General features: G+C 48.0%; 87 protein-coding genes (1 of these 87 running past the window's edge). 49 read left to right on the top strand and 38 right to left on the bottom strand.

Features of this window, described 5'->3' with window-relative positions:
• Window positions 1–286: 286 nt before the first annotated feature.
• The 3 genes from VM802_RS15905 to VM802_RS15915 all read right to left on the bottom strand — a co-directional run bounded on the left by VM802_RS15905 (window position 287) and on the right by VM802_RS15915 (window position 1,270).
• A complete protein-coding gene (locus VM802_RS15905; RefSeq protein ID WP_325532200.1) occupies window positions 287–439 on the bottom strand; it encodes a hypothetical protein in 153 nt (50 codons plus the stop codon).
• Entirely contained in the window at window positions 436–897 is a 462-nt protein-coding gene (locus tag VM802_RS15910) for a PIN domain-containing protein (RefSeq protein ID WP_325532202.1), read from the bottom strand. The genes VM802_RS15905 and VM802_RS15910 overlap by 4 nt, the downstream gene beginning before the upstream one ends.
• Before the next feature lie 136 nt (window positions 898–1,033).
• Window positions 1,034–1,270, bottom strand: coding sequence for a SymE family type I addiction module toxin (locus VM802_RS15915; RefSeq protein WP_325532204.1), 237 nt, complete (start codon window positions 1,268–1,270; stop codon window positions 1,034–1,036).
• A gap of 262 nt (window positions 1,271–1,532) precedes the next feature.
• Here VM802_RS15915 and VM802_RS15920 point away from each other — a divergent pair, with 262 nt between their 5' ends.
• Together VM802_RS15920 and VM802_RS15925 are read left to right on the top strand one after the other, a co-directional pair.
• Complete coding sequence (locus VM802_RS15920) at window positions 1,533–1,880, top strand: helix-turn-helix domain-containing protein (RefSeq protein ID WP_325532206.1); 348 nt, start codon at window positions 1,533–1,535, stop codon at window positions 1,878–1,880.
• Between the two features lie 443 nt (window positions 1,881–2,323).
• The gene (locus VM802_RS15925; protein ID WP_325532208.1) at window positions 2,324–2,851 is read left to right on the top strand and encodes a dihydrofolate reductase family protein; all 528 of its coding nucleotides are present in this window, start codon (window positions 2,324–2,326) and stop codon (window positions 2,849–2,851) included.
• Window positions 2,852–3,037: 186 nt separating this feature from the next.
• Here VM802_RS15925 and VM802_RS15930 read toward each other — a convergent pair whose 3' ends face one another.
• The 3 genes from VM802_RS15930 to VM802_RS15940 all read right to left on the bottom strand — a co-directional run bounded on the left by VM802_RS15930 (window position 3,038) and on the right by VM802_RS15940 (window position 5,602).
• Window positions 3,038–4,048, bottom strand: a complete 1,011-nt coding sequence (locus VM802_RS15930) for a PDDEXK nuclease domain-containing protein (protein WP_325532210.1) — start codon at window positions 4,046–4,048, stop codon at window positions 3,038–3,040.
• A gap of 248 nt (window positions 4,049–4,296) precedes the next feature.
• Window positions 4,297–4,425 (bottom strand): hypothetical protein, encoded by a 129-nt coding sequence (locus tag VM802_RS15935; protein WP_325532212.1) that lies wholly within the window; start codon window positions 4,423–4,425, stop codon window positions 4,297–4,299.
• Between the two features lie 286 nt (window positions 4,426–4,711).
• A complete protein-coding gene (locus tag VM802_RS15940) occupies window positions 4,712–5,602 on the bottom strand; it encodes a hypothetical protein (RefSeq protein ID WP_325532214.1) in 891 nt (296 codons plus the stop codon).
• Between the two features lie 162 nt (window positions 5,603–5,764).
• On the opposite strand from VM802_RS15940, the gene VM802_RS15945 reads away from it, so the two are divergent.
• From VM802_RS15945 to VM802_RS15975, 7 genes are all read left to right on the top strand, one after another.
• Window positions 5,765–6,328 carry an RNA polymerase sigma-70 factor gene (locus tag VM802_RS15945; protein ID WP_325532216.1) on the top strand — a complete coding sequence of 188 codons (564 nt, stop codon included), beginning with the start codon at window positions 5,765–5,767 and terminating at the stop codon, window positions 6,326–6,328.
• Between the two features lie 59 nt (window positions 6,329–6,387).
• Window positions 6,388–7,413: a FecR family protein gene (locus VM802_RS15950; RefSeq protein ID WP_325532218.1), complete on the top strand. Its 1,026-nt coding sequence runs from the start codon at window positions 6,388–6,390 to the stop codon at window positions 7,411–7,413.
• Between the two features lie 151 nt (window positions 7,414–7,564).
• Window positions 7,565–10,963 carry a TonB-dependent receptor gene (locus VM802_RS15955; protein ID WP_325532220.1) on the top strand — a complete coding sequence of 1,133 codons (3,399 nt, stop codon included), beginning with the start codon at window positions 7,565–7,567 and terminating at the stop codon, window positions 10,961–10,963.
• Between the two features lie 18 nt (window positions 10,964–10,981).
• Window positions 10,982–12,637: a RagB/SusD family nutrient uptake outer membrane protein gene (locus tag VM802_RS15960; RefSeq protein WP_325532222.1), complete on the top strand. Its 1,656-nt coding sequence runs from the start codon at window positions 10,982–10,984 to the stop codon at window positions 12,635–12,637.
• 63 nt (window positions 12,638–12,700) lie between these two features.
• Window positions 12,701–14,668, top strand: a complete 1,968-nt coding sequence (locus VM802_RS15965; protein WP_325532224.1) for a glycoside hydrolase family 97 protein — start codon at window positions 12,701–12,703, stop codon at window positions 14,666–14,668.
• Window positions 14,669–14,684: 16 nt separating this feature from the next.
• The gene (locus tag VM802_RS15970; RefSeq protein WP_325532226.1) at window positions 14,685–16,667 is read left to right on the top strand and encodes a glucosidase family protein; all 1,983 of its coding nucleotides are present in this window, start codon (window positions 14,685–14,687) and stop codon (window positions 16,665–16,667) included.
• Window positions 16,668–16,764: 97 nt separating this feature from the next.
• Window positions 16,765–17,643, top strand: a complete 879-nt coding sequence (locus tag VM802_RS15975; RefSeq protein WP_325532228.1) for a DUF72 domain-containing protein — start codon at window positions 16,765–16,767, stop codon at window positions 17,641–17,643.
• 574 nt (window positions 17,644–18,217) lie between these two features.
• Here the strand turns inward: VM802_RS15975 and VM802_RS15980 are convergent.
• The 3 genes from VM802_RS15980 to VM802_RS15990 form a co-directional block, all read right to left on the bottom strand.
• Window positions 18,218–19,297 carry a DUF2652 domain-containing protein gene (locus tag VM802_RS15980; RefSeq protein WP_325532230.1) on the bottom strand — a complete coding sequence of 360 codons (1,080 nt, stop codon included), beginning with the start codon at window positions 19,295–19,297 and terminating at the stop codon, window positions 18,218–18,220.
• A gap of 60 nt (window positions 19,298–19,357) precedes the next feature.
• Window positions 19,358–19,639 carry a DUF4342 domain-containing protein gene (locus VM802_RS15985; protein ID WP_325532232.1) on the bottom strand — a complete coding sequence of 94 codons (282 nt, stop codon included), beginning with the start codon at window positions 19,637–19,639 and terminating at the stop codon, window positions 19,358–19,360.
• Between the two features lie 77 nt (window positions 19,640–19,716).
• Window positions 19,717–20,295: a hypothetical protein gene (locus VM802_RS15990; protein WP_325532234.1), complete on the bottom strand. Its 579-nt coding sequence runs from the start codon at window positions 20,293–20,295 to the stop codon at window positions 19,717–19,719.
• Between the two features lie 280 nt (window positions 20,296–20,575).
• Between VM802_RS15990 and VM802_RS15995 the strand changes: the two genes are divergently transcribed.
• Together VM802_RS15995 and VM802_RS16000 are read left to right on the top strand one after the other, a co-directional pair.
• Window positions 20,576–20,851 carry a hypothetical protein gene (locus VM802_RS15995; RefSeq protein ID WP_325532236.1) on the top strand — a complete coding sequence of 92 codons (276 nt, stop codon included), beginning with the start codon at window positions 20,576–20,578 and terminating at the stop codon, window positions 20,849–20,851.
• A gap of 5 nt (window positions 20,852–20,856) precedes the next feature.
• Window positions 20,857–22,071 carry a hypothetical protein gene (locus VM802_RS16000; protein ID WP_325532237.1) on the top strand — a complete coding sequence of 405 codons (1,215 nt, stop codon included), beginning with the start codon at window positions 20,857–20,859 and terminating at the stop codon, window positions 22,069–22,071.
• 178 nt (window positions 22,072–22,249) lie between these two features.
• On the opposite strand, the gene VM802_RS16005 is transcribed toward VM802_RS16000, so the two are convergent.
• Window positions 22,250–23,149, bottom strand: coding sequence for a DMT family transporter (locus VM802_RS16005; RefSeq protein WP_325532239.1), 900 nt, complete (start codon window positions 23,147–23,149; stop codon window positions 22,250–22,252).
• Between the two features lie 288 nt (window positions 23,150–23,437).
• Between VM802_RS16005 and VM802_RS16010 the strand changes: the two genes are divergently transcribed.
• Window positions 23,438–23,896, top strand: coding sequence for a copper resistance protein NlpE N-terminal domain-containing protein (locus tag VM802_RS16010; protein WP_325532241.1), 459 nt, complete (start codon window positions 23,438–23,440; stop codon window positions 23,894–23,896).
• A 46-nt stretch (window positions 23,897–23,942) separates the two neighbouring features.
• Here the strand turns inward: VM802_RS16010 and VM802_RS16015 are convergent, their stop codons facing one another.
• Window positions 23,943–24,407, bottom strand: a complete 465-nt coding sequence (locus VM802_RS16015; RefSeq protein WP_325532243.1) for a carboxymuconolactone decarboxylase family protein — start codon at window positions 24,405–24,407, stop codon at window positions 23,943–23,945.
• Between the two features lie 129 nt (window positions 24,408–24,536).
• Between VM802_RS16015 and VM802_RS16020 the strand changes: the two genes are divergently transcribed.
• Genes VM802_RS16020 through VM802_RS16030 form a run of 3 tightly spaced genes read left to right on the top strand, consistent with a single transcriptional unit; the run spans window position 24,537 to window position 26,244 of the window.
• A complete protein-coding gene (locus VM802_RS16020) occupies window positions 24,537–24,893 on the top strand; it encodes a dihydrodipicolinate reductase C-terminal domain-containing protein (RefSeq protein ID WP_325532245.1) in 357 nt (118 codons plus the stop codon).
• A gap of 52 nt (window positions 24,894–24,945) precedes the next feature.
• Complete coding sequence (locus VM802_RS16025; RefSeq protein ID WP_325532247.1) at window positions 24,946–25,635, top strand: DUF2461 domain-containing protein; 690 nt, start codon at window positions 24,946–24,948, stop codon at window positions 25,633–25,635.
• 33 nt (window positions 25,636–25,668) lie between these two features.
• Window positions 25,669–26,244 carry a hypothetical protein gene (locus VM802_RS16030; RefSeq protein ID WP_325532249.1) on the top strand — a complete coding sequence of 192 codons (576 nt, stop codon included), beginning with the start codon at window positions 25,669–25,671 and terminating at the stop codon, window positions 26,242–26,244.
• Between the two features lie 174 nt (window positions 26,245–26,418).
• On the opposite strand, the gene aceA is transcribed toward VM802_RS16030, so the two are convergent.
• Window positions 26,419–27,696: an isocitrate lyase gene (gene aceA / locus VM802_RS16035; RefSeq protein WP_325532251.1), complete on the bottom strand. Its 1,278-nt coding sequence runs from the start codon at window positions 27,694–27,696 to the stop codon at window positions 26,419–26,421.
• Between the two features lie 25 nt (window positions 27,697–27,721).
• Window positions 27,722–29,326: a malate synthase A gene (gene aceB, locus VM802_RS16040; protein ID WP_325532253.1), complete on the bottom strand. Its 1,605-nt coding sequence runs from the start codon at window positions 29,324–29,326 to the stop codon at window positions 27,722–27,724.
• Between the two features lie 161 nt (window positions 29,327–29,487).
• Here aceB and VM802_RS16045 point away from each other — a divergent pair, with 161 nt between their 5' ends.
• From VM802_RS16045 to VM802_RS16055, 3 genes are all read left to right on the top strand, one after another.
• The gene (locus VM802_RS16045; RefSeq protein WP_325532255.1) at window positions 29,488–30,966 is read left to right on the top strand and encodes a helix-turn-helix domain-containing protein; all 1,479 of its coding nucleotides are present in this window, start codon (window positions 29,488–29,490) and stop codon (window positions 30,964–30,966) included.
• A gap of 50 nt (window positions 30,967–31,016) precedes the next feature.
• A complete protein-coding gene (locus VM802_RS16050; RefSeq protein ID WP_325532257.1) occupies window positions 31,017–31,931 on the top strand; it encodes a helix-turn-helix domain-containing protein in 915 nt (304 codons plus the stop codon).
• Window positions 31,932–32,014: 83 nt separating this feature from the next.
• The gene (locus tag VM802_RS16055) at window positions 32,015–33,280 is read left to right on the top strand and encodes an MFS transporter (RefSeq protein ID WP_325532259.1); all 1,266 of its coding nucleotides are present in this window, start codon (window positions 32,015–32,017) and stop codon (window positions 33,278–33,280) included.
• 57 nt (window positions 33,281–33,337) lie between these two features.
• Here VM802_RS16055 and VM802_RS16060 read toward each other — a convergent pair whose 3' ends face one another.
• Both VM802_RS16060 and VM802_RS16065 read right to left on the bottom strand, forming a co-directional pair.
• Complete coding sequence (locus VM802_RS16060; RefSeq protein WP_325532261.1) at window positions 33,338–34,015, bottom strand: response regulator transcription factor; 678 nt, start codon at window positions 34,013–34,015, stop codon at window positions 33,338–33,340.
• 264 nt (window positions 34,016–34,279) lie between these two features.
• On the bottom strand, window positions 34,280–35,272 hold the full coding sequence (locus tag VM802_RS16065; RefSeq protein WP_325532263.1) for a cyclase family protein: 993 nt from the start codon (window positions 35,270–35,272) through the stop codon (window positions 34,280–34,282).
• A 410-nt stretch (window positions 35,273–35,682) separates the two neighbouring features.
• Between VM802_RS16065 and VM802_RS16070 the strand changes: the two genes are divergently transcribed.
• Window positions 35,683–36,435, top strand: coding sequence for an SDR family NAD(P)-dependent oxidoreductase (locus VM802_RS16070; RefSeq protein WP_325532265.1), 753 nt, complete (start codon window positions 35,683–35,685; stop codon window positions 36,433–36,435).
• 56 nt (window positions 36,436–36,491) lie between these two features.
• On the opposite strand, the gene VM802_RS16075 is transcribed toward VM802_RS16070, so the two are convergent.
• Both VM802_RS16075 and VM802_RS16080 read right to left on the bottom strand, forming a co-directional pair.
• A complete protein-coding gene (locus VM802_RS16075; RefSeq protein ID WP_325532267.1) occupies window positions 36,492–37,070 on the bottom strand; it encodes a Crp/Fnr family transcriptional regulator in 579 nt (192 codons plus the stop codon).
• Between the two features lie 60 nt (window positions 37,071–37,130).
• Window positions 37,131–37,628 (bottom strand): ester cyclase, encoded by a 498-nt coding sequence (locus VM802_RS16080; protein WP_325532269.1) that lies wholly within the window; start codon window positions 37,626–37,628, stop codon window positions 37,131–37,133.
• A 1,265-nt stretch (window positions 37,629–38,893) separates the two neighbouring features.
• Between VM802_RS16080 and VM802_RS16085 the strand changes: the two genes are divergently transcribed.
• Together VM802_RS16085 and VM802_RS16090 are read left to right on the top strand one after the other, a co-directional pair.
• Window positions 38,894–60,940, top strand: a complete 22,047-nt coding sequence (locus VM802_RS16085; RefSeq protein ID WP_325532271.1) for a non-ribosomal peptide synthetase/type I polyketide synthase — start codon at window positions 38,894–38,896, stop codon at window positions 60,938–60,940.
• Window positions 60,941–61,618: 678 nt separating this feature from the next.
• The gene (locus tag VM802_RS16090) at window positions 61,619–62,416 is read left to right on the top strand and encodes a M57 family metalloprotease (RefSeq protein ID WP_325532273.1); all 798 of its coding nucleotides are present in this window, start codon (window positions 61,619–61,621) and stop codon (window positions 62,414–62,416) included.
• A 48-nt stretch (window positions 62,417–62,464) separates the two neighbouring features.
• Here the strand turns inward: VM802_RS16090 and VM802_RS16095 are convergent, their stop codons facing one another.
• The 6 genes from VM802_RS16095 to VM802_RS16120 all read right to left on the bottom strand — a co-directional run bounded on the left by VM802_RS16095 (window position 62,465) and on the right by VM802_RS16120 (window position 67,923).
• Complete coding sequence (locus VM802_RS16095; RefSeq protein ID WP_325532275.1) at window positions 62,465–63,583, bottom strand: MupA/Atu3671 family FMN-dependent luciferase-like monooxygenase; 1,119 nt, start codon at window positions 63,581–63,583, stop codon at window positions 62,465–62,467.
• Window positions 63,584–63,901: 318 nt separating this feature from the next.
• On the bottom strand, window positions 63,902–64,069 hold the full coding sequence (locus VM802_RS16100; protein ID WP_325532277.1) for an ATP-binding protein: 168 nt from the start codon (window positions 64,067–64,069) through the stop codon (window positions 63,902–63,904).
• 129 nt (window positions 64,070–64,198) lie between these two features.
• Entirely contained in the window at window positions 64,199–64,888 is a 690-nt protein-coding gene (locus VM802_RS16105) for a LytR/AlgR family response regulator transcription factor (protein ID WP_325532279.1), read from the bottom strand.
• Complete coding sequence (locus tag VM802_RS16110; protein WP_325532281.1) at window positions 64,881–65,912, bottom strand: sensor histidine kinase; 1,032 nt, start codon at window positions 65,910–65,912, stop codon at window positions 64,881–64,883. The genes VM802_RS16105 and VM802_RS16110 overlap by 8 nt, the downstream gene beginning before the upstream one ends.
• Window positions 65,913–65,947: 35 nt before the next feature.
• Window positions 65,948–67,150 (bottom strand): acyltransferase family protein, encoded by a 1,203-nt coding sequence (locus VM802_RS16115; RefSeq protein ID WP_325532283.1) that lies wholly within the window; start codon window positions 67,148–67,150, stop codon window positions 65,948–65,950.
• Between the two features lie 200 nt (window positions 67,151–67,350).
• A complete protein-coding gene (locus tag VM802_RS16120) occupies window positions 67,351–67,923 on the bottom strand; it encodes a dihydrofolate reductase family protein (protein ID WP_325532285.1) in 573 nt (190 codons plus the stop codon).
• Window positions 67,924–68,550: 627 nt separating this feature from the next.
• On the opposite strand from VM802_RS16120, the gene VM802_RS16125 reads away from it, so the two are divergent.
• Together VM802_RS16125 and VM802_RS16130 are read left to right on the top strand one after the other, a co-directional pair.
• A complete protein-coding gene (locus VM802_RS16125; RefSeq protein ID WP_325532287.1) occupies window positions 68,551–68,991 on the top strand; it encodes an SRPBCC domain-containing protein in 441 nt (146 codons plus the stop codon).
• Between the two features lie 103 nt (window positions 68,992–69,094).
• Window positions 69,095–69,841 carry a metallophosphoesterase family protein gene (locus VM802_RS16130; protein ID WP_325532289.1) on the top strand — a complete coding sequence of 249 codons (747 nt, stop codon included), beginning with the start codon at window positions 69,095–69,097 and terminating at the stop codon, window positions 69,839–69,841.
• Between the two features lie 30 nt (window positions 69,842–69,871).
• On the opposite strand, the gene VM802_RS16135 is transcribed toward VM802_RS16130, so the two are convergent.
• Window positions 69,872–70,690 (bottom strand): SDR family oxidoreductase, encoded by an 819-nt coding sequence (locus VM802_RS16135; RefSeq protein ID WP_325532291.1) that lies wholly within the window; start codon window positions 70,688–70,690, stop codon window positions 69,872–69,874.
• A gap of 207 nt (window positions 70,691–70,897) precedes the next feature.
• Here VM802_RS16135 and VM802_RS16140 point away from each other — a divergent pair, with 207 nt between their 5' ends.
• From VM802_RS16140 to VM802_RS16155, 4 genes are all read left to right on the top strand, one after another.
• Entirely contained in the window at window positions 70,898–71,200 is a 303-nt protein-coding gene (locus VM802_RS16140) for a hypothetical protein (RefSeq protein ID WP_325532293.1), read from the top strand.
• A 47-nt stretch (window positions 71,201–71,247) separates the two neighbouring features.
• The gene (locus tag VM802_RS16145; protein ID WP_325532295.1) at window positions 71,248–72,228 is read left to right on the top strand and encodes a helix-turn-helix domain-containing protein; all 981 of its coding nucleotides are present in this window, start codon (window positions 71,248–71,250) and stop codon (window positions 72,226–72,228) included.
• A gap of 96 nt (window positions 72,229–72,324) precedes the next feature.
• A complete protein-coding gene (locus tag VM802_RS16150) occupies window positions 72,325–72,879 on the top strand; it encodes a GNAT family N-acetyltransferase (RefSeq protein WP_325532297.1) in 555 nt (184 codons plus the stop codon).
• 121 nt (window positions 72,880–73,000) lie between these two features.
• A complete protein-coding gene (locus tag VM802_RS16155) occupies window positions 73,001–73,765 on the top strand; it encodes an SDR family NAD(P)-dependent oxidoreductase (protein WP_325532299.1) in 765 nt (254 codons plus the stop codon).
• Between the two features lie 51 nt (window positions 73,766–73,816).
• On the opposite strand, the gene VM802_RS16160 is transcribed toward VM802_RS16155, so the two are convergent.
• A complete protein-coding gene (locus tag VM802_RS16160) occupies window positions 73,817–74,806 on the bottom strand; it encodes a GlxA family transcriptional regulator (protein WP_325532301.1) in 990 nt (329 codons plus the stop codon).
• 126 nt (window positions 74,807–74,932) lie between these two features.
• On the opposite strand from VM802_RS16160, the gene VM802_RS16165 reads away from it, so the two are divergent.
• Window positions 74,933–75,352 carry a VOC family protein gene (locus VM802_RS16165; protein ID WP_325532303.1) on the top strand — a complete coding sequence of 140 codons (420 nt, stop codon included), beginning with the start codon at window positions 74,933–74,935 and terminating at the stop codon, window positions 75,350–75,352.
• A 9-nt stretch (window positions 75,353–75,361) separates the two neighbouring features.
• Here VM802_RS16165 and VM802_RS16170 read toward each other — a convergent pair whose 3' ends face one another.
• Window positions 75,362–75,886: a GNAT family N-acetyltransferase gene (locus VM802_RS16170; RefSeq protein WP_325532305.1), complete on the bottom strand. Its 525-nt coding sequence runs from the start codon at window positions 75,884–75,886 to the stop codon at window positions 75,362–75,364.
• Between the two features lie 158 nt (window positions 75,887–76,044).
• Between VM802_RS16170 and VM802_RS16175 the strand changes: the two genes are divergently transcribed.
• The 4 genes from VM802_RS16175 to VM802_RS16190 all read left to right on the top strand — a co-directional run bounded on the left by VM802_RS16175 (window position 76,045) and on the right by VM802_RS16190 (window position 80,423).
• Window positions 76,045–76,821: a helix-turn-helix domain-containing protein gene (locus VM802_RS16175; protein ID WP_325532420.1), complete on the top strand. Its 777-nt coding sequence runs from the start codon at window positions 76,045–76,047 to the stop codon at window positions 76,819–76,821.
• Between the two features lie 69 nt (window positions 76,822–76,890).
• Entirely contained in the window at window positions 76,891–77,325 is a 435-nt protein-coding gene (locus VM802_RS16180; protein WP_325532307.1) for an antibiotic biosynthesis monooxygenase, read from the top strand.
• Between the two features lie 301 nt (window positions 77,326–77,626).
• A complete protein-coding gene (locus VM802_RS16185; protein WP_325532309.1) occupies window positions 77,627–77,929 on the top strand; it encodes a WG repeat-containing protein in 303 nt (100 codons plus the stop codon).
• A gap of 13 nt (window positions 77,930–77,942) precedes the next feature.
• Complete coding sequence (locus VM802_RS16190) at window positions 77,943–80,423, top strand: WG repeat-containing protein (protein ID WP_325532311.1); 2,481 nt, start codon at window positions 77,943–77,945, stop codon at window positions 80,421–80,423.
• Window positions 80,424–80,484: 61 nt separating this feature from the next.
• Here VM802_RS16190 and VM802_RS16195 read toward each other — a convergent pair whose 3' ends face one another.
• Window positions 80,485–81,477, bottom strand: coding sequence for a helix-turn-helix transcriptional regulator (locus tag VM802_RS16195; RefSeq protein ID WP_325532313.1), 993 nt, complete (start codon window positions 81,475–81,477; stop codon window positions 80,485–80,487).
• Window positions 81,478–81,586: 109 nt separating this feature from the next.
• On the opposite strand from VM802_RS16195, the gene VM802_RS16200 reads away from it, so the two are divergent.
• The 4 genes from VM802_RS16200 to VM802_RS16215 all read left to right on the top strand — a co-directional run bounded on the left by VM802_RS16200 (window position 81,587) and on the right by VM802_RS16215 (window position 87,475).
• Complete coding sequence (locus VM802_RS16200) at window positions 81,587–83,338, top strand: ABC transporter ATP-binding protein (RefSeq protein ID WP_325532315.1); 1,752 nt, start codon at window positions 81,587–81,589, stop codon at window positions 83,336–83,338.
• A gap of 12 nt (window positions 83,339–83,350) precedes the next feature.
• Complete coding sequence (locus VM802_RS16205; protein ID WP_325532317.1) at window positions 83,351–85,072, top strand: ABC transporter ATP-binding protein; 1,722 nt, start codon at window positions 83,351–83,353, stop codon at window positions 85,070–85,072.
• 140 nt (window positions 85,073–85,212) lie between these two features.
• Window positions 85,213–86,244 carry an alpha/beta hydrolase family protein gene (locus VM802_RS16210; protein ID WP_325532319.1) on the top strand — a complete coding sequence of 344 codons (1,032 nt, stop codon included), beginning with the start codon at window positions 85,213–85,215 and terminating at the stop codon, window positions 86,242–86,244.
• 343 nt (window positions 86,245–86,587) lie between these two features.
• Window positions 86,588–87,475 (top strand): M57 family metalloprotease, encoded by an 888-nt coding sequence (locus tag VM802_RS16215; protein WP_325532321.1) that lies wholly within the window; start codon window positions 86,588–86,590, stop codon window positions 87,473–87,475.
• Window positions 87,476–88,200: 725 nt separating this feature from the next.
• On the opposite strand, the gene VM802_RS16220 is transcribed toward VM802_RS16215, so the two are convergent.
• Genes VM802_RS16220 through VM802_RS16230 form a run of 3 tightly spaced genes read right to left on the bottom strand, consistent with a single transcriptional unit; the run spans window position 88,201 to window position 93,453 of the window.
• Window positions 88,201–90,549 (bottom strand): ABC transporter permease, encoded by a 2,349-nt coding sequence (locus tag VM802_RS16220; protein WP_325532322.1) that lies wholly within the window; start codon window positions 90,547–90,549, stop codon window positions 88,201–88,203.
• Window positions 90,550–90,593: 44 nt separating this feature from the next.
• Window positions 90,594–92,603, bottom strand: coding sequence for a M1 family aminopeptidase (locus VM802_RS16225; protein ID WP_325532324.1), 2,010 nt, complete (start codon window positions 92,601–92,603; stop codon window positions 90,594–90,596).
• Between the two features lie 52 nt (window positions 92,604–92,655).
• Entirely contained in the window at window positions 92,656–93,453 is a 798-nt protein-coding gene (locus tag VM802_RS16230) for a helix-turn-helix transcriptional regulator (RefSeq protein WP_325532326.1), read from the bottom strand.
• Between the two features lie 114 nt (window positions 93,454–93,567).
• Here VM802_RS16230 and VM802_RS16235 point away from each other — a divergent pair, with 114 nt between their 5' ends.
• From VM802_RS16235 to VM802_RS16255, 5 genes are all read left to right on the top strand, one after another.
• Window positions 93,568–95,025, top strand: coding sequence for a sensor histidine kinase (locus VM802_RS16235; protein WP_325532328.1), 1,458 nt, complete (start codon window positions 93,568–93,570; stop codon window positions 95,023–95,025).
• Window positions 95,022–95,717: a response regulator transcription factor gene (locus tag VM802_RS16240; protein WP_325532330.1), complete on the top strand. Its 696-nt coding sequence runs from the start codon at window positions 95,022–95,024 to the stop codon at window positions 95,715–95,717. Before VM802_RS16235 ends, VM802_RS16240 begins: the two co-directional genes overlap by 4 nt.
• A gap of 92 nt (window positions 95,718–95,809) precedes the next feature.
• Window positions 95,810–98,602, top strand: coding sequence for an outer membrane beta-barrel protein (locus VM802_RS16245; RefSeq protein WP_325532332.1), 2,793 nt, complete (start codon window positions 95,810–95,812; stop codon window positions 98,600–98,602).
• Window positions 98,603–98,604: 2 nt separating this feature from the next.
• A complete protein-coding gene (locus VM802_RS16250; protein WP_325532334.1) occupies window positions 98,605–99,312 on the top strand; it encodes a hypothetical protein in 708 nt (235 codons plus the stop codon).
• Window positions 99,313–99,395: 83 nt separating this feature from the next.
• The gene (locus VM802_RS16255; protein ID WP_325532336.1) at window positions 99,396–101,276 is read left to right on the top strand and encodes a M1 family metallopeptidase; all 1,881 of its coding nucleotides are present in this window, start codon (window positions 99,396–99,398) and stop codon (window positions 101,274–101,276) included.
• Here the strand turns inward: VM802_RS16255 and VM802_RS16260 are convergent.
• The gene (locus VM802_RS16260; RefSeq protein WP_325532338.1) at window positions 101,271–102,560 is read right to left on the bottom strand and encodes an OmpA family protein; all 1,290 of its coding nucleotides are present in this window, start codon (window positions 102,558–102,560) and stop codon (window positions 101,271–101,273) included. The two genes, VM802_RS16255 and VM802_RS16260, sit on opposite strands and share 6 nt — an antisense overlap.
• A gap of 318 nt (window positions 102,561–102,878) precedes the next feature.
• Here VM802_RS16260 and VM802_RS16265 point away from each other — a divergent pair, with 318 nt between their 5' ends.
• A complete protein-coding gene (locus tag VM802_RS16265) occupies window positions 102,879–103,334 on the top strand; it encodes a cold-shock protein (RefSeq protein ID WP_325532340.1) in 456 nt (151 codons plus the stop codon).
• A 2-nt stretch (window positions 103,335–103,336) separates the two neighbouring features.
• Here VM802_RS16265 and VM802_RS16270 read toward each other — a convergent pair whose 3' ends face one another.
• On the bottom strand, window positions 103,337–103,468 hold the full coding sequence (locus VM802_RS16270) for a hypothetical protein (RefSeq protein ID WP_325532342.1): 132 nt from the start codon (window positions 103,466–103,468) through the stop codon (window positions 103,337–103,339).
• Between the two features lie 2 nt (window positions 103,469–103,470).
• Window positions 103,471–104,313: a lysophospholipid acyltransferase family protein gene (locus VM802_RS16275; protein ID WP_325532344.1), complete on the bottom strand. Its 843-nt coding sequence runs from the start codon at window positions 104,311–104,313 to the stop codon at window positions 103,471–103,473.
• A gap of 147 nt (window positions 104,314–104,460) precedes the next feature.
• Here VM802_RS16275 and VM802_RS16280 point away from each other — a divergent pair, with 147 nt between their 5' ends.
• Window positions 104,461–105,441 (top strand): helix-turn-helix domain-containing protein, encoded by a 981-nt coding sequence (locus VM802_RS16280; RefSeq protein WP_325532346.1) that lies wholly within the window; start codon window positions 104,461–104,463, stop codon window positions 105,439–105,441.
• Window positions 105,442–105,479: 38 nt separating this feature from the next.
• On the top strand, window positions 105,480–106,073 hold the full coding sequence (locus VM802_RS16285) for a Crp/Fnr family transcriptional regulator (RefSeq protein WP_325532348.1): 594 nt from the start codon (window positions 105,480–105,482) through the stop codon (window positions 106,071–106,073).
• A gap of 36 nt (window positions 106,074–106,109) precedes the next feature.
• Here the strand turns inward: VM802_RS16285 and VM802_RS16290 are convergent, their stop codons facing one another.
• Window positions 106,110–106,496: a helix-turn-helix domain-containing protein gene (locus VM802_RS16290; protein ID WP_325532349.1), complete on the bottom strand. Its 387-nt coding sequence runs from the start codon at window positions 106,494–106,496 to the stop codon at window positions 106,110–106,112.
• A 123-nt stretch (window positions 106,497–106,619) separates the two neighbouring features.
• Here VM802_RS16290 and VM802_RS16295 point away from each other — a divergent pair, with 123 nt between their 5' ends.
• Window positions 106,620–107,489, top strand: coding sequence for a DUF4349 domain-containing protein (locus VM802_RS16295; RefSeq protein WP_325532351.1), 870 nt, complete (start codon window positions 106,620–106,622; stop codon window positions 107,487–107,489).
• 204 nt (window positions 107,490–107,693) lie between these two features.
• Here the strand turns inward: VM802_RS16295 and VM802_RS16300 are convergent, their stop codons facing one another.
• From VM802_RS16300 to VM802_RS16310, 3 genes are read right to left on the bottom strand one after another with little or no spacing between them, the layout of a single operon-like run.
• A complete protein-coding gene (locus VM802_RS16300; protein WP_325532353.1) occupies window positions 107,694–110,027 on the bottom strand; it encodes a patatin-like phospholipase family protein in 2,334 nt (777 codons plus the stop codon).
• A 45-nt stretch (window positions 110,028–110,072) separates the two neighbouring features.
• On the bottom strand, window positions 110,073–110,681 hold the full coding sequence (locus VM802_RS16305) for a Crp/Fnr family transcriptional regulator (RefSeq protein ID WP_325532355.1): 609 nt from the start codon (window positions 110,679–110,681) through the stop codon (window positions 110,073–110,075).
• Window positions 110,682–110,713: 32 nt separating this feature from the next.
• Window positions 110,714–111,523, bottom strand: a complete 810-nt coding sequence (locus VM802_RS16310; protein ID WP_325532357.1) for an MBL fold metallo-hydrolase — start codon at window positions 111,521–111,523, stop codon at window positions 110,714–110,716.
• A 252-nt stretch (window positions 111,524–111,775) separates the two neighbouring features.
• On the opposite strand from VM802_RS16310, the gene lgt reads away from it, so the two are divergent.
• Genes lgt through xseB form a run of 4 tightly spaced genes read left to right on the top strand, consistent with a single transcriptional unit; the run spans window position 111,776 to window position 115,204 of the window.
• Complete coding sequence (gene lgt, locus VM802_RS16315) at window positions 111,776–112,597, top strand: prolipoprotein diacylglyceryl transferase (RefSeq protein ID WP_325532360.1); 822 nt, start codon at window positions 111,776–111,778, stop codon at window positions 112,595–112,597.
• Window positions 112,584–113,528, top strand: coding sequence for a CobW family GTP-binding protein (locus tag VM802_RS16320; RefSeq protein ID WP_325532362.1), 945 nt, complete (start codon window positions 112,584–112,586; stop codon window positions 113,526–113,528). Before lgt ends, VM802_RS16320 begins: the two co-directional genes overlap by 14 nt.
• A 43-nt stretch (window positions 113,529–113,571) precedes the next feature.
• Window positions 113,572–115,014 carry an exodeoxyribonuclease VII large subunit gene (gene xseA / locus VM802_RS16325; RefSeq protein ID WP_325532365.1) on the top strand — a complete coding sequence of 481 codons (1,443 nt, stop codon included), beginning with the start codon at window positions 113,572–113,574 and terminating at the stop codon, window positions 115,012–115,014.
• Entirely contained in the window at window positions 114,992–115,204 is a 213-nt protein-coding gene (gene xseB, locus VM802_RS16330; RefSeq protein ID WP_325532367.1) for an exodeoxyribonuclease VII small subunit, read from the top strand. Before xseA ends, xseB begins: the two co-directional genes overlap by 23 nt.
• A 5-nt stretch (window positions 115,205–115,209) precedes the next feature.
• Here xseB and VM802_RS16335 read toward each other — a convergent pair whose 3' ends face one another.
• A protein-coding gene (locus VM802_RS16335) for a BamA/TamA family outer membrane protein (RefSeq protein ID WP_325532369.1) crosses the window boundary here: on the bottom strand, window positions 115,210–115,343 show its end. The gene runs 1,018 nt beyond the window's last position; the window shows 134 of its 1,152 coding nt (coding positions 1,019–1,152); its start codon lies beyond the right edge, outside the window — the gene reads right to left on this strand; it ends in the stop codon at window positions 115,210–115,212.

A 115,343-nucleotide genomic window follows, 5' to 3' on the forward strand; every position in this document is an offset into this window, starting at 1 on the left:
TATTCTTGCAATATTCGATGTATCTCATTTTTGCTTCGACGTTTCCGTCCCTTTGCATCCGACGTAGGGTTCATCACTTTTTTCTACTAAGCTAGTGTCTTCAAAACAGCAAAAGAAGACGTGGTTGGTCGAATGCTTACATACTTTTTACTTTTTTTCATGGTCATTTGGCTTTAGGATTTAACACACGTCCTGGCGACAACCGCATGTTGTCAGCTGGGTATTCTTAGACAAATTGAATAGTGAGATGGAGGTGTACAGCAGGGATATCTGTACTGGGAGCGGGTTATTTAGCCGTTTTTAGTCGCTGGCTATATCTTTTTCTTACAGCTTTCAAATCTTTCAGTAATTGGTCTGGATGGCCCCAGTACTTTATACTCAATTCTTCCTTGATCTTCCGGGCCTCAGCCACAGCATCGTAGCTTTTGCTTTTTTTCATGGCTTATATGATTTTAAGATTTCGCGGGGAGTTCTGATTTCAATTGACCGGTACCCCATTTGCAAGTTAATAGAATTATACAATTTGATGCGATTTAAATTGACGATATGCTTAAAGTTCCAGCTGGCCAATACATTAGCGTTGTGAAGCGTGGCCAGGGCGATATGCAGTGCATCATTATAACATTTGTTATTTAATGCTCCCTGAGCAATATAAGTGGCTGCGAGTGTAGCTGCCTTAAGCGTACTTTTGATTTCTACCTTGAATCGTCTTGGAACTTCATTCACTTTTGCATTCACTTGGTCACTAGCTAATTCCAGTTCCATTTTTACCACATCAGATAAAATCAACTTTTTCATTCCGGTTTTAAACTCTTCAAAGAGGGCGAGGCTATGTTCTTTGAATTCTTTATCAAAACAGCCTCCCACTACTGACGTATCAGCATATACATGTATCATGAAATAGTATTGAATTGGTTAACAAACAGTTTTTTATAATTGGCCGAGGCGACCTTTACCCGGTATTCGCGGGCGGGGATTTCATGATTGTGGCCCGCCCTGGAATCCCAGGCGTCCGTGTTGAGGTTATCACGTTTTATAGTTCCTCATCAATATCAAAGCTATAATCTAGCTTCGGAGGTTTAGGGGCTTTTTCTGCTACGGTAATCATAATCTTGTTGGGAGCTACTTCAATGGCGATGCTGTCTCCAATATCAAAGCCAGCTTTTTCAAGCCATACCCCCGACAAGTTTAGCCAGGGAACTGTTTTCCAACCATAGGTCTGTGGGACTCCCTTTTTGTGGATTTTTGCAGTCTTATTTTTACTTTGCATAAGCTGTTTTTTTTAATTGTTATCTGATGTAAATATACCTTATCTGGCTTATTTAAACAAGTTAAATAAGCAGCATTTTATTGTTTTATGTCATTTGAATGTCAAAATAATAAGCCTAAAAAGGCATATAAACATCAAATGTGTCAGATCGTATGAGTGTTATTTGTATTGTAAAAGTTGTAAATGTGTTAGTGTGTATATGCTACTGCTGGTTAACATTTTACTTTAAAGTCCTATTTTTAGCCTCTAAATATTAACCCTAATGACATTCGGGCAAAAAGTAACATTTGTAAGACGTGAGAAGAAGTTAACACAGGCACAGCTGGGCGCTGCTATTGGTACTACCGGAGATATGGTGGGAAAATATGAACGTGATGCAATTAAACCTTCTATCGAGGTAGCAGCAAAGATCGCGGACGCTTTGGGTAGTACCCTCGACTATCTGATCCGGGGTATCGAAGGCAGTGAAACTGCAGAAAAGCAAATTTCACCTGCATTAATTGAACATTTTAATAAGGTGGAAAGACTTCCGGCAAAAGATAAGGAGCATGTCCTCGCTGTAATTGATGCCTTTACGGCAAAGTTGAAAATTCAGTCCATCATGGAGTGAAAAATGGTACCCGTTATGCGCGAAAGCCTTTACAATAAACAAATCCCAAAGGCACCCACACCTTATATCCGGAATACGATTTAAACAATGGTCTAACCACCTTCCTCTAACACTGCAGTCTGGTTAACCCCACTCATGACAGTACCCGCAACAGCGAGATAACCAGCAATTTTCACAATGATGGCAAGTATTGCGGGATCGTATGCGGGAAAACATCTTCTCTTCTACTTAACTAAGTTGTATTAGCAATAACCACGTTCTTTTGACTTAATAGCTCAAGTATAACAGCTCACAAATATCGTTTCCATCTAAAAGTAGCCGGAAACATAATGTTAGCGACAAGCAAAAACACCCACACTACTCGTCGCAAATAACTCCTAAAAAGTCGCAATAGCCCACCTGTATTGTAAGTCTCCCTAATTACTTTTGTAAAAACTACTAAAATGAGAAAGATAAAATTACAAATGAACATTTTGCTTGACAATAAATGGGACAGCGGAATGTCAGACTTTAGTATTGACAATCTCACCAATGTGGACTGCATCCTGCATGGGAGAAAAACTGGGGAAGGGTTTATTCCATATTGGACTGAAGTAGCAAACAACCCCGATGATGGTGAGCACAAACTTGGAAGACGGTTTGCAGAAATTCCAAATGCTGTTTTCTCAAATACCCTCAAGGACAGTAAGTGGGACAATACAATCATTATAAATGGCAATTTAGCAGAGGCAATAAAAGCACTGAAAAATAAAGATGGGAAAGACATCATGGTATATGGGGGCGATTCATTTGTATCATCATTAATACAACATGATTTAATCGATGAGTATTATGTGCTTACAAACCCTGCTGCATTAGGTAACGGACACCAAACCTTCAATCCTTTGAAAAACGAATTAGAGTTAAAGCTTGTAGCGTGTAAAGCTTTTGCCTGTGGTGCAGTTTTAGTACATTACTCAAGAAAGCAATAACATTAAAACAAGTATGTCAGCCGTTAACAGTGCCTTGGCAATATGACCCACAGGTAAAAGCCCGGTCCGGTCCGCTGAAAGGATAACAAAAAAGGGACAGTAGATAATTCTGAATTATTGTATCCTTTTTCCGGTTAAGGCCTATCAGCAAAGAATATTGCTTGATCTCAAATAGGGAAAAATACCTTACTCGTCCAATAATTCTCTTTCCATTTCTTCAATTGTGGGAAGTTGAGTTTTAAGGTCATCAGGGATTATTTCTGATAATTCAAACGAACTAATGCCTATAGGTTTATTTAAATCGCGAAGAGCATATTCCACTTCTATTTTATCTTTTAACCGGCATAATATTATTCCGATGGATGGGCTGTCGGTTATGTGTTTTAATTTACTATCTACCGCAGAAAGATAAAAGTTCAATTTTCCTGCATATTCAGGTAGAAATTTTCCTGCCTTTAATTCTATGACTACGAAACAGCGTAGGTGCAGATGATAAAATAACAAATCCAGGAAATAATCTGAATCACTGATTTCTAATTTATATTGACGGCCAACAAAAGCAAAACCCTTTCCCAGCTCCAGCATAAAGTGGGTAATTTTCTGGGTTAGGGCAAGTTCAATCTCTCGCTCCTGCGCATTCTCTTCTAATCCGAGAAAATCAAAATGGTATGGATCTTTAATAGTCTCTGCCGCCAGATCAGACTGTGGTTTAGGAAGAGTTGAATCGAAATTGTGATCGGCCTTTCCTTGTCTTAGATGATAGTTATGTTTAATGTTAATTTCTAATTGATTCCTGGACCAACCATTTTTATGGGTTGCTTTGGCATATAAAACTACTGTTTCCAGGTCTTTAATTTTAGAAATTAACAGCCGTTGGTACGACCAGGGCAATTGTGCCACAGGCTGTGGCACAAATTCAAATTGATGGGAAAAGAAAACATACCATTGTCTGATCGTATACAAATTTCTGCGGGAGAAACCATTGATCTGTGGGAAACTTTTTTTGAGATCGATAGACAGCTGTTCCAGAAAATTCTCTCCCCATTTGTATTCAGTTTGTTTGGAGATAATTTCCTTTCCTAGCTCCCAATAAAGTTCTATTAAAACTGTATTGAAATTGGAAACTGCCTTTAATTGGGCTTGTTTTACCTTGTTTTTTATTTCCACCAGCCATTCTCTATAATCTTTGTTGGTCATTTTAATTGTTTTGCATTTTGATTGCATTCGTTGCCTTTACAGGTGGAAGTTAATGAGTAATTGTGCAGGAAATGTTTTCGTTACGTGAATAAAAGAAGCTTAACTCACCAATAACATTTTTTAATGTAAAAATGATTATTGATGTGTAAAATTGAGTATGAGTTTTCAATTCGGTACAAAGTAAGCTAATCAAGAAGGATACGAATTCGGATATGGTAGCTTGAAAAATCCTTGAAAAGCAGTGGCAATTAAGCCTTTGAAATAACCCGGAGGGAATACTGGATGATCGCTGTTCTTACGTCAACCATAGAGGTGTCCTGCACGCATACAGCGCCTGAAGCTACTATCAGCAAGAGAATGGGTAACAATTTTTTCATGGGTAAAGGGTTTATATAGATGAATAAATTAACCCCGCAAGTCTAAATGAAAATAATCCCAAGCTAAAATCTGCGTATAACAGGATAAAATGTGTGTGGGCCAGATATCCTGCTGCATTAGGTAACGGACAACAAACCTTCAATCCTTTAAAAAACGAATTAACGTTAAAATTGGTAGCGTGTAAAGCTTTTGCCTGCGGTACAGTTTTAGTACATTACTCAAGACAGCAATAAAAAAGGCAGACAGCATGCAATGCATATACTGTCTGCCTTTATCACGCATGAGCTATTTACGCTGTCGCCTTTCCACCGCCTTCAGTCTCTTTTCCTGCGCTTCCAGCTTCTTGTTTTGTTCTATGAGCAGTAAGGTGAGTTCTTCAATCTTTTGCAGGAGCTTCCCTTGCGTATCTCCCACGTCGAGTCCTTTTTCTGCTACTTCCTGCGCGGAAGGAATATCCGGCAGATGTTTATGCATACGTACATATCTTTCCAGGTCGGGTAATGCTGGCAACTGGTAAGTTGCTTCAAAAACATAATCCGGCCAGTCACGCTGCAATTTTACTTTCACCTTTTCCGCCAGTATCCCGCCTGCCACGGCTAGTTTATGGCCGTAGGTATTAGTGGTGCCTATGCCAATGTTGTCGCTGGCATCCGCTATCATAAATACATTCTTCGTGGAATGGTTATAGAATTGCATCTGCGTATTGTTAACACTGATACTGTAATAGGTGCCATTCATCTTTTCCAGCACCAGTTCTGTAGAGTTGAGGTTGTTGGTGTGCAGATAGAGCAGGTTACCTGCCGAGATCTGACCTTTCACATCGAGCTTCATAGTCGGCGTATTAGTGCCGATACCAATATTGCCATCGGGAGAGATGAACATTTTTTGACCTGTACTGGTATAAAAGGCAATATTACCGTTGGTAGCGAGACTGCCGATGTTTACACTGCCTATGTTATTGTGGAGAAATATACTCCCGTTATTACTGCCATATCCGAAATGCCCCTGGTCGGTGCCATTATATCTCCAGAGTGTCAGCAGGTTGGTATAAGTTGTTTTGGGGTCCTTGCGGGAATACTGTATGATCTCCGTTCTTACGTCAATCATGGATGTGTCCTGTGCATATACAGTGCCGGATGTTACCGCCAGTAAAAGAATGGGCAACAATTTTTTCATGGTAAAGGTTTATGTAGATGAATAAATTAACCCCGCAAGTCTAAATAAAAATAATATCAAGTTAAAATCTGCGTATAACAGGATAAAATGTGTGTGGGCCAGATATGTCAATCTCCTAATTTCACACCGCTGCATTTTTGTTGTTAGAGAAGCTGCACACACATGGCTAGAATGATGCGCGTAGATGCTCCGGAAAGAACGAAGGAAGAGACGTTTAAGTCTCTCTTCGATCTGTTTTATGACCGCCTGATATTGTTCGCGGAAAACCTGCTGTCCGTCAGCGGTGAAGCGCCTGACCTCGTGCAGGACGCTTTTGTGGCGCTGTGGCAACGCATGGATAACTTCGATGACCAGCAGGCCGTAAAAGTCTTTTTGTACCTGACAGTCAGGAATAAATGTTTTAATATACTGAAGCACGACAAAGTAGTGCGCCGATACATGAACGAGCCTGCCCCAACTGCTTCGGAAGAACACATCACACTGAAGCTGATGGAGGCGGAGGTGCTGGGTGAAGTACAGCAATATTTAAAGCAGCTGCCGGAAGGTTGCCGCAGCGTTATCCATCTCAGCTATTTTGAAGGTCTCCGCAACCACGAGATCGCCGACCGCCTGAATGTTTCCGTCAATACCGTGAAAACCCAGAAGGGTAGAGGGCTTCGCCTGATGCGCGACATGATGAAGAAACAACCATATCATTTTCTCTTCCTCTTCGGAAAAATATTTTAAAAAAATCACGCACCCCTTTCACCCGTTTTTTCCACCTGGTTGTTTATGTACCATACCTTATGGAGAAAATTCCGGATCATATTGTAATTGCACGCCTCATATCAAAGCAGTTAACGGGAAATATTACTGCGGAGGAAATGATACAGCTGGAAGCCTGGAAGCAGCAGCATCCGGAGCACGAAGCTTTATGGGAAAAACTGACGGACTCATACTACCTGCATGAACGGGTACAGCGCCGCCGTAACAGTGACCGCGAAGCAGCCTATGACCAGTTGATGAAACGCGTCAACAAACCGCGCCGTTCCTACCTGCGCTACGCCGCCATTGCACTTCCGCTACTGGTAGCAGGTGCGCTATGCGGCTATCTGCTGAACAGGAAAACAAAAGTGAATGTAACGCCGTCCGCTACACATACGCATATGGAGATGGCTAAACGCCAGCTTGCCACGCCCAAAGGGAAAGGCGCGCAGCTGATACTGCCGGACGGTACCAAAGTATGGCTGGGTGCAGCCTCTGTGCTCAACTATCCCGGCCGTTTCACAGAAGACGTAAGACAGGTAAGTCTTTCAGGAGAAGCTTATTTCGAAGTATCACAGGATGCCACGCATCCATTTATTGTTATTACAGGCAGATCTGTTATTCAGGTACTGGGCACTGCCTTTAATATAAAAGCGTATAAGGGTCAACGTTATGAACGCACCACATTGGTCAGTGGTGCCGTAAAAGTGGCCACCGGAAAGGATGCCGGCCGCCTGCTGAAACCGGGCCAGCAGGCAGTGGTAACAGCCTCCTCTTCCTCTATAATGGTGCAACCCGCAGACGCCGATGCTGCCCTGGCATGGAAGAACGGGTTGTTCCTCTTCAAAAGTGCGCCACTGAATGAGATACTGGATGAACTGTCACGATGGTATGATGTAGAAATTGTCAGCGAAAGAAAAACAGAGATGGCTATTCACTTCACCGGCCGTATGGCAAGGCCGGAACAGGTAGATGATATGCTGCAGTTTCTCGAAACAACCGGTAAGGTGCATTTTATCAGGCAAGGGAAAGTATTACGGGTATTCCCCGGACGCAGACCAAATTAATGGAGCCAACTAACAAACTGCGACAACAATGTAACCAGAATCAGAAAAAACGGGGATGCGCGAACACCCCCGTTAAAAATGCCAAACAACCTGCTGCAATTGCGAATAAGCGACAGACAGGTATTGCCTAACAATTATGCACATCTAAGTTATGAAAAAAAAGCTATTCACTCTGCTCCTGCGGGGTAACAGTTTACTGTCATGGAGAATGTTCCGCACCATGCAGCTCACTTTACTGCTTGCCCTGGCGTGTATTTTGCAACTGTCTGCGGCAGCTTTCCCGCAGGAATTTAAATTATCAGTATCCCTACAGTCAGCCAAAGTTTCCACATTATTTAATTTTATTCAACAACGTACCGATTACCAGTTTTTGTATAATGATGAAGACGTACAACAAACACCAGCTATCACGGTGTCCATGAAAGACGCTACCATCCCGCAAATTCTGGATGCTTCCTTCAAAGGCACCGCTCTGCGTTACCGCATCACCAACAAAACAGTAGTGGTGTTCTCCGCTTCGCAGGCGGTACAACCGGTACAGGAGCGCACCATCAGCGGTACCGTAAAAGACATAGAAGGCAAGCCTTTACCCGGCGTTACCGTTGCCATCGGCAACACCGCCACCGGCACCACCACGAATGATAAAGGCTTCTTCAGCCTGAAACTGCCGGAGGGCGCACTCACACTGGTTTTTACGAGCATCGGTTTTATCAGGCAGGAACTGCCCATTGCCGGAAGATCCGTGGTGAACGTAACCATGCAAAGCAATATATCTTCACTCGACAACGTAGTGGTAGTAGGCTATGGTACCAGGAAACAGGCAACTGTTACCGGTTCCATTTCCACTGTGAAAGGCACAGAGCTGAGACAAAGCCCTTCTGCCAACCTCTCTAACTCACTGGCTGGCCGCATGACCGGTATCATCGCCAACAACAGGTCAGGTGAACCTGGTAATGATTATTCAGACATCCTGATCCGTGGTAAAGGCACACTTAATGATAACAGCCCGCTGATCGTTATTGATGGCGTGGCCAACAGGGGCGCCTTTGAAAGGCTCAACGCAGATGATATTGAAAGCATCACCGTGCTGAAAGATGCATCCGCAGCCATTTACGGTGCACAGGCGGCCAACGGTGTTATACTCGTTACCACAAAAAGAGGTAAAACAGGAAAGCCGGTAATATCCTACTCCGCCAGCTACGGACTTACACAGCCTACCCGCCTGCCCAAACTGGTAAACGCCGCTGAATACGCCACTTACATCAATGAACTGAATGAAAGAAAAGGCGTACCAAAGCAATACACCGACGACGATATTAAGAAGTATGCCGACGGTTCCAACCCAATCACACATCCCAACACCGACTGGTACCATGCGGTACTGAAGGATCTCTCACCGCAAACACGCCACGCATTATCTCTCAGCGGTGGCAACGATAAAGTGAGTTATTTCCTCTCCGGTGAATATCTCTATCAGGATGGCCTTTACCGTAACTCCGCTACAAAATATCATCAATATAACCTCCGCTCTAACATCGATGCGAATATTACGTCCAACCTTAAAGTAGGACTGGATCTCTCTGGCAGGCTGGAAGATCGGAAGTACTCCAACTACGGCAGCAATTCTATCTTCGCTGAAGTATTATCGGCCTATCCCACCTTACCGGACTATTATCCCAACGGGATGCCTGGCCCCGGCCTGGCTGGTGGTCGCAATCCCGTGCTCATGGCTTCCGGCGCCACAGGTTACAACAAGATCAGGGATTATTTCATTCAGACAGCTTTGACCTTCGAATGGAAACTGCCTTTCATCACCAACGGCCTGTCTGTAAGCGGCCTGCTGGCCAACGATTTCCAGTTCAATGCCGGCAAATCGTTGTATGATAACTGGGATGCCTTTCAATACGATCCTGGTACAAAGGAGTATATCAACATGATCTCTAACGAAGGGCCTATCAGCATCAACCAGAACTTCAGAAATTATAAAACCAACACCTTTAACCTGAGGCTCAACTATGCCCGCAGGTTTGACAAGCACGACATCAGCGGCTTTGTGGCCTATGAGCAGAGCGCTGCTAATAACGAAGGCATCAACGCTTACCGCAAGGACCTCCTCAGTAATAAGATAGACCAGCTCTTCATCGGCGATGACATGGGCAAAGACAACGGCAGCAGCGCCGGACAAAGCGCAAGACGCAACGTTTTCGGCAGGGCAAGCTATGCATATGATAACAAGTATCTCGCAGAAGTAATCCTCCGTTACGATGGCTCCTATATATTTCCTGCCGGCAGGCGCTGGGGGCTGTTCCCCGGTGTATCAGTAGGGTGGAGGCTTTCAGAAGAACCATTCTTCAGAGAACTGATACCTGCCGCTACGCAGTTCAAACTGAAAGCTTCCTGGGGCAAGCTCGGAAACGACAAGGTAGATCCTTACCAGTTCCTGCAGCAATACAGGCTGGACGGTGGCTACTATCTCGGTCCTAACTCCTCACACGTACGCGGCCTCAGCGCTGGCGTCACACCCAATCCCTTCATCACCTGGGAAGTGGCCGATAACCGCAACGCCGGTATCGAAACATCATGGTGGAATGGTTTGCTCAACGTAAACTTCGATGTCTTCAAATCCATCCGCTCCAACATCCTGATCACACGCAATGCTTCCATTCCTTCGAGCACAGGTCTTGACGGCCTGTTGCCACCGGAAAATATCGGTAAGGTAAACAACAGCGGATTCGAAGTCGAGATCAGTCATCAGAGAAAAGTCAATCAGCATTTGTCTTACAACATCGGCGTTAACTACACCTATACCCGCAATAATGTAGTGTTCAGAGATGAAGCGGAAGGAACACCCGACTGGCAGAAGATCCAGGGCCACCCAATGGATTCCTGGCTGATCTTCAAAACAGATGGCATCTACCACAACCAGCAGGAGATCGATAACACTGTTCATCTGCCTAATGCCAAACCCGGCGACATCAGATTCGTAGACGTAGATGGTGATAAGAAAATTACAGATAATGATATGGTGCGGATCTATTCCAGCCCTACACCGCAGGTACTGTATGGTATTACTATGGGTGTTAATTACAGGGGAATAGGACTGAATGTACTCTGGCAGGGCCAGTCAAATGCGGAACAGCTCATCATGCCTTCCCGTAATGGCGGCTCCCTCACACCTCCGCACTGGATGTATGATAACAGATGGACGCCCGGTAATCCAAACGCTTCCTTCCCCGCAGCCTTCGACAGGAACGATAACGTGAACAACCGTAAGTCTGATTTCTTCCTGAAGAATGCAGCCTTCCTGCGTCTTAAAACCGTAGAGCTGTCTTACGTGCTCCCGCAGTCGCTGATAGCCAGACTGAATCTTCAACAGGTACGTGTATACGTAAATGGATTCAATCTCCTGGTGTTCAGCCAGATCAAAGACTATGATCCGGAACTGAACGGCGTTACGCCAAAATCCGACTATCCCAACATCAGGGCCGCAGGCGGCAGCTATTATCCGCAGACAAGGATCTTCAACGCCGGTATCAATATTTCCCTGTAATCAAAAAAACGAACCATCATGAAGCGTAAAATATATACTCTTGTCCTGGCTGGTTTTATGATCAGTGCTGCTTCCTGCCAGAAGGACTTCCTCGACAAAAAACCACTGGATACTTATTCAGATGATGACGTGTGGAACGATATCAGCCTGGTGGAAACTTTCGTAAATTCCAAATACCAGATACTGCCGCACTGCATAGATCCCACCAGTGTTGCCAGCGCAACAGGATACTCAGCTGTGGCGGATGAGGGCTATTCCAAATTCAATTATGAAAGCGAATCCATCATCAACCTCGGTCTGCTCAGCCCCGATAATCTTTCCCTCGATAACTGGTCTCCCGACTATAGTTATATCAGGAGCTGCAACCAGTTCCTCAGCAAGATTGACGGTGTAAAGGGCGACGCAGCCAGGAAAGCACGCATGACAGGTGAAATAAAGTTCATCCGCGCCTGGAGCTATTTTGATCTGATCAGCCGCTACGGTGGCGTGCCCATCATCACAAAAATATATGGTCTCACAGATACGGACTTCCTGGTGAAACGCAATACTTATGATGAATGCGTGGCGTTCATTCTGAAAGATCTCGACGATGCCATCGCTGCATTACCAGTGAAGCACGACGGCAACAACATCGGCAGGGTTACCAAAGGCGCCGCAATGGCACTGAAGTCAAGACTCCTGTTATATGCCGCCAGTAAACTGAATAATCCCAATAATGAAACAGCCAGGTGGCAGCAGGCCGCCGACGCTGCTAAAGCAGTGATAGACCTGGCCGCGCAGGGCGCCTATACACTTGATCAACGCGCTGATTACAGCAAAATATTCCTGGACAAAAACAGTCCGGAAGTGATCATGTCCTATGGTATGGATGGCGCCTTCTACAATGCAGTGCTCGGCGATTATGGCTCTAAGCTGGATCAATACATATGGCCCAATGGCTCGCATGGATGGTCGGTATACGAGCCCTCACAGAACCTGGTGGATGCATTTGAAATGAGCAATGGCAAAATGATCACAGAGGCAGGTTCAGGATACAATCCGGCATCGCCTTATCAAGGCCGTGATCCAAGATTCTATGCTAACATCCTGTACAACGGCGCCATGTTCAAAGGCCGCAAGCTGGAATATTTCTATGGCGGTATGGATAGCCCGCAAAGCCCTGTGGAGAACTGGAATGCAAGTCTTACTGGTTACAACTGGCGCAAGTATACAGACGAATCACTCGATCTGAATGCACACGGCAGCAACCAGGCATGGATCATTTTCAGACTGGCAGAGATCTACCTGAACTATGCGGAAGCAGCTTATCACCTGGGTGATGAAGGCACTGCACGCACCTGGCTCAACCTCGTACGTGCCCGCGCCAGCGTGAACCTCCCGGCGGTCACCGAAGGCGGTACCGCTCTGATGGATAAGATCGCGCATGAGCGTATGATAGAATTCTGCTTTGAAGGAATGCGCTTCGCAGATGTGCGCCGCTGGAAGATCGCAGGGCAGACCGATAATAAGCCTTTAATGGCCGTGAAATCCGTAAAGAATGCGGACGGCACTTTTTCCTATACCTATTATATTTTACAACAGCGGAAGTTCGAAGAATCAAAGCATTATCTGATGCCGATTCCACGCTATGAAATGAACAAAAACAAGTTGTTAATGCAAAACCCTGGTTATTAACGATCAGGTTAATCAGGGCATTCATCCATTGTACCCCCCATCTTTTCTAAACAGGATTATGATATGAAAACATTTATTGTATGTTGTTTATCTGCCTGCGTGGGCTTTACCGGCCGGCTGGCTGCACAGGATTATCGCCTGTCTTCACCTGATGGAAAGATCACGGTGCAGGTCTTCACGCGTGACAGTCTGCATTTCACCATCACACATAATGGTCAGGTAGCGGTGCCCCGTTTGGATGCCGCTATGGAACTGGCTTCCGGAGAGCAGCCCGGTATTGGGGCAAAAGTGTTGCGCGCCGTAACAAAGAGCGTACAACAGGAGATCCGGCCCGTGGTGACGGTGAAGAATAATCTGATTGAAGACCACTACAATGAGCTGAAACTCTCCTTTCGCGGAAATTACGGCTTACAGGTGCGCGCCTACAATGATGGCGTGGCTTACCGCTTTGAAACAGATTTTCCGGACAGCATCACCGTGAAGTATGAAACCTGCAATGTGCAGCCTCCTGCAGGCAGCCAGGCCTGGTTCCAATGGGTGAAACGCTGGATGAACCACTACGAGCATACGTATGAAAAGATGGGGTTGGACAGCCTCACAGAAACACGCACTATCCAGTTGCCTTTATTGATAACTACACCACAGGCCGGGAACATACTGATTACAGAGTCTGACCTGTATGATTATCCCGGTCTGTATTTTACAGGTAACGGAAACGGTTATATGAAAGCCATATATCCGCCGGTGGTGAAAAAAGAACGTATCAACCAGCGGGGTACCAAAGACTGGGACCGGCGTTTCTTTCCTGTTGAAAGCGAACCTTACATCGCACGTACCTCCGGCCGCCGCACTTTCCCCTGGCGCGTGGCTGCGTTGGCATCAGACGATATTCAGTTACTCAACAATGAAATAGTATACAAACTTGGTGCGCCGGGCAAACTGACAAATACAGATTGGATCAGACCAGGCCAGGTGGCATGGGACTGGTGGAACAACTGGGACCTGACCGGCGTAGATTTCCGGGCAGGCGTAAATACAGCTACTTATAAATATTACATTGACTTCGCAGCAAAATATCATATCCCCTACATCATCATGGATGAAGGCTGGTATGAGCTCGGTGATCTCACGAAGATCATAAAGGAGGTGGACGTAAAGGCCATCGTGGATTATGGTAAACAAAAAAATGTAGACGTAATTCTCTGGTGCGTATGGCGTACACTGGACGAACAGATGGAGACAGCCATGAAGCAGTTTGAAGACTGGGGTGTGAAAGGGGTGAAGGTCGATTTTATGGACCGCGATGATCAGGCGGTAGTGAACTTCTACTGGCGCTGTGCCGCCGCCGCTGCGGCGCATCACCTGCTGGTGGATTTTCATGGTGCGTTCAAACCCTCCGGTATCAACCGCACCTGGCCCAATGTATTGAACTTTGAAGGCGTGCAGGGCATGGAACACAACAAGTGGTCCGATAAGAACGCCAGTCCGCAGATGGCAGTAACCCTGCCGTATATACGGATGTTTGCCGGCCCGATGGACTATACGCCCGGAGCCATGCGCAATGCACAAAAGCGCGACTTTGCCATCGTGTACGACAAACCCATGAGCCAGGGTACCCGCTGTCAGCAGCTGGCCATGTACATCCTGTACGATGCGCCCCTGCAAATGCTGTGCGATAACCCGGTAGCTTATGAAAAAGAACCGGCCTGCACAGCGTTCATCACACGCATTCCCACCACCTGGGACAGAACCATTCCCCTGCAAGGCAAGGTAAGTGAATACCTGGTGGTGGCAAGGAAGAAAGACAACCGCTATTATCTCGGCGCCGCTACCAACTGGACGCCCCGCGACCTGATGGCGGATCTGTCGTTCCTGCCGGAAGGTACACACCGCATCACCCTTTTCAAAGATGGGATCAACGCAGACAGAAACGCAACCGATTATAAAACGGAAACCATTACTGTCTCCAACAAGGACAGCCTGAGAATTCACCTGGCTCCCGGAGGCGGATTTGCCGCTATTATTGACTGATTGAAGAATGATATATATGAAGAAGAAAAGTATGGGCCTGATGATGCTGATGTGCTGCTGTTGTATGGCAATGGCCCAGACCTCCCGGTGGTCGCTGGTGCCGGATGGTGGCATCCGCTGGAAAGTGGATAACGGCAACGCACACACGGATCAGATAGAGATGAGTGGCAAAAAGATCTCGGCGATCATCACCTACGGAACCGATAAAACCGGCGGCCTGGTATTAAAGAAGAAACTGGTGTTCCCGATGTTGCGCACCATTCCCAATAATACGCATGCCAGTCTCACTACCTCTTTCGATGGTAGCGAATCCGCACCGGTTACGGTGGACGGCGTTCCCATGAAAGAAATACCTGTTGCATTTTATCTCAAAGGACATATACGGATACATTCCCGGTCTAACACACCTCTTTGGGTCACGGATATACTTTTCCCAACAATAGATAAGGCCGCTTTTATCCAGGAGCGGCAAATAATTAATACATCGGGGAAAGCGTGTACAGTAAAGATTGATAGCACGGTGAAAGAAATCCGCACAGCAAAAGAGAAAGGTGTTGACGGCGTATACGTTATTACAGCTGTCAATAGCCTGCATGGCGTGTACATCATTCCGCCCGGAGGCGCCTTGAAGTGGGACATCGTGTATGCTGCTGAGAAGGGAATACCGTCATCCTACACGTATTCAGCTGACTATGAGCTGGCACGCAGGAATGCGTTTGTGGAAGAGCTGATGCAGAACCTCGTACTCGAAACACCGGACGATACTATCAACCGCGGCTTCGCCTTCGCAAAGATCCGCGCGGTGGAAAGTATCTACGACACCAAGGCCGGACTGATGCATGGCCCTGGCGGAGGAGCTTACTATGCGGCTATCTGGGCCAATGACCAGGCTGAATATGCCAATCCGTTTTTTCCCTTCACCGGCAGCCTGGACGCTAATGAGTCTGCTGCCAACAGTTTTCGTTTATTCGCTAGGTATATAAACCCTGACTACACCCCTATTCCCAGTTCCATCATCGCAGAAGGTGATGGCTACTGGAATGGGGCAGGGGATAGGGGAGATCAGGCGATGATCGCCTACGGCGCATCGCGCTTTGCGCTCGCTGGTGGAGATACCGCCGCTGCACAACGGTTGTTTCCCCTCATTACATGGTGCCTGCAATACCTGGAGCGCAAGCAGCTGGACAACGGCATCATCGCTTCTGATGCGGATGAACTGGAAGGTCGCTTTCCGGCAGGGAAAGCAAATCTGTCCACCAATGTGCTCGCCTATGGCGCTTATGAAAGCGCTGCCGCCCTGGCTGCCTCGCTGGGAATAAAGGACTCAGTTGCTGTGTACAGATCCCGCGCCGCTGCGCTGGCTGTTGCCATAGAACGTTATTTCGGTCAGCGGGTGCAGGGCTACAATACCTATCGCTATTATGACGGCAATACCGTATTGCGATCATGGATATGCCTGCCATTGACGATGGGATTATTTCAACGAAAAGAAGCTACCATAAAAGCGCTGTTGTCGCCATACCTGTGGAGCGAAAACGGCGTACTCACCGCCGCAGGTGACCACACCTTCTGGGACCGCTCCACACTATATGCCTTCAGAGGACTGTTCTTCGCAGGCGCTACAGACACCGCATTACAATACTTCGCCTGGTATGCCCGCAAACGCCTGCTGGGAGAGCATGTGCCCTATGCGGTAGAAGCATGGCCGGAAGGAGACCAGCGGCATCTTTCTGCAGAAAGTGCATTATACTGCCGTGTGGTGACGGAAGGCCTTTTCGGTATCGTGCCCACAGGCCTGCGTGCTTTCAGCATGTGCCCGCGCCTGCCCGCCGCCTGGAAACATATGTCGCTGAAACATATCAGGGCCTTCGGCGCCGACATGAACATTACTGTAGAACGGCTGGCTAACAACTATAAAGTAACGGTGACGGATAAACAACAGAAGATACTGAGCACTAACTGGAACGGCCGCGACGCCATTACGGTACAACTTCATTAGACCAGGCACGGAGACCAGGTTTGAAAGGACTATCATTTTTTAGCTGAACGTTCCCGTCAGATGATGTAGTTTTGGCAGATGATGAAAACACTATCATATGGATTTTGGGGCGAACTGGAAAATTTATGATCAACTGGACATATCGCTGCCTCCGGATGAATGGATAACAGGAGAAGTACTGAATGGCCGGTCTTCCGGCAATACATTAAGGATCGGTACTTCCGGCTGGAGCAGAAAGGAATACGCCGGCACTTTATATCCCAAAGGGATGAAGGATACCGCCGCGCTGACAGAATACAGCCGGTTGTTTAATTGTGTAGAGCTGAATGCCACACACTATAAAATATACAGCCCTGACGCCATCCGCAAATGGGTGGAGAAGACCGGCCGCCGTGATTTTAAATTCTGTCCTAAAGTACCGCAGTCCATCAGCCATCACAGCACATTGCTCAATGCTGGTACAGAAACAGCTGCCTTCCTGGAAGGTATCCGTGCCTTCGAAGACCAGCTGGGGCCTGTATTCCTGCAACTGAGTGAATACTTCCCACCGGTGCGTAAAGGGAACCTCTACCGCTACCTCGAACAACTCCCTAAAGACATTACCTTCTTTGTAGAAGTAAGGCATCCTGACTGGTTTAGTAAGGATGCCGAACGCCGTGAATTCTTTACCACGCTCCGCAACCTCGGAGTGGGCGCCGTACTCACAGACACGCCTGGCCGCCGGGATTGCGCGCACATGGGATTAACCATGTCTAAGCTATTCCTGCGCTTCGTTACGCAGGGTGGACACCCGCTCGACAGCGTGCGCCTCACCGCCTGGAAACAGCGTATCGATGAATGGAAACAACGCGGCCTGGAAGACATTTACTTCTTCCTCCATGTGCATGATGGCAAATATGAAGCAGACTTTTATAAAGAAGTGCAGGCGCTCTTCGGATTAACGACACCCCGCGAAACCCAGATGACGCTGTTTTAAGCAATCTCCCTTGTGCGGATTTTTGAAAAGCTATTGGCACATGCCCCAGTTGGGGCCAACAGCTGTACAATTGCGTGAATCGCAATCTGCACTTCTTGTGCATATTGACCCGCTTGGCAGGGCCAATACGGTCGAAAGGGGACCCCCTCCCATTATTTTTTTAGTATCTACTCTTGATAATACTTTAATGGCATCAATATTAGATGCTTTCAGTTTTAGTTTTTTCATAACTAATTTTTAGGTCAGGAAATTATTTTCACTATAGATATTTGTTAAAGTCACGATAAGATCTGAAACGGCTCCGGATTGTTATCGGCCTTCTGTAAATTTCATGATATCAGGAGAGCGTCACGCAATAAAATGCATGTTGCCTGGAAAATAATTGAGCATGGTTTATTTGATAAAAATATTCGCCTTATATGACTGGCTGTATGATCAATGAGTCCATGCTCTCGTTGATGTACAATAAAATTAGGAAAGTATGATGTACCGGGTAATACCTGAAAATTGGGGTTTTATACCCCCTGGCATTGGGGGGACTCAGATAATGATGCTTACAACCTCCGGGTATTCATCAGAACTCCACCGGTAACACCATCTGCGTCGCCAGCGGATCAAGGTTTTCCATCGATTGATGCCAGTCAGCCAGCATCTTCTTTTTGGCCGCGATATTGAAGAAAAGCTGCCGGATAGGGTTCTTGGGAAAATAAAGGCCGATCGTCAGCCTCGATGTATGCGCCCCCGTTTTCTCAATAAGATAGCAGGTGCTGTTCCCGCTCGATTCTTCCGTTTCACAGAAAACAACCCTGTTTTCCGGATCATAGGAAAAGCTGTTGGTAGACATCATGATCTCTTTACCGCTTTTCAGTACATGCCGGTGCCGGCTGCCGATACCCGGAAGATAATGATCCACTTCATCAATGGTTGTAAGGTCCGTCTGCCAGAGATGACGGAAATCGAAATGTACAACCGTAAAGAACAGTACTTTAAGATCAACATTATAATCTCTCGAAACAGACAACATTTTCGTTTTGCCCTCCAGTACAGACGGATGCTCCGGTTCAGGCGGAATGAGGTGCTTCAGTTCTGTAAGCTGGGTGTAATGGAATGGTATGTCGCCGGTTTCTGTCTGCTTGGCGCTGGTATCCCACGTCATCCATTGCGTAAGATCCGGCGGAGTACCTTCGAGCAGGTTGTCAGTCACCAGCCAGTATTCGTGCTGGGGAATCTCATTCTTCAGCAGCTGATGTGCAACAATCACATCTTTACCTATGAGCTTACTGAAGTTCTTTATCTGATAAGTGGTGAACTCGCCGTAATGTGTAATAACTTTGAGTGTGAGATTGATGGCAGACGTGCATGCGCGGCACTGACAGATCTTGTTATGTTCGTAAGCATTAAGGTGACGGTGGAACTCGCAGAACATTTTTTCCACCTGCCTGTAAAGGGTGGGCAGGTCAGGCGGAGTGCCGAATTTATAAAACAGGATAGCATCTCCCTCTATCTCTGATATTTCAAGCCCGGCTTCATTGGCATTGATCAGTACTTCCAGCAGCTGCCGGATGATGTGCTGACTATGCCCAATCTCGATCTCATTGACAAAACGGGTAAAGCCACTTATATCTGGAATAAAAAGCAGCCCTTTGTTTTCCATTTTTCAAACTTTAATCAAAGGTAGTAAAAAAGCCGGGCTGATGTAGGAAAAGCTCGTCAATTACAGGTTTTCCGGCCCCTTGTTTTCCGGTTCTTCTGTCTCATGTTCTCTCTCCACGGTAATGCTGCATTCGCCGATCAGCGCCGCCACTGCCCCCACAGCCGCCAGCACGGGAGCCAGCAATACGCCCACCACGCCAATGGTAAGCGGCAAAGACATGATCTCTTTGCCCTCTTTATCGGAGATAGTGATCCTGCGGATATTACCTTCAGCGATCAGTTCTTTTACTTTTTTCAGGAGGTTTTCACCATGAAGCTGGAATGTTTCTTTAACAGAGGCCATAGCAGGAATTTCTTTGAAGTTACTGAATGTAAATAAAAAAATAAAGCCGTAGCAGGTTGGGTGCTTTGCATATGATATTATGAACGCTTACGCGACTTGGAGATAACCCTGGGCTTCCCGTTGCTGTCCAGCGGATCTGCCAGGAAGACGCCATTCACTTTTTTATCGGTGGTTTCAGTAAGTTCAGCATCATAGGTGATCTTCCCTTTTTTGATCTCGTAGAACCTCGAAGGAACATAATACATGGAGTCTGCTGACGGATAGGTTTCAGGCGCTTCGCTGCCGCCAAATTCCAGGTTACCGTCGCGGTCCCAGTCTTTCACATCAGAGGCAATGGCCGTCAGCACGGAATCCGCATGTGAATGGTCGATGCTGAATACATACAGTTTATTCTTCTTCGGACTGCCGTCTACTTCCAGGAAAAGGAACACCGATTTGCCGTCTTCAATAAGCCGGTTACGTTTGCTCTTATAGTTGATGTTGTCTGCCGGAAACTGGAACGCTTTACGGGCATTCACAAATATAGTCCCCTTATATACAGTAATCAGCTGCTGGATGCTGCTGGTGAAGTGCAGTTCGCGGTCTGGCTTCTGAGCGGCGGCAGACAGGCTTGTAATCAGCAAAAGGCATAGTCCGGATAAGTAACGCATCATCATGGTTTTTATAATGAGGCATCAAAATACGGATTTTTAACACCGGATTTTTAAAACAATTTTTATACTATTTACAGAAAATCATATATTTATAGCACAAGACCTCAACGATCAGAACTTTAAAATATCTCTGTTACACTTATGGAATGATGCCGTACCCCGATGCTGTGGCTTTCTAAATAACCACATAACCAAATAACCAAATAACTAAATAACACTGTCACATTCACCCAATGAATTTTCATATGTCCTTTAATTATTCACCTTTTAAAAACTAATCATCATGGCCAAAGTCAATGTTGATGTAAAACTCGAACTGGGAAGCAACTACCAGGTTGTCATTGGTATCGGCGGCAATGTGCTGCATTTCAAAGAAAGCGGCAGGCAAACCGTAGATCTGGACCCTAAAGTATATGTGGCTACCATAGCGGGCTTCCAGGACCCCAATACGGAGTCTACTGTAGCGGTAACATTCAAACAGGGTTCAAAAGTCCTGAATAGCATCACTATCGAAGACCCCAAATTCATCAAGAAATTATTCGTAACTGTCGAACCCTGATCCCTATGAAGAAAAAACGCTACTCATTATTACTACTGCTGTTGTGCAGTACTATTGTCGGGATGGCCCAGCAACATACTACAGAGGCCACACTGGGAGCTGTACTGGAACAAAAGAAAAATACCGCTAACGCCGCCGCTGACCAGAAAATAAATTTCAAATCCATCGTGACAGACCTGATCGGTGGCAGATATTACCAGGCGATGCTCAAAAACGGTATCGCAAACCAGAAAGGTGGAGAATTACAGATAAAATCCACTATCTATGGCCTCATCCGTTTGTTCGACTCCACCCGTTCGGAACAGCATTACTTTAACAAACTACGGTGGGCCAGGAACATCCAGATTGGTAGCGGTACCACCTTCGGAAATGATAACCAGCTTACCTCCGCGAAGCTGTCACTCACGGTGGCTATCATCAACAAAAGGGAATACAACGCCAAACCAGGACAACCTAACGTCTTTGAATTGCACGGTCTGTCACCCGACGACAGCGCCGGGCTCAAGTCGTTTGTTAAACTAAACCAGGACCTGGTAGACAAGCGTATTGAAGTACTGGTGAATGCCGCGCCGGATGATGCCGCGAGAAAGGCTGTGATGGATAAGTTCCAGAAGATCTTTGACACCTTCAACAGCAACGCTGATTTCTCCGTGTTTAAAGACTTACTCAGCCAGAATGAAATGGAACAGCTGAATTCCTCCTGGAAAAAACTGACAGAAAAATACGATAGCATCCAGCGGATGCTCAGCGGGGGCGCTTTGCTCACCTTCACGTCTGACGGAAACTACAATGGTAAGCAATGGGAGAAGCTGGATAACAAACTGGAGTTCTTGATCGGTCTGGGAAGCAAGAAAGATTCTGTCAGAAACTACGATTTCTACGCCGGTGCGTACACGCATTTCAACCAGGACACGCTGAATAAGCAGTCGTCCCTGAACCGCCAGGAGTACAGCACAAAGGTAGGTATCAATAAGGTGGTCTGGAAAGATAAGGCCGACGGCTCTTCTATCCTGGAAGCATTTGGTGGCGCTGAATATGCATATATCGGCAGAGGACTGTATGCCGGTGAGAAGAACAATGCTTTCAAACTGGATGTCAACCTGAGCATCCGGATCGCTAAAAATCTCTACCTCCCTTTCCAGGTGAAATATAATCCCGACTCAGGAAAGTTTGAAGGATACCTCGACCTCAAATTTGATGTAGTCAACATTTTCAGATAAGCCGCAAATGTTTCTCGCAAAGCTGCAAAAGGAGCAAAGGGCGCAAAGGATATTTTTAAGGTAAATAAGACTATTTAGCAGTACCCAAAAATATTTACGGACTACCAAAAAGTTCTTTACTAACTTAAAAATATCCTTTGCGCCCTTTGCTCCTTTTGCAGCTTTGCGAGAAACTTTCTCAGCCCTGTTCCGGACTCACTTTCCTGTTGCTGAGCCAGATGCCCGCCAGCACCAGCACTGCTCCTGCCAGTTGCAGGGAGGTGATGGTATCTTTCAGAAAGAGGTAGGCAATCAATGCGCCGATAACAGGATTCAGGTTGAGAAAGTTACCCACCTGCGCTGCCGGAAGGCTTTCCAGCGCCCTGTTATACAGAAAGTAAGCCAGTGCAGAAGAAAAACAACCGAGATAGGTCATGCCCACCCAGGCTTTTGTGGAGATCACCGGCATGCCATGCTGATATATCTCCCAAAAGAAAACGGGCAGGAGGAAAGCCGTGCCGATAAAAGTACTCACAGAAGTGACCACCACAATGTCTGAACTCTTCAGGCTTCTCGATAACATCGTATACATGCCCCACAGCAACACGGCACACACCATCAGGAAGCTACCCAGGAAGGTGTTGCCCGGCTGATGCGCCGTTCCCACAAAACCAACCAGTATGACGCCTGTCACCGACAATACAATGCCGGTAACGGTCTTTTTATGCAGGTGTTCTTTCAGGATAAGCGCTGCCAGTACGGCTATCACCACGGGTATCAATCCTTCCACCAAAGCGCCGGTGGAGGCCGTGATACGGCTCATGGCCGAATTGAAAAAGCAATAATAAACAGTAATACCGGTAAGTCCCATCAGCGCCAGCTTACCATATGGCAACGGCTGGGTAACTTTTTTCCGGTGTATCAGGTAAAATGGCAGTAACACGATGCTGGCAATGATATGTCGTAACGTGGCAAATATAAACGGCTGCACTTCTGTAACCACCACTTTGGTAACCGTAAAGGAGCTGCCCCAGATGAGCATAACAACAATGATACTGATAAAACCTTTGGTTCGCTGGCTGAGTTGGATGTTTCCCATAGAATGTTTCCGGTAATACTGCAATGTATAAAAAAAGCCGTTCTCCCGGAAGTGCTGTTATACGGAGGAGCAGGTCAGACCGTTGAAATCTGCCAATCTCCGGCAGACGGTGGCTACCCCCGCATCAAGTCTGCGTTTAAGCCGGTATTACTGCATGTATCCCCAGGGGTATCACAGGTACATAACATAGGGATACCCTACCCCTGGTGCTGTACGGATTCAACCAAAACCCGAAAATGCTGTTATAAGACAAGTTCAATGTATTGTTTCACCCATCAAGTATAAATTATGAACAGGATCTTTTTAGCAGCCGTATGTGTTGCGGTTATTGCTGTATCGTGTAATGCAGGTAGTCAGACAGCTACGCAGGGGAACGATTCCGCTGTGGCAGGGCAAACCACTCCGCCAACGCCGGAGGCCACCGCGGCCTTTGCTACCGGCACCTTTAAAGGAACCATTCCGGGCGGCAGCACCAAAAGGAACGTAACCATCATGTTTAAAGATGACTCCTCCTTTGTGTTAACAGAAGCCTACCTCGGACAGAACGGTAAAGCCGATCCGGAGTTCAATGCAGACGGCTCCTGGTCTTATGACAACACAGACAAGAAGATCTATCTCAGGTACAAAAACCTGGCCGACAGAGGTACCTACTTCTCCGTAGTCGATGAGAAGACCATCCAGATGCATGATGGCAGTATGCAGACAAAAACCACTGCTGGAAACGAATATAATCTCACCAGGCAATAAAGTGAAAAGGAGCAGCAACCAGCTGCTCCTTTTTGTTGCGCAACATTTACGCTGCACTTCCTCCTGTTTGGTAATTGCCTGCCGTCATCCTGAATGCAATATTCAGTCTGTTATAGGCATTGATGGTAATGATCCCCATCGTCAGCTCTATCACTTCTTCTTCAGAAAATTGTTCCCGCACTGTTGCGTATAAATGATCCGGTACATTCTCAACAGACAGTTGCGTCACACCTTCCGCCCAGGCGAATGCCGCGCGTTCCCGGTCAGTATACATCGGTGATTCACGCCATGCATCCATCATATAAAGACGCTGCTCTGTTTCCCCGGCAGCACGCAGTTCTTTGGAGTGCATATCCAGGCATACCGCACAGCGGTTCACCTGTGATACCCTGAAATAAACCAGCATCAACAGGTGTTGGTCGAAAGATGACTTGTACATATAACCACCCAGCTGGAACAACGCCTTCACGGCATTCGGACTTTTTTCATTTACATTGATTCTTGCTTGCATATCTCCATGTTTTATTTATACAGTAATAATGACCGGGGGAGACGAAATTGGACAGGCAGACGGAAATTTATTTTAGAGGTATATTTGGAATAAATAAGGATCTATGAACACACCAGGAAAATTACGTATATGCGTGGCTGGTGCCACCGGCTGGGCTGGATCAGCGCGCCCAGCGGAACAGTGCGGCAACTGGTGAAGCGCTTGTCTGATGTACAGATTCCCACGGAGTTTGTAAAAGAGGATGAGATGGTGGGGCCGCGGGAGGCCAGGGGCGCAAAGGTGAACGGCGTGAGGGTACATGCACTGCGGCTGCCCGGTTACGTTATTGCCGTAGAGGCCATCTTCGGCGCACACGATGAAAGGCTCACCATTCGTCATGATGCCGGCGCCAGCGCGGAACCATACGTGAACGGCGGACTGCTGGCCATTAAGAAAGTAAGTACCTTCAAAGGTCTGAAGCGTGGTTTGGACAGCGTGATGGATTAAGTAGCACAGGTAGTATATTTGTTGAGGAAGATTTTTTTAGATGAATACAATTATGACTAATAATCCAAAGATACATACGTCAGGATTTGAGTTTCTGCAAACATTGAAAAAGAACAACAACCGGGAATGGTTCAACGATAACAAGACCGTATATCAGCAAGAACTGGTGTCGGTAGAAGCATTTGCAGATGCGTTGCTGGCGCTGCTCAACAGTCATGACGTCATTGAAACGCCGTCAGGAAAACAAAGCCTCTTGCGCATCTACAGGGATACCCGATTCTCAAAAGATAAGACGCCATATAAAACACATTGGAGCGGCGGGTTCCGGCGTGCTGCCAAATACAGGAGAGGCGGTTACTACTTCCAGCTGGAACCTGGCAATACTTTCGTGGGCGGAGGCTTCTGGGCGCCCGTTGCGGATGACGTGAAACGTATCCGGGAAGATATCGCCTTTGATCCTACACCGCTGAGAAAGATATTGTCCGCTAAACCATTTGTGTCTACCTTCAAAACATTGCAGGGAGAGCAGTTAAAGAAAACGCCCAGGGGCTTTGATGCCGATCACGAAGCGGCAGACCTGCTGCGTTATAAGCAGTACCTGCTGATCAGGAATTTTTCTGATGAAGAAGTGCTGAGTGATAACTTCCTGAAGGAAGCAGATAAAACATTCCGCGCTATGCGTCCGTTCCTGGACTACATGAGCGACGTGTTATCTACAGATCCTAACGGACTGGATGTATAATCAATCTCACAAAATCAAATAAACTGTAATCAGATGAAATTCCCTAAAGTCCTGTCCTTGTTGTTAATGTTCTTGTCAGTTAAAACATATGCCCAGTCAGACCTGGCAGCGGTTACTGATGTAACGCCTGCTATACTCACCTGGATGAAGCACCTGAACAATGAAGCCGACAAGTACCTTATACCAGAGAAGATTTCGGATCTGAGTCTTCATTTTGGTCAGCTGAAACAGAACCTGAGCAGTTATATGAAAGCCAGAAAAAGCCTGTCAGACAGCCTGCTGCGCAATAATATAAAGCCCGGCAATAAGAACCCCGACAACCTGGAAATGCTCAAAACAAAGATGGGTGCGGTGATGGAGCAAATGCGCAACGTCGCTGATCTTGCCAGCAACAATCTGCGCCGCGAAGGAGACAACCTCAATGAACAGATCTATGATATTCTCTACGGACAAGAGGGACATTATCTTTCCAACCTGGAAGCGTTCCTCGCCGGACTGGATGTAAGCAAACGTGATCTGGCGGTGAATGGCAGCGCAAGCTATTCCAGGCTGGAAGAATGTGTAAACCTGATTTCGGCTATCCAGGGAAAGATTGAACGGAAGAAGTAAAAAAGATTTCTCGCAAAGCCGCAAAGAGAGCAAAGTATGCAAAGGTTTTTTTAAGTTAAATAAGACTATAGAGTAGTACCCAACAATATTTACGGACTACTAAAAAGTTCTTTGCCAACTTAAAAAAAACCTTTGCATACTTTGCTCTCTTTGCGACTTTGCGAGAAACTCACCTCATACAAATTGTGCTATCTCTGTGCTATCTTTCATGGCTGTAGTAGAGCTGCTGCCCTGTTGTACTATATTCTGCACTGCATCAAAGTAACCGGTTCCTACAAAGCTTTGGTGTTTTACTGCTCTGAACCCTTTTTCCTGCAATACAAATTCGCGTTCCTGTAGTTCGGAGAACCCGGCCATACCTCTGTTGCGGTAGGCGTCGGCCAGCTCGAACATGGAAGTGTTGAGCGCGTGAAAGCCTGCGAGGGTGATAAACTGGAAGCGGTATCCCATAGCGGCCAGTTCTTCCCGGAAGCTACTCATTTCTTTTTCGCTGAGGTGTTTCTTCCAGTTGAAGGAAGGAGAACAGTTGTAGGCTAAGAGTTTACCGGGGAATTTTTGGTGTATGCCTTCGGCAAATGCGCGCGCTACTTCCAGATCCGGTTTGGAAGTCTCCATCCAGAGCAGGTCTGCATAAGGCGCATAAGATAGTCCGCGGCTGATGCATTGTTCGATGCCGTTATGTACATAGTAGAATCCTTCCGGGGTACGTTCACCGGTAACGAAGGGGCGGTCGCGTTCATCTACATCGGAGGTGATGAGGTTAGCGGCTTCACCGTCGGTGCGTGCAATGAGAAGGGTAGGCACATTCATCACATCTGCAGCGAGGCGTGCAGCTACCAGTTTATCTACGGCTTCGCGGGTAGGTACCAGTACCTTGCCGCCGAGGTGTCCGCACTTCTTGGCAGAAGAGAGCTGATCTTCAAAGTGCACACCGGAAACGCCGGCTTCTATCATGTTCTTCATCAGCTCAAAGGCGTTGAGGTTACCGCCGAAACCGGCTTCTGCATCCGCAATGATAGGGGCCATCCAGTCTTTGGCATTGTCGCCGCTAACGGAGTCGATCTGCTCGCAGCGCAGTAATGCGTTGTTGATGCGCCGTACCACATCCGGCACAGAGGTGGCGGGGTATAACGATTGGTCAGGATACATCTGTCCGGCGAGATTGGCATCAGCAGCCACCTGCCAGCCGCTGAGGTATATAGCCTGTAAGCCGGCGGCTATTTCCTGTATGGCCTGGTTGCCGGTGAGTGCGCCCAGCGCAGTGGTGGCGGGTTGTGTATGGAGGTATCGCCATAGCTTCTCTGCGCCCTGACTGGCAATACTGTATTCAATGATGACCTTTCCCCTGAGCCGTAATACATCGGCTGCGGTGTAAGGACGCTGAATGCCTTTCCAACGGGGATTTTCAGCCCATTCTCTTTGCAGTTCGACTGCGCTTTGCGGAGTCCTCATGTTATATCGTTTTAAGGTGAACGGATTATATGATTTCGTTGTAGGCGTTGAGAGTAAAGAACTCTTCAAAATGATCCTGTATAACCAGGCGGTTGAAGATTTGTATGGCAGCCGGGAACCGGCATTGCTGGTAAGTTGCCGAGCCCACCATCTGCCGGACGTTGTCTATCTCTTCGTCACGGATGGTTTCGTAGAGGTCCTGTGTAATCTCTCTGCCGTCATCCAGGTGTGCTTTGCTGTGTAGCCATTGCCATACTTGCGTGCGTGATATTTCAGCGGTAGCAGCATCTTCCATCAGGTTGTAGATAGCGGCGGCGCCATTGCCCCGCAGCCAGCTTTCGATGTAAAGGATACCCACGTTGATGTTCATCCGGAGACCTGCTTCCGTAATGCTGCCTTCCGGTAGTTCCAGCAGCTTCTGTGCGTTGGTGCTGAAGTCGTGCCGCATATTGTCTACCTGGTTGGGCTGTGGCATGTACCGGTTGAATACTTCCATCGCAACGGGCACCAGCCCGGGATGCGCCACCCACGTGCCATCGTGACCATCCTTCACTTCCCGCACTTTATCGGCGCGTACTTTTTCTAATGCAGCTGTGTTGGCGGCTTCATTGTTTTTGATAGGGATCTGTGCCGCCATGCCGCCGATGGCGTGCGCTCTGCGACGGTGACAGGTCTGCACTACCAGCTGGGTGTAATTGCGCATGAAAGGCGCCGTCATAGTAATCTGTGAACGGTCAGGGAAAACATAACCCGGTACGTTTCTGAATTTCTTGATGAAGGAGAAGATATAATCCCAGCGGCCGCAGTTAAGCCCTGCCGCATGTGTACGCAGTTCATACAGGATCTCGTTCAGCTGGAATACAGCAGGGATGGTTTCTATCAACACAGTGGCTTTGATGGAGCCAGGCAGGATGAAAGCATACTCTTCTGCGAAATCGAATACTTCATTCCACAACCTGGCCTCTTTGTAGCTTTCTGTTTTAGGCAGATAGAAGTAGGGGCCGTCGCCATTACGCAGCAACGCTGCGGCGTTGTGGAAGAAATATACGCCGAAGTCGAACAGGCTGGCGCTGATAGGCTCATCGTCTATCACGAAGTGTTTTTCCGTCATGTGCCAGCCGCGCGGCCTTACCAGCAGGGTAGCGGTTTTGTCGTTGAGGCGGTAGGTCTTCTCCGGTGTCGCCAGGTTGATGGTGCGGCGTACCGCTTCGTACAGGTTGATCTGACCCTGGATAATGTTGGACCAGCTGGGAGTATTACTGTCTTCGAAGTCGGCCATGAACATGCTGGCGCCTGAATTCATCGCATTGATGATCATCTTTCGTTCTACTGGTCCCGTTATTTCCACACGGCGGTCTTGCAGGCTTGGCGGCACAGGACTTACTTCCCAGCCTCCGTTCCTGATGCCTTCTGTTTCCGGCAGAAATCCGGGCAGCTCGCCGGCATCCGTTTTCCGCTGCAGCAATGCTCTTTCTTTCATTAATTCTTTCCGGGCATTGTCAAACCTGCGGTGCAACGCCGTGAGGAAGTCGATAACGGGAGTGGTCAATATTTCCTCCAGACCATGAACGGCCGGACCTTTTATCGCCACTGGTGTATGTACCTGGGAAGTGATGGTGGTTGTCGTCATAGTATCAGTTTTTTCGTAAAAATAGATAATTATCTCAAATAGCGAAAATTTCGCTAAAAGAATTTTTCGATGTTTTTTGAGAATTTTATCTAACTTGTTGGGCGTTAGTGAAATACACTACAGCACCCCGCACAAACGGAACGCTGACACAAAACATAACTATGATCACAGAAAATGAAAGTGTGAGGCTGATATTCGGCCTTAAAGTCCGGAACCTCCGCCAGCAGCGGAATTTGTCATATCAGCAGCTGTCGGACGCGACAAAAATCACAGTTTCCTACCTGCACGATATTGAAAACGGGAAGAAGTATCCCAAAACAGATAAGATACTCGCCCTCGCCAAAGTACTGGGAACCGACTACGACTATCTCGTTTCCCTCACGGGCGACAAAAAACTACAGCCGCTCATTGATCTGCTCAGCACAGACTTTATCAACGTCATCCCGTGGGATCACTTCGGCATTGCTCCGGCAAGCCTGCTGGAACTCTTTACCAACACGCCCGATAAGGTGACAGCATTCATCAGCACACTGGTGAAGATCTCCCGCGCCTATCATCTTTCCCGCGAGAACTTCTATACTACCACCCTGCGCTCTTACCAGGATATCCACGACAACTACTTCGAAGATCTCGAAGCGGCCGCCGCCAGGTTCCGCGAAGAAGCAGACATCAACGAAAAGCTCCCCGTATCAGTAGAGGTACTGGAACAGATGTTGAAGGAAAAGCATAACATACATACCGACCGCAAAAAACTCGGCAGCATCCCTACGCTCAATACGATACGTTCTTACTTCAGCACAGCAAAGCAGACGCTGTACATCAACAAACAATTCTCTTCGGGTCAGGAAGCCTTCCTGTTGGCACGGGAGCTGGGCTTCCAGTTCCTCGGCATCACCCTGCGTCCGTATGAGACGATCGTACAACGCCCTTCGTCTTTTGATCTGCTGCTAAATAATTTCAGGGCGTCCTATTTCGCTGCAGCGCTGCTGATCCCGGAAGAACATGTAGTAGAAGATATACAGCGCATATCGGCAAACGACAGATGGGATCCCGCAGCATGGTTGCACCTGCTGGATAAATACAACGTATCCGCTGAGATGCTCCTGCAACGGCTTACCAATATCCTGCCGCATCATTTTGGTATCGGGCAGCTGTTCTTCCTGCGTATGTCGGGAGATGAAAAGAGCGGATATGAAATAGACAAAGAACTCCATCTCTCACAGCTGCACAACCCGCACGCCAACCTGGTGAATGAGCATTACTGCCGGCGCTGGCTGGCCATCCGGATGATGCAGGAAGTACAGCGGCTGCCGGAGAAAAAGAAACACAAAGGATTTATTATCGACGCCCAGATCTCTCATTACTGGCAGACACATAACCGCTATCTCTGCATTACGCTGGCCAAGCCCAGGAGCCGCAACAGTACCGAAACCGTCAGTGTAACCCTGGGCCTTTTGCTCGACAGTTCCCTCATGCGGCTGATGCGCTTCGTAAACGATGAAAGCATCATCACCCGCACTGTACACACCACCTGCGAAAGATGCTCTATCCAGGGTTGTAAGGAACGTGCCATGCATGCCACTTACGTCGAGAAAAAACAACAGGAACAGGAAATAAGAACAGCGCTCGACGCATTGTAACAGGTAAAAACAATACCGCCTGGTATATTTGAATTGTTTAACTTTGAAACATGAAGAGCGATACGGAAACTATCAGGCAGTATTATGAGATCACCGGTAGAAAACTGCCGGCAGACCTGCAGCTGGATGATAATCCCATCCGGCATTTCAACGTAATGCGCCGTAACAACTGCTATGTGCTGCTTCCGTTTGTGAGGCGCGATTATTACAAGATCTGCATTGGTACCGGCCAGGCCGTATTATACACAGAAAAGGGAGAGGTGAAGATCGACAAACCTGCCATATTCTTTTCCAATCCGCTGGTGAAGTTCGGCTGGCGCAACCTTTCCGGCAACCAGCAAGGGTATGTTTGTCTCTTCAACGAACTGTACATCAGCGCCGATCTGAAGCGGGAGCTGAAAAAGCTGGCCAAACTGTTCGAACATGAAGTGTATCCTTTTCTCACCCTGACAGATAAACAATACGAACTCCTGGTAAACTATTTCCGGATCATGGCAGAAGAGTACTGTGGGGAGTTTGAATACAAGCAGGCAATGATCGGCAGCATATTGCGGCTCATTATCTACACGGCCATGAAATTCAGGATGGACGCGCACCCTGAATTATTACAAGAGAAACAGGGACAACTTGTCACCCGCTTCTTCGATCTGCTGGATGGGCAGTTCCCGGTTGACTCTCCGCGGAACCCGATCAAAATGACAACCCCTGCTCATTTTGCAGATTATCTCCATATTCATGTGAACCACCTCAACCATACCGTAAAACAGCACACCGGTAAAACCACCAGCCACTTTATCCAGGAAAAGAGATTGTCAGAAGCGCTGGCACTCCTGGAAAATACCGACTGGACGATCGCCGAAATCGGTAACAGCCTGGGCTTTGAGTATCCTCAGTATTTTAATGTCTTCTTCAAAAAACAAACAGGAAAAAGCCCGCGTTTCTACCGGGACGGAGGAGATATTTGAATTGTTTAATAAATACTTTGAATCGCTTATTGCCTGGCGGACATATGGATGGTAATTTTGCTTTTCCTAAACCGACAGAAACTATGCGACAGATAAATGAAAAGAACAGACAGCTCAGTACTATTCTTGCCTTTACGCTCATCCCCATGTCCGGACTGGCTACAGACGTATACATTCCTTCGTTCCCTGAAATGGCGCAGGTATTCCATACCTCGCACGCGGATATACAGCGAACCATGATTTTCTTCTTCGTCAGCTATGGTATTTCACAATTCTTTGTGGGGACCGTGCTCGACAGCTTCGGCCGCTACAGGCTGAACCTCCTGTCATTACTGGTGTTTACGCTCAGCAACTTCGTAATCGTTTACACACGTGATATTCATATGGTATATGCCATGCGTATCATTCAGGGGATCTGTACGGCATTCATTGTAGTGGGCAAGCGCGCTTTCTTCGTGGATGTGTACACCGGTGAAAAGCAAAAGCAATTTACGAGTATGCTGACAGTGGTATGGGCCACTGCCCCTATTATAGCGCCTTTCCTCGGTGGCTATCTGCAGAAGTCATTTGGGTGGGCTTCCAATTTTTATCTCCTGGGCATATATGGCGCGCTGATCCTGTTACTGGAGAGCCTGTTCAGCGGTGAATCGCTGAAGGTAAAGCAGCCGTTCCATCCGGGTGCAGTGATGGGCGTTTACAAAAAATTGCTGACCTCTGCCGATTTCAGCTCCGGTATCCTGGTACTGGGCTTATCTTATACAATGGTGATGCTCTTTACGATGTCCGCACCGTTCATTGTGGAACACCGGTTTCATCTTACGCCGGTGACTACCGGGTATTGTGCACTGTTTTCCGGTATGTCGCTTCTCATTGGCGGTACCATCGGCAGAACATTGCGTGGAGGGTCGCTGTATAAGAAACTGTTTACAGCCAACATACTGCAATGTGTGCTGATTGTGGCCATGTATGTTACGGGCTTATTCTGGTCTGACCTGGTGTTAATGATGTCTTTTGTGGTGCTGATACATATCCTGGGCGGCTTTATGTATAATCTGTTTTTCACTTATTGCCTCACCCGGTTCCCGATGAATGCAGGCGTAGCGGGTGGCGTTACCAGCGGCGGGTCTTACCTGGTTACATCTGTAGGCAGCACGGTAGTATTGGCGGTGATCACCGTAACATCACAACAGTCGCTGGCAGTGGGATACCTGGTGATGGCCTTGCTGGTAACGGGAATGCTGGTGTCGTTGATGGTCCGTAAAGAAACACGTGTGGCAGAAGAACAGGTGAAGGGCGCTGATAAAGTGGCGGAGAGAGCAGAAGCGCAGCAGGTGTTGAATTTTGATTGATAAGTGATTTTCAGGCAACAGGAACGCTGCGGCGTTCCTGTTGTTGGATGGTTGTGATTAGTTGCCGATACCAGTGAATACCTGCAGGCGGTATCCTTTGTTGCGGGTGTATTCAATGACGATCCGGCGGTCATTTTTGAAACGTCGCCGTAGCCTGTGAATATATACCCGGAGAGAGCTTTGCGCAGATGTATCTTCCTTACCCCATATTTCATTCAATATCTTCTCCCGGCTTACCACCTGCATATGCTTCACCAGCATCACCAGTATCCTGGCTTCTTTTGTAGGTAGTTCCACACTGTCAGTAGCGTTGCACAACGTAATTTTTTCAATGTTGAATCTATAGCTGCCTATATCGTATTCTATCTTGTTACATGATCGTTGTCTTTTCAGGAATACTTTTATCCGCAGGTTAATCTCTTCGAATGAAACCGGCTTTACAATATAATCGTCTGCACCTGTGTTGAGTCCCGATACTTTATTCATCATTCCCGACAGATAGAGTATTGGTATGTCTTCATCGATCATTCTTATTTTCGCTACCAGGCCATAACCGTCAAGCCGGGGCATAAGAACATCCACCAGGCAGATGTCCACCCGGGTTTGCATAAATAGCTGCCATGCCATCTCTCCATCATCCGCCAGGATAACGGTGTAATCAGATCGCTCCAATTGCTTCTTGAGAATTTTCCCATAAAGTGCGTCATCTTCGGCAAGCAAAATACGTGGTTTCATATCCATAAATAGCTGTTGGGTTTTAGTCGTTAAAACCGGGGAAAGATTACAACATCATTTATCAGGAATGCAAACAGGGTTTCATACGCTTGCATTACTGTCTACAGGCAAAGAAAGGAGGTTCTCCAATTTAAATGATTTTAATTAAAAAAATTTAACAATCTCCTCTTTGTAATGGCAGATTGTTGTTGGAACAGCTAATATGAAACGCAAAGGCTCAGCAAGATGATTTCTGCTGAGCCTTTGCGTTTCATTAAAAGAATATTACAACGGTATTGCCAGGGGGCGGAAAGGGGAAGCGCTGGCGCCGCGGAGTTTCAGCGGCAGCCCGATGAACAGGAACTCATGTACTTTGGCTGCTGCGAGGTCTTCCAGGTATACCAGTTCTATGAACATGCTGCCTTTCTGTGCCAGCAGGTAAGTGTGGCCGGGCAGCCAGTTACTGCTATCTTTTGAAGGCAGCGCTTCGAGACTGAGGTTATCGGCGCCCAGTGTCATCACACCTTTCTGTTCCACCAGCCATTTGATAGCTTCCATGCTCATGCCGGGGCCACTATTCATGAATTTCTCTTTGTCGGAATAAAAGTATTTCATGAGGCCGGTCCTGATCAGCACAATATCACCTTTGTTGATCTGCAGGTGTTGTGCTTTGATAGCCTGTTGTAACTCGTCGAGAGAGATGACGTAGTTGCCGGGGAGTACATCGATGCCTTTATAAGCGGGCATATCAATAAGTACGCCTCTGCCGATGATGGGCGGTATCTTCTCTGCGCCGGCTTTGTCCCAGCCGCGGTCGCCAAGGTGCTCATCTGCTGCGTAACCATTCCATATTTTACCATGCAGCCCGAAATGGTTAAGCGCATCTATATGTGTACCGGTATGTGTGTACATGGAGATAGCATCGCCGGTGTAGCTCACCTTGTTGTTCATTTCGGCGCCCAGGTGTGTATGGTCGCCAACAACAGTGCCGCGGGGCGTATGGGTAAGCCAGAAAAGGTAGGGAGGATCGCCAAGTGCGGTGAAGCTGGGCATGCCGGTGAAGTATTCAACACCAAGGTCGTATACTTTGCCTGTCCTTATTTTAGAGAAGAGTGCGAGGTTGTTGCTTTCACTCATCATATTCAGTGTACCGATCTCGTCGGCAGCGCCCCAGGGGCTTTTACCAGCCTGTTCTGTCTGTGCTGTTGCTGTTGCTGCTGTCAGTAGGAAAGCAGATACCAGTGCTCTCATCCGGCTGTTCCGTTTGGATGTTTTCATATTCGTCGTTTGTAGTTGTCCGTATAAAAATATATTTTGAATGATCATTCAATAATAGGTCTGAAAAAAATCAGCCATTGGAAGGCTGTCAGATTGATAACACAAAATTATATCCTTTGCATAACCGGTCAATAGAAGACAAAATTGTTAGTTGCTATCCTCAAGGTAACCTGTGAAGAATCAGCTCAGCAGCTGATGATGGTATTGCAGCCTTTTGTTTTAATTTGCGGCTGTGCCGCGACCAATACGCTCTGATAGTAATCCGTTTGTATCGTGTGTAAAAGCCTTTCGACTGTTAGGCTCTTAGCCCTGACTGGTAAAATGTTGTCTTTAAATACTCCGGCGCTGTTGTTTGTCGCCCTGTAATACATGGACGCCTGTTTATTGATCACCCAAAATATACCACTACTATGTATTCACTCAAAAACCAGGTAGCCATCGTAACTGGCGTCAGTACCGGTATTGGCAGGAGTGTGGCGCAATTGTTCGCAGAGAATGGCGCCAGGCTTGTACTGGCAGGCCGCGACAGGGAGAAGAGCGAGGCTCTGCAGGAAGAAATCACCGGCAACGGAGGAGATGCTATTTTCATCCCCACAGATGTGAGCCGGCATGAAGACTGCCGCAACCTCGTGGAGAAAACCCTGGAGCATTACGGGAAGCTTGACATTGCCTGTAACAATGCCGGTATTGGAAATGAGCCTTCTCCTGTAGCCGAGCACGATATTGAGCTATGGCAACGCATTATCAATACCAACTTAAGTGGTGTTTTCTATTGTATGCGTTACCAGATCCCTGCCATGTTACAGCAGGGTAGCGGCAGTATTATCAATATCGCTTCTGTGGTTTCCCAGGTGGCCCTCCCGGGTATATCAGCATATGTATCATCCAAGCATGGCTTGCTGGGGCTTACCAGGACCGCTGCGCTGGAATACAGTGCCCAGGGAATACGCATCAATGCAGTAGGACCCGCATACATTGCCACACCTATGCTGGCTAATATTTATACACAGGAGGTGGAGGACAAAGTGCCGGAAACTCATCCCATAGGGCGCATTGGCAGGCCCGAAGAGGTGGCTGAACTGGTGTTGTGGCTGGCGTCTTCCAGGGCCTCATTTGTCACGGGGGCTTACTACCCCATTGATGGAGGCTACCTGGCCCGGTAACGGAAAGGTATATACGCAATTGCATATCCCGGCCGGTCCCAATGGCCAGAGACCGGTCACTTGTTCTTGAGAACCGCGCCGCGTATCCTGCTGAGCGATTCTCTGGTGATACCCAGATAAGAAGCTATCTGATGCTGCGGAATGCGTTGCTCAAAGTAAGCATATCGTTGCAGGAAGTCATGGTAGCGCTCTTCCAGTGGCTTCTGCAGGAAGAGTACACGCCGCTGCAATGCTACAAAGGCATGTTGCATAATGATACGCCAGTAAATGTTCATGACTGGTATTTCCCGGAACAATGCTTCCTGGTTTGCATGAGAAATGAAAAGCACTTCTGCATCTTCCAGTGCATCAATGTTGTACACAGAGGGTGTATTGGTGAACATGCTGTAGAGATCCGATATCCACCAGTCTTCCAGCGCAAACTGCACTACGTTTTCCCGTCCTTCCGCGTCTGTCTCATACTGGCGCAGACAACCTTTGATTACAAAATAATCGCCCTGGCATACGCTGCCTTCTTCCAGCAGCAGTTTTTTCCTGGGTACTTTCTTATGTACAAAGAACGCAGGGATCTTATTGATCTCGTCTGCTGTAAGTGAAACGTATTTACCAAAATTTTTAATCAGCAACTCATGCATGAACCATATATTATAGCTCCTGCATAGTTACAACATTTTATGCTAAATGGCCGGCAGTGATCATTGAATATGCCCCAGCTGCCGCATCATGGTCAGGTCGTCTGTAACCCGCCAGTGTTCGGCAATTTTCCCATTTACGATCTTTTCAATATTAATCTGGTTTACGGTGAATTTCTTCCCGGTAGGCGGAAGGCCGAAGAGGCTGTCCTGCTGCGTCCCGGTGACTACCACTCTCGCTACAGCCATGCTGTCGTTAGCTATAATATCCATGATCTCATAATGCAGATCAGGTACACCCTTGTGGAAGGCGGTCACAATAGGTTTCAGGCCACCCGGCCCTATAGGCGGATTGGGCGTACTGGGGGTATGATTGATATAGCCGGCAGAGAGCAGTTCGTCCAGCACATTCAAATGGCCCTGGTTCCATACTTCATTAAAGTAACGCTGTACTATTTTCTTATTCTGTACTGCAGCCGGAGGCGGTTGCTTCGAGCAGGCCGGAAGCATTGCGGTTAATATCAGTAATGCCAGTGCAGGGAGTATAACCGGTTGTTGCATGGTTCATGTTTTAAGTTTGATCCGTCAGGAATGCAAATTTCGGAACACGTGTAATATCTGCCATTGATCTATGATAATGATTCAGGATGATGAGCGGATATAAAATAAGTGTTGGAACACGTATATCCGTTGGCGTTATATTATAAACAAATAACTGCACGAATATTGCAGTTGCAGACGAATATGATTTTTGTTGCTTCTTATATTTTAACCGGAAGGGACACCGCAGTACTTATTTGCCGATTTTATACAATTGTTTACTGTAAAGGTTTTGGGAGGATTGCTGTGAAGTACTATTGTTCTATTTTAGCTAAGAATTTTGGTCATATCATCTTTATTTCCGTACTTTACTTCTCGCAGATATTTTCAAATCGGGAATTGAATTTATCTGACAAAAAATGACAAACATGGTTGGCCCAAAAGGACCCAAAACGATCCGAGACCCTATAAACTCGTTGTTTGTCAGTTTCATTAAAAGATAGTCATGTTAAATCAGTGCGGGAGTGAAGTGTACTATGCTGCAGCGTAGGCATTTTCAGTCCGGTCCGTGTTTTGACATCGACAGAGCGTATTTGGAAAACTATTTTGAAACGTATTATTTTAAAAAATGTGCTATTACTGGCAGATAGTGATGTGTTCAAGTGATAAATGAATGCAATTGTAAGTCCAGGTCCTGTGCCCGATACTCATAAATGATGTATACGTTAAATGGATGTTTGCGTTAAATGGCGTTGCCAGCTTATCATCTTTAGTTCCATTTAATAAATTTCACGGCGAAAACTTGAGCAGCCCGGTTCTACGGAACAGGCGGCCCTGATTGATTTAACCTTAAATCCATATTCTATTGTAACAACGCTATAAGTATTGCAGCGACCTCGTTTTATGTTCCTTTTTAGTGGAAACCATTGAAAGTTCGGAAACCACTCGATAGTAAGTGCGTATTGATAATCACGGAAACAGGTTCAACGCAGGATTGTGTACGGATACACTGCCTGCAGGATTTATCTTTTCATAAACCGTGTATGGCTCCAGTCATCACGGGTAACAGACATTTACTTCCCGCTGAAGGGAAGCGTAGCGTACTCCTCCGCTCAACGGGGGCAGGGAATGTTTTGTGTCACACTTTCCACGCAGCATGAACAGTGATTTGAGTCTAACGTGAATGCATATATGAAAATGAACAACCTGCTCTCACATGAAGTTCTGGATACCCACACCAGTGAGGTATCTCCGTTAATGTAAATATTGAAAACAGCTTTAGATATATGAGAAAAGCACAGATCCCTCAGACGCTGGCGGCTATGCTGACAGCACAGAAAGATAATCAGCACCAAGGCATTACTTTTATTACGGCAGCCAACAAAGAAGAGTTCCTGTCGTATCAACAGCTGTATAATGATGCCCTCACACTGCTCGGCTACATGCAGCGTAAAGGCGTGAAACCAGGCAACGAAGTAGTGTTGCAGGTAGATGACAATAAGGTATTCGTACAGCTCTTCTGGGCCTGTATCATGGGCGGTATCATACCCGTGCCTGTGGCAGTCACCTATCAGGGCGAGAACGCCAGGAAGCTCTACCGGATCTGGCAAATACTTCATCATCCTTACCTGCTCACCACCAGGTCGGTAGTGGAGAAGCTATATGACAAGCGTAATCAGGATGATGTGTCATTTGAAAGCAAAACCCTGTTGGCGGAAGATGCAGCGAAACATACAGAACAAGGTATCGTGCAACCCGTCACACCGGATGATATTGCATTTCTGCAATTCTCTTCCGGGTCTACCGGTAACCCCAAAGGCGTGGTACTGAAACACAGTAACCTGGTGTCCAACATTACATCGGCCATGGCCACATTGGAAAATGTAACGGACGATCGCAGGCTTAGCTGGATGCCACTTACACATGATCTCGGCCTTATCTTCTTCCATCTTTACCCGGTATCTATCGGCGCACAGCATTTCCTTATGCCAACGGATCTCTTTATCCGTCATCCGTTGCTATGGATGCAGAAGATCTCCGATCACCAGGTCACAGTTACCGGCTCTCCCAATTTCGGCTACAAATATTACCTGAATCAATTCAGTGACGACAAAGCTGCCCACCTTAACCTGCAATCACTACAGGTGATTCTCAATGGTGCAGAACCAATCTCCGGCGCTTTGTGCCGCCGTTTCAATGATACATTATCGCGCTATAACCTGCATGCCAGCGCGCTGCGTCCGGCATACGGACTGGCGGAAAGCACGCTCATTGTGAGTTTCGCGCCTGCTGATTCGGTAGTGGAGAGTGTATTTGTACATCGTGATGCACTTACTACCGGCCGCTATGTAACAGAACCGGGTATGATCTCAAAAGAACGTGCGGCAGATAACATGGAGATCGTTAATACCGGCAGGCTGTTGCAGGATGCATCAGTAAGGATTGCAGACGAAAATGGAGTACCACTGAAAGAGGGAGGTGTGGGTATTATATGGATAAATGGACCAAGTGTAACCGAACGATACTATAACAATGAGGCAGCTACCAATGCTGTAATCCGGGACGGATGGCTGAATACCGGAGATACCGGTTTTATGCTGAACAACAACCTCTATATTGTAGGCAGGGTGAAAGATATTATCATCGTGAACGGCATGAATGTTTATCCGCATGATATTGAACAAGCGGTAGAAGCGCTGGATGGCATTGAAACCGGAAAGGTAGTAGCCTGCGGTGTCCCTAATGAAGACGAATCGTCTGAGGCTATCGTCATCTTTGTACTGTTCAAATTATCCCCGGATAAATTTGTGCCGCTGGCCCGCGAAGTGAAGCGCCTCGTGGCTTCACAGCTGGGGCTGGAAGTGAAGCATGTGCTGCCGGTGCGTAAGATTGAGAAAACAACGAGCGGTAAAGTGAAACGTTACCTGTTTGCAGAAGAGTTCCGCAAAGGAAAGCATAATGCATCCATCGATGCGATTGCCGCAGCAGAGGCTGAGCTGGCGCGTGAAACCCAGCATGCTGCCCTGGTAAATGAACAGCAGGGCAGACGCAGACAGCAACAAGTGCGCAGCTGGCTGGAAGGGTGGCTGCAACAACATCTCCGTTTGTCGGCCCCGGAACTGGCGCAAGGAAGAACCTTCACGGAATATGGCATCACTTCCATGCAGGCCGTACAATTGGCTAATGACCTTGAAGGATATCTACAGGAACCGGTAGATAATACGGTCGTATATAATTTCCCGAATGTAAGCAGCCTTGCTGCTCATTTCTCTGGTCTGCGCAGCAGCCAGCAGGAAAACAGGGCTGCTGTCAGCGCTGCTGATGATAAAATCGCTGTAATAGGTATGGGATGCCGCTTACCGGGCAATGTACATTCGCCGGAAGACTTCTGGAAACTCTTACTCGGAGAAAAAAATACGGTAACCGGTATACCAGCTGATCGCTGGAATGCAAATGAATATTATGATGCGGCCAGTGGTGTTCGTGGTAAGATGTACACCCGTGAGGGAAGTTTTATCAGCGATGCAGATAAATTTGATCCATTGTTCTTTGGTATTTCGCCAAGGGAAGCGGAAGCGATGGACCCACAACAGCGCCTGCTGCTGGAAGTTTGCTGGGAAGCGCTGGAACATGCCGGGCTGAAACCTTCTGACCTGCGTGGCAGCGATAGCGGCGTATTCATTGGAATGGGCGCCGATGATTATCAGCAGCTGATCCGTGGTACAAGAGATGCTTCCTATTTTGAAGATGTGTTCACCGGTTTGGGAACAGAAAGAAGTATTGCTGCCGGCAGGATTGCATATGTATTCGATTTTCACGGCCCGGTGGTACAACTGGATACAGCCTGTTCATCCTCACTGGTAAGTGTCCATCAGGCGTGTCAGAGTCTTTTGTATGACAATTGCTCACTGGCGCTGGCAGGTGGTGTAAACCTGATGCTATCTCCGGATGCTACGGTGAAGTTATGCCAGATGCAGGCATTGTCACCCACAGGCTCCTGCAAAACTTTTGATGATAATGCAGATGGTTACGTGAGAGGAGAAGGAGCAGGGATTATTGTATTGAAAAGATTAAGCGATGCGATCGCTGACGGTGACCAGGTACTCGCCGTAATCAGCGCCACTGCCGTAAACCATGATGGTTTGAGTAACGGTATTTCCGCACCGAATGGCGCTGCCCAACAGCAGCTCATCAGCAATGCGCTGAAGAGAGCTGGTCTCAGCGCTACGGATGTACAATACGTAGAAACACACGGTACCGGTACCCGTCTCGGAGACCCCGTGGAAGTGCAGGCGCTGAACGCCATATATGGCCGTTCCCGTACTGGAGATAATCCACTGCTGCTGGGCGCGGTGAAAAGTAATATCGGTCATCTCGAAGCTGCGGCAGGGATCGCAGGACTGATTAAAACCGTGCTTTGCCTGCAACATCGTGAGATACCAGCCAGTATCCATTTTCATACCCCTAACCGTTACATTCCCTGGAAGGATATGTCAGTGCGCGTTGTAGACAGGCTTACCCCATGGGAGTCTGCACAGGGTATCAGACGTGGCGCTGTAAGCGCTTTCGGGCTGAGCGGCACTAATGCACATGCGATCCTTGAAGAGGCGCCTGCTGTTGTGAATGCTGTTGTCGCGGGGGATAACAGACCATCGCATCCATTGTTGTTGTCTGCCAGGAACGCGGCGGCGCTGAAGGAATTGTCGGCCCGTTACGCAGCCATGCTGAATGAGCAGGCCGTGAGTGTGCAGGATCTGGCATTGAGCACCGCGCTTTCACGCGATCCTTTCCAGTATCGTATTGCCGTTGAAGTAAGTGATACGGAAGATACTAAGAAAGCGCTGGAAGGCTACGCAGCCGGCAGATTACCAAAAGGCGTGCTTTTCGGTAATGTAACCGCAGAACCGGAAAAGCCGGTATGGCTCTTTACCGGACAGGGCTCTCAGTATTGGGGGATGGGGCGTGAACTGTATCATCAGAACCCGGTTTTCAGGAAGGTGATCGATTACTGCGATGCATATCTTAAAACGCAGTGGGGTATTTCCCTCGTTTCGCTGTTATATGAAGGAGATAAAGAAGAAAGGAATGCGCTGTTGCGTGAAACACAATATACTCAGCCGGCGCTGTTTGCCATAGAATGCGCGCTGGCGGAAGTGTGGAAGTCGTGGGGCATTACGCCGTCTATGGTGGCAGGGCATAGTGTAGGCGAGTTTGCTGCTGCTTATATAGCCGGTGTTTTCAGCCTGGACGACGGTCTGAGACTGATAACAGAAAGAGCAAAACTGATGCATGCTGTTGAAGAACCGGGTGGCATGGCCATGATATTTGCACCGGAAACAGATGTACGCAACGAAATACAGGCTTACGGCACTGATCTGTCTGTTGCAGCGGTGAATGGTCCTACGCTGACAGTAATATCCGGAAAGAAAGCTGTGCTTGCTGACACATTGGCCGCCCTGAAGAAAAAGGGAATGGGCAGCCGGGAACTGGCGGTGTCACAGGCTTTCCACTCTTCGCTGATGGAGCCGGTTATTGCTGATTTCAGGAAGGTGGCGGAAAGCGTGCGTTATCATACACCGGCTATTCCACTGGTATCAAATGTTACGGGCAATATCATTACGGATGAAATTACAGACGCGGCTTACTGGTGCCGTCATATACTGGCGCCGGTACTGTTTTCGCAAAGCATGCAGACGGTGAAGGCCGGTGGTGCTGATACGGTGATAGAACTGGGCCCGCAGCCGAACCTGCTGTCGATGGCGCAGCTGACGGTATCTTATGGTGAAGGTGCTTTACTCCCCAGCATGCGTGAAAGCCAGTCTTCCTGGAGTACCATGCTGCAGGCGCTTATCGCCTTATACACAAAAGGTGTGCAGATAAACTGGAAAGAATTCTACGCCGGCAGCGGGTACAAAAAAATGCAACTGCCTCCTTATCCCTTCCAGCGTCAGCGTTACTGGATAAAAGAAGAAGAAAAGACTATACAACCACAAATGCCTGCTGTACCTGTTGTTACAGCTGCTGCTACGTCTGTGGCAAAAGCAGAAGTTATGACTATAACACAGCCTGTAGCTGGCAGTGACCGCCGCGCGACCATTACAGCCAACCTGGTGGAGATGTTGAGCAGGCAGCTTAAAATATCCCCGGAAGAGATAAACATTCATACGCCGTTCCTCTCGCAGGGCGCTGATTCATTGATATTGGCTACTGTGGTGAGAAGAGTGGAGAGCGAATATGGTTTGAGTTTTACAATGCGCTTGTTGTTCGAAAAACTGACTACCGTAGAACTGATGGCTGAATATATTGCCACGAATTCAAAGGCACAGCCACAGGTAGCTGCGGCTACAAACGGTGTGGCGGCAGTAGTGAACAATGTACCTGCCGTCAATGGCGTACATACCCGGGAAGTGTTGCAACCGGCAGTAGTTATGCCGTTACAGCCAATGATGGTGAATGGTAATGGTGCCGCATCAGGGGCGTCTTCTCTTCAGCATGCACAGCTGAATCTCATTGCACAGCAGTTCCAGCTGCTTACACAACAACTGCAGCTGGTGAGCAATAATATGCAGACGGTAGCTGCACCGGCTGTCATGCAGAAACAGGCAGAGGTTCAACCGAAACCAGTTACTGCTGTTGCTACTAAGCCCGGGGGGTATAAATCCATTTTCCCCAAAATGGAAACAACAAAAGGAGATAATAACCTGACGCCACAACAACAGGCTTACCTGGATGCCTTCATCGCAAAATATACTGCCAGAACAAAAACATCACGGGCCATCACACAACAATTCCGCCCGGTGTTAGCTGATATTCGCGTCTCTGCTGGTTTCCGTTTCATGACAAAGGAAATGTTATACCCGATAGTGGCTGAATCGTCCATGGGGGCCAGGATCACTGATGTGGATGGCAATGAGTATATCGATCTCGCAATGGGCTTCGGTGTGAACCTCCTCGGACATCGTCCGCAGATAGTGACGGAGGCCATTAACCGGCAACTGGAGAAAGGCTATCAGCTTGGCCCTCAGACAAGACTGGCCGGAGAGGTGGCCGCTAAGATTGCTTCGCTTACCGGTATGGACAGGGTTAGTTTCCATAACTCCGGCACAGAAGCCGTAATGTCGGCCATGAGGGTTGCCCGTACATTGACAGGCAAAAACAAAATTGCTATTTTCCAGGGCTCCTACCATGGTTATTTCGATGGCACACTGGCGCTGGCGGAGGACCTGGAAACAGATAACCACGGCGTACCCGTAGCACAGGGTATCATGCCGGGTATGGTCGCCGATGTGCTGGTGTTTGATTACCTCAACCCGGACGTGGTAAAACAGATACAGGCGCATGCACATGAGCTGGCTGCAGTTCTTGTGGAGCCGGTGCAGAGCCGCCGCCCGGGCTATCAGCCGAAAGAGCTGCTGAAAGAATTGCGTGCCATGACAGCTGCGGAAAAGATCATCCTGATATTCGATGAAATGATCACCGGCTTCCGTATTCATCCTGGTGGCGTACAGGCGCATTTCGGTATTGCCGCTGATATGGTGACTTATGGCAAGATCATCGGCGGTGGTTTCCCGATTGGCGTAATTGCAGGCCGCGACTGGTGCATGAATACTGTAGATGGCGGCCTGTGGGACTATGGTGATGATTCCTATCCGCAGGCTGAAACCACTTTCCTGGCGGGAACATTCTGTAAGCATCCTGTCAGTATGGCCGCATCGCTGGCAATACTGAATGAGCTGGAGAACCGTGGTCCTGCGTTGCAGCGGCAACTCTCAGAACGGGCTGACCGCCTTGTTGCAAAGATTAAAACGCTGTTTGAAGAGAACAACGTACCTATCCAGGTGAATAACTTCGGATCGCTGTTCTTCTTCACGGTTACAGGTAACATGGATCTCTTCTTCTATCACCTCATAGAAAAAGGCGTATACATATGGGAGGGAAGAAGCTGCTTCCTCTCTGCTGCCCATACAGATGACGACATCCGCTTTATTGAACAGGCGTTTGTTGATAGTGTGATGGAGCTGAAAGCAGGAGGGTTTTTGCCGGATGGAGGTAACAACACGCCTTCACCCCGCAAACGTACAGTTGCCGAACCTGTACTCGTGGAAGCGCAACTGCCTGTTATCGGTAAATTATCTGTTCCTGAACATATCCCGTTATCGTATAGCCAGGAACGTATGTGGCTGATCGATCAGCTGGATGGCAGCGTACAATACAATATTCCGCTGGCAGTGCGCCTGAAGGGACCGGTCAATAAAACTGCTTTATCATATGCATTGCGGAAGATCGTGAGCCGTCATGAAGTGTTGCGCACCGTAGTAGACCAGGAGGACGGACAACCTTACCAACGCATACTGCCCGCCCATGAATGGCAGCTGATCATAACAGACAATGCATTGCTGAAAGAAGACCCGGCAGCGTTGAGGGAGTATGTCTCTGCTGAAATACACACACCGTTTAACCTTTCCAGCGATCGTATGTTCCGCGTCAACCTGGTGTCAGCAGGGAATGATGAACATGTACTGATATTTGCTGTGCATCATATAGTATTTGACGACTGGTCTATCCGCATGATGTTCGATGAACTGGTAGAGCTGTACGACGCTTATGTTTCCAAACGTTCTGCCGTTGTACCGGTGATGAACATGCAGTATAAAGATTATGCGGTCTGGCAACGAAGCATCGTTGAGAGTGGCCGTCTGCAAGGGCAGCTGGAATACTGGAAGCAACAGCTGAATGGATTTACGCCAACATTGCTACCCACTGACTTTGAGCGGGGAGCTGTAAAAAGTAATCGCGGCGCTACCGTGAAAGCGCTCATTGAAAAGCCGCTTGCCGCAAAAATCCAGCAGCTGGGCCGCAGCCAGGGCGTGACGTTATATGCCACGTTACTCGCTGCATTTAAACTGCTGCTGGCCCGTTACAGCGGACAAACGGATGTTAACGTAGCTACCGCTATCGCCGGAAGGACGGTGAATGAAGTAGAACCATTGCTGGGCTACTTTGCCAACATGCTGGTGCTGCGGACTGATATTAGTGAAGCATCTTCTTTTGAAACACTGCTGAAGAACGTCAGCAGAACAGTACTGGATGCACATGAAAACCAGGATATTCCTTTCAATAAGGTAGTAGAGGCGGTAGCCGGTAACAGGGACGGTGGTGACAACCCGCTTATGCATATTATATTCGGGTTGCAGAATATTCCGGTTGCCTCACAATTACGGCTGGGAGACGCTACTGTTGCCTATGAACCGGTAGCGCGCCATACCAGCATTGCAGATATTACCTGGACTGTGGAAGACCGTCCGCATGGTATCACCATAGAAGTGGAATACGCTTCAGATCTGTTTAAGGCTGCTACCGTTCAGCGTATGATCCGGCATTATATCAACCTGTTACAGCAGGTGACGTTAAATGCAGCTGTACCGGTGAGTAAGCTGGATATGCTGGATGAAAAAGAAAAACAGCAATTACTGATTTCGTTTAATGATACCCGTTATAACTACCCCGATAAAACAGTCACCGTGCTGTTCGACGAGCAGGTTAATGCAACACCGGATGCAAGAGCCGTTTCTGCTGAGGGGCAATCGCTCACTTATCGTGAATTGCAGGCGAAAGCCAATCAGGTGGCACATTACCTGGTGTCAGCCGGTGTGAGGCCTGGCGACAAGATAGGGCTGTTGTCTTACCGCGGCCTGGATATGATAGTTGCTATCTGGGGCATCCTGAAAAGTGGTGCTGCTTATGTGCCGTTCCACACAGGCTTCCCGCCGGAACGCCTGCATCTGATGATCGAAGATGCCCGTATCACCAAAGTGTTGTTTACAGATAACACGCTCTTTGGAAATAGCGGTATAGACAAAGCAAAAGGACTGAATATAACAGCGGCTGCAAACTTCCCGGTATCATCGGCGAATGTTGATATTCATGTTGAGGACTGTGTGAACGTAATGTATACCTCTGGTACAACGGGCCGTCCAAAAGGGATTGTAGTGAATCACCGGAACATCGTGAAACTGGTGCATGAGCCGGGCGCTATCGCCATACTGCCGGAAGACCGGGTATTGCAATGGTCTAATTATGCATTCGACGGATCTACGTATGATATATTCAACACATTACTGCGTGGCGCCTGCCTGTGTATGATCAGTGATGCCGCTGCATCTGATGCGCTGGAACTTTCTGGCATCATGCAACGGGAGCGGATCACGGTATGCTTTATGACAGCCGCTTTATTCAACAGTTTTGTAGACAGTGATATAAACGGATTAAGGGGATTAAGGAAAATATTGTTTGGCGGTGAGAAGGCATCCTTACAGCATGTGCGGAAAGCATCCGCCGTACTGGGCGCCGGCAGACTGGTAAATGTGTATGGTCCTACAGAAACAACAGTATATGCCACCTCGTATACTGTTGATGAAATGCATACAGATGACCCGGGTATACCCATTGGCCGCCCGCTGGCTAATACGCAGGCCGTTATATTGAATCAGTACGGAGATCCGGTGCCTGTGGGTATCGACGGAGAATTGTACATTGGTGGTGACGGCGTAACCACCGGATATATCAACAACGAACAGCTCACAAAAGAGAAATTCGTTTCACTGCCAGGTGTGTCTGGCCGTTGGTATCGCACGGGCGACTTGTGCCGTTGGCTGCCGGATGGAAACATCCTCTACACCGGCAGAGCAGATGACCAGGTGAAGGTCCGCGGTTACCGCATAGAACCGGGAGAGATAGAGCGTGCCATGAACCAGCTGCACGAAATAACCGCCAGCTGTGTGATCGCCAGGCAACAACCTTCCGGTGATAAAAAGCTCGTCGCCTACTATGTACCTGCCGGGAATATTTCAGTATCACCCCTGCAAATACACGAAAATATCCGGCAGGCGTTACAATTGCAGCTGCCGGAATATATGGTGCCCTCCGCTTTTATTGCGTTGGAACAATTACCCCTGACCAGCAACGGTAAAACAGACCGCAAGTTGCTCTCCAACCGTAACGATGACATCATCACGCAGAAAGCAGTGTACAAGGCGCCGGCTACGCTTGCTGAAAAACAACTCACGGCTATCTGGGAACGTTTGCTGGGTGTAGAACGTGTAGGTGTGCAGGATAGTTTCTTTGAACTGGGCGGCCACTCATTGCTGGCCACCCGCGTGGTATCTGCTGTACGTAAAGAGATGAACACGGAGCTGTCTGTAAGGGATCTGTTCAGGCATGCTACGGTAGAACGTCTGGCGGCTTACCTGCAACAACAGCAGCCTGCCTCCCTGCTGCCAGCCATTACGGCAATAACAAGATCCGGGTATATCCCATTATCATATAGCCAGGAACGGTTGTGGTTCATCGATCAGCTGGAAGGAAGTATGCAGTATGTAGTACCGGTGGTATTGCGGCTGAAAGGAGCACTTAATGAACAGGCATTGGAGCATGCTTTGCGGAAAATCATGAACCGTCATGAAGTGCTGCGCACGGTGATAGACCAGGCAGACGGTCAGCCTTTCCAACATGTAAGAGATAGCCGCGGCTGGGAGCTTACATTTACCGCTGACGAACTGCTGAAACATAGCCCTGCCGCCCTGAACAGCTATATCTCAGCACAGGTATATACGCCTTTCGATCTCTCAAAGGATTATATGCTCCGCGCTGAACTTATCAGCATTACTGACACGGAACATGTCTTGCTGCTTATTGCACACCACATCGTATTCGATGACTGGTCGGTACGTGTGGTATTTGAGGAACTGGTGGAGCTGTACAACGCATTTGTGGAAAACCGTACTGCCAGCCTGCCCGCACTGGAAATACAATACAAGGACTATGCAATATGGCAGCGCCTTCATCTCCAGGGAAGCCTGCTGGATGAAAAGCTGGCCTATTGGAAGCAGCAGCTGCGTGGCGTTACGCCAATGCTGTTGCCCACAGACTTTGAGCGGCCGCTGAGCAGGAGTACACGCGGCGCTGTAATAACGGCAAAGATTGATAAAACGCTGGCGGAGAAAATACAGCAACTGACACGTACACAGGGTACTACATTATACACTGCTTTGCTCGCAGCCTTCAAGGTATTATTGTATCGTTACACCAGCCAGGAAGATGTTGTGGTGGCTACCGCCATCACCGGCAGAACAAGACATGAAGTGGAGCCACTGCTTGGCTTCTTCGCTAATACGCTGGTATTGAGAACAGACCTCAGTGATGATCCTTCCTTCGAAACCCTGCTGAAAAAAGTGAACAGTACAGTCCTGGATGCACATGAGCACCAGGAAGCGCCACTGAGTAAGGTCGTGGAGGCCGTAGCAGAAAACAGGGGCGCCGGCGATAACCCATTACTGCATGTGATTTTCACCCTGCAACAGATACCTGCACTGAATGAAATAAGACTGGGAGACGCACTGATAGCCTATGAGCCGGCGGAGCGGAAAACCAGCATTGCAGATATTACCTGGACTGCGGAAGAACGTCCGGATGGTATTGGCATTGAAGTAGAATACGCTACTGATCTGTTTAAAGCAGCCACCATTCAGCGCATGTTACTGCATTACATCAACCTGTTGCAACAGGTGACCATAAATGCCGCTGTACCGGTAAATAAACTGGATATGTTGAATGAAACAGAAAAACAACAATTACTGATTTCGTTTAATGATAGCCGTTATAACTACCCTGATAAAACAGTAACGACGCTGTTCGATGAGCAGGTGGGTACAACACCGGATGCAACAGCTGTTTCTGCTGACGGCCAATCACTCACTTATCGTGAATTACAGGCGAAAGCCAACCAGGTAGCGCAGTACCTGCTGTCTGCCGGCGTGAAGCCGGGCGACAGAATAGGATTGTTGTCTTACCGTGGCTTGGATATGATAGTAGCTATCTGGGGTATCCTGAAAAGTGGCGCCGCCTATGTGCCTTTCCACACGGGATTCCCGCCGGAACGCCTTCACCTGATGATGGAGGATGCCGGTATTACCCAGGTGCTGTTTACAGATAATATCCTCTTTGAGAATAGTGGTATAGACATGGCAAAAGGCCTGGATATAGCTAATGCCGCGAACTTCCCTGCAGCACAGGCGAACGTTGCTATTCGCGTTGACGACTGCGTGAACATAATGTATACCTCCGGTACAACAGGCCGCCCGAAAGGGATTGTAGTAAATCACCGGAATATTGTGAAACTGGTGTTTGAGCCGGGCGCTATCGCGATACAGCCAGAAGACCGTGTATTACAGTGGTCCAACTATGCATTCGACGGATCTGCTTACGATATATTCAACACTTTACTGCATGGGGCCAGCCTGTGTATGATCAGCGATGCTGCTGCATCTGATGCATTGGAGCTTTCCGGCATCATGCAAAGAGAGCATATCACGGTATGCTTTATGACCACCGCTTTGTTCAACAGTTTTGTGGATAGTAATATAAACGGATTGAGAGGATTGAGGAAGGTATTGTTCGGTGGTGAAAAAGTATCCTTACTACACGTACAGAAAGCCCTGGCCGTGTTGGGAACAGGTAGGCTGGTGCATGTGTATGGTCCTACAGAAACCACTGTGTATGCTACCAGTTATTCCATTGACCAGGTACATGCGGGTGACCTGAGTGTGCCCATCGGCCGCCCGCTGGCCAATACGCAGGCCGTTATATTGAATCAGCACGGAGAGCTGCTGCCGGCAGGTATTGATGGAGAACTGTACATTGGCGGCGACGGCGTAACAGCTGGATATATCAACAATGAACAGCTCACCAATGAGAAATTCATTTCACTGCCTGGTATGTCTGGCCGTTGGTATCGCACGGGCGACTTATGCCGCCGGCTGCCGGATGGAAATATCCTCTATACCGGCAGAGCAGACGACCAGGTGAAGATCCGTGGTTACCGCATAGAACCAGGAGAAATTGAGCGCGCCATGAATCAACTGGACGAGGTAGCTGCCAGCTGTGTGATTGCTAAACAACAGCCTTCCGGTGATAAAAAGCTGGTGGCCTATTATGTGCCCTCCGGAGATACATCAATATCGCCCCGGCACGTATACGAAAATATCCGGCAGGCATTACAAGTGCAGTTGCCGGAATATATGGTACCATCCGCCTTTATAGCACTCGAACAGCTGCCACTGACCAGTAACGGTAAAACAGACCGCAAGCTGCTCGCCGGCCGCAACGATGAAATCATCGCGCAGAAGGCAGTGTATAAAGCGCCGGTTACGCTCATTGAACAACAACTCGTCACAATCTGGCAACGCTTGCTGGGTGTAGAGCGTATAGGTGTGCAGGATAGCTTCTTTGAACTGGGGGGCCACTCATTGCTGGCTACCCGCGTAGTCTCTGCTGTACGCAAAGAAATGCATACAGAACTGTCGGTAAGGGATCTGTTCAATCATGCTACTATAGAGCGCCTTGCAGCCTACCTGCAAGACCAGCAGCCTGTTTCATTGCTGCCGGCCATCACTGCTGCGCCAAGACCCGGACATATCCCATTATCGTACAGCCAGGAACGTTTGTGGTTCATTGATCAGCTGGAAGGCAGTGTACAGTACCATATGTCAGCAGCCTTCAATCTCAGCGGCAATCTTGATACCGCGGCGCTGGAATATGCGCTGCGTGGTGTGGTGAACCGGCATGAGATCTTGCGGACCATTATTGTTCAGGAAGGAGGCAACGCATGGCAACGGGTGATGGAGAAAGACCTGTGGCATCTCTATATCCAGGATGCGGCCGACTGCCATCAGAACGAAGCGGCATTACGCGCACGCATAAACGATATTACACACATTCCTTTTGATCTCTCACGGGATCATATGATGAGGGCTTATCTGCTCAAACTGGCTCCGGGCAAACATACGCTGGTGCTCTATATGCATCATGTTGCTTCAGACGGCTGGTCTTTGTCTGTACTGGTGAATGAACTGGTGGAACTGTACAACGCACATGCCGCCGGCCGTGTCTCCGGACTGGAGCCATTACCGGTGCAATATGCGGACTTCTCCCTGTGGCAGCGCCAACACCTTACCGGTGATGTGCTGGATGAAAAGGTCAGCTACTGGAGAAAACAACTGGAAGACTTACCGGTGCTGAAACTGCCTGCAGATTTTGAACGTCCTGTGGTGAACAGTACCCGCGGCGCAATGCAGATGTTCCGCATCGACAAAGAGCTGACCGCGCAGTTGCAACGCCTGTCGCAGGAACAGGGCGCCACGTTATACATGACACTGGTGGCAGTTTTCAAAGTACTGATGTACCGCTACAGCGGTCAGGAAGACATTGCCGTGGGCAGCGGTATTGCCGGCAGAATGCAACAGGAAATTGAACCACTGATAGGTTTCTTTGTAAACACGCTGGTGATCCGCAGTCGCCTGACTGGCAATCCTACCTTTGCAGACTTCCTGCAGCAGGTGCGCAAAACCACGCTGGACGACTATGAGCACCAGGAAGCGCCGTTTGAAAAAGTAGTGGAAGCGATGCTGGGCGCCCGCGATGTGAGCAAGAACCCACTGTTCCAGGTGATGTTTGCATTGCAAAACATGCCCGAAACGCCGGAACTTCGCCTTGGTAATGTAACGCTCACCAATCAGCCGATAGATCATACTACCAGTATGTTCGATCTGTTCCTGTCGGTAAAAGAAGAACCCGATGGCATTGAAATAGAAACAGAATACTGTATAGACCTGTTTACAGAAAGGACAATACAGAAAATGATGGATCATTATATCTCTCTGCTGCGTGCCGTGGTACAGCAGGTGTCGGCGCCGATCGGTCAGCTGGGCATGCTCAGTAAAGAAGAAGTTGCACAGCTGTTGTCGTTCAACAATAACATCCTTCCTTATCCGTCAGACAAGTCAATCATCACCCTGTTTGAAGAGCAGGTGCAGCATACGCCCGGCGCTACAGCGCTGGTCTTCGGTGAGCAGTCGCTTAGCTATCGCAGACTGAATGAGCGCGCTTCGCAGCTGGCGGAATATCTCCGTACACAAGGCGTAAAAGAAAATACGCTGGTGCCGCTATGCTTCGACAGATCGCCGGAGCTGATCATCAGTATACTAGCTATCCTGAAAACTGGTGCGGCTTATGTGCCACTCGACCCATCCTATCCGGCAGAGCGCATTGCCTTTATGCTGGAAGACACGGCAGCAAATGTAGTAGTTACTACTACGGTACATGAAGCGGCGCTGCAGGCAGCAGCACCGGCAGCCACCTTTATCTGCGTGGATGCGGTGAGCGCATTGCTGGATGAAATACCGGCACGTCCTGGGAGGAGCATTGCTGCACCCGGTTCACTGGCTTATGTGATCTATACATCCGGTTCTACCGGCAGACCCAAAGGTGCGCTGGTTACACATCGTAACGTAGTGAGCCTGGTGAAGGGCGGCGGCTTCGTATCATTGACGCCACAGGATGTAATCCTGTCCACAGGCTCGCCTTCCTTTGACGCCACCACATTTGAATACTGGGGTGCATTGCTTAACGGCGGACAGCTGGTACTTTGCCCTGAAAAACAACTGCTGGACAATATGCTGCTCGCAAAAGAAATGCATAACAGGAAAGTGACGAAGATGTGGTTCACAGCCAGCTGGTTCAATCAGTTGGTGGATGACGATATCAGCATCTTCAACGGGCTGGAAGCAGTACTGGCAGGCGGTGAAAAACTTTCAGATGCCCATGTGGAACGCTTCCTGGCTGCCCATCCCGGTATTGCCCTCATTAACGGTTACGGGCCTACGGAAAACACTACTTTTTCCCTCACTCATCATATAAAAAATACCACTGCAGGCAGGAGCGTTCCCATTGGCCGCCCGCTGGCCAACAGGCAGGCGTATGTGCTGGATCAATGGCAACGTCCTGTTCCCGTGGGAGTACCCGGAGAACTGTATGTGGGCGGTGCTGGCGTATCGCATGGTTACCTCAATCAGCCTGCGCTTACAGCAGATAAGTTCGTAGCAGATCCGTTCAGTAATGTTTCCGGCGCAACGCTTTACCGTACCGGTGATAAAGCCCGCTGGATACCGGATGGTACCGTGGAATACCTCGGCAGGATTGACGACCAGGTGAAGATCCGCGGATTCCGCATAGAACCCGGAGAGATAGAACGTACCATGAATGCACTGGACAACGTTGCCAGCAGCGCAGTAGTTGTGAAGCAACAGCAGAACGGTGAGAAGCGGCTGGCAGGTTACTACATCCCGGACCCTGCGCAGGTATTGAAGAAAGAACAGCAATTGTATCGTCATCATGTCGACAACTGGCGTGAACTCTATGAGATGGCATTCACCAAACCGGCTGATTTTGAAATAGCAGATCCTGAATTTGATATCACCGGATGGAACGACAGCTTCACTGGCGGCCCCATTCCCGCTGAACAGATGCGTGACTGGCTCAATGATATAGCAGGATTGATCCTCTCGCTGAAACCTTCCCGTGTATTGGAAATAGGCTGCGGTACAGGTCTGATCTATTACCAGCTGGCATCGCATATCAACAGGTACATCGGTACAGACTTCTCACCGGTATCTACCGGCCAGCTGCAAAGTCATATCAACAGACAGCTGCGGCGTTACCCAGATACAGAGCTGAGAATATGTGCGGCACATGAAATTGACCTGGATCCCACCGAAACAATCGACCTGGTAGTGCTTAATTCGGTAGTACAATATTTCCCGGGTGCACAGTATATGACTGACGTACTGGGCAAAGCCATCGGTCTGCTAAAAGGAAAGGGACACATCGTTATCGGCGATGTCCGCGACCTTCGCTTGCTGCCTGACTTCAAGCGCAGGCTGCAACTCAATACCATGCTGGACCGTACATCAGTGAAAGACTTTGGCTGGAATGTTGACCAGGAAGTGCTGAAAGAAGAAGAACTGTGTTTCTCACCTGCATACTTCTATGAGTTGCGTAATTTATATCCGGAGATCAGACATGTGGAGATACAATGGAAACAGGGTGACTACATCAACGAGCTTACCCTTTACCGTTATACCGTTGTGTTATATGTAGGAATTGATAAGGAGACAGCAACGCCCGACTGGCAGATGTTTGAAGACACGGCAGCTGTTTATGAACGGATCGGCAATAATGACGATACCATTGCGCTGACAGATGTACCCAACCATCGTTTATGGCGCGAACAGCTGCTGGAAAAGGCGTTGACGGATAAGTCGGTGCATAATGTACGCGGCCTCACAGAATACATCACCACGCAGGATTCCGTGACAACAGACATTACAGCTCTCCTGCGTTATGCGGCAGAAAAAGGGTACCGTTGCCGCTCCTTTGTGAGCAATGACCCGATGAAAATGCATGTGTTGCTGGAACGTGCGTCTGCTGATGCTTTCATTGCCTCGCCGTTTGATATGAGTACCGCTGTCAGCAGAACGAATATCCCGCTGTTCCCCGATATCTGTACCGCTATCGAAAAGGAAATGCAGCAGCAGTTACAGGAACGCCTGCCCGAATACATGATCCCTGCTGAGTTTACAGCCTTGCAATATCTGCCGCTCACCAACAATGGTAAAACAGACCGCAGATTCCTGAGTGAATGGGAAGATGTAAGACAAAAACGTCTCATTAATTTTAAGGCGCCGGTAACACCTGAAGAAACGGTATTGGCAGAGATCTGGCAGCGATTACTTGGTGTAGAGCGTGTAGGCGTGCTCGATAATTTCTTTGAACTGGGCGGACATTCCCTGTTGGCAACACGCGTGGTATCAGCCATCCGTAAGCAGCTGGACGTAGAGCTGACCGTAAAAGATTTCTTCGTGTATCCCACCATATCGCAGCTGGCAACCTACTTGCGCGGATTGCAGGGAGGTACGGTATTGCCTGCCATCACAGCCGTTACAAGGCCCGTACAGGTACCGCTATCATTCGGACAGGAACGGTTATGGTTCATAGACCGTCTGCAGGGTAGTGTGCAATATCATATGCCACTGACACTCAGATTGAAGGGCAACCTGAACAAAGCTGCACTGGAAGCCGCATTGCAGCAGATTGTACAACGGCATGAAGCACTTCGCACCGTTGTGAATACAAACGAAGCCACTGGCGCAGGATATCAACGTATCCTCGATGCCGCCGGCTGGCATATGTTCCATGCAGATATGACTGCTTATGCTGATAACCGTGAAGTGCTCAGCGAACGCATTACAGCGCTGGTGGCACAACCATTTGATTTGTCAGCCGACTATATGCTGCGAGCGCATCTCCTGCAGCTGGGGCATACAGAACATATACTCGTTGCCGTTATACATCATATATCATCAGATGGCTGGTCTATCTCCAACTTCGTAAAAGAACTGGTGACAATCTACCAGGATCTTGCCGCCGGTATGCCGGTCCGCCTGAAGCCCCTGGGGCTGCAATATGCTGACTATGCTATATGGCAACACACCTATCTTACAGGAGATGTACTGAACAAACAACTGGCGTACTGGAAACAACAGTTGGGCGGCAGCACCCAACTGCATCTGCCAGGGGACTTTGAACGCCCCGCTACACAGAGCATTCGCGGCGCCGCTATTTCCTATACAATAGAGGAAGCACTGACAAAACAGCTGAATGTCTTCTCCCAGCAACAGGGCGTTACACTCTTTATGACACTGCTGGCTGCTTTCAAAGTATTGCTATACCGTTACAGCGGTCAGGAAGATATTTCCGTGGGCAGTGGTGTTGCCGGCAGAACACAGGAGGAAACCGAAGATATGATCGGTTTCTTCGTGAATACGCTGGTGATGAGAAGTCAGCTTAACAACGGAATGAGCTTCATTGATTTCTTACAGCAGGTAAAGGAAACGACACTGAACGCTTACGCTAACCAGGACGCGCCATTTGAAAGCGTGGTAGAAACGGTGGTAGAGAAACGCGATATCAGCGTAAACCCGCTGTTTCAGGTGGTATTCCTGTTACAGAATGCACCTAAAACACCTGTGTTGCAGTTGGGTGGAGTAACGCTTTCCGAGGAATCTTTCGGACATACTACCAGCCTGTTTGATATGAGCTTCTTTGTCACTGAACATGCCGGCGGTTTGCAACTGGATGTGGAGTATTGCACAGATCTCTTCAGAGAAGCTACCATGCAGCGTTTACTGGGGTACTATCATCAGCTGCTATCAGCAGTGGTGAAAGCGCCGCAGCAATTGATCACGGAACTGAACATGCTGAACAATGCAGAACGTCAGCAGCTGCTGGTAACTTTCAATGAGAAAACCCGTGATTATAGTGCCTTTGCCGGTAAAACCATTGTAGACATGCTTGCCTCGCAGGTGGTTGCTACACCGGATCTCGCGGCATTGGTCTTCCATGATACCACAATCACGTACCGGGAACTGGATGAACGCAGCAACCAGCTGGCGCATTACCTGACCCGTGTGGGCGTGCAGCAGGAGATGCTGGTGCCGGTTTGCATAGAGCGCTCTCCGGAAATGATCATCGCCATCATTGCTATCCTGAAAGCAGGTGGTGCATATGTACCCGTCGATACGGAATATCCTGCTGACCGTATGGCTTATATCCTGGAAGATACCAATGCATCCATCATGGTGAGCAGCAGCAGCTGTGCAGACAGATTACCGTTGAATGAAAGGCATACTATTATTACAATAGACAACATTGCGGCAGAAGTACGACAATTGCCCCTATCATCTCCCGGAAAAAATATCAACATACATCATCTTGCTTACCTGATCTATACGTCAGGCTCTACTGGCAAACCCAAAGGCGTGATGATAGAGCATGGCAGCGTGGTAAATCTTGCGCTCAGTATGAAGGAGGAATTACGTCTGCAACCCGGTTTGAAGACGTTACAGTTTGCCTCCATCGGCTTTGATGCTGCGTGCTATGAAATCTTCAATACGTTGCTGAGTGGTGGCTGCCTGGTGCTGACTGAGAAAGAGCAGCTGCTCTCCGGCGCCATGCTGGAAGCATTGCTGAATAAGCATGATGTATCGCTGGCAGTATTGCCGCCATCTTATCTGCAGGCAATGAAAGACTCGTTAGGATGCCTGAGAACAATCGTTTCGGCGGGAGAGGCGCTGAGCAGAGGCCTGGCTACTTATGTGAAATCCAGGGGTATCCGCTTGATTAACGCTTACGGGCCTACGGAGAGTACCGTATGTGCAAGCCTTACTGATACCCCCGTGCGTGCAGACAATACTGTGGTGATAGGTACGCCTGTGGCCAATGTACCGCTGTATGTACTAGGCCCCGGTGACAGCCTGTCACCGCTCGGCGGGGCAGGAGAGCTCTGCATCGGTGGGGTACAGGTAGCCCGCGGTTACCTCAACAGACTAACATTGACGGAAGAACGGTTTATTGATAATCCGTTCGGGGAAGGCCGTATTTATAAGACCGGCGATCTTGTACGCTGGCTGCCTGACGGCAATCTCGTTTACCTGGGCCGCAGGGATGAACAGGTGAAGATCAGGGGGCATCGCATTGAGCTGGGAGAGATAGAGAATGTATTGGAAGACCTCAGCCTGGTAGCCGCTTCCTGCGTCGTAGTAAAGAAACAGGAATACAATAACAGGCTGGTATGCTACTATGTAGCGACAGACACGTTGCCAGACCCTGTGCAGGAATTGCGTGCAGGGTTGCAACAACGACTTCCGGATTACATGATACCCGGCAACTTTATCGCGATGAATGAAATGCCTGTAACAAGCAGCGGTAAGATTGACCGTAAATACCTGAGTCAGCTGGAAGATGCGGATCATCGTGAAACCAGATCCTACCAACCACCTGTAACAGCCACAGAACGTCATCTCGCTGCTATCTGGCAGGAACTGCTGGGCGTACAACGGGTAGGCATATACGATAACTTCTTTGAGATGGGAGGCGACTCCATCATTACCATACAGGTGGTGAACCGGGCCAAGCATTACGGCCACATCCTGCAACCCAGGAACCTCTTTACACATCAGACTATTTCTGCCCTGGCCACATTACTGGCAACACAAGATATAGAGCAGATTTCAGGTGAACAGGGATTCCTCCAGGGAGAAAGCGGATTGCTGCCGGTGCAACATTGGTACCTGGAAGATGAAAGCAACGTATCCGATCACTTTATACAGAGCGTGCCTTTTGAATTGAACAAAGCGGTAAGCCCGGATATGCTGAAAGAAGGTATCAGGCAGCTGGTGAGCTTCCACGACAGTCTGCGCTTTGCCTACAGTAATGAATCGGGTAGTTGGCGCCAGCGGTACGGCAATGATACCGGGACCGTGGTGATCATCGATCTGCGCAATACGCCGGAAGACAACCTGTATGCTGAAATCACAGCGTACGAAAATAAGTACAAGCATAGTCTCAATATGCGCGAAGGTAAACTGGTATGCGCCGTAATGTTCCTGACACCAGAATCCGTGCGGGCCAACAGACTACTGATGGTCATTCATCATCTCGGTGTAGACGTGGTATCATGGCGTATTCTGCTGGATGACATGGACCGCATCTTCAGCGATATACAGGCGGGCCGTGAAATATCACTGAAAACAAAGAGCAGTTCTTACCGGGAGTGGTATAATGCATTGTATCGCTACAGCCACAGTGAACGGTTGCTGTCACAGCGCGCTTACTGGCTGAAGGCTGCGGCTGACTATCTGCCCTTGCGTACAGATAAGCAATACAACGGACTGGTAAAAATGAGTGAAATGACAGCTGCGCGCGTGGTACTGGATGCATCCTACACGTCGAAATTGTTGCAGGATGTATCGCAGGCATACCGTACTGACGTGAAAGATGTATTACTCGCTGCCTTCGCATTAACCATGACAGAATGGATGGATACCTCCCGTGTATCTGTAGGCTTTGAGAAACATGGGCGTGAAGATATCGCTGCTGATGTAGATATCAGTCATACGACCGGATGGTTCACTACCATATCACCTGTATTGCTGGATACTTCAGCCGGCCGCGCTGCCGCTGCTATCCTGCAGTCTGTAAAAGAGCAGTTGCAGGCTGTTCCCGACAAGGGCATTGGCTTCGGCGTGCTGAAGTACCTCTGCCGCGAAACAGCATTGCAGGGCAATGATCCATGGGATGTAATTTTCAACTATCACGGACAGATAGATAACGTAAGCACCAATCATCGTTGGCTGGCACTTACGGATGCTACCTCTGAGCTGCGAATGATTGGCAGTTACACCATGCGCTTCAAACTGTTTGTAGATACCGTGGTTGCAGGCAATGAGCTGGTGGTAGACTGGCTGTACAGCATGCGTCATTATGAAGCCGCCACTATGAAGATGTTGGGCGAAGCATATATCAGACACCTGAAGGCTTTGATAGATCATTGTATGACAGCATCTTTAGATTTATGTGATGCAAGCGATGTACGAAGATGATGTCTGAACTGTGATTTTTTTGATTTTTCTGATTATGCTGATGTGCGAAGATCGTGTTTTGATCATTGTATTGTGCTGATTATTTTATTGATGATAAAAAGAAAGCTGGTCTGGGTCTCCAGGCCAGCTTTCTTTTTATCATTTTCCTTTATCTAAATAGATACTCAAAACGCCATCTTCGCACATCAGCATAATCAGAAAAATCAAAAAAAAATCACAGTTCAGACATCATCTCCGCACATCAGCATAATCAGCATAATCAAAAAAATCACAGTTCAGACACCATCTTCGCACATCAGCATAATCAGCATAATCAAAAAAATCACAGTTCAGACATTACCTTCGCACATCAGAAAAATCAAAAAAATCACAGTCCGTTTTGGTAGTTAACAAAAAAGTGCATAATTTAAAGTAATGAAGATAGGATCTGATACTATATACATCGATCAACTGTAGCGCATAAATGAAGACCCTCCGATATCTTCAATCTGTCAACCAAACTGAACTATATTTCTTATTCTTATTATCCGAAGAAACAACGAATCGCACTATTCTGAACCTGTAACCGGGAGCTATTTCCGATAGAAGCACCGTATGTCCGGCAGCACAATATCAGCCCTTATCAGTGGCTGTAGCATTTGTGTGTATTCATAAAACCTCAACCCAAAATCAACTTTTATGAAAATCTTAAAACCCGTAATCCTCGTCTGCGCTCTCGCGCTTACTGTAATTATTTCCTGTAAGAAAGATACTGTACAAAATGAGTCCAAAAAACAGAATGACATCCCCGAGTCAATATTAAGCAAAATCAAATCGAGCGGTTACAGCACTGACAATGTTCAGCGCATAGGTGATGGCTTCCTGGTTGAGAATGACATCCTGTTGAAAGAAAGCGACATGGTGGGCAGCCAGAACAAACTGGCCATTGCAAAAGAAGAACAATACCGTACTTCTGCCGTGGTATGCGGACTACCCAGAACGCTTACTGTAAGGGTAACTGGTTTCTCCAATCCTAATTTCGCTACCGGTACGCAACAGGCCATTGCCGACTATAATGCGCTGGGCCTGCGTCTGAAGTTCCAGTATGTAACTGGCAGTAGTGCCGATATCACCATATCAGGACAGTGCCTTAGCGGCGGTATCCTGGGATATGGCGGCTTCCCCACAGGTTGCAATCCTTATTCTACTATCGTGTTGAACTCCTGTTCCAGCTACTTTAGCACCGTTTGTCTTATCAGAAAAGTAGTACGGCATGAAATTGGCCACTGCATAGGATTCCGTCATACAGACTGGATGAACCGCTCTTATAGCTGTGGTAGTGGTGGTAACGAAGGTACTGCAGGTGTTGGCGCTATCCAGATCCCTGGTACACCATCAGCTCCCGATGCCGGCTCATGGATGCTCGCTTGTGCCAATACAGCCTGCACCGGTTTCAACAACAATGACATCATAGCTTTACGCTATCTCTTCCAATAATCTTACGGCGTTGCCGGACAGATAAAACAGGAGCTGACTTCTCAGAAGTCAGCTCCTGCTTATTTTTTCCTGGTAAGTCTGTTTTACTGTAGTCAGATGATCAAGTCCCTCCATCACCGCATTGAAGTCAACGCCAAAATCAAGCAGACAGGCAATTTCATCCACGCCTATGCTGCTGACTTTCTGTAATACTTCCAATGCATCTTCATGAGAGCCCACAAGGCTGGAGCCGGAAACATACCTCGTGAAGGAATAATCCAGCATGCTCTCTATCTCTTCCGGTGTAAAGCTCTCTGTATCCGGATTACCACCGCTGATAGCGTTGGTTTTAAACAATCCGAATGAAGAACGCAGATAATGAATGAGTGGCTTACGGGCTTTTTCATACGCAGCCTCGCGGGTTTCAGCTATATAGGTGTGCAGCATCAGCACTATTTTCCCTTCGCCGGGATGGCCGCTTTCAGCCCATATTTCACGGTACGCCTGTATCCTTGACCGTAACTCCTCCGGAGAGCTGCCCCAGAAGTTGGTGAGTATGTTTAGTCCGAGGCGGGCGGCAGAGCGGAATGTATCGAGGTTGCCATTGGTGGTAACCCACATCGGCAGCTGCGGCTGTATCGGCCTGGGGAATATCCGCGTATCCTTGAGATGGCCGTTGCCATCTTCAAAATCAATGGACGCTCCTTTCCACAGACGCTGAATGGTTTCAATATTTTTATACATCACCTCATGACGGTTCCGGTAGTTATCCGGCGCCAGTACAAAGTCGTTGGCCTGCCAGCCCGAAGCGCAGGCGATGCCTGCACGGCCGCCGGAGAGATTGTCGATCACCGACCAGTCTTCTGCAACACGCAACGGATTGTGTAGAGGTATTACAACGCTGCCCGCCCTGATGCCTATATTTTTGGTAATGGCTGCAATAGCGGCGCCTAGTACAGACGGATTGGGGTACAGGCCTGCAAATTCATTGAAGTGGCGCTCCGGTGTCCATATGGCAGTATAGCCGTGTCTGTCGCCATATTTGGCGCCTTCCGTAAGTAGTTTATACTTATTGTTTTCATCATCATAAATATCAGCGTTGCCAAAGTAAAACAGGCTGAAATCGAGATGCCTGGCGGGCACAATGGCCTGGTCCTGGTGTTCCGTTGTGAAAGAGGGTGCGTTCATGTGGTTTGAATTGCTGTTAACTGATGCACGGCGTGTATACGTTACTGGTAGTTGGCAATGTGAGATAACATGATTTCCATTCATGTATACTGATTAAATAACCGCGCATATCAGGTTTTCAGGTTAAATAAAGTTTTGCTATACCTTATCCGAAAGCTATTGTTGTAAAGGTTTTTCGGGTACAGGCTTCCAATATCGCTGCTACCGCTTTAATGGAGCAAATACGTTTCCGTTCGTGGTATTTTAAAACAGGATTACCACTACAATTTGCAATTTTTTGGTGAGATGCTCAAAATATTTTTTATACGGAGAATACGTTTAGAAAGTTGTCGGCAGCGTAACATAAAACATGAATGTGGTACCCGTAGGTTCGCTGTAGACGAAGATCTCACCGCTCAGCGCGGTAATGCATAGTTTGCTGACATAGAGGCCGGTGCCTGCCCTGCCTTCCTCCAGCTGCCGGAAGGGCTGGAACAGGTCGTTCATCTTAACCGGACTAGCAGGCTCACGGAGTACGGCGGAAGATGGTAGCCGTCTTGGGCTGGTATCTGTAACTGATGATGTTGTTGGTGGTTTTGACGCTTATAGTGAATAGCGGTTCCCCGGAAATCATTATCATAGTATCCGTTTCATAACGTCTTCCTTTTGATACTTGCTGATTGGCACTTCATACTTACCGATGTGCAGCACATTCCCTTCAATAGCCCGGATGCGCTGTATGCTCACGATATAGGACTTATGCGGCTGTATGAATTGCTTTGGAGGTAAGTTCTCCATCACAGATTTCAGCGTAGCATGCGTTACTATTTTTCTTTCAGCTGTATAGATGGCAACATAGTTTTCCATAGCTTCTATAAAGAGAATGTCGCTGAAAAGTATTTTCTCCAGTTTGTTATCGGCTTTGGCGAAGAGATAGTCACGTGGTTCGGTGCGCTCTGCCGAGAAATAATCATATGCTTTATTGGCGGCCTTCAGAAAGCGTTCGAATGACACAGGTTTCAGCAGGTAATCCAGCACATCGAGGTCAAAGCCCTGTATGGCATAACGTTCGTAAGCTGTAGTGAAGATCACTTTGGGTGGATTGGGAAAGCTTTTCAGGAACTCGATGCCCGTAATATAGGGCATCTCTATATCAAGAAACAGGAGGTCTGCCGGCTGCTGCTTTAGTACATTGTTGAGCTGTATGGCATTTTCACATACGGCGGCAACGTGCAGAAAACCGGTTTTCTCTGCATAGCCCTTCAGGCCCGCCGCTGCGATAGGTTCATCGTCGGTAATGATACAGCTTATATTCAGCTCACTCATGGTTTAAAGTTAATCTTAATTCTGCAAGGAAACTGTGGTCCTTCATTTGCGCAGTAAATGTGTGATTGTCCGGGTAAAGCAGCTCCAGCCTGCGTTTTAAGTTCTCCTGACCGATGCCGCCGGTTCTTTCAATAGGGATCTCCGCCGGGATAGAATTCTCTACCGTGAAAATGATATGGTGACCCTCTTTCTTTAAGGTAATGCGAAGATGATAATCGCCGCCCACATACTTGAATGCATTTTCCACGAGCGGGAGCAGCAGCAGGGGATACACCTGTTCATGCTGAATACTGTTGTCGAAATCCACTTGTAGCTGCAGCTTTGAGGAAGAGCGTACCTGCTGGAGATCGATGAAATTCTGCAGGTGCCTGATTTCATTGCCAATGCTTACTGTCTGCTGCTGGTCATACAGTTGATAACGCAGCAGCTCCGAGAATTTCTCCACAGTTCTTTTGGTAGCCGCAATATCGGTATCCATCTGAAAATAGATCGTATTCAGCGCGTTGAACAGGAAATGCGGATGGTATTGTGCTTTCAGGAACTTCAGTTCTGTCTGTAGTTTATCGTTGGTGATTTTCTCCAGCTGTATCCTGTTTTCCACATACGCCTGTAACAGGTTGTTACTGCGTCGTATACTGTAATAAATGAGTGCATACATTAAAGGTATGGTGTTGATGTCGAACACATCTACCCATTGTAATCCATTGTCTGTAACGGAGGCCATGGTAGTGATGATAACGTTCACGATCACCTGCGTGGCGATGATAACGTACAGTACTTCCCTGCCCATATTCCGGTAGTTGAAAGTATTGACAGCGGTCTGATTGAAATAGCTGATCAGACGGTTGAGCACCCCGATGATGATATAACCGGTAATGATACAGGTGATGATTTCGATGGTGTTGAGCAGCAAAGGCCGGCGCCAGAATTGCTGCTCAACAGCGCTGTCCAGCAGCAGGCGTATCGTAAAATACACCAGGAGGCCATAGAGCGCGGGAAAGATATATTTCCAGAATGCTTTCATATTACCAATTGAAAGATACAACTATTTATCAGTTCTTATATAGTCGCTGCCACGGCAGTTTCAGAGGATATAACTGCTTCCTTTTCCCTTTCTTTTTCCTTTTTCTCCGGCTTCATACCAAAGAGTGTACGCATCACCGGGAAGGGGCGGATAAACAAATGGAAGATACTCATACTGATAAAGAGTGTCACACCCACCGTAAAGAAATATTTCATCGTTACATCGTCTGAAACCCTTGGCTGCACCAGGTAATAGCTGATGATCACAATTACGGTCTGGTGTAATATATAGAACGGATATACGGCCTGGTTGAGATAGTTGAGCGAAGGATGGAACTTGTTAAGGTACTTCTTCCCATAACCAACGGCGGTGAATACCCACGTCCAGGCGGAGAGGGATGCAATGCTCCTGACGATGACGCCCTGTACATAGGTATAATCTTCCAGCTGATTCCAGCGCAGGTAGTTAATGAACAGCAAACTAAGAAATGCGAAGGCAAAGGAAAGACGCCTGCTGCGTTCAATGTTGTCCATGAAAACAGGATTGGCAATACAGATAAAACCTGCCAGTACAAAGAACAACCAGTAAGGTGCAAAGGCATAGTCATGGATCAGGTCATGTGTTTCCTCGAACCTGGCGGCAAAGAAGGCATAGATTAAGACACCGGGAATCATGAACAGGTAATGAATATACCTGTTGGCACTGAAGCGTTGCAGGAAATGTTTCCCCTTGGGTGACATCAGCCAGACAAACAGCGGGGCACAGATAATATCATATACCAGAAGGTAAAGGATGAACCACAGGTGATGCCAGCTCATATTACCATGCGGATAAACGCCGGTGGTGAAGATGGTTGGATAGAAATCCCAGAAGTTGCCTTTGAAGCCCTGTGTAAGCCGTTCCATATATACCTGCGGCGGCACAATGAGCAGCATGCCCACCACCAGCGGAATAAACAGGCGCCTGAAACGCAGCCCGATAAAACCGCCGCCGCTGCGGCGCTGCAGCATGTAATAGCTCACTGTGCCGGAAATGAAGAACAGCAACGGCATGCGGAAGCGGTGCAGGAACACGTTGACTTCCAATAGCACATTGCTGGTGGTAGCGTTACGGATATGCCAGCCAAGGTCAGTGGCGTAAGGCATGCCGGAATGCAGTATCAGTACGCCGATAATAGCTATGATTCGGAGCCAGTCCAGGTATGCCTGGCGAGGAGTGGATGTAGTAGAAGGTTGCATAGTGATCATTTTTACACAAACCTACCGTGGTGGCAAGGTGTGTAAAAAGATATTTGACATATGGACAGTTCCGGGTGGTGAATAGCTATATCATTCCGTTTCCGGAAAAGAGCAAAGTGTATAATCTGACAATACTAAATCGGCTATTCACTTTTATCTTCGTTCATCAAACTAATCAAACTAATCACATTAATCACAGTTCAGACATTTTCCCTCTCATAGAACAACCCCACCACCCCTGTTTTAAAGGGTACACTTTTTTGTAACCGCAACTGAACCGGAGAGGTGATGCCTTTAAAAAGCGGTATGCCATTGCCCAGGACAATGGGATTGACAAAGAGCCAGTATTCGTCTATCAGCCCTGCCTGCGAGAGTATATGCGAGGCAGTAGGACTGCCAAATATTAAGATCTCTTTACCGGGTTGCTGTTTCAGCTCACTGATCTTTGCAGCAATATCATCACTCACAATAGTAGTATTTTCAGGTTCTTCGCCGCGCATGGATTGCGACAACACTACTTTATGTACACTATTATACCAGTTCGAATGTTCAATATCATGTTTGGAAGCACTGGGTTGGTCCGCGGCAGTTGGCCAGTAAGCATCCATCATCTGATAGGTAACACGGCCGTATAGTGCCGTGTCTGCATTACTGGTGCGCATACCTGCGTATTCAAACATTTCATCGTCTACCTTAATCCAGTCCATTTCTCCGTTAGGCCCTGCAACAAAGCCATCCAGCGTGGTGTGCATAAAAAGGGAAAGTTTTCTCATAAACGGTGGTTTTATTTTATGTATGTAGATCAACGGGAAAGATAAGCAGGAAGATCTGATTTTTGATATTTCGGGAGATGAATATAAGAAATATCCCGACACTGGCGCCCGTTATAGTGAAAACTATATGAAACTCGTAAATAAATGATTTAGAATGTCTGAACTGTGATTTTTGTGATTTTTGTGATGATCATGATATGCGAAGATCGCTTTTGTTTTATCAAAGCGGTTAATCAATGTAATCTCAATACTTTCAGATTATACGCTTTTATCTTCGTATATCATGATCATCAAAAAAATCAAAAAAATCACAGTTCAGACATTTTTCTGTCGCACTTCACCCTTGATATTGTCGCATTATCCCCCCGCTATTCCCGCAAAAGGAAGCGATATTTGCTATCGTACTATCAGCTAATCAATGTAATCTCAATACTTTCAGATTATACGCTTTTATCTTCGTATATCATGATCATCAAAAAAATCACAAAAATCACAGTTCAGACATTTTTCTGTCGCACTTCACCCTTGATATTGTCGCGTTATCCCCCCGCTATTCCCGTAAAAGGAATCGATATTTGCTATCGTACTATTAGCTAATCAATTCTCCTCATCACAAAAAAAATCGTTATGGAAAAGATCCACTTTAACATCGCTATCAAAGCACCACGGGAAAAAGTATGGGATGTACTCTGGAATGAGGATACCTACAAAGTCTGGGCATCCGCCTTCTCTGAAGATTCCGGCGTTCGGACCGACAACTGGAAGAAAGGTAGCAAGGTATTGTTTGTCGATAATAGTAACTCGGGTATGGTATCACTTATCGAAGAAAAGATCCCCAATGAATTTATGTCGTTCAAACACCTGGGCGAAATAAACAATGGGGTAGAAGATACTACCAGCGAAAGGGCGCAGACATGGGCCGGGGCGCATGAGAACTACACGTTGAAAGAAAGCAATGGCGGCACCGAACTGGAAGTAAACATGGATATAACCGGGGAATTTAAGGAAATGTTTTCTGCCATGTGGCCTAAAGCCTTGCAGAAAGTAAAAGAACTCTCTGAAAGCTAAGCCCTGGTATTATTGATGCTAATAATGGTGTTATTTAGTGGTCAGGGGGTAAATCATCGCAATAATTTTCTAGTATTGTTCCGGTATTTAAAAGAACGGAACTATGCTCAATATTGCGATTATCAGCGACATACACGGCAACCTGCCGGCGCTCAACGCAGTGCTGGCGGATATTTCACAGCGTGGGGCTGACCAGATATACTGCCTCGGCGACCTCACAGATGCAGCTCCCTGGCATAATGAAGTGATCAGCCTGATCAGGCGAAGACATATTCCGGTGATCATGGGCAATCACGATGAACGTATCGCCTTTGATCTTCCTATCGTGCCACTCAGTAAGCACGGCCCGGAAGAAACAGCCGCCAGAATTACCGCCATCAATTACACCAAAGCTACCATCACACCAGACAACAGCCGTTTCCTGGCCAATCTTCCCGCTTTTATACAATTACATTTTGGTAGGTATAAACTGATGCTTGCCCACGGTAGCCTGCGCAGCAATGATGAATACCTTTATCAGCAACACGATGAAGATGATCTCTTTCAGATGATGCAGCAACAACAGGCCGATGCCCTCGTAGTAGGGCACACGCATATATCGTATATCCGTCACCTTTACAATGGTGAAAAGCTGCTGGTGAATGCGGGATCGGTAGGGCGCACCAAAGAGCAGGATGGGATGGCTACTTACGTACTGTTGCAGATAGATCAGCATCATACCGGCGCGCCGGCTGCTTTTTTTAATCCCGTTATCCGGAAGGTGGCTTATCCGCTGGAGGAAACACTGGAAGGCATTAGAAGTAGTCCTATTCCTGATTTTTATGCAGGTCTCTTAGCTGTCAGGATTTAGCGGTCAGCTAAATCCCGACAGCCGGATGTATTATAAAAATAAGTCTGGATACAGTTTACCGCCCGGCGTCACATCATACTGGGCAAAATCGGTGATGCCTTCCGCTTTCAGTACCGCTTCATCAATGAAGTTATTGCCGGTGCAGGAGGTGGCAGGTTTGCTGAGTATATGGTATGTTGCATCTGCTATGATGGAAGGTTTGCGGCTTCGCTGAATGAGCGCTTCCCCGCCCAGCAGGTTGCGGACAGCCGCAGTGGCGATGGTAGTGGCCGGCCATAATGAGTTGGCCGCAATGCCGTATTGTTTCAGCTCCTCCGCCCATCCCAGGGCAAGCATGCTCATATTGTACTTGGTAATGGTGTAGGCCACGTGAGGCCCCAGCCACTTAGGGTCCAGGTTTACCGGTGGTGATAAAGTGAGGATATGCGGATTATTACCCTTCTTCAGATAAGGGATGCAATGCTGCGTAACAAGGAAAGTACCACGTACATTGATGGAATGCATCAGGTCAAATCTTTTGGCTGGTGTTTGCTCTGTGTTGGTGAGCTGTATGGCAGATGCATTGTTGATCAGTACATCGATGCCGCCAAATTTCTCTGCAGCCTGTTGTATGGCCTGTTGTATCTGGGCCTCATCCCGGATGTCTACCTGTACGGGCAGCGCCTTGCCGCCCGCCTGCTCTACTGCCTGCGCAACAGAATAAATAGTGCCTCCCAGCCTGGGATCTTCTTCCACGCTCTTGGCAGCAATCACAATGTTGGCGCCCGCTGCTGCCAGTTTCAGTGCTATGGCTTCTCCTATGCCCCGGCTCGCGCCGGTGATAAAAATAGTACGGTTTTGAAATGTCATGTCGCGCTCTTTTTGGGTGAACAGGTTAAGCAGAGATTAACTATTAGCTTTTAGCTATCAGGAATAAAATACGAATACCTGATAACGAATACCTAATCCCTGTTTTATATAAATGTATAGAAAAAATTCTGCCCGGCCCGTCGGTTTTGTTCTATTTTCCGGGAAAGCGTCATAGTAGCTTTGTTTTAAAATTAACAACGTATATATATGAAACGCTTTACCACCGCCATCCTTACTGTGATCTGCTTCCTGTTCTCCAACGCTGCCGCCGCCCGTACCGGCGATGAACAGCTGAAGGAAAAAGCACTACTGGTATTACAAACCAAATGCAATGTTTGCCATATCAGAAACAATCCTTTTAAAGTGTTCAACGCCCGCAATATGGAGCGGCATGCAAATGCCATCAACACGCAGGTATTTGTAAAAGGCCGTATGCCTAAAGGCGATGAGATTAAACTCAGCACAGAAGAGCGCGAAATACTGAAAGCCTGGCTGGCTGCCCGGAATTAATCTCCGGATCTACCGGCAAACACTTAAATTTACCTCAAATTTAGGGTATGCCTTTAGTGTTCAGTCATCAGCATCAGCCAACTTCGTTTTACAATAACGCAATCACCCTGGATGCATTCAATAGTAAAGGGCTGACGGAAAGCTACGAAACCATCCGCATGGAACATGCTGGTATGACTTTCCGCAACTGGTGCTTCGACGGACACCGCATGGCCTTCAGTGTATTCAGCCAACAGTCGGCTACTTCCTATGAAATAAAGAACGACCTCGATGCGGTGAAAATCTACTTCAATAAACAAGGACATACCAATATCAGCTATTATCAGCTCAACAGACAGTATGCGCTCAGAAGAGGACAGTTCAATATGCTCTACTCCGCGGAGCTGGACAGCTGTATGTCGCATGTAGATAATACCTCGGAGATGTTTTCCCTGCAGGTCACACGCGATTGCTTCTTCGATTTTATTGATGAAGGAAATATTGCGATGGGCAGTTTCGCAGACATGGCCGCCGGTGGCCGCCCGGCCCTGTTTTCAGAACACTGGCTGCCAATGACGCCAGCTATTGAAAGATGTATCGATGATGTGCTAAACTGTCCCTTTGCCCATGATGTGAAGAAACTCTATTTGCGTGCAAAAGCAACAGAGCTGCTTGTTCTCTTCGCTACCGCGGCGAGTGAGAAGACAATCCACCCGGCCTTTTTTGTAAAGCGTAACACAGACAGGGATAAGCTCTACGCCGTGAAAAACTTTATCGAAGAAAATTATACACAGCCATTGTCATTGACAAACCTTTCAAAACAACATGGCCTCAATGAATTTAAACTGAAGAACGGTTTCCGCGAACTATTCGGCAGTTCCGTAATAGATTACCTGATCAGCTGCCGGCTGGAACAAGCCAGGGTACTGCTACTGAACACCGGAAAGCAGATCAGTGAGATCGCCTTCGAAACCGGATACTCATCTCCCGCTTATTTCAGCAAAGCCTATAAAAAGAAATTTGGTGTAAGCCCCGGCAAATGCCAATAATCCACTCCCGATCTTACAATTTTTTCTCCCGATAATGATATTCCTGCTCCCGGGAATACCGCAGCTTTGCAACTACAAATCAGCAAATGAACGGCAATGGAAAAAGATAAGATTCGCCTCAGACCCGCTACGCATGAGGATATAGGACCACTGGCCGCAGTGGCAGGAAAGATATTCAGGGAAACATACCTCGGTAAAATGTCCACCGACGACCTGGACGACTACATCAGTGTGGCATTCAGCATTGATGCCATCAGTGCTGCACTCAGAGAGCCGCAGAGCAGAACCATCATGGCCTTCTATGATGATGAACTGACGGGCTATGCCAAACTCAGTACGGGCAATGCACCCGATTCGCTGTTGTACCGCGAAGCATTGCAGATCGAAAGACTCTATGTGCTCAAAGCCTGGCATCGTAGAATGATTGGCGCTTTCCTGATGCAATGGTGCCTGCAATATGCCGCCAGTCAAGGCCTGCCCACAGTTTGGCTGGCTGTGTGGGAGCGCAACACGGATGCCATCAGGTTTTATCAGCGCTGGGGCTTTGAGATATTTGATGCACAGCTGTTCATGCGTGGCAATGATCCGCAGACAGGCCTGCTGATGAAGAAAATATGCCAGCTTGATCAACTCGCAAAAGTGGGAAGCTGAAAAATCGTGCCTGAGACCCTGTAAAAAATAATGGGGTCTTCGCAAAATACTGAAACTATCACCATTTCCGCCAGGTAGTTCGGCTCTACCTTTGTCTTGTCAGAAAACAAAAACAATACAGATGACACAGACAAAGAAAATAGCCCTGATAACCGGCGGCAGCCGTGGACTGGGGAAAAACATGGCCCTGAGCCTCGCAAAAAAAGGAACGGATATTATCCTTACCTATAATACCCGGCAGCAGGAAGCAGCGGCCGCAGTAAAAGAAATAAACGACCTGGGAGCCAAAGCAGTGGCACTCCAGCTGAATATGGGAGACGTAAAGAGCTTCGATACCTTTTTTACCTCACTGGCCACTGTCCTGAAAGACAACTTCCAGGCTGAGCAGTTCCATTACCTGGTGAATAATGCCAGTATGGGAGTACACGCCTCATTTGCGGCAACTACAGAAGAAGAGTTTGACCGCCTGATGAATGTACATTTCAAAGGAGTATTTTTCCTGACGCAGAAGGCATTGCCCCTGATAACAGATGGTGGCGGCATTGTGAATATCTCTACTGGCCTGGCGCGTTTCAGTACACCCGGGTATGCTGCCTATGCATCTATGAAAGGCGCTATTGAAACACTCACAAAATACCTTGCCAAAGAACTGGGACCGAGGGGTATCCGCGTGAATGTAATGGCGCCCGGCGCAATTGAAACGGACTTCGGCGCCGGCGCGGTGCGCGACAATAAGGACCTGAATTCATTCCTGGCTTCACAGACTGCACTCGGCAGGGTAGGACTCCCCGATGATGTAGGCGGCGTAGTGGCCTTCCTGTGCAGCGACGATGCTAAATGGGTGAACGCACAACGCCTCGAAGCCTCCGGCGGTATGTTCCTGTAAAAAGACATAGCTTTTAGCCTTCAGCTTTTACTAAAGGCTAAAAGCTATATCCTAATCACTGAAAGCCATCGTTTCCCTGCTAAAGCTGGTCCTGTAGTTAAGCGGCGACATCCCCGTTATCTTTCGAAAGGTATCCCGGAAAGCCTTGGTATCATTATAACCGATTTCATACATCACCTCATTCACGGTCTTGTGACCACCCTCCAGCAGCTTCTTGGCAGCTTCTATTTTTACTTTCTGCATGTATGCCACTACCGAGTTGGAGGTAGCGGTTTTGAAGCGGCGCTCGAAATTGCGCCGGCCCAGCGCTACCTGTGCCGCCAGCTGGTCTACCGTGATCTTCTCCTGGTAGTTGTTCTCGATATACTCCTGCGCACGCAGGATGCAATCGTCGTGATGTTGCTTATATCCCTGGAAGATAATGAAGTGCGACTGACGCTGCCGGCTCACATCTATCGCAAAGATCTTAGCCACCATCAGCATAATATCACGGCCGCAGTGTTTCTCCACGATATACAGGATCAGGTTCAGGTAGGAATAGGCGGCCCCACTGGTATAGATACGGTGTTCATATGTCATAATTTCGTCCTTCACCAGGGTTATATCGGGAAACATTTCCCGGAATTCATTGGCATGTATCCAGTGCGTGGTACAGCTTCTGCCTGATAACAGCCCTGTGGATGCCAGCAGGAATGCGCCAGTACACAGGCTCATCACTTCAATGCCCCGCTCATACTGCTCCACGATCCACGGCAGCAGGTCCTGGTTCTGTTCCAGCCCCCTCATAATATCTCCGTGTAACGCCGGAATGATCAGGAGATCTGTTCTGAAATCCTCATTGATGAGATAGTTAGGATGGATGCTGAAGAAGTTTTCCTTAAAGAAGTTATCCCTTCTTTTACCAACAAGCTGAAAATGAAAAACGGGTTTCCTGCCACTTCTGACAAGCGTTTTGTTGGCTTCCAGGAAAATATGATAGATGCCTTCAACAATATTGATGCTGATATCCCCCTCAGGAATCAGGACCGAAATGGTTTTCATAATTACAGGAGATTAATGCGTCTTTACCAAAGATAACAATTCGTATTCACCCCCTCAAAATGCCGTATTCACCCCTGCGTTTTCTGCCCGGCTAACACGAGCTTTGTAGTAGCAAAATCAATAGTTATGGGCACTCAATTATCTCCTTATCTTAAATTCAACGGCCGGTGCCGTGAGGCGATGACCTTCTACAAAGAATGCTTTGGCGGCGAGCTGACGATGACGACCATTAAAGATTCGCCGATGGCAGAACGTTGTCCGGCCGGAATGGAAGATCAACTGATGCATTCCATGCTTGTCAGCAACGGTATGGTGCTGATGGGCACAGATATGAACCCTCCTGGCGGCTTCATTCCCGGTAATGAGATGGACCTTTCCCTCAACTTTGATAATGAAGCGGTTATCCACGATGTTTATGCAAAACTGAGCGCCGGCGGCCAGGTGGTGGAGCCATTGAAGAAAGCCTCCTGGGGCGCGCTCTTCGCCGTTTTGAAAGATAAATTCGGCAAGGTGTGGATGTTGAACTATGCAGAAAACCAACACTAACAGAGGATACTAGCCCTCATAATCTGCCTTACGCAACACAAAAGGGATTAAGAGAGCTTCATCTTCGTCAGTAGGTGCAAAGTTTTCATCGACGTAAAAACCAAGCTGCTCCAGCACAGCGATGGACGGCTTGTTATTTACTGATGGGAGGGCGGTAATGATGTCTGTTCCCATTTCATGAAAACCAAACCGCAGCACCTCCCGGATCGCTTCTGTAATGAAGCCCTTCCGGTGATGAGTGGGCAGCAGTTCATAACCTAATTCAGCTTTCTTTATTTCCGGTTCCAGGTTCCAGTAACAGATGGTGCCTATCAGCGTATCATCGTCTTTCAGCGTGATAGCCCAATACCAGGATTGCTCCGCTTTCCTGATCCTGTCGATATGTGCGAGCGCATCTTCTATGCCTCCGGAAACCGGACGGCCCAGCAGACTGGCAATATCGGGATCAGCTCTTAGCTCATGTATCTGTGGCGCATCCTGATCGGAAAGTGCGCGCAGTTTCAACCGGGTGGTAGTGAGATGAGGTAAAGACATGGACAGTGATTTTTACGGGAGTTTAACTTATACATCATTAATCAACATTTAAGTTACTACATTATCTTCGCTTTGATCTTCGTTCATCAGAAAAATCAATAAAATCAAACGAATCACAGTTCAGACATTTTTCGCTCATCAATAAATCACAGCCAACAATTAAAACAACAAAAGTACAGCCGTCAGTTGTTCTTCGGCCTTTTATCAGTAGTTACCTGATAGTAGAGAGTGAAGATGGCATGGTAAACAGAACGTTGCCGGATACCGCGCTGGTGATGTCTTTCAGGATACGCGGCGCGGTCGCCGGTATGCAGGAAGGGGTAGGCCTCTCTTTGCCGTCGTCAGGAATGGCGGGTATCAGACAGGTGCCCAGGTTGCTGAGCTATGAAAAAGATACGGCTATGCTGCTGGTAATTTTCCGCGATGGCGGTCCGTCTGCCTTTTTCAGGCAGCCGTTGCATGAGCTGTTTAACGCCAGCACGCCGCTTGGAGACCTGATACCACGGCAGCGCATATACGAAACGGAGGAGCGGTTGTCAGAAGCGAAGCAGCACCGGCAGCGTATCGCTATTGTGGAAGAATTACTATGTAGCCTGCTCAGGCCGGACAATTCCACCGATCTGCTGGTAGATGAAGCGATACGGCAAATCAGATCCGCCAACGGCGACATCCGCATTCAGGAACTCATGAAGACATTGCCCATCAGCCGCGATCCTTTTGAAAAAAGGTTCCGTAAAACCATTGGAGCCACACCCAAACAATTTGCTGGCATCATCCGGCTGCGGCATCTCATCAATACTTATACCCCCGGCGCCAGCCTCACCTCTCTGGCTTATGCCGCCGGTTATTTCGATCAGGCCCACTTTATCCGTGATTTCAAACGTTTCACCGGTCAGTCCCCCCTCGATTTCTTCAAAACCGGGTCCTTCTGGTAAATCAATGATTTTTTACAATTCCTGCCCTGCTCTTCCTGCTAAGTTTGCATTAACAAAAACAAACATAGTATGAAACATCTATCGCTGCCCGCATTCCTGAGCATCCTGCTCCTTTGCAGCAGCCAGTCATTTTCACAAACTACATCTACTAACAAAACCGTAAAAAGTACAACTATGAACCAGCACGCATCTACCCGGCAGATATTCATCGACAAATTCACTATGCCCGCCGCAGCCAGAGCAACATTTATAGAAAGATTACAGATCAACAGGGCGCTGATCAAAACACTGCCCGGCTTCATCGAAGATAACGCCTATGAACATACGGAGGCAGATGGCGCCCTCAGTGTTGTAACCGTTGCTGTATGGGCCAGTGAAAATGCCCTGCAGCATGCCCGCGAAGTAGTGCAGGCCGAATACCGCCGCCAGGGCTTCGATCCGGCAGCGATGTATAAGAAGCTGGATATAAAAATGGACAGGGCCGTATATAAGCAACTCCAATAACGATACCAACAGCTATCAGCTACCGGTTGATAGCTGTTGTAGATATTTTGTAGATACGCTCCCTTATTCTGTAGATAGTATATATAGGTTAAAAGTTAGGGCAGAAGGTAAAAGAACGGCATCTTTACATCTGTCGGGAAAATAATATATTCATGACCGTTGTAATGATGAAAAACATAAAGTACATAGCTGGTCTCCTGGCTATTGCATGGTTATTGCCCCTGCCAGCCACCGCGCAACAGCAGGCTGATTGGCTGAACCGCTTCGATGGCCTCTTCGCAAAGGTGCAGATTGGCAAAGAATGGAAATTGTTGCACGCCTCCGGTACCGTATTGGTAGAATGGTCATACTCGGGCCCGCGTACAGTGACATCGACTATAATCAGAGTTCCGGTATATATGATCTGGAGAAAGATGGAAAGAAAGGACTGGCGGACGCCAGCGGCAGGATCCTGATCCCTGCTGAATACGATGAACTGCTGAAGAACAACTCCTGGAATAATAATATTTTCCCTGTACTGGTTAAAAAAGGAACATGGTACTATTACCTGGACAGGAACGGAAATCCATTGCCTTATAAAGCCGCTGAAATCAATGCATACTAAAAATAACTGTAGCATGAAACTACGTTTAACCCTTACTATTATCTCACTGCACGTCGCAATAGCAGCGGCAGGGCAGAAGGGCTCCACATTCGTGAAGGGATTGGCCCGCATAGAAAGCAATAACAAAAGCTGGTTCATAGATACTACCGGTGCAAAGGCATTTGACCAGATCATTCAGGCATATCATCCGGTTGACAGTGTCACTGACCTGCACAATGGGTACCTTAACATTCACGACAATGAAGAGGAGCAATTACTTATTGTAAAGAAAGACGGAAAGGTTGGCGTCATGGGCAACGGGAAATGGTGGGTAAAACCGGATTATGATACCATTGAGCTGAAATGGAAAACATGCCTGGTACTATCACGCAACGGCAAATCGGTATTAGCAGATACGCGCGGTAACATGCTGGTACCATTGGAGTTTGAAGATGTGGGGGCAATGGATGATGATCATTTTGATGTGAAACAACACGGGAAATGGGGCGTCTACAGCGTATCCGCGAAGAAACTGGTGATCCCTGCCGAATATGAGAAATTTGATTACTGCGGTGGCTGCGGCCGGAAAAGCGATTATGCCTACGCCAGGAAGAATGGCAAATGGGGTGTGGTAAGCTTTACGAACATAGTATTGATACCATTTGAATACGACCACGAGCACTTCAGTATGCGCAGCGATGAATGGGTGAAAGCCTTCACAAAGAACGGCAAAAAAGTAGTTGTTAATATCCCGCAGCAAAAAGTATACGGCGAACCAGAGTATACAGACGTAGAGGTGATCGGCAACAGTATGCTCGTTGCAAAAAAGAATGGCAAATATGGACTGATAGCCAGAGATGGCCAACAGCTGCTGGATTACAGCTACGATGCCATCAAATACCCCTACGCCGATTTTGTAAGCGGCCCTCTCATACAGGTCAGCAAAAATGGCAAGACAGGGTTGGTGAACAACAACGGTAAAATACTGACCGATCTGAAATTCAGCGGCGACGTGTTTTGTTATGATGATCTGTACGCCGTAGTACCACTCAATGGCGGTTTCAATCTTGCAGACACTTCCGGTAATCTCCTCCTGAAAAATAATTACAATGCCATTGAATCGCTCAAAGCCGAAGCTGCCGATGGCAGTACTGTACAACGCTATGTGCTCAAACAAAAAGCATTGTACGGTCTCTATAACCCCGCGTCAGGAAAACTGGTGGAACCTGCGTTTCACGAAGTGGAGGCCTATACGGACCACGACAACTACCTCCCCGGCACAATCGAGGTGATATATAAGCAGCAGAAAGGACTGTATACTGTTGACGGCGTACTGTTACTGCCACCCGCTTACGAGGAATATCGCAGCGTACCCGGACTGGCCACCCGTTTCCTGGAAGTAAAAACAACAGCCGGCCGTGGTCTCTATGATACAGAAAACAAAAAGCTGGTTGTACCGCCGGCAGCATACGAATCCATAACGGCACTGGAAAACGACAGCACATTGATAGAAGTAGGTGTAAACATTCCCGCTCCCGGCTATGGAACCCGCTATGGCCTTTACAACCAGGCCGGTGATAAGCTGTTGGAACCCGTTTATAATTATATCTTGCAGGTAGCTGAAAAGCTTTACCTGCTGGAATCACAGAAGGGTGAGCAACACCAGTACGCACTATATAACCTGTCAACAAAAAAGATCTCCCCGTTGCCTTATACAATAGTAAGCGGTACCCCCGCAAAAGGGATACTCAATGTCTCTGACGGAAGCAAATCGTTCCTCTGGAATGTAGTGACCGGCAAAAGTGTATCGGCTGCCTTTCCGATGACAGACAATGGAACAGACGCAGAGAAAACGTCAGGTATCTCCTGGTTCCAGTCAGGGGTAGCTGTGGTGAGAACCAATAACAAAGCCGGTTTTGTAGATGTAACAGGTAAAACCGTAGTACCTGTTGATTATGATGATGTGGCCATCCTGCCAAACGGTGCACTGGCGCTCTTTCGTAAAAAACCAGGAGATGAACGTACCAGCCAGTGGTTGTATGGTTTCGCCGACAGCACCGGCAGGATAATTGTTCCGGTAGAATACGAACGTGCATCCAGCAACTATCCGGATGATCTGGCAGTGGGCAAATACCTGATGCTGCAGAAAGCGGACGGCAGCAGCTATGGTCACAAACTGGGCCTCGCTTCCCTTGATGGCAAAGTGATCATCACACCTGGTTATGAAAAGATTATGATAGAAGCCAATGGCAAAGGTTTTCTCGGCATGAATGGAAGTCTCTTCACGATACTCGGTATAAACGGCCAGCCTGTTGCTACAACGCAGTATAACGACTTGATGCTGGATGAAACAGTTTTTAGCGGCGCCACCATTATTAAATACTCCTTCCCGGCGTTATGCCGGATAGGTGAATCATACGAATATGTAACTGCTGATGGTAAAGTGCTGCCGGTAAAGATAACAGAGCAGATTACTTTTGCGCCGCCTGAAGAAATGGATACCGTGGAGCAATAGAGATATAAGTTGACGCTATACATCCGGGAATATGACACCATGTTCCCGGATTTTTATTTTATCACCGTGCCTTTCCCGGAGATACGCCGAATTTTTTGCGGAAGGCTGTCCCGAAATGCTGTACAGATGAATATCCCAGCTGGTCTGCCACATCTTTGATAGTGAACCCTGATAACAGCAGCTCTCTGGCCTGGGTGAGCTTTACTTCGTTGAGATAACCAAAAACAGTCGTATTGAATAATTCCCTGAACCCGTTTTTGAGTTTGAAGGTATTGGTGCCGGCCAGGGTGGCCAGTTCCTGCAGCGAAGGCGGATCGGTAAGATGTTCCAACAGGTATTCGCGTGCGTATAGGATGCAATCTTTTTCGTAACCGGATTTCAGGACACGCTTATCTTCCGGATGTGCAACGGCTTCTACGGCTTCTGCCTGCATCGCCAGCAGCTCTATGCATTTGGATTGAAGGAAAAGTTGTTTCAACCCACCCTTAAAGCGGCAATTGATAATTTCATGGAGGCAGCGGTGCATATCCAGCGTAATGGGCATGCATTCGTTGCCGATAGTTACATACTTGCTACCCGCCACTTTCTCGGCAAAGCGTTCTAACGTAGGCGTAGTATTTTGTGTGATAGCGAGGAAATAATCACGCTTCAAATGTATTTCGAGAAAAGTGAATGGCGTCTTGCAGGAGTAAGCGGCAATGCCATCAAGTTCCGGCATGTAAAAGATATTGTGCATGTTGGGGCTGAAGCTGTACCGGGCATTATAGACGTGATTCTCCACGATGCCGTCACCAGTGAGGGCAAAGTGCAGCTCCACCGTGTCGAAAGTATTGGTGGCACGTACCCTGAACTTTGGATCTTTCAGCCGCATGTCGCCGTGCACAATGTAGATGTTGGGCAAAATGATCTGCACCAGTTCAATGTCACCCAGGGAATGACTGAACTTTTCACGCCTTTCGCATACCTGTATCTGGTTGTTGTCTGTAAATACATGCTGGAACGGTTCTCCCAGATCAACCCACCTGCCGGATGTGTCTTGGAACATGATCCCCATAAAAAATACTTTTTGTATTAAACTTAATCCCGCTCGTGTAAAACCCCTTTCGTCTACAAGTATCACATTTGTACAAATGTAATTATTAATTATCACGAAAAATTTACTAATGAGCAATTCCAAGAAACCTGTATCTGGCGTTGGCCGGCTGCTGCAGATAGCGGGGCGGCGCAAACGCCTGCTGATACTGTCGGCGGTGCTGGCCGTGCTGCATGCACTGCTGGCGCTGGTACCCTATATACTGGTATGCACCATAATCCGCGCTATGCTGACCACGCCGGTTGATACAGAGATGATCCGCAGTAATATTATCTGGGCCGTGATAGCCATGACTGCCGCCTATGCCTTGTTGTATGCGTCCGGCATGGCCTCCCATGTGGCGGCATTCAATATACTGTACGAACTGCGCCGGCAGATGGCAGACAAGCTTGGCAAGCTCCCACTGGGATTTATTAACAGCAATAATTCCGGCGCACTGAAGAAAATAATGGCGGATGATATAGAACGCATTGAAAACTTTATCGCGCACAGCATCCCGGATTTTATTAAAGGAATGGCATTGCCGCTCATAACGCTGGTTTATCTGTTTACAGTCAACTGGCTGCTGGCGCTGGTAAGCTGTTTACCAATAATGCTGTTAGCGGTGGTGATTCCAATGATGTTCAACAAAAAGAATAGGACGCTGATGACTGCTTATCATCGTTCATTGGAAGAAATGAATGCGGGCATCGTGGAATTTGTGCGTGCTATGCCGGTGATGAAAATATTTGGCCATTCAGCGGAGAGCTTCGGAAAGTACAGCGGCAGCGTGTACCGTTTCCGTGAAATGGTAATGGATTGGATACGTATTGCCTCGCCGCCGCAGGGGATGTTTATCAGCTTTATCAGCAATGCCACACTGCCTGTGCTGGCAGCGGGATTGTACCTGTATTTCACAGGCGGTGTTACGCCGGCCGTGTTCTTTCTCTTTCTATTGCTGGGCGTAGGTTATATCCGGCCGTTGTTCGCATTGATAAATATCGGTCCGCAGATCTCCGTCATCAATCATGGTGTAAAGCGGCTGGATGATATTTTATTCGGACAGGAGCAGGAGACAGCAGGCGAGGAGACATTGGGGGATAATTACAACGTAACATTTGACAGGGTGTCTTTCAGCTACGACAACAAGGCATATGCACTCCGCAATGTAAGCATCCGTGTACCACAAGGGTCTGTAACTGCACTGGTAGGGCCTTCCGGATCGGGTAAGTCCACGGCCGCACAGCTCGTGGCCCGTTTCCATGACGTACAGGAGGGAGCCATATATATCGGCGGGAAAAATATCCGTCATATACGCCCGGAACAACTTATGCAACAAGTGGCCTTTGTTTTCCAGGATAGCTTTATGTTCAACGAATCGATATACGAAAACATCCGCATGGGAATGAATAAAACGGAAGAAGAGATTGTTGCAGCAGCAAAAGCCGCCCGCTGCCATGACTTTATCATGGAGCTGCCCCTGAAATACCAGACCCGGTGGGGCGCACAGGGCACACACCTCAGCGGCGGGGAGCAACAACGTATCCAGCTTGCAAGAGCTATCCTCAAAGATGCGCCGGTACTCATCCTTGATGAAGCCACCGCTTTCAGTGATCCGGAAAATGAATACCTGATACAACAGGCATTCAGTAAACTTATCGGTAATAAAACAGTCATCATCATTGCACACCGGCTGAGCACCATCACCAACAGTGATCAGATTATCGTAATGGACAAAGGCGCAGTATCCGCATGGGGTACGCACCCGGAGCTGCTGGAAGAAAGCCCGCTGTACAGCAGCATGTGGCACGCACATATACGGGCAAAAGAGTTTGCACTATAAATACTTCTACTAATGATCAGGAATCTAATCTATACATTCAAAACCGCGCCCGCTGCTGTCCGCAAAAGCATCCTGCTGGAGATACTGCACGGGGTATTCATTGCCGTACCTACCGGCTTTCTGTTGCTGACAGTACAGGAACTGTTCTCCGGAAATGTACATCAGCTACGACTCTGGAGCTATGTGTTCATCATGCTGGGCCTGCTGGTACTGCAACTATTTGTGTCAGTAAAAACACTGATTGCCAGTAACAGCATGACTTATAGTATCTCCACCAGCCTGCGCATCCGCCTCGGTAATCATTTGCAGCGGCTTTCTATGGGTATTTATAAACAACGTGATCCCGGTGATCTTGCCTCCGTAGTATTACAGGATGTGGCCAACTTTGAATTGATTTTCGGGCACACCATCGGCAATATTGCCAGCGCCGTTTTCGGAACGTTGATACTGTCTGTCTTCCTCTTTATCACCGACTGGCGGCTGGCATTGGTACTACTGGCTGCACTGCCGTTGAGCTGGCTCATGGTGCTGTTGTCTGACAGGCTGATAGGAGAAGAAGGGACAAAACATGTGCAGGCACGAAACGAGACAGGTGCACGCTTCCTCGAGTATGTGCAGGGTATCCGGCATATCAAATCATTTGGACTTACCGGCTCCCGCTTTTCTTCGCTGGATCGCTCACTGAATGATCTGCGCAAGACCAGTATCAGAACAGAAGCCATTCCTGGCCCGTTGGTGCTTACCGCAGCGCTGGTCATGGAATTGTTTTTCCTGCTGATGCTCTACGCCGGCGCCGGTTATTTTACAGGGGGCACACTTACGGCCGCTTCGCTGATCACCTTTATGATACTGGGTTACCGGCTGTATGGCCCGCTGAAGATCGTGCTGGTAGATTATATCATCCTGCGCTACATGAACATCAGTTTGCAGCGCGTTACAGATGTATTGCGGCTGCCGGAACAGTCTGCCGGCCGCGGTGTAACGCCTTCGGAATATGATGTGACTTTCAGCGACGTGCATTTCTCTTATCATACGGGGAAGAAAGTTTTAGAGGATGTAAGTTTCCGGGTGCCGGAGAAAAGCATGCTGGCGCTGGTCGGCCCTTCCGGTTCCGGAAAATCTACCATCGCGGCGCTGGTAGCACGTTTCTGGGATGTACAGGAAGGCAGCGTGAAAATAGGCGGCGTTGATGTGCGCGACATGGCGCCGGAAACTACGTATAGCCTTATCAGTGAAGTGTTCCAGGATGTGTATCTTTTTGATGATACCATTTACAACAATATCCGCTACGGAAAGATGGATGCTACAGAAGAAGAAGTGTTAAGGGCCGCGGAAAAGGCTATGGTACTTGATTTTGCAATGGAAATGCACGACGGTATTCATTCTCCTGCCGGCGAAGGCGGGAATAAGTTATCGGGTGGGCAGCAGCAACGCATCAGCATCGCGAGGGCTTTACTCAAGGATGCGCCCATCATTTTGCTGGATGAAGCCACCGCTTCGCTCGACCCCGAGAATGAAGTGTACATCCAGCAGGCCATCCAGGAACTGGTGAAAGACAAAACGGTCATCGTGATCGCACATAAACTTGTCACCATCAGGGATGCAGATGCTATACTGGTGATGAACAACGGGCAGATAGATGCTTGTGGTACACATGAAGAGCTGATAGCGCAGGATGGATTATACAGACGCCTCTGGCAGATACAACAAACAGCAGGTGGCTGGAAGTTTTGAATTTTGGGATGTAAGAATTTTTTAAATGCAGTAAAGAGTAAAATTAGCATACCAGAAAGAGGGAAATATTCGACTATTCTTCGCTGCATTTAAAAAAATACCTAAATTCCTACATCCCAAAATTCAAAAATATTACCGCTATGTCATTGAAACGAAGACGAACGTTTTTCCGCAGGCTGCTGAAAACAGTACTGATCATTGCGGCAATCTCCCTGTATGCGCATTTCATACATCCGGGGCTGTTCTTCTCAAAGCCGGCACTTATGGAGCCAGACAGCGCTGCGATGAAGAAAGGAAAGCCGGTGTCTTTTATGAGCGGTTCCCGTTGGCTGAAAGGAAGGATCATAGCGCCTTCCCGGCATACGCACAAACTACCGGTCATTATCTTCTGCGCCGGCTCCGGTGGCAATATCTCCTATGCATCCTCGCATTATCCTGCCCTGTTGCAATATATGCTGCAGGATAATCTGCCGGAAGATAGCGTCGTGTTGTTGTACATGGACAAGAGAGGAGTAGGGGAGTCGGAAGGAAGCTGGTACAACACCACGTTTGAAGAGCGTGCTGCTGATGTGAAGGCGGCAGCTGATTATCTGAAAACGTTGCCGTATATCGATAACCGCCGCATTGCCCTCGTAGGTCACGGCGAAGGCGGATGGGTGGTGCAGTTGTGCCTGGCGGAGTATCCGTCTGCTTTTGCAGGCGGCATCTCTATGGCCGGGTCTGCACTGAACCTGCGCAACCAGGTGACAGATGAACTGGCAGGCAGCGCCATGTGCCAGGATAGCGTATCGGAATGGGAAGCTGTCCGTAAGGCGCGTATTACCCTGGAGGTGGAGATATTCATGTCTATGCTGTTCCCATTGCGGGAGGAATGGAAGCAGTTGTCTGTAACCCGCCGCTTTGAAATAGCACCATATATTAAAAAGATTCAGAAGCCATTGCTGTATTTATTCTGTGAGAATGATGCCCGCGTGTCGGCCACGCATTGTTTATCTGCATTGAAGACAATATTTCCCGCCGGTTATCCGCCGTTTATACAAGTGGCCCTGATAAAAGCCACTAACCATCGTTTCCGGGTGTCTCCACGTTGTTATACAGGAACGGCTACACTCCCTTTTTCAGAAGAAGCCCGCCAGTATATCAATAACTGGGTGAGAAACATATTGCTGTAGCAGAGGCGTTCAAAAAAAAATTTTGCCGATACTTTTTTAATCTTAAATTTGATATACCAAGATCTGATTGTGATCAATGAATGTTAGGACGCCTGATATATAAACTGTCGAAATATTAGCACCAGATTGTATTGTAGCAAATCTGTTTAACCAAAAAAGAATAACTGTTGGATATGTTGTTAGCCAATTCAGCTAAATAATAACGAGGTTTGTTATTACCTGTCAGTATCGCATTGCGATGACTTTTTCATGTAGATAATTACTGATAAGTGGGCATACAGAGAGATGCCCCATGAGCGTTTTTTGTTTTCATTTCTTAACCAATTTCTAAAATCAACATTCTATGAAGAGAGCACTCTTGAAATTCATGTTGCCCGTATGCTGCGCAACACTTGTATTTACTGCGTGTAACAAAAATGACGCAGGTAAGAGCGGACCAGATCCGCTTAACGCAAATAATGTTTCCGTTACAAAAGAAGAGGCAGTGAAAATTGCTAAAGCTGGTTTCTCACCATCCTACGCTTACAGAGTGAGTGGTGGGTATATTGTTGAAGGGGATATTTTTATTACCGACGCCCAGTTGGGTACATTCGCTGCTGAAATAGCAACGCTGATGAAAAAAGGCCCGCAGACAGAGCAGTACCGTACTAATAATATAGTGAAGGGATTGCCAAGGGTAATTAAAATCGCTGTGGACGCCGGCGCTTCTGACTCACTGTACAAAGTAGCTACAGACGGGGCAATTGCGCGTTACAATGCACGCAACCTGCGGCTTACTTTCAAAAGAGTAGCGACTACCGAATCACCGGATATTACTATCAAAGGGGAAGACCTCGGCAAAACACCCAGTGGGCAAACTATCCTGGGGCAGTCTGCTGGCTTCCCGGACGACAAGGGTAATCCCGCTACACCTATCAAACTCAATAGTGCGTACTACACCAATAACTATCGAAATATTGGTGAATTCACTACGGTAGTAGCGCATGAAATAGGCCATGCTATTGGATTCCGCCATTCTGACTATATGAGGCGGCAGTACAGCTGTGGTTACCAGTCATTTTGGGACTATTTTGTCGATGCTAATGAAGGTGATGCCGGTGTTGGCGCTGTCTGGATTCCTGGCACACCTAAGGATCCTGAAGCTAAATCATGGATGCTGGCTTGCAGTGATGGCACTGACCGTCCGTTTACTATTGGTGATACTACCGCGCTCGCTGGTTTGTACAGATAAGCTACTACCTTTGTAATATTAGCCTGTATCTCCTTTTCATAAGGAGATACAGGCTTTTCTACTGAAATCTGTTAAATGATTTCAAAACAAAACCGTTATAGCATTTTCATCAAACAATGATGGGTTTAAATAAGACCATATTCGGTGAAAATGATACATAGCATGCTTAGTATACCTGGTTTGTAGATTGTCTGTCGGGCGAAATGTAATACTGCATTGGTTTTTATGAAAACAATTAAGAGGTGCGAAAAGTATTTCTTCTGAAAAAAAATTTGTCCAATAACTTTTTTACCTACATTTGAAATGCAAATTTGAAAAGAGCCAAAATCTGAACCGTCGAAATCCTTACTGATAAACATGTTTGGAGTCCTTTATAATAATAACCTGACGACTGAGCGTTTAACAACAACAAACAAAATCTGTAAACATAAGCTTGTATTCAAGAGAATTATCCATTGAGTTTTTATGAGCCACCAGGTGAGCATACAATAGCTCATCTCCGTGCACTGCGATTATTTACTTTTTACATAACAGGAAATGATGACCCAAAGGGATTGTTATGCCCTGCATGCATCTGAGCAAATCTGTTTTTGAAACAAGGACGTGAACAATGATGTCCTTACACATTTTATAAGTAAACGCATACTGCGCTTTTTCAACCAAAAAAGCCCGGAAAACCCACTGTAAGGGCGATCCGGGCTAATTAAAATATGATCGGGTGTTACTTATTCGGAACGGAGATTCTTCACCGGGTTAGCAGTTGCTGCTTTTACCGCCTGGACACTGACCGTGAAGAACGTAATCAGTATCATCATTAATGCAGCTGCAATAAACACTTCTGCTCCCGGCTGTACATGATAGGCATAGCCATTAAGCCACTGCTGCATCAGCCACCACGAGAACGGTATGCCAATGCATACCGCCGTAGCTACAGCCTTCAGCAGATCACCGGATAGCATCAACATGATATTGCCGGCCGTTGCACCCAGCACCTTGCGGATACCTATTTCCCTGCGCCTGTGTTCTGCGGTGTAAGCCGCCAGGCCAAACAGTCCGAGACAGGAGATCAAGACTGCCAATCCCGCAAAGTATTCCGCCAGTGCCGCCACTTTTTTCTCTGATGCGTATTGCGCCTGGTAGTCGGAATCAAGATAGGTCCAGTCGAATGTAAATCCCGGATTGTACCTCCTGTAAAAATCTTCCAGCCTGCTGATCACCTGCTTCTCCATACCCGCGCTGATCCGCACCATTACAGTGCCTCCGCCTTTCTCCAGCATGAAGAATAGCGGCTTCACAGTTTCATGGAGCGACTGGAAATGAAAGTCTTTTACGATACCCGTTACCGTCACATTCTTGCCTCCAAATGAAATGACCTTTCCCAGCGGATCTTCCAGCTGCATTTCCTTAAGGGCTGCTTCATTTAAAATAATACCACTGGCATCTGCTCCATAGTTCCTCGAAAAGCTGCGGCCCGCAGCCATTTGTATATTCAACGTCTCTATCATGTCGTAGTTCACAGGGAATGGCCTGAACAGGATAGTTTTATCTTTCCACGAGATGCCCGCAGATGGTGCCGACAATACAGTGCCTACCATACTGGAAGCTTGCTGCACACCCGGAATCTTTTTTACCTCACTGAGAAATGCATCCATGTTGCCAGGCACTTTGCCTTCTGCATCAAAGCAGATCACATGATCCTTGTCATAGCCCAGGCTGCGGGACTGTACATAAACTAGTTGCCTGTACACGATGATCACCGCTACGATGAACACAACCGATGTCGTGAACTGGAATATGACCAATCCCCGGCGCGCCCATAAGCCGCCAGTGCCGCTCTGTAGCCTGCCTTTCAGTACTGTCACAGGGTTGAAACCGGATAAATAAAAGGCTGGGTAGCTGCCGGCCAGTAAACCCGTAACAAAAGCAATTAAAGGAAAGGAAAACAACAACCGTATATCTGCTTGAAGGGAAAGACTTTTGCCCGTAATATGATTGAAAGCAGGCAACAACAGTATTACCAGCAGTAAAGCAGCCAGCATGGCTACGAAGGTCAGCAACATAGACTCTCCCAGGTATTGCAGGATCAGTGCTGCACGACTGGCGCCGATAGACTTTCGTATACCCGTTTCCTTTAACCGCCGGGAAGCCTTTGCTGTAGAGAGGTTAATAAAATTAATACAGGCGATGACAACAATAAATACCGCAATAAGAGAAAACAGCCTTACATACCAGATACGTCCGCCGCTTACCGCTCCATTTTCATAATTACCATAGAGGTAGTTATCACCGTAAGGCTTCAGGAACAATTGCCTGGCAGAGCCATTGCCCGTGCTGGTCATCAGCTGGCTGAGCTTTTCGTTGAAACGTTGTACATCTGTGCCCCCGCGCAGTTCCACATAAGTAGAGAAGGGCCCCTGCGGTGCCAGCGGTGCCTTGATGTTCATCATGTCTTTAAACACTTCGAAAGACAGCACAAAATCGAACTGTACGGAAGAGTTGGCGGGAACACCGCTGAAAACACCTGCAACGGTCGCAGTTTTATTAAAATGGTCAATTTGCCAGGAGATAGTTTTACCAACAGCATCGGTTGTATGAAACAATTTCTCAGCCAGAGCGGCAGAAATCACCACATTGTTTTTGTCGGCCAGTACCTGCTGAGGATTGCCTTGTTGCAGTGGATAAGAAAATATGTTGAAGTAATCTTTTCCGGCAAACAGCACAGCGCCTTTGAGCCGCCTGTTATCAGCCATAATAGCTGCTTTCGGAAACCATGATGGCGGTGTACTGGCAGCGGCATGCACAACTTCCGGCATGCCGGCGGCCAGTGTTTCCGCAAGCAGGGCAGGTGTTTCGGCCGTAGTCTTGATGCCGTCTGCATGCGACTGATGTTCCATCACCTGGTACAGCTGGCTCGTCTTTTCATGAAAGCGGTCAAATGACAATTCATTATACACCCACAACCATACCAGCAGTGCACAGGCGAGACCAGTGGACAGGCCCGTGAGATTGAGGATAGTGAAAAGACGGTCTTTGCGCAGCTGCCGCCAGGTGATTTTCAGGTAGTTCTTGATCATAATGTTTTCACAGATGCTGTACTACCCAAAATAATTATTAATTGTTACTTCGTGGCAGAAACCTGCAGGAGTCTTATCATGTCCTCCATATGATCATTGTTGTTGTTCTGTGCATCAGCCCTGAGTGCATTGTCTGAAGCCCATTTCAACAGGTCATTGTCTTTCTTCGCAACGGCTATCTGCGCTATCCGGTAGTAGGTGAGGGCCAGCAGCTCTGCTGGTTGAACAGTGCACTGAAGTGCCTGTTTATACAGCCTGAGAGCTTCGTCATTCTTCTGCTGGTTGCCTTTCATTCTGCCTGACAGATACAGCAATGAAAACTGTACGCCATACTTATCATCTCCGAAGTCTTCCTGCAGATAAGTATTAGCGAGTTTCTCCGCTTCCGCACTCTTGCCCGCTATACGCAACTGCTGTACCCTGGTGACCTTGCTGGTAGCGATGGCGGCGGGTTTCAGCGAATCGTCCCAGTGCAGCACACGGAAATGCGGATCTGTTACAACAGTCTGTACCTGGCCATTAACGGGCAGTTGCAGCTGGCTGATCTTTTCTTGTATGTTGATATGGTGCATGACCGTTTCACCATTGGTATAGGTAACAGCCACTTCCAAAGGTAGGCGGTAGATACTGTCGGTCTGGGTAATGGTCAGCTGTAAGGTCTGCTGTTGCTGTTGCCAGCTGCTTTGCCATGCCGGCGCGCCCAGGCGCTCAAACCATTGCTGATAGAACCAGTCCAGGCTGCTGCCGTGTGCTTTGTCTATTTCCTGCAGGAAGTTTTCCCAGCTGAGACCTGTAGCGCTGTAGGTGCTCACTATTTTCCGCAGCGTGGCATGGAAAAGAGGTTTGCCAACCGTTGCTGCCAGTAGCTCCAGTACCATGAATCCTTTGCTGTCGCCAATGATATGGTCATTGCCGCCGGTAAGGCTCACAAGTGGTTCGTCGTTGCCGGCAGCTACATTTTTGAGGTACCCGAATCCGGATTGATCAGGGATATAGCCGGGGTAGCCCGTCTTACGGTAAAGCATGGCGCCAGCGCTGTCAAAGTGTGCTACCGTTTGAAGCGAGCCATACTGGGCGAGGGCCTCAGACACCATGCCATTGCCTTTCTTGCCCCTGGAGATGATGAGGTTGCCCCACCACTGGTGCGACAGCTCATGTCCGAAGAGTGCATAATTGAAACGCCTGATAGCGCTGGTTGGCATGAGCACACCGCCCAGCAGGCTTGCTCCGCCGATGCCGGTGAGGGAAGATACATTTTCCGGGAACTCGATAATAGAGAAGTTGGGTACCTTCAGCGGTCCAAACTGTGTAGCCAGGTATTGCAGCACTGCCGCAGCCTTTGCGGGTACGGTGCTGTCCGCAGGGGTACCTCGCAGGTTGTAGGAATAGAAGGGCACATTACTTGTGTAGTCATGCCTGTTATATTCCCCGATATACAATGAGAAGATATCCGGCTGCGCACAGGTAAACCGCGTCGTCTTCATACCCTGGCTAACCTTACTTTCGAATGTGCTGGCTGTCACCACAGATGTAAGACGCGCTGCGGTAGTCACCGTAATAGTGCCGGTACCTTTTACATGAGAGCGGCTGCCATCAGCAGCAGGCGCCATCACCTGAGGATACCACGCGGTACCATAGCCTCCTGCCATGCAGAAGGTACTATCGATATAATACTGGAAGGTTCTGTTGGCGCCGCGTTCAATATGGTAAGAGAAAGTAAGCATGGTTCCCGCTGCCACAGGACGGGAAAACTCCAGCCGGTAGGCTGTATAGTCATCCGCCTCTGCAGTGGCGGTGGTTTTCAATATGGTAATGCCCTTTGTGAGCAGCCGTATTTCCGGCTGCGGTTCCGTACGGGTAATATAGATAATGACAGAGTCCCTGGTATCAGTGTTGGCTTTGAAAGAGAGCGTGCCGTCTGTGATCATTTGCTGGCCTTGCAGGTCGGCTTTAACATGAATATCGTATTGTAGCTGCTCCTGGCCATAAAGGGTGGATGCGGCAAGCAGGAGGATAAGCGTGAACAGTTGGCAGTATCGGCTGAGGTATGGCATTCCTTTTTTTCTGTAAAGGAATACAAACCTGCCCAATAAAAATTGTACCGGATTAACTTTTTAAAGACATCCGGAATTTATGCGGAGAGAATGGATAGAAAAGCCGGAACGACCGGATCATATGCGCCGTATCAGAAAAACCGGCGGCATAGGCGATCTGCGTGACAGATAGATTAGTACTGAAAAGCAATTCCATAGTGCGCTGTACGCGCATCTTCAGCTGGTATTCCCCTGGCGTGAAGCCGGTGCGTTCTTTGAAAGCCCGGGCCAGATATACCGGATGAACATGTACCCGCTCAGAAAGAGAGCGGATGCTGTGATGTACATCAAATTCCGTTTCGAGAATATGTATAGCTTGCGGCAACCAGGGCAGACGCAGTGCTATGTTACCGGGTTTGTTGTCTGCCAGCCAGTTGATGATATAGTCTTCCGGCATACCGTTATCAATGTCTTTGATAAAACAGTACAACAGTTTATACAGACTGGTAAAAGTACCCACCTTGTAGCGCGTCGCCTTTTCCGGGAAAGAAAGATATAACTCATGCTGCTGCAATATATCCTGCTTGAATTCGATGTTCAGGCAACTGCCGCCCCGGTCCATAAAGTGATTGGCGTGATTGTATCCCGCCGGGCGGAAAATAAATTCCCCGGAGGCAAGGGTATGCTGCTCCTTTCGGTTTTTCTCGTGATAGTCGCCTTTGATCAACAGGCTCAGATAGGCGTTTTCATGGTGATGTTCGCGGATGTCGGTGTATGGGTCATAATGAGCAATATTCATCCGGAAAAATGCATTTTCATGCACCTTCTTCTCTTCACCAAAAAAAATACCGGGTGATAATATAATCGCCATCAGAACACCGTTTGAATACAATTCAAATATACTGACTGTTAAACACTCCTGCAATAGTGTTAATGAGTGTTAAAAGCCGGTTGATTGCACCCCCGCATCAGTTATCTTTGTACTATGGACTTCATCGTAAAACGCATCTGGTGGATCGCAATACCCACCGCTCTGGCGGTACTGATATTCCAGCTTTACTGGCTGCGGAATGCTTATCTCAGTCAGCAGGCCAGCTTTAGGCAGGTGGCTACAGATGCTTTGCAGCAGGCATATGACAAAGCGGTAATCGCTGGTGTGAAGAGCCTTGATGGGAAAAAAGCATCGGCGAACTTCAATGAAAATGCACTACATGATACTTCCCGGATTAAGAAGAGAATCGTTGGTAAGACAATCACACCTAAGATCTTAGGGGGAGCATCCATGATCGCAGAGAATATCATCCCGGACAGTTTGCCAGCCACTGTAAAGTTGTTTGCCGCTACCGACCATAAAGGAAGTAAAGTTGCAGATACCTCGTATGAAATGAACTTCGGAATGAATGAAATGGGTACGGACAAGGATCGCTTCATGGCCAGTATATTGTCTTTCAGTAATATTGTAAAACCTGATACTGCGGTACTGAGGAAGAACTACACGAAAGAGTTGTTGCAACGGCATATTGATCTGCCCTTTACATTAAGCGTGCAAAATAAGGGAAAAATGGTACCGGGCGCCGTCAGTATTGTATCTAATACTATTGTTGGCTCATCGTTGATAGTAACAGCCCATTTCGCGAACCTTAGTAAACTATTGCTGTTTAAGATACTCTGGCCCATTGTGTTGTCTTTCCTTCTTGTGATGCTGATTATTGGCTGCATATGGGTGTTGTGGAGTATTATCATCCGCCAGAAAAAACTCGAAGCGATGAAAAACGATTTCATCAGCAATATTACCCACGAGTTGAAAACGCCGGTGGCTATATTATCTGCCACCAACGAAGCGCTGCTTACCTTCGAAGGCATAAAGGATGCAGAGAAAACAGAACGGTATCTCCGGCTGGAACAAAATGAATTGCACAAACTACAGGGGCTGGTAGATAATATCCTGGCGCTTACCCGGCTCGAACACAGAGACGATAACGGGGAATCCGAAGAGAACGTATCCATTCCTGACTTGCTGAAAGCCGTGTCTGCTCGTTTCATCAGCCTGCCAGGCGTGCATCTTCACACGGATATACAACTGTCGCAGGAGTACCTGCTTACACAGCCGGAAGCACTGAAAACGATTCTCTCCAACCTGCTGGATAATGCCATAAAATATACGCCTGCTGCGGATAAAGAGGTACAGATAAAGGTACGTGAAGATAGTCAGCACTACCGTTTTATCATCAAAGACAATGGTATAGGAATTTCCAAAGAACATCTGCCTTATATCTTTGATAAGTTTTACCGCGTGTCACAGGGAAATATCCATGATGTGAAAGGATATGGACTGGGATTGAGTCATGTGAAAAGCCTGCTACAGAAGGTCGGCGGAACGATCAGTGTTGACAGCACACTCGGGCAGGGCGCCATTTTTACAATTGAACTGATAAAGAAATGAATGAACGAATCAGATTACTGCTGGTAGAAGATGAAGCCATACTGGCCGGTGTCGTAAAGGAAACCCTTGAAATGAAAGGGTTTGACGTAACTTATGCTGCTGACGGTCAGGATGGGTGGAGGTTGTACAGTGAACTGAAACCAGATGTTTGTGTGATTGATATTATGATGCCCAAGAAGGACGGGCTTACGCTGGTGCAGGAAATCCGTGCTATGGATACCCGCACGCCCCTGATATTTCTTACTGCTAAAAGCGAGATACAGGATGTGCTGAAAGGCTTTCATGCCGGCGCCGATGATTATATCAAGAAACCCTTCAGCATGGAAGAACTGATATTGCGCATTCACGCACTGCTGAAAAGAACAAGAGAACAGCCGGCAGCCACAACCCAGGCTCCTGGCCATATCCGGCTTGGCGGATTTGTATTTGATTACCCGCGGCAGGAGCTGCACTACGGCGGCGATATACAACGCCTTTCCCAACGTGAGGCCGATATTCTGAAGATGCTGGCCGATAACCTCAACAATATCACTTCCCGCAAAGAGATGCTCCTGAGCCTCTGGGGCGACGACAGCTTCTTCAACGCCCGGAATATGGATGTATACATTGCCCGTATGCGCAAATACCTGCGTCACGATGAAAGCATTCAGATCGTGAATGTCCGTGGCCGCGGATATAAATTACTCGCCTGATTTTTTAACATTCATTAAGGTTATATACACGTCTGTTAACCCATTCCGGAAATATGCCACCGTAGTTTTGCTGCATCATAATATAAGTATCGATGAGCAAAATTTATAAGTGCATATTCTTCTTTTTATGTTGTCTCCCAATCATAGGATCAGCACAACAACTACATACCGTCATAGTGGATAATGCCTCCCACAAACCGTTACAGGGAGCCGCCGTGAAAATCACCGCACCTGATGACAGTGCCACCATCCGTTCTTCACAAACCAGCCAGCAAGGTGTAGTGTCTTTCAGTAATCTCCATAACGGCGATTATGAAATGAAGATACATAGCCTGGGCTATCCCGATAAATCTGTACCGTTTAGTATTCCGCGCGGACGTTTCCCCGCATTGCCTGACACTATCAGTGTTTCCACCGCTGGCATACAACTGAAAGAAGTAGCCATTAAGGATAACACGCCGCCCGTTTCCATGAAAGGCGACACTATAGAATACAACGCCAACAAATTCAAGACAAAGGAAAATGCTGTGGTAGAAGACCTGCTGCGCAAGCTGCCAGGTGTGAAAGTAGATAAGGACGGCAGCATCAAGGCGCAGGGCGAAACAGTACAACGGGTACTGGTAGACGGTAAGGAATTCTTTGGCAGCGATCCGTCCATCGCTACACGCAACCTGCCAGCGGATATGATAGACAAAGTACAGGTGCTGGACAAAAAAAGCGATATGGAAGAATTCACCGGCGTAGCTGATGGCCAGCAGCAGAAAACAATCAATCTTGTTACAAAGAAAAACAGGAAGCGCGGCTACTTCGGGAATATGAATGCGGGGCATAGCGGCAACGGGCAGTATGAAGGCGGTATCAACGCCAACAGCTTCGTGGGCGATATGCAGCTATCCATGTTGCTCAAAGGCAATAACGTCAACAAGTCCGGCTTCAGCGCCGCCGAACTGATAAAGATGCTGGGCGCCAATCCGCAGATGTTTAATAACCTGCCGCCGTCTGCACTTTCTGAACTGACACGTATGAAAGGCGTCCGGATAGAAGGCGGAGCAGAATCAATGGCTGAACTAGCAAGACCTTCCGGGCTTACTGATACTAAGTTCGGTGGCCTCAACTTCAATAACGATTGGGGCGATAAGTTGAAACTGCGCAGCAGCTACTTCTTCAACGATAACAATAGCCGTAATACGTACGACTATGCCCGCCAATACCGCTTACAGGATACCTCCTACAACTACCTGCAGAATGGCGCTACGGGTTCTCGTAATACGAATCAGCGCATCGATCTCAGTGCAGAAACAGTCATGGACAAACGAACTTCTTTTAAAGCCACAGCGCATGCAGATCTCAACGCTTATAACAATAGTTCGTCACGTAACTTCAGCTCCTACACCGCAGATGGCGTTAAGCTCCTGAATGAAGGTCATCAGCTTACTGCTACAGATGGTCGTAGCAGTATGGGTAACATCGATCTGTTATTCCGGCGCCGGCTCGCCAAACCGGGACGTACCATTGTACTGGATGTGAAACCGGAATTCTACCGCGATAACGCCACGATGGCAAATAAATCCACCAGCACCTTTTATAATCTGCCAACCGGTACTTCTGCACAAAACATCGATCAGCAGACATTCAATAAATCATCTGTATTTAGCATTAACGGAAATTTCGTGTATACCGAACCATTATCCAAAGCATATAGTCTGCAACTGGGGCAACAGCTATATTTCAGCCGGGGGGATTACAACACAACCGTAAATGACAAAGACCCCGGAAGCGGTCATTATACTGTACCCAATACCCTCCTGAGTGATGCATACACGGCCGATAATCTGCAATACACAACCAAGTTACTACTCTCCGCTTCGTACAAGCGTTTCCATTATACCATTGGCGCCGGCTGGCGTACAAACCACCTGCAGGGTAGCTCAGACCTGAAAGGGTACCGCATTGATGAGCGATACAATGCGCTGTTACCGGAAGCCTATGCGGAGTGGAAAGTGAACAGCAAGGAAAAAATGATATTCCGGTATAATGCCAATGCTGCTGCCCCATCAGTGAGCCGGCTGCAACCGCTGACGGACAATTCAGATCCATTATACATCCGCAAAGGAAATCCTTCTTTACAACAGGAGAAAAACCAGCGCTGGGCTTTGTCTTACAATAAAGTGGATCTGAGCGGTAATTCATTTTTCCTGACCACCGATTTTACCTGGAACAACAACCAGATCACTGACAGTACCAGCATAGATAAAACAACAGGTAAGCAGCTCACCATGCCGGTGAACGTGAAAGGCAATTTCAGTAGTTCAATGAGTGCTGGGAAGAGTTTCAACATCGGCTTAAATAATTCTTCTGTATCAGCGGGTATCAGCCTCTCCTATAGCAAAAATACCCTTTACAACAACGGATTGGCCAACGAAAACCGCACGGTATCTGTCACACCCGACTTCAGCTTCAACCTTTACCCGACAAATAAGATCAGCATCGAAGGAAGGGGTAGCGCCGCCTATAACAAACGGCACTTTTCCGCCTCCACAACGTTACCCGGTGAAAACTGGTTGCTGAATTATGGTCTGGAAACAACGGTGCTACTGCCTTTCCGTCTTACGTTCGATGCAGGCCTCGACGGCTACAGTACACTAGGGATGTCGGCCGGCTTTAACAATACTATCCTGCTGGTGAACACAGGACTTTCCAGGGAAATAGGGAAGCATTTCACGCTGCAGCTCTCTGCCAGAGACCTGCTCAACCGCAACGAAGGACTCAACCGCATCACCGGCAACGGTTACATAGAAGACAGAAGAAACATCGCACTGGGACGATATTTTATGCTCAGTGCTGTATATAAATTCAGACATTTTCCTAAATCAAAAAGCAAATAGTTATGTATTCAAAAATGATCATACCGCTTTTAGCGGCGATAGGCTTCAACATGGTATCACAGGCCCAGGATAAATCACAGGGAATAGTGAAATATGACGTGACGCTTTTCCTGCACGCCTCGCTGAAGCCAGACCAACAACAGTTTAAAGATATGATTCCCGAAACGGCTGTCAATAAAGAGACCCTTTATTACAACGGCAACAAAACAAAAGTGACGCTGAAAGACCCGGACGAGATAGAATCGGAAGAAGGCGCCCATGTGAAGATTAAAATGGGGAACGATAATGAAGAAGCGGTGTACACAGACGGCAGCACCAATGAAAGTTATGTACTCAAAAACGAAGAGGGGAAGAAATATCTGGAGAAAGTGTCCCGCAAAAAAAATGACTTAGGTAAACCCAATGGTGATGTAAAAGGAATCCAGGACTCTGTATTCGTTAATGCAGCGATGGATAAATCGAGCAGTCGTACAAAAGAAATACTGGGCTATACCTGTAAGGAGCGGGTGATAAAGGGCAAAGGCGAAAAGATTACGCTGTGGGTAACTACCGATCTGCCTTTCAAAGGAGGCCCGATGCACATGTATTCTCCTGAAGGCGCCGTGTTGGGTGTGGAATCAAATAAATTCAAAGCTATTGCCACCAGCATTGACAATGTACCTGTTAAACCGGAAGAGGTGGCATTACCTCAGAACATACCGGTAAAATAGTGATGAGCGGGGATTAGCAGGCAGTGAAAGCTGACGGCTAATCCCTAAATTCGTGTTTCAACACGAACTTGTAAATCACAACCATGACGAAACTCTTTTCAGGATTGTTACTGGGAGGGATGTTGTTCCTGTTGCAGGCGTCTGCACAGGAGTTATATATGCCCCGTAACATTACAAAAGCTTATGAGAAAGGCGCCAGAGACAAAAGTGGTAAGCCAGGGAGGAATTACTGGCAGAACAAAGGTAACTATGATATCCAGGTTACTGTAAACCCGCCGTCACACACGGTATATGGAGAGGAAACCATCCGATATACCAACAACAGCCCGGATACCCTGAAGCATATTGTTATGCGGCTCATTCTCAATGTGCACAAGCCGGAGGCCGTACGTGCGGGTTATGCGGAATCAGACTTCCTTACCGACGGCATTCTGATTGATACGCTGATTATCAATGGAACCCCCGTTGCCTTTAATAACAAAAAAGCCAGCACGGCTACCAGTGTGAAGCTACCCGCACCTTTACTCAGCAAGGAAACCATACAGCTGCAGGTACGCTGGCATTATAACCTCGCTACCGGTGAGGGCCGCGAAGGCGTGATTGACAGCGCCTCCTTCTTCCTCGCCTATTACTATCCCCGTATTTCTGTTTACGATGACTATAACGGATGGGATGAACTCGAACATAACCAAAGGCTGGAATTTTACAGCGACTTCAACGACTACAAGGTAGCGGTGAAGGTTCCCGCGAACTATGTAGTCTGGGGCGCCGGCGTCTTGCAGAATGGGCCGGAAGTATTACAACCGGCTTTTGCTGAACGTCTCCGCACTTCCTATACATCAGATGAGGTCCTGCATATCGCCACAGCTGAAGATATGCGCGGGCGTAAGGTGACAAAACAACAGGACTGGAATACCTGGAAATTTGTTGCCAACGATATTGCCGACGTTACCCTCGGTGTCAGCAATCATTATGTGTGGGATGCCGCCAGTGTAATTGTGGATAGCTCCACGATGCGCCGTGCCAGCGTACAGGCTGCGTACAGTGGCACCGCTGCCGATTTCCGCCACTCTGTTGCATTTGCCCGCAATGCCCTCGGTTGGTTCTCGCATAACTGGCCGGGCGTACCTTATCCTTTCCCGGTAATGACAGCCTTCCAGGGATATGCTGACATGGAATACCCGATGATGGTAAATGATGGCAGCGTAGGCGACAATCTCGTATTTGCCCAGCTGGTACAGGATCATGAAATCGCACACACCTGGTTCCCTTTCTATATGGGCATCAATGAAACCCGTTACGCCTTTATGGATGAAGGTTGGGCCACTACCTTCGAATACCTGATCGGTGTGGCGCGGGGAAAAGCTACAGCCGACAAGATTTACAAAGCATTCAGAGTTAAAGGATATATCAATGATCCTTCTACGGAGGAAGACCAGCCCGTGATCTCTCTGTCCAGCCAGGTCAATGGGTTGGGCTATGGGCATAATTCCTACGGGAAGGCGTCGCTGGCTTACCTGGCACTGAAAGATATGCTGGGGGATGCACTTTTCAGGAAATGCCTGCATGCCTATATGGACAACTGGCATGGCAAACACCCTATGCCCTGGGACTTCTTCTTTTCATTCAATACAGCCGCTGGTCAGAACCTCGACTGGTACTGGAAAAGCTGGTTCTTCTCCAACAACTATATAGACCTGGAGCTGACGGATGTGCAAATAAAAAACCGCCAGGCGGCTTTAAAAATAAAGAACGCTGGCGGCTTCGCTATTCCGTTTGATGTAGTCGTTACTTATACAGACGGTTCCGTGACCACTACCCATCATACCCCTGCTGTATGGAAAAACAACGGCCGGGATATTACGCTGGACGTACCGGCTACCAAAACAGTTGCTTCCGTAACACTGGAAGGCAACCTGTACATGGATGCCACACCAGCCAATAACACCTGGAAGAAATCATAACTTAATAAACTCAACACGCCTGTTGTTGGCCTTTCCAATCTCTGTGTTGTTGCTGTCAACAGGCTGTGTTTTGCCTTTACCGTCAGTTTCCAGACGGGAGGCGTCAATGCCAAAAGTAGTGCTGAGCGCTGTCTTTACAGCCTCAGCCCTGCGTTTGGAAAGATCCAGGTTAGCCTGGTCGTTGCCGTCGGTATCTGTATGACCCACTATCTTCACACGCACCCCTGCGTTTTCAGTGAGCACACCGGCAATATCTTTCAGTGCGCCGTATGATTCAGCTTTTATTTTATCACTGTTGGTATCGAAAAGGATACCATGCGTCACAAACTTCCCTTCGGTGATCAGTTTGTTGCGGGTATCCGGCGCGCCCACTGCCATCCGTATGTTGCCAACAAAGAAAGCGCCTCCTTTGTGGTCAAGATCCGGAGAGTAGGTGCTGAATACGAGTGCATTGAGTGGAGCAGCGGCATCCAGTGCACGGGGCAGGTCCAGCACTTTGGTACTGTCCAGGTACACCCTTACGCGTTGCTTCTGACGCCAGATGGACACCTTTACACTGTTCTTTGCCGGCACGTTGAAGGCTGGCATGGCATTGATATTATGTTCCCCGATGAGGTTCGTCGAATAATACAGCGAACCATACCCGGAAGACACGGGATTCAAACGTAGCTTGAATGAAGGGGTACTCAATGAGTGGTAAGTACCGCGTTCGAACTTGTCGTCAACATTGGTGGCATCCAGCAGGCATATAGCCAGTTCCCCGATATTGGAAACCTCATTATTGGCCATTACATCCATCTGGAGGGTGAAGTTGTCCGGGAATTTGGTATTGATATACTCAGGATAGAACACGCCGTCCTGGCCAAGGCGCAGCCATTTGCCGGACTGGTTGTTCACCGTCACCACCTCGCCGCCTGTGCGTGTATTCCATTGGGCTGGGAAGTCGCCCACAGCGTCCTGTTTGAAATCTTCATGCATCACAATCTTCTCGCCCGGTACAAAATCAAACAGGGAATACGAAGTAATGTTGGTATTCGTACTTACTTTACCATTGGTCACCTCCGTGCCGCTGCCTGTATTAACGCTTACAGGGGCGTTTTCTCCGGTAGTAGGGGTCGCGGGTTTCTTTTTACCTTCTGAGGCCTTGTCGACGGTTTTGTCAATGGTTTTATCCACAGCATCATTTACCTTCTGCTGCACTTTGTTCTTTAACCGGTCGAGAAACTGGGCATGGGCCATACTTCCCAGCGAACAGGCCATTGTAAGAATAATCAGCTTTTTCATGTGAGGTTTTTTAATAGTCCGGCCGGGCCGAAACTTGCGCAAGATACGCAGGTTAAGGAAATAACAGTTTTCTGATCGGGTGAATTCCATAATAATGTATCAGAATATAGTCCGGAGCAGAACTGCCGTCAGAAAGCAGCAACTATGGTGACAGCATTAGTGCATCGGGGCTGGGGTGAACAATACCCGTCCGGAAAATGTGACACAATCCCTTCCGGTTCTGTATGTTAACGTGTATAAAGCTAATAACTTTTTTCTTATCTTCGACATAGCCGTAACAAGTTTACGTAACATTAATTGTCAGTTAAAAAATTAATTATGGCTAAATCAGAGTCATCATTTAGTAAACAAGAGAAAGAAAAAAAGAGACAACAGAAACTACTGGAGAAACAGGAGCGAAAGGAAGAGAGAAAGGCCAACAGTAAAAAAGGCAAAAGCCTGGAAGATATGATGGCCTATATCGATGAAGATGGAAACATCACCTCCACACCACCCGATCCGTCCAGGAAAAAGGAGATCAACGTCGAGGACATCCAGATCAGCGTTGGAAAGCAACAGGATCAGCCGGAAGAAAGCCCCGTACGTACTGGTATCGTTACTTTCTTTAATGAGTCCAAAGGCTTTGGATTTATTAAAGATCTGCAGACACAGGAAAGTGTTTTTGTGCATGTGAACGGCCTGATAGACCCGGTCAAGGAACGTTCAAAAGTGACGTTCGAAGTACAGATGGGCCATAAAGGACCTAATGCCGTAAGCGTAAAACTAGTAAAATAGGATTACCGACGACGACCCTCTGCCTCTCCGGAACCATGTGATGTTACCACCAGGTACATCATTGTCAACACTGCCAGCAACAGGAAGGACAGCACCCCGCAACCCGTCAGCGATAATAATTTAAGTACAGTCATAGCTATTGTGTTTTTAATTTCCAGCGACGATGCGTCCACAGCCAGCAGGCAGGACACCTTCGTATATCGTCTTCAAGGTATTGAGTGAACTTTTTGGTAATGGCGTGTTGACCCATGGCGTCGGGATCATCTGTGATCAGTGAGAATGATATTTCCCACCCGCCTCCGTCATCTTCCCTGTTAACAGCTGCATACAGCACAACCGCGTCGGTAGCACGCGCCAGCCGCTCCGCGCCTGTAATCACCACCGTGCGCTGATGCAGAAAATCCGTCGTGAACCTGCTGCCCTGCGCCGGCGACTGATCCGCGATAAAAATATAGGTGGCCGGTCGCTTTGCCTGCAACATATGCTTGGGCGCTTCCTCCATCGCCAGCAGCTTCATCCCGAAGCGTGCCCGCAATTTCTTCATCAGCCTGTCGGTAAAGCGGTTGCTGAGCGGCTTGTACACCGCATACATATCCGTTGCCGAAAACGCCGGCAACATACTCATATACTCCCAGTTACCATAATGCCCCATCATAATGATCACGTTACGGCCCTGAGCCTGACTGTGTTGTAACAACGCCGCATTGTGCAGCCGCAGCCGCTGCGGTATGTCTTTCCTGGAAACTGTCAGCAGCGAAATGATCTCCGGAAACAGGCAGCTGAAGTACCGGTAAAACCCCGCCGCAATCTTCTTGATCTCACCATATGACTTTTCCGGAAATGAACGCGACAGGTTCTGTATTACTTCTGCATAACGGTAGCGCACCACCTTATATAAAATAAAGAATATAAGCAGCCCGAATCCCCTGCGTAACGGCAGTGCGCCTGTTGTGAGCCAGTTTCTGTATTGATATGCCATAGGTTAAAAAAAAGTTAAAGCCATGCTATTGCAAGGGGCATATGCCCCTTCAGGTGTCAGTATGTACAGTTACTGCAAAGTGACAGGTTTTACTTATCCTGTTGTTGTAGTATCCGGAATAAAAAGTTGCGTAAAACGGATTTTCTTATGGGAGTTACTTTCAGAAACAAAGAGAGAGAAATAGTGCATAGTCAGAAACATGTCATGGACGGATGGGCCACAAAACAACCACAGGATTGGAAGGCAGGAATGCCCTTCTGGAATGTACAGATGAAACAGCAGTATGTGGACGGGATACATATGGGTGATTGTACAATAGATATTTTTGAAGATATTGAAGTCAGCACCAACGAGCTGGAACCTATGCCAGGTTTGCTCTTTGTCCAGAACGGACAACTGTCTGCCAGCCCTCATGGCGCCCATGGCGAACGTCAGTTTTCTTCCTGTCAGCATAGCATGCTCGTCAATCCTTACAGCACAGAACGCTCCTGCTATCGCGAGCAGCGGCAAATGCGTATTTTCATCATGAGTATCCTGCCCGAACGGTTTCTGCAACTGGCAGATAACGGTGGTCCAATGATGGCCGCAATGGCAGATTATATCTGTGGCGGAAAGTCGAAGCCGGAATACCTCTCGTCTAACCTGCCCATTACGCCTCGTATGCAGCTGCTGATAGATGAAATCAACAGCTGTGATTATGAAGGTGGCCTCAAAGACCTCTTCCTCCAGGCTAAAGCGCTGGAGCTGCTGGTACTCCAGTGTCACCAGTTTGAACAGGCTGCTGATCAGCCCAAGACCACCGGAAAGATCCGCGAAGCGGACATCCGTAAATTATACCTCGCAAAAGAAATATTACTGAAGGACTTGCAACATCCACCTACACTGGCTTCTCTGGCACGACAAACCGGCCTCAATGAATTCAAGTTGAAGGCCGGTTTCAGGGAGGTATTCCACGACAGCGTATTCGGCTGTTTTAAAAAATATCGCCTGGCCGTAGCGCACCGGTTACTCACCGAAAACCGTAAGCCTGTAACAGAAGTAGCCTACGAGACTGGCTATTCCACTGTTCAGCATTTCAGCAACGAATTCAAAAAACATTTCGGTATCAGTCCGGCCCGCGCACGCTGAGCATTATTCGCTATCTTTGATGTTGCCTATTTAACATCATGAACGAAGACAACGGATACAACCAGCTTATCAGCCACGTACAACGGCATATCACCCTCACGTCAGCAGAAATAGATTATTTTACTTCCCTGCTCAGAACCAGGAAAATACTGCGCAGGCAATTCCTGCTACAAGCCGGTGATGTATGCAAATACGAAAGCTATGTCGTAAAAGGCTGCCTGCGCGCTTTCTATATCGACAGATCAGGACAGGAACATACACTGCACTTTGCCGTGGAAGACTGGTGGATCTCAGACTTCGCCAGCTTCTTCCGTGGTACGCCCGCCACGCGCGACATTGAAGCGCTGGAAACATCGGAAGTGATCCAGATCGACAAAGCATCACTGGATGCGCTGTATAAAGAAGTGCCGGCCTTCGAACGGTTTTTCCGTATCCTGCACCAGAATGCCTGCGTCGCACAGGACGAACGTATCCTCAGTAATATCAGTATGACCGGCGCAGAACGATATGAAGCATTGCTGAAGAAATACCCCCAGTTTGCGCAGCGCGTGCCGCAGAAACACATCGCTTCCTTCCTGGGTATCACGCCGGTATTCCTCAGCCAGATCCGGAACAAGCTCTCGCAGCAATAACGCTGGCGATTGGTCGGGCAGCCTTTACCCTAAAGACTAATAACTGACAGCTAACGGCTGTTCTTTCCTCCATGCGCCAGGTGTTACGCCTGCAAAGCGTTTGAAGAATTTGGTGAAGTTGGAGTTGTCGAAGGTAAGACGGGTAGCAATATCAGTAATGGAAAGATCGGTATCACGCAGCATCCTTTTGGCCTCGTCCATCAACCTGTTCTCAAAAAAATAACAGGGCGCATGTCCTGAGTATAACTTGATAGTATTACTCAGATGAACAGGATGTACAAACATAATGCGCGCTATGTCCTTGATATGATACATCACGTCGGTACGCCCGGCAACTATATCATCAATATGCTTGTCCACTTCATGGATGAATATTTCAGTCAGCTCTGCCTGCCGGGAAAGATATTTCTGAGGAATAGCCATAACACTGATTTTTTTAATCCTTACCAGATAAAGGTACAGCATTCTTCTCCTGTAAAATTTATTTTAACATTTCAGGAAGGTTACCTTTTCCGGAGTTAGCGTATAAAACGAAAAACACCTTCTATGCGCTATGCTGTCTCTTATCTGATTGTTCCCTTACTCGCCCTGAGCGCGTGCAGCACAAATGGTTACAAACATTCTTCTTCCGCAGAAGCCACCGCTGAGCAGGCATATGCCGCTACTGCCGATTCCACTGTATTCGCCACCGGTATTTCCTCTCCCGGTTCTCCTTCCAGGAAACGTGTGCGCAGTGCCGACGTGCGTTGCCGCGTAAATAACGTATTCCAGGCAGCTTCTCAGTTGGAACATGCGGTAACTGCGGTAAATGGTATAGTGGCGGAAAGTAATCTGAAGAATGAAAACGTGCAGCAGCATGAGCTCCCGTATAGTAGCGATTCCCTGAAACGTATTATGCTGTATACGCCAACCGCCAGCCTCACATTGAAAGTACCGGTTGAACATCTCGACGCTGTAGTGCATACACTTACATCCATAGCCGGTTTTATCGATTACCGCATATTACGTGACGAAGATCTTACACTGAAATATCTTTCCAATTCCCTGAAGAATGACCAGCTGACCCCCGGCGGGAATATTATACCCGGCAAGAAAACTTCCACCCTTGACATCGAAAAATATAGCGATCAGAAGAAAGAAAATGCCGTCGACAGAAGCATCGCCAACCTCGAAATACTGGGAGATGTAGCCTATTCCACTTTTACAGTTCAGCTCTTTCAGCCCGAAGTTGCCGATGTGCAAATCGTTTTGAATCCTGACCATGTGGCAAGAGCCGGATTTGGTACTGAAATCCTCTCTGCTGTTCGCTCAGGCGCCACACTACTGAGAAACATTATCCTGCTGCTGGTACAGATCTGGCCATTTGTAATAGCACTTGCGATAGGGTGGTTCGGATATAGAAAACTCAGACACTGATTGGTATCAGCGAATTGATTGCCCTGATATATATAATATATTGTACAAAGGCCCATTTAGAATCAATCTAAATGGGCCTTTAGCTATTATCATCTATTATATTCTTCGCACATCAGGATAATCAATCCAATCACACAAATCACAGTTCAGACAATTCGCACATCAGGATAATCAATCCAATCACACAAATCACAGTTCAGACAATTATTTTCCCATGCGTGCAATGACCGTATCTATCATCCTGTTGCTTGACAGCCGTTGGTTGATTCTTCTGATAGTAGTGTCAGACATAAACCAATTCATGGTGTAGGATGGTTCGCCTTTCTCGTGGAAACGCTCCCATAGTGGGTCCCGTCGCCAGTCAATACTGTCTTTGTATAATGGTATCTGCACATAGGATGCGCTCCTATGTGAGTAGACAGCGAGATCGTTGATGTAATGTAATAATCGTATATCGTTGACCGTAGTCTGCATATCGTATGCTCCCATAATGGTGAGGATGGGCGCCAGCAGATCATTCTTCACTGGTGCTACGCTTTCAAAATTGCCGGGTTTAGGTATCACAGGACTGTTGGTAATGTGCAGTACTTTGAAGTTGAGGCGGTTGATCTGCCGATACAATGCGCTGCTGTCGCCATTTTTGTGGCGGTCTGCTTCCCCGATGCTGATGATACCGCGAATGATTTCCTGTACCGCGCCGGCGCCGGAGTTGTCGAAATATCCGCCGTCAACGAAGTACTGATCCTGTATGCGGCCTGCCGGGCTGAGGTACGGAAATCGGGCGCCCAGTATAGCGGCTGTGGTGATCGTAATGTCTGAATCCCGGGGCAGTAACTGCAATACATCTATACGGTTGTTGAAGATACCGGAATCCAGCCGGAGATTGGTGACCACGCCGGGATTACCATCCTGCATACGGGTGGTATTGATAAAGAGTATAGGCATAACCGCTGTGTCGCCGTTTATCGCAGGAAAAGACGACATAGCGGCATCCATGGGAATGCGGTAGAGTGAATCGCCCGCTACGTCGGCACTGCGCTCAAAGGACTGCTCCAACGCGGCTGATCTGTCGGCTGACCGGTATATCGGAGCAATATAGTGGAAGAAGTCCGGCCCCAGCATACGCGCAAAGGTGTAACTGAAATAATCCTGCCGCAGGTATTTCATGGCAGACCGGCTGTATTTCGGCTCCTGGTGCGTTTGGTCACGCAGCATCGCGAAGAAGCTGGCCACGCCTACACCACCTCCTGAAGTACCGGAAAGGCAGAACAGGTGCTTGGAGAAGCGGTTGTTACTATTAAGCCGGATGGTGGAATCTTCTATCCTGCCCAGCACAGAAGCGGTCCAGTAGGCAGAACGCGATGCCCCGCCGTTAGCCATCACAAAATATACGTCATAGGTGCTGTCAGCCGGAATAGGATGGCTATGCAGCCATGCGCGCAGGTAGGTCTCCAGCGATGGCCTTGAGGCATAACGGTTGTCATGATCGGGCAACGTGAGCGTTTTCACATAATGCGTTTCCTTCAGACCGATAACCAGTGCCGCCACTATAAATAAGAAATGAATGCTGATACGGTAACGTACAGAAAAAGCGGTGACGACATTACCGAACAACAGCAGCATCCCGAAGGCCAGCAACAAGTAGGATAAAGGCCCTGCCTGCCTTGCAAAGCGGAGATCCTGTATAGCCGCAACATAAAATATGAATGCGATGAAGCCCACAAAAATAAACCATCCCAGGTAACCCTTTTCTTCACGCGGTATACAGAAGTAATCCATCACGCGGTCAAAAAAAGTATGCGTGGGTGGTGTGAACGCTTTGCTCACAATCCTTTCTTCTATCTCCACACGGCGCAGGTGTATATACATCAGGAAAACTGCGTGTAACCATATGAGCAACAAAAGGAGGTCTATCACGCTTAATCGCGGGATAAAGGAAGTGATAGCGGTAAGCACGATCCATGAAAACAGCAGTATGTAAAACAACTTGCGGAAAAAGGGACGCCTGGCCCATTTGGTCAGAGCCCTGTTGAGCAGGTAGAGCCCCGCTGCCGCAATAAACAGCACAATCCATGCAGTAAGGGTACTGAAGGGGGTGCGCAGGGCAGGTGATTGCAACATCGCCAGTTCCAGCAACAGGAAACAGCCGTTGCCAATAGAACGTGGAAACTCCTCGAGAAAGGGCTGGCTGATACTGAAATATACATTCTGGCGTTCAAAAGCCAGGGTTGCCTGCGCAGAATCGAAGGGCGCCGTAACCTGGAGATCTGCGATCTGCCTGAATTTCTTGATATATGAAATGATGCGGGAAGAATACCAGCTCACATATACCCAGAAGGCGATGGCAATAAAGAATACGATTCTGGCGGCATATTCATTTTCCGTAAAAGCTACGATAATGTCTTTTCCCTGGTCCAGATTCCAGGTGATGTAATAGATGAAAATAAGGAACATAATACCGGGGAAGAATAGCCAGACCGACCGGAGCAGGTGGGAGAGGAACCTCACGGCTTTGTCCAATAGAACACGTTTCGTCATGGTACTTCATTTTTTGGAGTTATACGGTTTTCAAAAAAAAGATTTTTAATCATACAGATTGCGGGCCTGGTCTATCAGGCATAGTCTCGCCCGGCTGAGGGCTTCCCGGCTGGTATAAAGATAACGGGCAATGTTGGTCAGGGAGATCCTGCGGATAATGGTGGGGCGCCGTTCCAGCAGGTATTTGTAGCGTTGCAGCGGGCTTTTCAGTGCCAGTATGTACTGGTGCTCCGATTGTTGCTCCAGTAGCTCCCTGCAAAGCTCCACGTTGAGATGCAGCAGGTTGGGATACTTGTTGTACAACGGGTTCAGCTGGCGGCAGGGGATGCGCGCAATAACGGCATCTTCCACTGCGGTAATACTTACGGCAGATGGCGCATTTTTGGCATGGCTCTCACAATTGGCCAGGAAATCATCCGCAAAGCTGAACTTCACAATCTTCTCATTCCCTTCTTCATCCTGGATGGAAAATTTGAAAACACCTTCCAGTACAAATGCGGTATACCTGGCTACCTTACCATAACGAAGGAAGGAGTCGCCTTTTCTGATCTTTTTAATAGTAGCTATCTGCTCCAGCTGCTGCCAGTCGGAAGTGGTTAAAAAAGGATACTTTTTAGTCAGGCTTTGGTAATATGGTGTTGTATCTGATACCATAAAGCGGCATTTGATCCCACAATTTAAAAAAATTAAGCATTATGGAACAGCAGTCCCTGGGTGGCCACCGGTATAGCCGCGCCAATTTGGTATACAGCCGTCTCCTCATGACGTGAAGCCACCACGATGTGGGTGCCGTTGGCATGCGCATCAAAAAGATCCTGTACCAGCTGCGGGTTGTTATTGTCCTGCGACAAATGAGAGAGGAACAGGTGACTCATGAAAGATGGCCGGTGTGCGGTAAAGATTTCCAGCGCCTGCCGGTTGGAAAGGTGTCCATGCCCGCCACGGATACGGTTTTTCAGATAGTAGGGGTATCTTCCCTTATCCAGCATCTCTTCGTCATAGTTGGTTTCCAGAAAAGCAGCATGACATAGGCTGAAATTCCGGATCACATGCTCGCAGGGCGCACCGATGTCTGTAAACACACCGATAGTCACCTCTTCGTTGGCCACAATAAAGCTGTGCGGCTCAGACGCGTCGTGCAGCTTGGGAAATGCAGTCACCTTCAGCGCTCCTATCTGTATCGGCTCATATGCTGTAAAAGAACTTACCAGTGCTTCATTCAGCATCAACTTACCACCTCTCAGCGTGCCCGGCGTAATATACACAGGAAGCTGGTACTTTTTCGCCAGTACCGTAATTCCCTTGATATGGTCAATATGTTCATGCGAGATAAAAACCGCCTTCACCTTTCCCAGCGACAACCCCAGACGGCGCATCCGCTTCTCCGTTTCACGGCAGGAAAGTCCTGCATCTACCAGCACCGCTTCCGTACTATTGCCAATGTAATAGCAATTGCCGTTGCTCCCCGAATTTAATGACGTAACATATAGTGACATGCTGCCAAAGATAACTATGATTTTCCTGATTTGTGCCATTCTGCTGATGAACGGAAAACCAATCTCCGCTCATCAACCAACCAATCTCCGCTCATCAACCAACCAATCCATCTCCGCTCATCAACCAATCCATCTCCGCTCATCAACCAACCAATCTCCGCTCATCAGAATAATCACTCAAATCACAAAAATCACAGTTCAGACAAATTAAAACCCTATATTGCAACATTGTTGCAAACGAACAAACAAACAATGCTCTTATTACTAAAATGGGATATCTCCCCGGAAATCTTCCGCATAGGCGGGTTTGCGCTCCGCTACTACAGCCTGGGCTTCCTGCTGGCTTTTACAGCCAGCTATATGATATTTTCGTACATGCTTAAACGTGAGGGAAAGGAGAAAGTGCTGCTGGACAGATTACTGGTGTATATCATAGTGGGAACGCTGGCAGGCGCGAGGCTGGGACATTGCCTCTTTTATGAGTTTGGCTACTTCAGCCGGCATCCCTGGGAGATCATCCTGCCCTTCTCCTTTAGCACAGGACATTTTGAATTCACGGGTTATCAGGGACTGGCCAGTCACGGTGGCGCTGTCGGAATACTCCTGGCAGGATGGCTGTTTGCCCGGAAGTACCAGGTGTCCTATAGCTGGCTGCTGGACAGATTAGCAGTGGTGGTACCGCTTGCCGGATGCTTTGTGCGGCTCGGTAATTTCTTCAATTCGGAAATTATTGGCAGACCAACAGACTTGCCCTGGGCTGTGGTGTTCAGCCGGGTGGATAATATACCACGGCATCCTGGTCAGTTGTATGAAGCTATCTGTTACCTCGTTATCTTCGCGCTGCTCTTCTTTTTGTATACAAGAAATACAGCCGCAGAAAAACCGGGTTACTTGCTGGGGTTATTCCTGGTGCTGGTGTTCAGCGCCCGCTTTTTTATCGAGTTTGTAAAAGAAAACCAGGAAGCATTTGAGAACACACAGCTGCTGAATATGGGACAGCTGCTCAGTCTGCCGCTGATTGCGGCAGGCATTTATTTGATCATTTTTTACAGGAAGAATTATGGAAAGAACTGAACAGATTAAAGTATTTATCCTGACCGGATTCCTGGGCGCAGGCAAAACCACCATGCTCAATCATATCCTCCGCATGTTACGCCCTTACCGGAACATCGTCATAGAGAACGAATTTGGCAAAGTAAACATCGATACCACCCTGATCGCAGAAAAGATCGATCAGGTCTATGAGCTTACCAGCGGCTGCATTTGCTGCTCGCTCGACAATGAACTGCTCGAAGCGCTGGACAGCGTGCTGCGCCTGCCTGAACGGCCGGATCATCTCTTTATTGAAACGACCGGTATCGCTGATGCCGGCAATATTATCGGCATGTTCCAGCTACCGGAAGTAAAGGCCCGTTTCCAGCTGGTAAAAACGATCTGTGTGGCCGATGCGGAAAATGTGGAAGAAAGACTGGAACAGGTACCGGAAGTAGGCAAGCAGCTATCCTGCGCAGATCTGATCGTCATCAACAAAGCCGCCGCACTGGCAGTACCTGAATTACTCAGGCTGCACGACTTACTGAAAGTGATCAATCCGCTGGCTGAAATAGTAGTGTCTGAAGAGGGTAAATTGCAGGAAAAAGACCTGGAGCCGGTAGCAGGTGTTATCCTCCCGGATCAGCGCCCCGTCGCCAAAAGCAACGCCACACCGCATAAGATCAACAGTGTACTGTTTGAGTCCCCTTATCCTTTCGATATGAACATGCTCATGTTTGTACTGGATATGCATTTTAACGTATACCCGGAACAGTTATACCGTGTGAAAGGTTATATAGCAGTGAAAGACCGGGAAGAGAAATATCTCGTGCAGTCTACCGGCAAATACATGAGCATCATTCCGGCAGGCCCCTGGGGTAATACCTCGCCGTCATCCACGCTGGTGTTCATCGGCAAGGATCTGAAAACCCCTACCATGCAGCGGATACTGGAACCTGCACTCAGAAAGTAGGAGGGCTGCGACAGCTGGCTTTTCATTATCTTTACGCCCAGTAATGATGCCGTTCCCTGTCATAAAATTATCTGCGCTTACCGGTAGCATCCAGCAGGCACTCAACAGCGTGTTTGCTGACCAGACCTTTTGGGTCGTGGCCGATGTTACCAATCATTCCTTTTATCAACAGAAGGGATACCATTACTTTGATCTCGTGGAAAAGGATACCGCTTCCAGCGCTATCGTAGCTAAAGTCTCTGCGGTGGCCTGGGGTAATGGTTCCATCAGGATCAAAGAATTTGAGATCGTTACAGGGCAGCAATTCAAAAACGATATACACGTACTGATAAAGGTGGCCGTGGGCTACCACCAGCTTTATGGCCTTCAGATAACGTTGCTGGACATAGATACCAGCTTCACGGTAGGCCTCCTGGAACAACAGAAGCAACAAACACTGCTCCGGCTGGAAACAGAATGCGCCGACTACATCAGGAAGGTTGGAGACAGGTACGTCACACGTAACAACCAGCTGCATTTCCCGGCTGTGATACAGCGGCTGGCCGTTATCACCTCCGGCAATTCAGCCGGCTTCCAGGATTTCCTGCATACCCTTATGCATAACCGTTTCGGCTATACGTTTAAGATAGATACCTATTTCACCGTGGTACAGGGAGAGTCCAAAGCAGAGCTGCTCCAACAACGGCTGATAGACATCTTCCAGAGCGGCCGGCCTTACGATGCAGTCGTGATCATCCGCGGCGGTGGCGCACAAACAGACTTCCTGCTGTTCGATACTTTCATACTGGGCCGTGCCGTGGCGCGTTTCCCGATACCCATCATCACCGGTATCGGTCACCAGAAAAATGAAACGATCACCGACATGATGGCACATAGCCCCACAAAAACACCTACCAAGGCTGCGGAGCTGATCATTGCCCACAACAAGGCCTTCGAAGATGAAGTGATGGCCCTGCAACGCGACATCCTGATCCGGTCGCAGCAATTATTTTCGTCACACTTCCAGGCACTTGCTTCGCTCAATGCAACGGTAATCAATCACTCCAGGAATATTACTGACCGTCACCGCGAAATGCTGCGCGGGTTTAAGGATACCATCCTGCATACATCCAGGGAACTCCTCCATCAACGGCAGCAGGAACTCACCGGCGTTTCTGCCGCCGTACTGTCAAAACCACGGATCGCTATTGCCGCAAAACGCAATGATCTCGCCAACCTGGTCGCCAATCTGCGTTCTTTCAACCGTATCTATACACAGAATAAACGCGGACAGCTCGCACATTATGAAACGTTGTTCCGGCTCATGAGTCCGGACAACATACTCCGGCGCGGATTTGCCATAGTGTACCACGAAGGAAAGATTGTCAACAACGCCGGCGCCATCCAGCCCGGTGATCAGATCAGGGTCGTATTGCAGGATGCAACACTCGATGCTGATGTTATCGCTAAAAAAAATCAAACAGATGAGCCAGGAACTGACATATGAAGCTGCTTTCAGCGAACTGCAGCTGATAGCCGAAGAAATAGAAAATGAAACGGTATCGGTAGATGTACTCGCCGGGAAGGTAAAACGCGCTTCCTTGCTGATAGAGTTCTGTCAGCAGAAATTACGCGCAACCGAAACAGAAGTGAATAATATCATCAAACAGATGGAGGTGAACAAAGGAGAAAAATAATTTTCTCAGAATACCTCGTTGATACCGAAGTAGAATCCCTGTTGATCCCTTCCTCGTCCGTAATCCAGGCGGATATTGACACGCTTCTTGAATTCCCAGCGGTAGCCGATACCATAGCTGATTAACGACTGGCTGATCA

This window comes from Chitinophaga sp. (assembly GCF_035538455.1).
Lineage (GTDB): Bacteria > Bacteroidota > Bacteroidia > Chitinophagales > Chitinophagaceae > Chitinophaga.

Bases quoted from the DNA above. Each gene is read 5' to 3' on its own strand.
- VM802_RS15905 (WP_325532200.1), bottom strand. From the start codon at position 439: ATGAAAAAAAGCAAAAGCTACGATGCTGTGGCTGAGGCCCGGAAGATC.
- VM802_RS15910 (WP_325532202.1), bottom strand. From the start codon at position 897: ATGATACATGTATATGCTGATACGTCAGTAGTGGGAGGCTGTTTTGAT.
- VM802_RS15915 (WP_325532204.1), bottom strand. From the start codon at position 1,270: ATGCAAAGTAAAAATAAGACTGCAAAAATCCACAAAAAGGGAGTCCCA.
- VM802_RS15920 (WP_325532206.1), top strand. From the start codon at position 1,533: ATGACATTCGGGCAAAAAGTAACATTTGTAAGACGTGAGAAGAAGTTA.
- VM802_RS15925 (WP_325532208.1), top strand. From the start codon at position 2,324: ATGAGAAAGATAAAATTACAAATGAACATTTTGCTTGACAATAAATGG.
- VM802_RS15930 (WP_325532210.1), bottom strand. From the start codon at position 4,048: ATGACCAACAAAGATTATAGAGAATGGCTGGTGGAAATAAAAAACAAG.
- VM802_RS15935 (WP_325532212.1), bottom strand. From the start codon at position 4,425: ATGAAAAAATTGTTACCCATTCTCTTGCTGATAGTAGCTTCAGGCGCT.
- VM802_RS15940 (WP_325532214.1), bottom strand. From the start codon at position 5,602: ATGAAAAAATTGTTGCCCATTCTTTTACTGGCGGTAACATCCGGCACT.
- VM802_RS15945 (WP_325532216.1), top strand. From the start codon at position 5,765: ATGGCTAGAATGATGCGCGTAGATGCTCCGGAAAGAACGAAGGAAGAG.
- VM802_RS15950 (WP_325532218.1), top strand. From the start codon at position 6,388: ATGGAGAAAATTCCGGATCATATTGTAATTGCACGCCTCATATCAAAG.
- VM802_RS15955 (WP_325532220.1), top strand. From the start codon at position 7,565: ATGAAAAAAAAGCTATTCACTCTGCTCCTGCGGGGTAACAGTTTACTG.
- VM802_RS15960 (WP_325532222.1), top strand. From the start codon at position 10,982: ATGAAGCGTAAAATATATACTCTTGTCCTGGCTGGTTTTATGATCAGT.
- VM802_RS15965 (WP_325532224.1), top strand. From the start codon at position 12,701: ATGAAAACATTTATTGTATGTTGTTTATCTGCCTGCGTGGGCTTTACC.
- VM802_RS15970 (WP_325532226.1), top strand. From the start codon at position 14,685: ATGAAGAAGAAAAGTATGGGCCTGATGATGCTGATGTGCTGCTGTTGT.
- VM802_RS15975 (WP_325532228.1), top strand. From the start codon at position 16,765: ATGGATTTTGGGGCGAACTGGAAAATTTATGATCAACTGGACATATCG.
- VM802_RS15980 (WP_325532230.1), bottom strand. From the start codon at position 19,297: ATGGAAAACAAAGGGCTGCTTTTTATTCCAGATATAAGTGGCTTTACC.
- VM802_RS15985 (WP_325532232.1), bottom strand. From the start codon at position 19,639: ATGGCCTCTGTTAAAGAAACATTCCAGCTTCATGGTGAAAACCTCCTG.
- VM802_RS15990 (WP_325532234.1), bottom strand. From the start codon at position 20,295: ATGATGATGCGTTACTTATCCGGACTATGCCTTTTGCTGATTACAAGC.
- VM802_RS15995 (WP_325532236.1), top strand. From the start codon at position 20,576: ATGGCCAAAGTCAATGTTGATGTAAAACTCGAACTGGGAAGCAACTAC.
- VM802_RS16000 (WP_325532237.1), top strand. From the start codon at position 20,857: ATGAAGAAAAAACGCTACTCATTATTACTACTGCTGTTGTGCAGTACT.
- VM802_RS16005 (WP_325532239.1), bottom strand. From the start codon at position 23,149: ATGGGAAACATCCAACTCAGCCAGCGAACCAAAGGTTTTATCAGTATC.
- VM802_RS16010 (WP_325532241.1), top strand. From the start codon at position 23,438: ATGAACAGGATCTTTTTAGCAGCCGTATGTGTTGCGGTTATTGCTGTA.
- VM802_RS16015 (WP_325532243.1), bottom strand. From the start codon at position 24,407: ATGCAAGCAAGAATCAATGTAAATGAAAAAAGTCCGAATGCCGTGAAG.
- VM802_RS16020 (WP_325532245.1), top strand. From the start codon at position 24,537: ATGCGTGGCTGGTGCCACCGGCTGGGCTGGATCAGCGCGCCCAGCGGA.
- VM802_RS16025 (WP_325532247.1), top strand. From the start codon at position 24,946: ATGACTAATAATCCAAAGATACATACGTCAGGATTTGAGTTTCTGCAA.
- VM802_RS16030 (WP_325532249.1), top strand. From the start codon at position 25,669: ATGAAATTCCCTAAAGTCCTGTCCTTGTTGTTAATGTTCTTGTCAGTT.
- aceA (WP_325532251.1), bottom strand. From the start codon at position 27,696: ATGAGGACTCCGCAAAGCGCAGTCGAACTGCAAAGAGAATGGGCTGAA.
- aceB (WP_325532253.1), bottom strand. From the start codon at position 29,326: ATGACGACAACCACCATCACTTCCCAGGTACATACACCAGTGGCGATA.
- VM802_RS16045 (WP_325532255.1), top strand. From the start codon at position 29,488: ATGATCACAGAAAATGAAAGTGTGAGGCTGATATTCGGCCTTAAAGTC.
- VM802_RS16050 (WP_325532257.1), top strand. From the start codon at position 31,017: ATGAAGAGCGATACGGAAACTATCAGGCAGTATTATGAGATCACCGGT.
- VM802_RS16055 (WP_325532259.1), top strand. From the start codon at position 32,015: ATGCGACAGATAAATGAAAAGAACAGACAGCTCAGTACTATTCTTGCC.
- VM802_RS16060 (WP_325532261.1), bottom strand. From the start codon at position 34,015: ATGAAACCACGTATTTTGCTTGCCGAAGATGACGCACTTTATGGGAAA.
- VM802_RS16065 (WP_325532263.1), bottom strand. From the start codon at position 35,272: ATGAAAACATCCAAACGGAACAGCCGGATGAGAGCACTGGTATCTGCT.
- VM802_RS16070 (WP_325532265.1), top strand. From the start codon at position 35,683: ATGTATTCACTCAAAAACCAGGTAGCCATCGTAACTGGCGTCAGTACC.
- VM802_RS16075 (WP_325532267.1), bottom strand. From the start codon at position 37,070: ATGCATGAGTTGCTGATTAAAAATTTTGGTAAATACGTTTCACTTACA.
- VM802_RS16080 (WP_325532269.1), bottom strand. From the start codon at position 37,628: ATGCAACAACCGGTTATACTCCCTGCACTGGCATTACTGATATTAACC.
- VM802_RS16085 (WP_325532271.1), top strand. From the start codon at position 38,894: ATGAGAAAAGCACAGATCCCTCAGACGCTGGCGGCTATGCTGACAGCA.
- VM802_RS16090 (WP_325532273.1), top strand. From the start codon at position 61,619: ATGAAAATCTTAAAACCCGTAATCCTCGTCTGCGCTCTCGCGCTTACT.
- VM802_RS16095 (WP_325532275.1), bottom strand. From the start codon at position 63,583: ATGAACGCACCCTCTTTCACAACGGAACACCAGGACCAGGCCATTGTG.
- VM802_RS16100 (WP_325532277.1), bottom strand. From the start codon at position 64,069: ATGAACGACCTGTTCCAGCCCTTCCGGCAGCTGGAGGAAGGCAGGGCA.
- VM802_RS16105 (WP_325532279.1), bottom strand. From the start codon at position 64,888: ATGAGTGAGCTGAATATAAGCTGTATCATTACCGACGATGAACCTATC.
- VM802_RS16110 (WP_325532281.1), bottom strand. From the start codon at position 65,912: ATGAAAGCATTCTGGAAATATATCTTTCCCGCGCTCTATGGCCTCCTG.
- VM802_RS16115 (WP_325532283.1), bottom strand. From the start codon at position 67,150: ATGCAACCTTCTACTACATCCACTCCTCGCCAGGCATACCTGGACTGG.
- VM802_RS16120 (WP_325532285.1), bottom strand. From the start codon at position 67,923: ATGAGAAAACTTTCCCTTTTTATGCACACCACGCTGGATGGCTTTGTT.
- VM802_RS16125 (WP_325532287.1), top strand. From the start codon at position 68,551: ATGGAAAAGATCCACTTTAACATCGCTATCAAAGCACCACGGGAAAAA.
- VM802_RS16130 (WP_325532289.1), top strand. From the start codon at position 69,095: ATGCTCAATATTGCGATTATCAGCGACATACACGGCAACCTGCCGGCG.
- VM802_RS16135 (WP_325532291.1), bottom strand. From the start codon at position 70,690: ATGACATTTCAAAACCGTACTATTTTTATCACCGGCGCGAGCCGGGGC.
- VM802_RS16140 (WP_325532293.1), top strand. From the start codon at position 70,898: ATGAAACGCTTTACCACCGCCATCCTTACTGTGATCTGCTTCCTGTTC.
- VM802_RS16145 (WP_325532295.1), top strand. From the start codon at position 71,248: ATGCCTTTAGTGTTCAGTCATCAGCATCAGCCAACTTCGTTTTACAAT.
- VM802_RS16150 (WP_325532297.1), top strand. From the start codon at position 72,325: ATGGAAAAAGATAAGATTCGCCTCAGACCCGCTACGCATGAGGATATA.
- VM802_RS16155 (WP_325532299.1), top strand. From the start codon at position 73,001: ATGACACAGACAAAGAAAATAGCCCTGATAACCGGCGGCAGCCGTGGA.
- VM802_RS16160 (WP_325532301.1), bottom strand. From the start codon at position 74,806: ATGAAAACCATTTCGGTCCTGATTCCTGAGGGGGATATCAGCATCAAT.
- VM802_RS16165 (WP_325532303.1), top strand. From the start codon at position 74,933: ATGGGCACTCAATTATCTCCTTATCTTAAATTCAACGGCCGGTGCCGT.
- VM802_RS16170 (WP_325532305.1), bottom strand. From the start codon at position 75,886: ATGTCTTTACCTCATCTCACTACCACCCGGTTGAAACTGCGCGCACTT.
- VM802_RS16180 (WP_325532307.1), top strand. From the start codon at position 76,891: ATGAAACATCTATCGCTGCCCGCATTCCTGAGCATCCTGCTCCTTTGC.
- VM802_RS16185 (WP_325532309.1), top strand. From the start codon at position 77,627: ATGGAAATTGTTGCACGCCTCCGGTACCGTATTGGTAGAATGGTCATA.
- VM802_RS16190 (WP_325532311.1), top strand. From the start codon at position 77,943: ATGAAACTACGTTTAACCCTTACTATTATCTCACTGCACGTCGCAATA.
- VM802_RS16195 (WP_325532313.1), bottom strand. From the start codon at position 81,477: ATGGGGATCATGTTCCAAGACACATCCGGCAGGTGGGTTGATCTGGGA.
- VM802_RS16200 (WP_325532315.1), top strand. From the start codon at position 81,587: ATGAGCAATTCCAAGAAACCTGTATCTGGCGTTGGCCGGCTGCTGCAG.
- VM802_RS16205 (WP_325532317.1), top strand. From the start codon at position 83,351: ATGATCAGGAATCTAATCTATACATTCAAAACCGCGCCCGCTGCTGTC.
- VM802_RS16210 (WP_325532319.1), top strand. From the start codon at position 85,213: ATGTCATTGAAACGAAGACGAACGTTTTTCCGCAGGCTGCTGAAAACA.
- VM802_RS16215 (WP_325532321.1), top strand. From the start codon at position 86,588: ATGAAGAGAGCACTCTTGAAATTCATGTTGCCCGTATGCTGCGCAACA.
- VM802_RS16220 (WP_325532322.1), bottom strand. From the start codon at position 90,549: ATGATCAAGAACTACCTGAAAATCACCTGGCGGCAGCTGCGCAAAGAC.
- VM802_RS16225 (WP_325532324.1), bottom strand. From the start codon at position 92,603: ATGCCATACCTCAGCCGATACTGCCAACTGTTCACGCTTATCCTCCTG.
- VM802_RS16230 (WP_325532326.1), bottom strand. From the start codon at position 93,453: ATGGCGATTATATTATCACCCGGTATTTTTTTTGGTGAAGAGAAGAAG.
- VM802_RS16235 (WP_325532328.1), top strand. From the start codon at position 93,568: ATGGACTTCATCGTAAAACGCATCTGGTGGATCGCAATACCCACCGCT.
- VM802_RS16240 (WP_325532330.1), top strand. From the start codon at position 95,022: ATGAATGAACGAATCAGATTACTGCTGGTAGAAGATGAAGCCATACTG.
- VM802_RS16245 (WP_325532332.1), top strand. From the start codon at position 95,810: ATGAGCAAAATTTATAAGTGCATATTCTTCTTTTTATGTTGTCTCCCA.
- VM802_RS16250 (WP_325532334.1), top strand. From the start codon at position 98,605: ATGTATTCAAAAATGATCATACCGCTTTTAGCGGCGATAGGCTTCAAC.
- VM802_RS16255 (WP_325532336.1), top strand. From the start codon at position 99,396: ATGACGAAACTCTTTTCAGGATTGTTACTGGGAGGGATGTTGTTCCTG.
- VM802_RS16260 (WP_325532338.1), bottom strand. From the start codon at position 102,560: ATGAAAAAGCTGATTATTCTTACAATGGCCTGTTCGCTGGGAAGTATG.
- VM802_RS16265 (WP_325532340.1), top strand. From the start codon at position 102,879: ATGGCTAAATCAGAGTCATCATTTAGTAAACAAGAGAAAGAAAAAAAG.
- VM802_RS16270 (WP_325532342.1), bottom strand. From the start codon at position 103,468: ATGACTGTACTTAAATTATTATCGCTGACGGGTTGCGGGGTGCTGTCC.
- VM802_RS16275 (WP_325532344.1), bottom strand. From the start codon at position 104,313: ATGGCATATCAATACAGAAACTGGCTCACAACAGGCGCACTGCCGTTA.
- VM802_RS16280 (WP_325532346.1), top strand. From the start codon at position 104,461: ATGGGAGTTACTTTCAGAAACAAAGAGAGAGAAATAGTGCATAGTCAG.
- VM802_RS16285 (WP_325532348.1), top strand. From the start codon at position 105,480: ATGAACGAAGACAACGGATACAACCAGCTTATCAGCCACGTACAACGG.
- VM802_RS16290 (WP_325532349.1), bottom strand. From the start codon at position 106,496: ATGGCTATTCCTCAGAAATATCTTTCCCGGCAGGCAGAGCTGACTGAA.
- VM802_RS16295 (WP_325532351.1), top strand. From the start codon at position 106,620: ATGCGCTATGCTGTCTCTTATCTGATTGTTCCCTTACTCGCCCTGAGC.
- VM802_RS16300 (WP_325532353.1), bottom strand. From the start codon at position 110,027: ATGACGAAACGTGTTCTATTGGACAAAGCCGTGAGGTTCCTCTCCCAC.
- VM802_RS16305 (WP_325532355.1), bottom strand. From the start codon at position 110,681: ATGGTATCAGATACAACACCATATTACCAAAGCCTGACTAAAAAGTAT.
- VM802_RS16310 (WP_325532357.1), bottom strand. From the start codon at position 111,523: ATGTCACTATATGTTACGTCATTAAATTCGGGGAGCAACGGCAATTGC.
- lgt (WP_325532360.1), top strand. From the start codon at position 111,776: ATGCTCTTATTACTAAAATGGGATATCTCCCCGGAAATCTTCCGCATA.
- VM802_RS16320 (WP_325532362.1), top strand. From the start codon at position 112,584: ATGGAAAGAACTGAACAGATTAAAGTATTTATCCTGACCGGATTCCTG.
- xseA (WP_325532365.1), top strand. From the start codon at position 113,572: ATGATGCCGTTCCCTGTCATAAAATTATCTGCGCTTACCGGTAGCATC.
- xseB (WP_325532367.1), top strand. From the start codon at position 114,992: ATGAGCCAGGAACTGACATATGAAGCTGCTTTCAGCGAACTGCAGCTG.